Genomic DNA, 111616 nt, shown 5'->3' with positions numbered 1-111616 from the left:
CGGCATGCAGGCCCTGCAGTGGACCATCACCTACCCCGATCGCGTACGCCATTGCGTGGACATCGCCTCGGCTCCCAAGCTGTCGGCGCAGAACATCGCCTTCAACGAAGTGGCACGCCAGGCCATCCTCACCGACCCCGAGTTCCACGGCGGCTCGTTCCAGGACCAGGGCGTGATCCCCAAGCGCGGCCTGATGCTGGCACGCATGGTCGGCCACATCACTTACCTGTCTGACGACTCGATGGGTGAGAAATTCGGCCGTGAGCTGAAGAGCGACAAGCTCAACTACGACTTCCACAGCGTCGAATTCCAGGTCGAGAGCTACCTGCGCTACCAGGGCGAAGAATTCTCCGGCCGTTTCGACGCCAACACCTACCTGCTGATGACCAAGGCCCTGGACTACTTCGACCCGGCCGCGGCCAATGGCGGCGACCTGGCCGCGACCCTGGCCGACGTCAAGGCGGATTACTGCATCATGTCGTTCACCACCGACTGGCGCTTCTCCCCTGCCCGCTCGCGGGAGATCGTCGACGCCCTGATGGCGGCCCGCAAGAACGTCTGTTATCTGGAGATCGATTCGCCTTACGGCCACGATGCCTTCCTGATCCCCACACCTCGCTACATGCAGGGTTTCGCGAACTACATGAACCGCATCGCCATCTGAGGACAGCATGAGAGCCGATCTGGAAATCATCCACGACTGGATTCCCGCCGGCAGCCGGGTACTCGACCTGGGCTGCGGCAGTGGCGAGCTGCTGGCCTCGCTGCGTGACCGCAAGCAGGTCACCGGCTATGGCCTGGAGATCGACGCCGACAACATCGCCGCCTGCGTGGCCAAGGGCGTCAACGTCATCGAGCAGGACCTCGACAAGGGCCTGGGCAACTTTGCCAGCAACAGCTTCGACGTGGTGATCATGACCCAGGCCCTGCAGGCCGTGGAGTACCCTGACCGCATCCTCGACGAAATGCTGCGGGTAGGTCGCCAGTGCATCATCACCTTCCCCAACTTCGGCCACTGGCGCTGCCGCTGGTACCTGGCCACCAAGGGCCGCATGCCGGTTTCGGACTTCATGCCGTACACCTGGTACAACACGCCGAACATCCACTTCTGCACCTTCGCCGACTTCGAAGAGCTGTGCCATGAGCGCCGCGCCAAGGTCCTTGACCGCCTGGCCGTCGACCACTTGCACCGTAACGGGTGGGGTGGGCGGCTTTGGCCTAATCTTCTAGGTGAAATCGGCATCTATCGCGTCAGCAGCCCGGGCCTGCAGGAGCATCAACTGGCGGTCTGACGCCCACCGGAGGATTCGCACCATGCGTCGCCTAGCCCTGTTCCTGATCAGCCTGTGCCTGGCCCTGCCAGTGATGGCGGCCGATGCCGCCCGACCCGAGCGCAAGGAAGTCTTCGGCGACGTGACGGTGCACTACAGCGCCTTCACCTCGAGCATGCTGCAACCGGACATCGCCGCTGCCACCGGGCTCAACCGCAGCAAGAACCAAGGCGTGCTCAACATCGCCGTGCTCAAGGCCGACAAGCCCGCCATGGCGGTGGTCAGCGGCACGGTGAAAGACCTGACCGGGCGCACCAGCCCGCTGTCGTTCAAGCAGATAACCGACCAGGGTGCGGTGTACTACATCGCCCAGTTCAAGATCGAGCAGGCCGAGACCCTGACCTTCGACCTGAATGTCGAAACCGGCGGGGTCAGCCATCAACTCAGTTTCAACCAGGAAGTGTTCCCAGGAGAATGATGAATTTCCAGCAACTCGTGTTGGCCAGCCACAACGCCGGCAAACTCAAGGAACTCCAGGCCATGCTCGGCCAGTCCGTACAGCTGCGCTCGATCGGTGAGTTCAGCCAGGTAGAACCCGAGGAGACCGGCCTGTCGTTCGTCGAGAATGCCATCCTCAAAGCCCGCAATGCTGCGCGCCTCTCCGGCCTGCCGGCGCTGGCCGACGATTCTGGCCTGGCAGTGGACTTCCTCGGCGGTGCGCCGGGCATCTACTCGGCACGCTATGCCGATGGCAAGGGTGACGCGGCGAACAACGCCAAGCTGCTCGAAGCCCTGAAGGACGTGCCGCCAGAGCAACGCGGCGCCCAGTTCGTCTGCGTGCTGGCCCTGGTGCGTCACGCCGATGACCCGCTGCCGATCCTTTGCGAAGGCCTGTGGCACGGCAGCATCCTGTTCGAGGCCAGCGGCGAGCACGGTTTCGGCTACGACCCGCTGTTCTGGGTACCGGAGCGCAAGTGCTCCAGCGCCGACCTCGCCCCTGTGGATAAGAACCAGCTCAGCCACCGCGCCCGCGCCATGGCCCTGCTGCGTCAACGTCTGGGCCTGGCATGATCGCAACGTTGTCCCAAGCTGGCGCGGTGGCGCTCACCAACCTGCCGCCGCTGGCGCTGTACATCCACATCCCGTGGTGTGTGCGCAAATGCCCTTATTGCGACTTCAACTCCCACGCCGCCGGGCCTGAGCTGCCGGAAGAGGCCTACGTCGACGCCCTGTTGACCGACCTCGATCTGGAACTGGCCGCCGTGCAGGGCCGGACACTGTCGTCGATCTTCTTCGGTGGCGGCACGCCAAGCCTGTTCAGCGCTAATGCCCTGGGGCGTCTGCTGCGTGGCGTGGAGCAGCGCATTCCGTTTGCAGCGGACATCGAGATCACGCTTGAGGCCAACCCAGGCACCTTCGAGCAAGAGAAGTTCAAGGCCTACCGGCAGACCGGCATCAATCGTCTGTCGATCGGCGTGCAAAGCTTCCAGCCGGCCAAACTGGAAGCGCTGGGGCGCATCCACAATGGCGATGAAGCGATCCGTGCCGCTGGCATGGCGCGTGCGGCCGGCTTCGACAACTTCAACATGGACCTGATGCACGGCCTGCCCGACCAGTCGCTGGATGACGCGTTGGGCGACCTGCGCCAGGCCATTGACCTGGGGCCGACCCACCTGTCGTGGTACCAGCTGACCGTCGAGCCGAACACGGTGTTCTGGAATCAACCGCCGGAGCTGCCTGAAGACGACATTCTCTGGGACATCCAGGAAGCCGGCCAGGCGCTGATGGCGGCCAACGGTTTCAAGCAGTATGAAGTTTCGGCCTATGCCCAGGCTGACCGTGCCGCCCGGCACAACCTCAACTACTGGCGCTTTGGTGACTTCATCGGCATCGGTGCCGGCGCCCACGGCAAGCTCACCTTTGCCGATGGCCGCATCCTGCGTACCTGGAAGACCCGCCTGCCCAAGGATTACCTGAACCTGGCCAAGCCGTTCAAGGCCGGCGAAAAGCTGTTGCCGGTGGACGAGCTGCCGTTCGAGTTCCTGATGAACGCCCTGCGCCTCACCGATGGCGTGGAAGCTGAGCTGTTCACCCAGCGCACCGGGCTGCCCCTGGCGCAGCTGGCCGAAGCCCGCCGCGCAGCCGAACAAAAGGGCCTTTTGCAGGTCGAACCGGATCGACTGGTGGCCACGCCGCGCGGCCAGCTGTTCCTCAATGACCTGCTGCAGTATTTCTTGACCTAAGGATGACCCATGGATCTGGTACTTGATCTGCTCGCCACGGTTTCCCGCTGGAGCCGCAGCAATCTGTCTGAGATTTCCCTGGCCCTGGTAGGCTGCCTGCTGGTGCTGTTCGGCACCGACATCAAAGGCTGGGTGGACCAGCGCCTGGGTGCCCTGGCGGGTGCGCTACGGGTGCCGGTGATGGCTGCCCTGGTGATGATCGGCAGCGGAGCAGCGCTGATCTATGCCACGCCGTGGGTGGTGAAGGGGTTGGGGCAGTTCAACAACTATGCGCTGGCACCGGTGTTGTTGGTGGTGCTGGTGTTGATTGGTGTGGTGGCTGACCGCCGCGGGTGAGCCTGCTAAAAGCTGCCCCGGAAAACCAGGGCAGCCCTACCACCTGACTAGCCCTTACTGGGCATCGTCAAAGTGATCGCGCATGAAGTCTCGAGCGGTCTTGAGCACAGTCAAGATCCGGATGAGCTTCCAGACGCGGCTCAGCGCATCAAGCAAACGCTTCATATGCCTTGGCCTCCGTGTTGGCGGGCCAGTCTTCCAGCATCTAACCGGTACTTCGATGCCTTCGAAAACTATGTGAGTGTTTTCGGTGAAGTGGCCAGGTAAATGGCCCTTCGAGCAGAGTCACCGGCACGGTTCTCAGGCCGTGTCGAAGGGGCCGGAAAGCAGAATTCTTCTCCTACCCGGCCCATCACCGAATTCATCTCACAGGAGCAGCGCGATAATACTTCGGTTCTACCGTCAGAGCTGTTAACGACTCCGACACACATAATGCTGGATATTTCTGATCATTGACGCCTCCTTTCGGGCTACCTATGATCCACTGACTGTGTGAGTGTTTTCGGTGAAGCTCCGGAGCGAAGGATACTCAGTCCTATCACTCCCATAAAAAAACCGCTCTTCTCAGAGCGGTTTTTTTCGCCTGAATTTCTACAGGCCTCAGCAATTCGAAAGGCTGAATCAGCCAATCAATCCACCTTCTCGAACTTCAAATCCCACACCCCATGCCCCAGCCGCTCGCCGCGGCGTTCGAACTTGGTGATCGGGCGCTCTTCCGGGCGCGGCACGTAGGTACCGTCTTCAGCACGGTTGCGATAGCCCGGGGCGGCGCTCATCACTTCCAGCATGTACTCGGCATACGGCTCCCAGTCGGTCGCCATGTGGAACACGCCACCGGGCTTGAGCTTGCGACGCACCAGCTCGGCGAACTCCAGCTGAACGATGCGGCGCTTGTGGTGACGCGCCTTGTGCCATGGGTCCGGGAAGAACAGCATCAGGCGGTCGAGGCTGTTGTCGGCCACGCAGCGGTTGAGCACTTCAATCGCATCGCAGTCATACACCCGCAGGTTCTTCAGGCCCTGGGTCAGTACGCCGTTGAGCAGCGCACCAACACCCGGACGGTGCACTTCGACACCGATGAAGTCCTGTTCAGGCGCGGCAGCGGCCATTTCCAGCAGGGAGTGGCCCATGCCGAAGCCGATCTCCAGGGTGCGCGGCGCCGAACGGCCGAACACCTGGTCGTAGTCCACCGGGCTGTCGGCCAGCGGCAGGATGAACTGCGGGCCGCCCTGGTCGAGGCCGCGTTGCTGGCCTTCGGTCATGCGCCCGGCGCGCATCACGAAACTCTTGATGCGGCGGTGTGGGCGCTGGTCGCCGTCGGCGGAGATCGGCGTATCTTGCGAGTCAGTCATCAGGGGCTCTTACTTGATCAGACCATCCAGCGGCGAAGAGGCGCTGGCATAAAGTTTTTTCGGCATGCGGCCGGCCAGGTAGGCCATGCGGCCAGCGAGGATGGCGTGCTTCATGGCCTCGGCCATAACTACAGGCTGCTGGGCGTGGGCGATGGCCGAGTTCATCAGCACGGCTTCACAGCCCATTTCCATGGCGATGGTGGCGTCGGAGGCGGTACCCACGCCAGCATCGACCAGCACCGGCACCTTGGACTCCTCCAGGATGATCTGCAGGTTGTAGGGGTTGCAGATGCCCAGACCCGTGCCGATCAGGCCGGCCAGTGGCATCACCGCGATGCAGCCGGCTTCGGCCAGTTGGCGGGCGATGATCGGATCGTCGCTGGTGTAGACCATCACGTCGAAACCATCCTTGACCAGCACTTCGGCGGCCTTGAGGGTTTCGATCACGTTGGGGAACAGGGTTTTCTGGTCGGCCAGCACTTCCAGCTTCACCAGGGTGCGCGACTCGTGGGACTTGTGGCCATCGAGCAGCTCACGGGCCAGACGGCAGGTACGCACCGCCTCGACAGCGTCAAAGCAACCTGCGGTATTCGGCAGGATGGTGTACTTGTCGGGCGACAGCACGTCGAGCAGGTTCGGCTCGCCCGCATTCTGGCCCAGGTTGGTCCGGCGCACGGCCACGGTGACGATCTCGGCACCCGAGGCCTCGGTGGCCAGGCGGGTTTCTTCCATGTCACGGTACTTGCCGGTGCCGACCAGCAGGCGCGACTGGAAAGTGCGCCCGGCCAGGATGAAGGGCTTGTCGCTACGAACGTTGCTCATCGTTGTTCCTCGGGAAAAGATTGCTGGGCTTGCAGGTGAATCGCCGGGCCGGGATCAGCCGCCACCGATGGCGTGGACCACTTCGACCTGGTCGCCTTCGTTCAGCTGCGTGCTGTCGTGCTGGCTACGGGGCACGATATCCAGGTTGAGTTCCACCGCTACCCGGCGCCCGGTCAGCTCCAGGCGGGTCAGCAGGGCCGCGACGCTTTCGCCAGCGGGCAATTCGTAAGGTTCACCGTTCAGTTGAATGCGCATGCGCACGGCCACCATTGTTCTTTGGGGGCCCGCATTCTAGCGCCGATCAGCGACTTAACCCAAGGGCAGCGCGCACCATTAGTCGCGATTGTGGACCGTCTGGTCAGCCCAGGCGCCAGGCTGCCAGGCCCAGACACAGCCAACCGGCGAGGAAACACAGGCCGCCGATGGGGGTGATGATGCCTAGCTTGCCAATACCGCTCAGGGTCAGCAGGTAGAGGCTACCGGAGAACAGCACTATCCCCAGGGCGAACAGACCACCGGCCCAGCCGACCAGGCGACCCGGCAGATGCGCCGCGAGCAGGGCGACACCGAAGATCGCCAGCGTGTGCACCAACTGATAGGTGACACCGGTGTGGAATATCGCCAGGTAATCGGCGCTCAGGCGGTTTTTCAGCCCATGCGCGGCGAAGGCGCCAAGGGCGACACCGGTAAAGCCGAAAAAGGCGGCGAGCATCAGGAAGCTGCGAAGCATGGGACGACTCCTTGTATCGGGTCTGTATAATGGCCCGTTCCACCGGTCCGGCCAAGCCATCGCCATGCTGTCATCCCTTATTCGCCGCCTCGCCCGCGCCCTGCTCTGGTTCGCTGCCGGCAGCATCGTGCTGGTGCTGGTGTTCCGCTGGGTGCCGCCGCCTGGCACGGCCTTGATGGTCGAGCGCAAGGTGCAATCATGGGTGAGTGGCGAGCCGATCGACCTGCAACGCGACTGGGAACCGTGGGAGAACATCTCCGACGAGCTCAAGGTGGCGGTCATCGCCGGCGAGGACCAGAAGTTCGCCAGCCATTGGGGCTTCGACATCCCGGCGATCCAGGCGGCACTGGCCTATAACGAACGTGGCGGCAGCGTCCGCGGCGCCAGCACCCTGACCCAGCAGGTCGCCAAGAACCTGTTCCTGTGGTCGGGTCGCAGCTATTTTCGTAAGGGGCTTGAGGCCTGGTTCACAGCGCTGATCGAGCTGTTCTGGACGAAGGAACGAATTCTCGAGGTGTATCTGAACAGCGCCGAGTGGGGCAAAGGCGTGTTCGGCGCCCAGGCTGCGGCGCGTTATCACTTTGGCGTCGACGCCAGCCGCCTGACCCGCCAGCAGGCCGCTCAACTGGCCGCTGTGCTGCCGAGCCCGATCAAGTGGAGTGCCAGCCGGCCGAGTGCCTACGTGGCCAGCCGGGCGGGGTGGATTCGCCGGCAGATGAGCCAGCTGGGCGGGCCCAGTTACCTGATGCAACTGGACAGCTCGCGCAGGCCATGAGCCTCAACAAAAAAGCCGCTCACCCTCACGGGTCAGCGGCTTTTCAATGCAGCCAGGCTTGATCAGATAGTGATCAGCGCCTTGACCTTGTTCATCGCGTTCTTCTCCAGCTGGCGAATACGCTCAGCCGAAACGCTGTACTTGTCAGCCAGCTCATGCAACGTGGCCTTTTCTTCCGCCAACCAGCGCTGGTAGAGAATATCGCGACTACGGTCATCCAGGCCTTGCAGCGCTTCGTGCAGGTTGCTGGTGGAGTTGTCGCTCCAGTCGGCATCCTCCAGCTGCACAGCCGGGTCGTAGCGGTGGTCTTCCAGATAATGCGCTGGCGACTGGAAAGCGCTGTCGTCATCCGCTTCGGCTGCCGGGTCGAAGGCCATGTCCTGGCCACTAAGACGGCTTTCCATCTCGCGCACTTCACGTGGCTCGACACCGAGGCTTTCCGCCACGCGATGCACTTCGTCGTTGTTCAGCCAGGCCAGACGCTTCTTCTGGCTGCGCAGGTTGAAGAACAGCTTGCGCTGAGCCTTGGTGGTAGCCACCTTGACGATGCGCCAGTTGCGCAGGATGAATTCGTGAATCTCTGCCTTGATCCAGTGCACGGCGAAGGACACCAGGCGCACACCCATTTCCGGGTTGAAGCGCTTGACTGCCTTCATCAGGCCGACGTTGCCTTCCTGGATCAGGTCGGCCTGGGCCAGCCCGTAGCCTGCATAGCTACGCGCGATATGTACAACGAAACGCAGGTGGGCCATCACCATTTGCCGAGCGGCCTCGAGATCCTGCTCGTAGTAGAGACGCTCGGCCAGATCACGCTCCTGCTCGACAGACAACAGCGGGATGCTGTTGACCGTGTGCACGTAGGCTTCCAGGTTTGCACCGGGCACCAGGGCATAGGCAGGTTGCAACGATGTGGTCATTCAAGAACCTCCGACTTACAAAACTCGCGCCTTGTGAGCGCTGCCAACATTGACCCGGAACGACCGTACAAGTTCCATCGTGAAGAAAATGTCAATGCTGGCACGTAAAAACTATCGCGGTGCCAGCTCGTTCAAATGGCGGGCAACGGCAATCCATGCACCGATATACCCCAACAGCACCGCTCCGATCAAGAGCGAGAGACCATCGGACGCAGGCACCCCGCCCAGGGCAAAGTCACTCCCATACAGCCCGGACAGCCCTACCACGGCCTCGTTCAGCCAGTTCAGGCCAAAGGCCAGGATCGCCCAGGCCAGCACGCCCGCGCCCAGGCCGTACAAGGCCCCCATGTACAGGAAAGGCCGGCGCACGTAGCTGTCGGTGCCGCCTACCAGCTTGATCACTTCGATCTCGATTCGGCGGTTTTCGATATGTAGACGAATTGTGTTACCGATTACTAACAGCAGTGCAGAAATCAGCATCACTGCCAGGCCGAAGACAAATCGGTCGCCCAGCTTGAGGATTGCCGCCAGGCGCTCCACCCAGACCAGGTCCAGCTGCGCATTCTCCACCCTTGGCAGCTCCGACAGGCGCTGACGCAGGGCTTCCAGGGCCGGCTTGTCGACTTCGGTCGGGGTAACCACCACTACACCGGGCAACGGGTTGTCAGGCAGCTCGCGCAGGGCTTCGCCCAGGCCGGACTGCTGCTGAAACTCTTCCAGGGCCTGCCCCGGGCTGACGTACTGGGCGTCGGCGACACCCGGCATGCGCTTGATGTCGTCGCGCAGGGCTTCGCCCTGCTGGCTACCTGCATCGAGCTTCAGGTACAGCGAAATCTGCGCAGCACGCTGCCAGGAGCCACCCAGCACCTCGATATTCTTCAGCAGCAGCGACAGCCCCATGGGCATGCTCAGGGCCACGGCCATCACCAGGCAGGTGAAGAAGCTGCCGATCGGCTGCTTGCCCAGGCGCCGCAGGCTGTCGGCCAGGCTGGCGCGATGGCTTTCCAGCCAGGCGTGCAGCAAGGTACGGAAGTCCGGGCCGTCGTCGTCGTGATCGCCGCCCTTCTTCTTGGCTGGCTGCGGGTCGGCAGCCTTGGGTGCAACGCGCTCGGAAACCTTGGGTGTACGTGTAGTGCTCATTGCCCGGCCTCCCCATCGCCGATCAGACGACCGCGCTGCAGGGTCAGCATGCGGTGGCGCATGCGCGCAATCAGTGCCAGGTCGTGACTGGCGATCAGAACCGTGGTGCCCAGGCGGTTGATATCCTCGAACACCCCCATGATTTCCGCGGCCAGGCGCGGGTCGAGGTTACCGGTGGGTTCATCCGCCAGCAGCAAGGCGGGTTGGTGGACGATGGCCCGGGCGATACCGACCCGCTGCTGCTGGCCGGTGGACAGGTCGGCCGGGAACAGCTCGCCCTTGTCGGACAGCGAAACGCGCTCCAGCGCCGAGTCTACGCGCTTGGCGATCTCGGCCTTGGACAAGCCGAGAATCTGCAGCGGCAGGGCGATGTTGTTGAACACCGTGCGGTCGAACAGCAGCTGGTGGTTCTGGAACACCACGCCGATCTGCCGGCGCAGGAACGGGATCTGCGCATTGCTGATCTGGCCCAGGTCCTGCCCGGCCAGCATCAGCTTGCCGCTGGTCGGGCGCTCCATGGCCAGCAGCAGGCGCAGCAAGGTGCTCTTGCCCGCGCCCGAATGCCCGGTGACGAACAGGAACTCGCCCCGGCGAGCCCGGAAACTCAGCTCATGCAAGCCGACATGGCCGTTAGGGTAGCGCTTGGCAACCTGTTCGAATCGGATCATGGTCAGTCTCGCTCGGCGAACAGAGCCTTGACGAACGGCTCGGCTTCGAAAGTACGCAGGTCATCGATACCTTCACCGACGCCGATGAAGCGGATCGGGATGCTGAACTGCTTGGCCAGGGCAAAGATCACCCCACCTTTGGCAGTGCCGTCCAGCTTGGTCAGGGCCAGGCCCGTCAGTTCGACGCTCTGGTTGAAGTACTTGGCCTGGCTGATGGCGTTCTGCCCGGTACCGGCGTCGAGCACCAGCAGCACCTCGTGCGGTGCCTCGGCGTCGAGCTTGCCGATTACCCGGCGGACCTTCTTCAGCTCTTCCATCAGGTTGTCTTTGGTGTGCAGGCGGCCGGCGGTGTCGGCGATCAGCACATCGACACCACGGGCCTTGGCGGCCTGCACGGCGTCGAAGATCACCGAGGCGGAATCGGCGCCGGTGTGCTGGGCGATGACCGGGATCTGGTTACGCTCGCCCCAGACCTGCAGCTGCTCCACGGCAGCGGCACGGAAGGTGTCACCGGCAGCCAGCATGACCTTCTTGCCTTCCAGCTGCAGCTTCTTGGCCAACTTGCCGATGGTGGTGGTCTTGCCGGCACCGTTCACGCCGACCACGAGGATCACGTAGGGCTTGTTCTGCGCCTGGACCTTCAGCGGCTGCTCGACCGGGCGCAGCAGTGCGGCCAGCTCTTCCTGCAGCGACTTGTACAGCGCATCGGCGTCAGCCAGCTGCTTGCGGGCAACCTTCTGGGTCAGGTTCTGGACGATGGCCGAGGTCGCCTCGACGCCGACGTCGGCGGTCAACAGGCGGGTTTCGATCTCGTCGAGCAGGTCGTCATCGATGACTTTCTTGCCCAGGAACAGGCTGGCCATGCCTTCGCCGATGCTGGCGCTGGTCTTCGACAGGCCCTGCTTGAGGCGGGCGAAGAAACCGGGCTTGGACGGCTCGGAGGCAGCCGGGGCAGCCACCACGGGGGCTGGATCCGGTTCGGCAGGCGCAGGGGCCGCGACCACCGGCTCCGGGGCGCGACGTTCCGGTATCACCGGCGGCGCCTTCGGCTCCAGGTCCGGCACCAGCGCCACAGGTTCTTCGGCGACCGGAAGCACCAGGTTGCTGACAGGGGCGGCATGCTCAACTACCGGAGCAACCTCGACCGGCGCCGTTTGCAGAGGCATGGAGGCGACAGGTTCAGGTGCCGGTGCGACCAGCGGCGCAGAAGCAACCGGCTCAGGCTCGGGCGCCTGCAATGGCTTGGAAGCGACCGGCTCTGGCACAGGCGCTTCGACCACCGGGGGCACAGGCTCGACCGGCGCAGGCTGCTGCGCCTCGACCAGCGGCTGCTCGACAGCAGGCTGCGCTGCTACCGGCTCGGCAGGCAGCACCTCGGGCGCTTGTGGCTCTGGCGTTTGAGGCTGTTCGGCGACAGGTTGCTGCGGCTTCTTGCGAAACCAGCTGAACAGGCCTTTTTTCTCGCCAGCCTCGGCCGGCGCTTTTTTGTCGTCGTTGGAACCAAACATGGAAGACGGCTATCTCAGGGTAGCGATGGGCCAGCAGCTGGCGCATCGGGAATTCTCTAAACGCAGAACAGACTATTTTGAATCCGACTGGTTCATGCGCAATGTTTTGTCTTAATGGGCCTGCAGGCCAGAACGGCGACAGGCATGGTCGCCAGGCAACCGGATCAGTATCCTAGCACCTCCTGGCCCGCCGACGCTAAACCAGCGGGCCGCCGAACAGGTTAATCACCGTATGAATGCTCTAGCCCGCCGCGCCGCTGGCCTGTTGCTCAGCACGCTCTGCCTGCCGCTTGCGGCCTTTGCCGTCGACGTGCAACCGACCCACGAATTCATCCTCGACAACGGCCTCAAGGTGGTCGTGCGCGAAGACCACCGTGCCCCGGTGGTCGTCTCGCAGATCTGGTACAAGGTTGGTTCCAGCTACGAGACCCCGGGCCAGACCGGCTTGTCCCATGCCCTGGAGCACATGATGTTCAAGGGCAGCGCCAAGATCGGCCCCGGCGAGGCCTCGCGCATCCTGCGTGACCTCGGTGCGGAAGAGAACGCCTTCACCAGCGACGACTACACCGCCTACTACCAGGTGCTGGCCCGCGACCGCCTGCCAGTAGCCCTGGAGCTTGAAGCCGACCGCCTGGCCAGCCTGCGCCTGCCTGCCGACGAGTTCGCCCGCGAAATCGAGGTGATCAAGGAGGAACGCCGCCTGCGTACGGATGACCAGCCAAGTTCCAAGGCCTTCGAGCTGTTCCGCGCCATGGCCTTCCCGGCCAGCGGCTACCACACCCCCACCATCGGCTGGATGGCCGACCTCGAACGCATGAAGGTCGAGGAGCTGCGCCACTGGTACGAATCCTGGTACGCACCGAACAACGCCACCCTGGTGGTGGTCGGCGATGTCACTGCCGATGAGGTCAAGGGCCTGGCACAGAAGTACTTCGGCAGCATTCCCAAGCGCGCCGTGCCACCCGCCAAACTGCCGCTGGAACTGGCCGAACCGGGCCAGCGCCAGCTGACCCTGCACGTGCGCACCCAGTTGCCGAGCCTGATCTACGGTTTCAACGTACCGGGCCTGGCCACCGCCAAGGACCCACGCACCGTGCACGCTCTGCGGCTGATCTCGGCCCTGCTCGATGGCGGCTACAGCGCGCGCATGCCCGCACGCCTGGAACGTGGCCAGGAGCTGGTGGCCGGTGCTTCGTCCAGCTACAACGCCTTCACCCGTGGCGACAGCCTGTTCCTGATCTCGGCCACGCCGAACGTGCAGAAGCAGAAGTCCCTGGCCGACGTCGAAAAAGGTGTCTGGCAATTGCTCGACGAACTCAAGACCACCCCGCCGAGCGCCGAAGAGCTGGAGCGCGTGCGTGCCCAGGTCATTGCCGGCCTGGTCTACGACCGCGACTCCATCAGCAGCCAGGCCACCACCATCGGCCAGCTGGAAACCGTCGGCCTGTCCTGGAAGCTGATCGACACCGAGCTGGACGAACTCAAGCGTGTTACTCCGGAAGACGTGCAAAACGCTGCACGCACCTATTTCACCCGCGAACGCCTGAGCGTTGCCCATGTACTGCCCGAGGAGTCCGCTCATGAGTGATCGCAGCGCACCACGCTACACCCTGATCGGTACGGGCATCATCGCGCTGGTGGTGGCAGTGGCCGCCGTGCTCGCCCGGCCGGCGCACTCCGAAGCCGATAGCAGCGCCGCTCGCCCAGCCAATACCCTGCAATCGCTGGCCGAGCTGGATGGCAAGGCGCCCAGCCGGCGCCAGCTGAACATCCAGAACTGGACCACCGCCGAAGGCGCCCGGGTGCTGTTCGTCGAGGCTCGCGAGCTGCCGATGTTCGACCTGCGCGTGACCTTTGCCGCTGGCAGCAGTCAGGACGGTAACACCCCGGGCCTGGCCACCCTGACCAACGCCATGCTCAACGAGGGCGTGGCCGGCAAGGACGTGACCGCCATCGCCGAAGGCTTCGAGGGCCTGGGTGCCGACTTTGGCAACGGCTCCTACCGCGACATGGCCGTGGCTTCGCTGCGCAGCCTGAGCGCCAAGGACAAGCGCGAGCCAGCCCTCAAGCTGTTCGCCGAAGTAACCGGCAAGCCGACCTTCCCGGAAGATGCACTGAAACGCATCAAGAACCAGCTGCTGGCCGGTTTCGAGTATGAGAAGCAGAACCCTGGCAAGATCGCCGGCAAGGCCCTGTTCGGCAAGCTCTACGGTGACCACCCTTACGCGCAACCAAGCGATGGCAGCGCCGAGAGCGTGCCAGGCATCACCCTCGAGCAGCTGCGTGCCTTCCATGCCAAGGCCTATGCCGCTGGCAACGCAGTGATCGCCCTGGTCGGCGACCTTAGCCGCGAAGAGGCCGAGGCCGTCGCCGCCCAGGTCTCCGCCGCCCTGCCCAAAGGCCCGGCGTTGGCCAAACCGGCCCAGCCGGTTGAACCCAAGGCCGGCATCACCCACATCGACTTCCCGAGCAAGCAGACTCACCTGATGCTCGCCGAACTCGGTATCGACCGCCAGGACCCGGACTGGCCGGCCCTGTCGCTGGGCAACCAGATCCTCGGTGGCGGCGCCTTCGGCACCCGCCTGATGAGCGAAGTCCGCGAAAAGCGCGGCCTGACCTACGGTGTGTACTCGGTGTTCAGCCCGATGCAGGTACGCGGCCCGTTCATGATCAACTTGCAGACCCGTGCCGAACTCAGCGAAGGCACGCTCAAGCTGGTCCAGGACATCCTCGCCGACTACCTCAAGAGCGGCCCGACCCAGCAAGAGCTGGACGATGCCAAGCGCGAACTGGCCGGCAGCTTCCCACTGTCCAATGCCAGCAACGCCAGCATCGTCGGCCAGCTGGGCGCGATCGGTTTCTACAACCTGCCACTGACCTGGCTGGAAGACTTCATGCAGCAGTCCCAGGCGCTGACCGTCGACCAGGTCAAAACGGCGATGAACAAGCATCTGGCAGCCGATAAACTGGTGATCGTCACCGTTGGCCCGAACGTGCCACAGCAGCCACTGCCTGCCCCCACAGACAAACCGTCCGAGCAGCCGCTCGGCGTACCGGAGCACTAATGCCTAGATCCACCCCTCCCGTCCGCCCGCAGCAGGGCCAAAGCAAGGGCCAGGGTCACCTGCGCATCATCGCCGGCGAGTGGCGCAGCCGCCGCCTGGCGGTGCCGGAAGGCGAAGGCCTGCGCCCCACGCCTGACCGCGTGCGCGAAACCGTGTTCAACTGGCTGGCGCCCTACATCGAAGGCGCACAGGTGCTGGATGCCTTCACCGGCAGTGGTGCCCTGGTGCTCGAAGCGCTGTCCCGTGGCGCCGAGAATGCCGTGGCGCTTGACAGCAACCCGGCTGCCATCAGCAACCTGAAGAACAACCTCGAGATCCTGCGCTGCCCACGCGGGCAGATCCTGCAGACCGATGCCCTGCGCTACCTGCAGAACCCGGCCAAGCAGCAGTTCGACGTAGTGTTCCTCGACCCGCCGTTCCACCAGGACCTGCTGGCCAACACCTGCAACCTGCTGGAACAGAACCAGTGGCTGCGCGAACTGGCGTGGATCTACACCGAAAGCGAGGCAGCCCCGTCGACGCTGCCGATGCCCGGCAACTGGCGCCTGCACCGCGAGAAAAAGACCGGTCAGGTGCATTACGCACTGTGGCAACGGGGCTGATCTCGTCGTAAGCCGTATTTAGTTACCGCAAAACCACCATCGGCATGGTTGAAGCTGCTTCCACGTTCTCGCAGGAGCCTTCAACCATGATCGAACACCCTTCTCCGCCCCTCCAGAGCAGCACCGTACAATCATTCACCCTTGCCAACGGCCTGCGCATCTACCTGCGCGAAGACCATCGTGCACCGCTGGTCAGTGTGCAGCTCTGGTTTCACGTCGGTTCGAGCTACGAGCCAGCAGGCCATACCGGTCTCTCCCATGCCTTGGAACATCTGCTGTTCGATAGCAGCAGCAAACTGACCAGTGGCCAGTATTCATCCATCATGACCCGCCTTGGCGGCAACCCGAATGCCTACACCTCCGCCGACGCCACAGTCTTCCCGCTGACACTGCCAGGCAGTCGGCTCGAGATTGCCCTTGAAGCCATGGCCGACGTCATGGCCAGCTCCACGATAAGCGATGCACCTTTCGCTCGCGAGCTGGATGTGGTCATGGCAGAGCGCCGCGAGGAGGTCGACAACGCGCCCTTGTCACTGGCACTGGAACATCACCAGTCACTGGCTTACGGCAATGACGGCTATGGCACGCCAATCATTGGCCACAAGGCTGACCTCGAGCACCTGACCCCGGCTGCTGCCCGAACCTGGTACCAGAGCTGGTACCACCCAAACAATGCCACGCTAGCAGTCGCGGGCGACATCACCTTGCTACAACTGCAAACCTTGGTTAGCCGGCACTTTGCGACAATTTCCGCCCATCGCCTGCCGCAACGCCAGCCCCCTTGCGCGCCGCCAGCGCAAGCTCGGCGCCATCAGGTACTGCGTCTACCCGGCCTCTACACCGGCGCAATACTCAGTTTCAACCTCCCCAGCCAATGTACCGCCCAGTCCGCCGAGCAAGCCTACGCATTGCGGCTACTGCCCGATCTGCTTGCTGACGGACACAGCAGTACCCTGCAGCGACGACTGGTTCTGGATGACCCTATTTTGCAGGGCCTGGGCTCCTCCTACGAACCCTGGCAGCGCGGTGACGGCCTGCTGGCTCTCTACGCACTCTGCAGCCCGCAGGCAACACCAGAGAACGCAGCCGAAAGGCTGATGCTGGAAATCGAAGCGTTTCGTCAGTCGGCACCTTCCAGGGAAGACCTTCAACGTGCCAAGGCTCGCCTGTTGGCCAGGCAGGTGTTCGAAAGGGATGGCATCGACAAGCAAGCCCAAGCCATCGGCAAACAGGCCGCCTGCGGCCTGGACCCGGTAGCACTGGACAATGAGCGGCAGGCCATCGAAGCCGTGACAGCCGAGCAGGTCGGCCTGGCAGCCCTTGAGTTTCTGACCGATTCCCGCGCTGCCATTACGTTCATGCACGACAAGGAGAGCGCTCATGCATGACTCGACTGCAACCCAAAACAGCATCTACGGCGGCCTGGTCTCTGCTCAGGGACTCGACCTGGATCAGTTCGAGTCCATCCTGACTCAGGTGCAAACCTGGACGACGCAAGCGGGCACAACCGTGAAATTCGTCGAAGCCCGCGGCCTGCCTATCGTCGATGTAGTACTAAAGTTCAGGGCCGGCACTGCCCAGGACACTGTGCACCCCGGCCTGGCAGCCCTGACGCTGTACATGCTCGATGAGGGTAGCCAGCAGTACACGGCCACCCAACAGGCCGAGCATCTTGAACGCCTGGGTGCAATCACCGAAAAACAGATACATCTGGAACATGCGACGCTGAGCCTGCGTAGCCTGAGTAGCCCGGCCGTGCTGGAGCCGTCCCTGGCGCTGTTCACTAACCTTGTTGCACAGCCAGCATTTCTTCCCTCTGCTCTGGACAAGATCAAACAGCAGTTGCTGCAGAGCAGCGCTTCACGCGATCGACATCCCGTATCGAGGGCGCGTAGCGAAGCCTTCCGCCACTTGTTCAGTGGCCATCCTTATGGCTGCCCACTCGGCAGCACCGAACAGGGTGTAACGGCGGTTACCACAGACGACCTGCGGACTTTCCACCGACGCGCCTATTCCGCCAGCAACCTGGAGATGGTCGTGGTCGGCGACCTTTCATTCGCTGAAGCTCAAGCACTTTCACGCCAGATCAGCCAGGCTCTGCCACAGGGTTGGTCAGCAACGGATCTGCCAACTGTCCCGACCGCCACCCGCGCGGGCATACACGTCGAACAGCCCGGCGCAAGCAGTGCTGTCCTGTTGGCGCTTCCCTTGAACGTGCCCGCCAATGATCCGGAGTTCCCGGCACTGGCGCTGGCCAGCAATGTATTGGGAGAAGGGCTCGAATCGCGCTCGATGGTGGAACTGCGCCAACGCCGCGGCCTCACTTACGGCGTGCAGACCCGCATGTCGCCATTACGGGCAGGCGGGTTGTTCACCATTGAATGGGAAGTCGCACCGGCGCATGTGCAGGGCTCTCAGGAGCTGGTGGTGACCTTGCTGCGCGATCTGATCGAGCAAGGGCCAACCCAGGCCGAGCTGCAAGTGGCACGCAAACAGCTGGAAGGGCAATTGCTGCGTGGTGTCGCCCAGAACAAGCACCTGGCGGGATTGCTTTCGGCGCTTACCCATCAAGGTCAACCTGACGATCATCTCAACACCTACCTCGAGCGCATCAACAGATTGACTCCAGCAGATGTTCGTGCCGCCATGCAGCGCCATCTCGATCTAAGCTACATCGTACAGGTCAGCGTCGGCCCAAGCGTCGAGCAACGACCTCTGCCAGCCCTCGACCAATAGCGCAGGTACAGTGGCGGCGTTTCATGGCACTCTACGCAGGCAAATCACGAGTCGCCCAGCATGCCCAGCCTCACCGCCACGTTCCGCCCGGCCATTGGCCTGTCCAACCCCCACCTGCAAACCCTGTGGGGGCCGCTGTGGCGCAAGTTGCCAGAGCTTGAGCGAAGCCGCGAACGCCTGTGGCTGGCCGATGGCGACTTTCTCGACCTCGATTGGCATGGGCCACATAGCCCGGATGCGCCGCTGGTGCTGGTGCTTCACGGTTTGACCGGATCGTCCCGCTCGCCCTACGTCAAAGGCTTGCAGCAATCGCTGCAGGCGCGCGGCTGGGCAAGCGTGGCGGTCAACTGGCGCGGTTGTTCGGGTGAGCCCAACCTGTTACCGCGCAGCTACCATTCCGGCGCCAGCGAAGACCTCGCCGAAGTGGTCACCCACCTGCGTGCCCAGCGCCCCTTGGCACCGCTGTATGCCGTCGGCTACTCGCTGGGTGGCAATGTACTGCTCAAGTACCTGGGGGAAAGTGGTTCTGACAGCCGACTGGAAGCAGCGGTAGCCGTCTCGGTGCCGTTCCGGCTGGACCAGTGCGCCGACCGGATCGGCCAGGGCTTTTCCAAGGTCTATCAAGCACATTTCATGCGCGAAATGATGGCTTATGTGCAGTTGAAAGAACGACACTTCCGGGACCGCGGACATCACGAAGGGCTGGCCGCGCTCGGCCGGCTTGGGCCTTTGGGCAGGTTGAAGACATTCTGGGATTTCGACGGCAAGGTCACCGCGCCGCTCAACGGTTTCACCGATGCCCACGATTACTATCGCCGCTCATCGAGCCGGTTCTATCTGGGAGAAAACCGCACGCCGACACTGATCATCCATGCCACCGATGACCCGTTCGTGTTCGGCCACAGCCTGCCCACGGCCAGCGAACTGGCACCGCAGACACAGTTCGAGCTGCATGAGCGGGGTGGGCATGTAGGGTTTGTCGACGGCAGCCTGCGGAACCCAGGCTATTACCTGGAGCGGCGAATTCCGCAATGGCTGGTCGACGGTCAGTGATTATTCGCCAGTCGCCACGCCATGTTTGGGATCATTGATCCATTCGCTCCACGACCCAGCATACAGTTTGCCCAACGGATAACCCGCCAGCGCCAGGGCAAACAGGTTATGGCAAGCCGTCACCCCTGACCCGCAATAGGCCACCAGATGCTCTGGCGAGCGCCCTGCCAGCTTCTCGGCGAAACGTTGCTTGAGCTGTTCCGCTGCCAGGAAACGCCCATCGGCACCGAGGTTCTCGTTGAAGGCCGCGCACTGAGCGCCAGGAATATGCCCTGCCACAGGGTCGATCGGCTCGACTTCGCCCCGGAAACGCGGCAACGCACGGGCATCGATCAAGGTCAGGTCAGGGCTACCCAGGCGCTTGGCCAGGTGCTCGGCGTCGATCAGCAGCTTGGCATCCGCCTCACCACTGAACGTCCCCTCGTGTTTGGCCGGCGCATCCAGGCTCAGCGGCAGGTGCGCCGCATGCCAGGCCTTGAGGCCACCGTCGAGGATGGCCACGCCACTGCGCTTGCCCAGCCAGACCAGCAACCACCAGGCCCGGGCGGCAAAGGCGCCGGGGCCATCGTCGTACAGCACCACTTCACTGTCATCTTCCAGGCCCCACTCGCGCAGGCGCTCGACCAGCCTGTGCGGGTCCGGCAGCGGGTGGCGGCCGGTGCGGCCCTTGCTGACCGGCCCGCTCAGGTCGCGCTCCAGGTCGGCAAAATGCGCCCCGGCGATATGCCCCTCGGCATAACTGCGTTGGCCGTAATCCACATCCTCCAGGGCAAAACGACAATCAAGGATCACCAGCTTGGGCGAGTCGAGACGCTCGGCCAGCTGTTGCGGGGTGATCAATTGCGCAAGGGGCATGACAATCTCCTGATCGATGGCACGAAGGCCCTGACTAGTGTTCCAGGGCCTGATTGAACGGAACGTGGAATTCCTGGCACAGGGCGTCCACCGCGCTGCGGGCGTTGCTGGTGACAAAACCCAGCTCCAGCACCAGCACCTGATAGACGCCGCGCTTGAAGGCTTCTTCACCCAGATGCGCGGAATGTTCACGCGTGGTGCTGAGAAAACGTACCCATGAGGTCAGCACGATCCAGGCATTGATGGTCAGCGACTCGATCTGCGCAGGCTCCATGGTCAGGATCCCGGCATCGACGAAGCCGCGGTAGATCGCCTGGCCCTGGCGCAGGCAGCGTTCGGAAAAACGCCGGTAGCGGGCGGCCAGTTCGGAGTCGCTTTCCAGCAGGTGTTCCAGATCACGGTGCAGGAAGCGGTAGTTCCACATCGCCGCGAGTAGCGCCTTGAGGTAGAAGCGCTTGTCCTCGACCGTGGCCACGCGGCCCTGCGGCGGTCGCAGGAAGCTGTCCACCAGCGCTTCGTACTGGCTGAACAGCAGGGCGATGATCGCCTGCTTGTTGGGGAAGTGGTAGTACAAGTTGCCGGGCGAGATTTCCATGTGCGCGGCAATGTGGTTGGTACTGACGCTGCGTTCGCCCTGCTGGTTGAACAGCTCCAGGCTGTTCTGCACGATGCGCTCTCGGGTCTTCATGCGCGGGGCCATGCTCAGCTCCCAGTCTGCGGGCTTTCGATAATGGGTCATCTTACGGTGAATCACACCGCTGATGCACCGTTTGCACCAGCGAAAAAAGTCGCACCATGGTACGAATTAGAGTATAGGCTCTAGTAACTTCAAGCCCAGACGAGAGACCGCCGTGACCTCGCCCATCGCTTTGCCTCCTGTGCATTCCGACACCGACCTTGAAGCGACGTTCGCCGCTCAGCGCCAGGCCTTTGCCGGCAACCCGATGCCGCCGGCGGCGCAACGCCGGCAATGGCTGAAAAGCCTGCGCGAGGCATTGCTGGCGGACCAGCAAGCACTGATCAACGCAATCGATGCCGATTTCAGCGGCCGCAGTGCCGACGAAACGCTGTTGGCCGAGCTGCTACCGTCGGTGCAAGGCATTCGCCATGCCGAGCGCCACCTGCAGCGCTGGATGCGTCCGGCCCGGCGCGCCGTGGGCCTGGCCTTCCAGCCAGCCAGCGCTCGCGTGCTGTACCAGCCACTGGGCGTGGTGGGCATCATCGTGCCCTGGAACTACCCGCTGTTTCTCGCCATCGGCCCGCTGACCGGTGCCCTGGCGGCCGGCAACCGGGTCATGCTCAAGCTCAGCGAGTCCACTCCGGCCAGCGCGCAGGCGCTGAAAGCCTTGCTGCAACGGGTGTTTCCCGAGGACCTGGTCAGCGTGATACTGGGTGAGGTCGAGGCCGGCCAGGCATTCGCCCGTCTGCCCTTCGACCACTTGCTGTTCACCGGCGCCACCAGCATCGGCCGCCAGGTCATGCTGGCTGCTGCACAAAACCTGACCCCGGTGACGCTGGAACTGGGCGGCAAATCGCCCGCCATCGTCTCGGCCAGCGTACCTCTGGACACGGCCGCCGAACGCATCGCCTTCGGCAAGACCCTCAACGCCGGCCAGACCTGCGTCGCACCCGACTATGTGCTGGTGCCGCGCGAGCGCCTGAACGACTTCGCCGATGCCTATCGCAAGGTCGTGCAGCGCATGTACCCACGCATCGCCGACAACCCCGACTACAGCGCCATCATCAACGCACGACAGCTGCAGCGCCTGCAGTACCTGCTGGATGACGCCCGCAGCAAGGGCGCCAAGGTGCTCGACCTGTATCCCGACGAAGTGCGCCAGGGGCGGCGCCTGCCGCCGCACCTGCTGACCAGGGTCAACGACAGCATGCAGGTCATGCAGGACGAGATCTTCGGTCCGCTGCTGCCGCTGGTGCCTTACGACCACCTCGACGAAGCCCTGGCCTACATCAATCAACGCCCTCGCCCCTTGGCGCTGTACTACTTCGGCTACGACCGCAGCGAGCAGCAGCACGTGCTGCAGCACAGCCATTCCGGCGGCGTGTGCTTGAACGACACCCTGCTGCACGTGGCCCAGGACGACTTGCCATTCGGCGGTATCGGCCCTTCGGGCATGGGCCATTACCATGGCCATGAAGGTTTCCTGACCTTCAGCAAGGCCAAGGCGGTGCTGGCCAAGCAGCGCCTGAATGCCGCGCGGCTGATCTACCCACCCTATGGCAAGGCCTTGCAGCGCCTGATCTACAAGCTGTTCATCCGCTGATGCAGCGCCGTGACCTGCTGCGCTTCAGCCTCGGCGCCAGCCTTTTCCTGAGCACCGCCAGCCTGGTTGGCTGCAGCGCGCAAACGCCCGCAGCCGGCTACCTGGTGCTGCGTGACGATGACCTGCCAGCCCTGCTTGCGCTGATACCGGTGGTGCTCGCCGGCACCTCGGCCAACGACAAGCTGGTGCTGCACAGCCTCGACCACAAACTGGCAGCGCTGTCGCCGGAAATGCTCAAGCTCACCCGGCAACTGTTCGATGTGCTCAACCTGCCGCTGACCCGCGGCCCGTTGACCGGGGTCTGGGGGGCCTGGGGGCAGGCCGGCAGCGCACAGGTAACGGCCTTTCTGCAGCGCTGGCAGGACAGCTCGCTGAATCTGCTGCGCATGGGCCACGCTTCGCTGCTGCAACTGCTGCAAATGGCCTGGTACGAGCGCCCGGAAGCCTGGGCCGCGTGCGGCTACCCCGGCCCACCCAAGATCTGACAACCAGAGCATCCTCAATGCCAGTAACCGACCCGTTTCGCCAAGGCCTCGAACGCGGCTGGATCACCCATGACGGCTCACGCCTGGAGCACGACCTGACGCTCGAAGCCGATATCGCCGTGATCGGCAGCGGAGCCGGCGGTGCCACCAGCGCGCAGATGCTCAGCGCAGCAGGCTTCAAGGTGCTGCTGATCGAAGAAGGCCCGCTGAAGACCAGCAGCGACTTCCATCTGCTGGAAAGCGAGGCCTACGCCAGCCTCTACCAGGAAGGCCTGGGGCGGATGAGCAAGGATGGCGCCATCACCATCCTGCAAGGCCGCGCCGTCGGCGGGACCACGCTGATCAACTGGACCTCGAGCTTTCGCACGCCACCCCAGACGCTGGCACACTGGGCCGCAGCACATGGCGTCACGGGCCTGGGGGAACAAGACATGCAGCCCTGGTTCGAGCGCATCGAGCACGAACTGGGTATCACGCCCTGGGCAATGCCGGCGAACGCCAACAACGACGTACTGCGCCGCGGCTGTGAACAGCTTGGCTATCGCTGGGCGGTCATCCCGCGCAACGTGCGTGGCTGCTGGAACCTCGGCTATTGCGGCATGGGCTGTCCGGTGAATGCCAAGCAATCGATGCTGGTCACGCGCATCCCGGCGACCCTCGAAAATGGCGGTGAACTGCTCTACCTCGCCCGCGCCGAACGCCTTGAGCACAATGGCGAACGTATCGTCCGGCTGCAGTGCCAGGCGCTGGATGCCCAAGGCGTGCACAGCACCGGCCGGCAGATCAGCGTGCACGCCCGCCACTACATTGTGGCCGGCGGCGGTATCAACAGCCCGGCCCTGCTGCTGCGCTCCCAGGCCCCAGACCCGCATGGCCGCGTGGGTAAACGGACGTTCCTGCACCTGGTGAACTTCAGCGCTGCACGCTTCGATGACCGCATCGACCCGTACTACGGCGCTCCGCAATCGATCTACAGCGATCACTTCCAGTGGCAAGGCGGTGTCGATGGGCCGGTGGGCTACAAGCTGGAAGTGCCACCCTTGCACCCGGCCCTGGCCAGCACCCTGCTCGGTGGATTCGGCAGCGACAATGCCCGACGCATGGCCGAATTGCCGCACACCCACGTGATGCTGGCCCTGCTGCGGGACGGCTTTCACCCCCAGAGCACGGGCGGGACAGTAGAGTTGCGCGGTGACGGCTCACCGGTGCTGGATTACTCGCTCACTGACTACCTGCGCGACGGCCTGCGCCGCGCCTATCACAGCATGGCGCAAATCCAGTTTGCTGCAGGCGCCAGGCAGGTCACGCCGGTCCATGGCGACGCCCGCGCCGCAGCCAGCCTGGGCGAGGCTCAGCGCGTGATCGACGCTTTGCGCCTGGAACCGTTCCGCACCCGGCTGGGCAGTGCCCATGTCATGGGCGGCTGTGCAATGGGCGACGACCCGCGCCAGGCGGTCTGCGACAGCCTGGGCCGCCATCACCAGCTGGAAAACCTGTCGATCCATGACGGTTCACTGTTCCCGACCAGTATCGGCGCCAACCCGCAGTTGTCGGTGTACGCCATCAGTGCTCGGCTGACCGAGGCCTTGGCTGCCCGCCTGGCACAGAGTGCATGACAACAAATACACGCCCTGTCTATAGTGCCATCAGCCGGCCGCATGACTTGGCCGGGCGCAATCGCTGCGCTACCATCCGACTCCCCAACGCACTCCAGCCAGGATGACGCGATGAACCGAGTGTTGTACCCGGGTACTTTCGACCCCATTACCAAAGGCCATGGCGACCTGGTCGAGCGCGCTTCGCGCCTGTTCGACCACGTGATCATCGCGGTGGCGGCCAGCCCGAAGAAAAACCCCCTGTTCCCGCTGGAACAACGGGTCGAGCTTGCCCGTGAGGTCACCAAGCACCTGCCCAATGTCGAAGTCATCGGCTTCTCGTCGCTGCTGGCGCACTTCGCCAAGGAACAGGGCGCGAACGTGTTCCTGCGCGGCCTGCGCGCGGTGTCGGACTTCGAATACGAATTCCAGCTGGCAAACATGAACCGGCAACTGGCGCCCGACGTCGAAAGCCTGTTCCTCACGCCTTCGGAGCGCTATTCGTTCATTTCCTCGACGCTGGTGCGGGAAATAGCCGCGTTGGGCGGAGATATCAGCAAGTTCGTCCACCCAGTGGTGGCCGAGGCGCTGACCGAACGCTTCAAGAAGTAACCCTGAGCGCCTGATCATCGCGCCCGCGTGCACTGCGGGCGCGAATGCGGCACAATTGTGCCCAAAGCGTTGAACATGCCCGGGCGATGCGCCCCGGCCGGAGTCCCCATGTCCCTGATCATCACCGACGATTGCATCAACTGCGACGTCTGCGAACCCGAGTGCCCGAACGAGGCCATCTCCCAAGGCGAAGAGATCTACGTGATCGACCCGAACCTGTGCACCCAGTGCGTGGGTCACTACGACGAGCCGCAGTGCCAGCAGGTCTGCCCGGTCGACTGCATCCCGCTGGATGAAGCGCACCCGGAAACCCAGGACGAGCTGATGGCCAAGTACCGCCGGATCACCGGCAAGGCCTAACGCTGGCAGCGCGGGCAGAACACGCTCGCCCGCTGCCCCAGCTTCACTTCGCGCAAGGCCGTGCCGCACACTTTGCACGGCATGCCGCCCCGCCCGTAGACGAACAATTCCTGCTGGAAGTACCCCGGCTGCCCGTCGCCGCCAATGAAATCGCGCAAGGTCGTGCCGCCTTGCTCGATAGCCGCCGCCAGCACCCGTTTGATCTCGATCGCCAGCTTCAGGTAGCGCGCCCGGGAAATCCCGCCCGCCTCGCGGCGCGGGTCGATGCCGGCAGCGAACAGCGCCTCGGTCGCGTAGATATTGCCCACGCCGACCACCACCGCGTTGTCCATGATGAAGGGCTTCACCGCCATCGAGCGCCCACGCGACAGCTGGAACAGCCGTTCACCGTCGAACAGGTCGGTCAGCGGCTCCGGCCCCAGGCGCAGCAACAGTTCGTGGTTGAGCGGGTCGAGGCTCCAGAGCATGGCGCCGAACCGCCGCGGGTCGGTGTAACGCAGCATCAGCCCCGATTCCAGCTCGATGTCGACATGTTCATGCTTGGCCGCTGGCAAGCCCAGCGCCACCAGGCGCAGGTTGCCCGACATGCCCAGATGGCTGATCAAGGTGCCGACCTCGGCGTTGATCAGCAGGTACTTGGCCCGCCGCTCGACGCTGACAATGCGCTGCCCGGACAGCCGCACGTCGAGGTCGTCGGGGATCGGCCAGCGTAACCGCCGGTCTCGCACCACCACGCGGCTGACGCGCTGGCCTACCAGGTGAGGGGCGATCCCGCGTCGGGTGGTTTCGACTTCAGGTAATTCCGGCATCGATCAGTGCCCGCCCAGTTCGCGAATGTTCTGTTTCAGGGTCTCGAAGTCGTACTCCGACAAGCCGATATAGTCCAGCACCAGCGGGCCGACCACATTCCACTCATGATCGACGCTCTGGTTGCCCAGCACGCGGTACGAGGCGCAGATGTGCTCGGCCATCTTCAGCACGGCCAGCAGGTTCTTCAACTGGCTCTGGGTATTACGCGACGAGTCTTCGCGGAAGATCGCCAGGGCATTGTGGTGGTTGGCGATGGCCGCGCTGATGTGCTCCGGCAGGCGCCAGGACTTGGCCGTGAAGTAGCCGACCACGGAATGGTTGGTGTTGAAGGCGCGGTTCTCGGTATCCACCACGCGGGTTTCCTCACCGGCCTTGGCGTAGGCGTCTTCGAGCACCTGCATGTACTCGGGGAAGCGCTTGAGCATCAGCGGTACGCCGCAATCGTGGAACAGGCCGAGGGTATAAGCCTCGTCGGCCGCCTGGATGCCTGTACGCTTGGCCAGGGTCAGGCAGGTCATGGCCACGTCCTGGGCGGTATCCCAGAACCGGTTGAGGGTGACGATGGTCTCGTCGCTCATCTCGCCCTTGATCGACTGCGCATTGATCAGATTGATGATCGAACGGCTGCCCAGCAGGTTCACCGCACGCTGGATCGAGCCGATCTTGTTCGACAGGCCGAAATGCGGCGAGTTGACCAGCTTGAGCAAGGCACCCGCGAGGCCAGGGTCCTGGGAAATCAGCTTGGCGATGGTTTCCAGATCCGGATCAGGCATGTACTGCTCGAACTGCAGGTCGACCATGATCTGCGGCTGCGGCGGAATGGTGATGCCTTGCAAGGCTTGCTGGATCTGTTCGGCGCTGAGTTCTTGGGACATGCGTACACACTCGTGAAGGACCGGGGGATTCTACCCTCCTTGCGCGCCAGGCGACCAACCACCGAATCATTGTGGGAGCGCAGGCAGCCAACAGGCTATAATCCCGCTCTTTTTTCCCGGAGCGACGTCATGTCCCTGCCCAGCCTTCGCCTCAAAGCCAATGCCGACCGCCGCCTGCGCGCCGGCCACCTGTGGGTCTACAGCAACGAAGTCGACGTTTCCGCGACCCCGCTGCAAGGCTTCCAGGCCGGCCAGCAGGCAGTGCTCGAAGCTGCCAATGGCAAGCCGCTGGGCATCGTCGCACTGAGCCCGAACAACCTGATCTGTGCCCGCCTGCTGTCGCGCGACATCAAGCTGCCACTGGACAAGTCGTTGCTGGTGCACCGCCTCAACGTCGCCCTGTCCCTGCGCGAGCGCCTGTTCGACCAGCCGTGCTACCGCCTGGTGTACGGCGACTCCGACCTGCTGCCGGGCCTGGTGGTCGATCGTTTCTACGACATCCTTGTGGTGCAGCTGGCCTCGGCCACCATGGAAGCGCACAAGGATGACGTGATCGCCGCCCTGATCCAGGTGCTAAAGCCGAGCGGCATCCTGTTCAAGAACGACTCCGCCGCCCGCGACGCCGAAGGCCTGCAGCGCTACGTCGAAACCGTCTACGGCGAAGTGCCGGACTGGGTCCCGCTGGAAGAGAACGGCGTCAAGTTCGAAGCCCCGGTACGCGAAGGCCAGAAGACCGGCTGGTTCTACGACCACCGCATGAACCGCGCGCGCCTGGCCCCCTATGTCAAAGGCAAGCGCGTACTCGACCTGTTCAGCTACATCGGTGGCTGGGGCGTACAGGCCGGTGCGTTCGGCGCCAGCGAAGTGTTCTGCGTAGATGCTTCGGGCTTTGCCCTGGATGGTGTCGAGCGTAACGCTGCGCTGAACGGCATCAGCGAGAAGCTGACCTGCATCGAAGGCGACGTGTTCGAGGCCCTGCGCGAGCTGAAGGCCGCCGAAGAGCGCTTCGACGTGATCATTGCCGACCCGCCCGCCTTCATCAAGCGCAAGAAGGACCTGAAAAACGGCGAAGCGGCCTACCGCCGCCTCAACGAACAGGCCATGCGCATGCTGAGCAAGGACGGCATCCTGGTCAGCGCCTCGTGCTCGATGCACCTGCCCGAGGACGACCTGAACAACATCCTGCTGACCAGCGCTCGCCACCTGGACCGCAACCTGCAGCTGCTCGAACGCGGTGGCCAGGGCCCGGACCACCCGGTGCACCCGGCGATCGCCGAAACCCGCTACATCAAGAGCATCACCTGCCGCTTGCTGCCGAACAGCTGACCCGCAGGGCCTGGGGCGCATTGCGCCCCAGGCTGGCATCAGATCTCCAGCACCTGCGAGGCGATCCCGAAGTACACCAGCACCCCCGCCGCATCGGCGATCGAAGTCACCAGCGGACCACTTGCGGTCGCCGGGTCGAGCTTCAGGCGAGTGAACAGGAACGGCAGGCTCATGCCGATCAGGCTGCCGATCAACACGATCACCAGCATGCTGCTGGCCACGATCACGGCGACGTCCGTGCCACCGCGCAATGCTCCCAGCGATGCGACCGCCAAAGCCATGGTGCCACCGAGCGCCAGTGCCACCCCACATTCGCGGCCCAGCATGCGCATCCAGTCGCGCATGACCACCTCCCCCGTCGCCAACGCCCGCACCATCAAAGTGGCCGACTGCGCCCCGGCGTTGCCCCCGCTGTCCACCAACAAAGGCAGGAAGAACACCAGCACGATATGCGCGGCGATGGTTTCTTCAAAGGCGGCGATGCCGGCGCCGGAAAACAGGTTGCCAAACACCAGCAGCACCAGCCACAGCACGCGCTTGCGGTAAAGCAGGCCGACAGTGGCATTGCGCAGATTACCGACGTGATTGGTGATCGATGCGCCTTTGTGGAAGTCTTCGGTCGCCTCCTGGCGAAGCTGGTCCAGCGCTTCGCTGGCCTGGTCGCGCGTCAGCGGTTCGTTGCAGCGGATGCAGTTTGTGCAGACAGTGTACATGTGAGTCTCCAGGCGCCGACGCAGGCACCCGCGAGCCTCGAACTCAGGGGTTCAAGCCTTCGCAAGCCCTGGCGACAGCGCGCTCAGTGCCAATTTGCAAGTTCGCGGTGAACTGAAACTGGGAAGGTCCATTGAGGTGATTTCTCGTGAAGCCGCACATGCGGCGCGGCGGATGATAGCCAGCACGGCTGGCGAGGTCTGCCCCGCAGATGGAATTTCAGAAGCGTCCTACAAGCAGCCAGGAATCTCTCCCAAACCACCGTCCAGACACATCTTCATTCCCTCGCCGCGCCAGCGGTGTAGAATCGGCCTATTCATCGCCAGTCATCCCCGGCGGGTTTATGAGCTCTGGCCAAGCACGCGGCGATCCCGCGCAGTCTTCGGCCCCATCCGTGCCAGTGGCAACCGGCCTGCGGTACAAAGGACAAGAGAAGCTCACTCCCCTTTTTGTGACCTGATTAAGCCGCCAGGAGTGTTTCATGCCTGATTATCGTTCCAAGACTTCCACCCAAGGCCGCAACATGGCCGGCGCCCGTGCCCTGTGGCGCGCCACCGGGATGAAGGACGAAGACTTCAAGAAACCGATCATCGCCATCGCCAACTCGTTCACCCAGTTCGTGCCGGGCCACGTGCACCTGAAGGACCTGGGCCAGCTGGTCGCCCGCGAGATCGAACGCGCCGGTGGCGTGGCCAAGGAATTCAACACCATCGCGGTCGATGACGGCATCGCCATGGGCCACGACGGCATGCTCTACTCGCTGCCAAGCCGCGAGATCATCGCCGACGCCGTCGAGTACATGGTCAACGCCCACTGCGCCGACGCCATCGTCTGCATCTCCAACTGCGACAAGATCACCCCCGGCATGCTGATGGCCGCCCTGCGCCTGAACATCCCGGTGATCTTCGTTTCCGGCGGCCCGATGGAAGCCGGCAAGACCAAGCTGGCCAGCCACGGCCTGGACCTGGTCGACGCCATGGTCATCGCCGCTGACTCCACCGCCAGTGACGAGAAAGTCGCCGAGTACGAGCGCAGCGCCTGCCCGACCTGCGGTTCGTGCTCCGGCATGTTCACCGCCAACTCGATGAACTGCCTGACCGAAGCCCTGGGCCTGGCCCTGCCGGGCAACGGTTCGACCCTGGCCACCCACGCCGACCGCGAGCAGCTGTTCCTCACCGCCGGCCGCACCATCGTCGAGCTGTGCAAGCGCTACTACCAGGAAAACGACGAGTCGGTGCTGCCGCGCAGCATCGCCAACTTCAAGGCGTTCGAGAACGCCATGATGCTCGACATCGCCATGGGCGGTTCGACCAACACCATCCTGCACCTGCTGGCCGCAGCCCAGGAAGGTGAAGTCGAGTTCGACCTGCGCGACATCGATCGCCTGTCGCGCAAGGTGCCGCAGCTGTGCAAGGTGGCGCCGAACATTCAGAAGTACCACATGGAAGACGTGCACCGCGCCGGTGGCATCTTCAGCATCCTCGGTTCGCTGGCCCGTGGCGGCCTGCTGCACACCGACCTGCCGACCGTGCACAGCCGCAGCATGGAAGAAGCCATCGCCAAGTGGGACATCACCCAGACCGATGACGAAGCTGTGCACACCTTCTTCAAGGCAGGCCCGGCCGGCATCCCGACCCAGACCGCGTTCAGCCAGTCGACCCGTTGGGAAACCCTCGACGACGACCGTGAAAACGGCTGCATCCGCAGCTTCGAGCACGCCTACTCGCAAGAAGGCGGCCTGGCCGTGCTGTACGGCAACATCGCCCTGGATGGCTGCGTGGTGAAAACCGCCGGCGTCGACGAGTCGATCCACGTGTTCGAAGGCACCGCGAAGATCTTCGAGAGCCAGGACAGCGCTGTGCGCGGCATCCTCGCCGACGAAGTGAAGGCCGGCGACATCGTGATCATCCGTTACGAAGGCCCGAAAGGCGGCCCGGGCATGCAAGAGATGCTCTACCCGACCTCGTACCTGAAGTCCAAGGGCCTGGGCAAGGCCTGCGCCTTGCTCACCGACGGTCGCTTCTCGGGCGGCACCTCGGGCCTGTCGATCGGCCACGCCTCGCCGGAAGCTGCTGCTGGCGGCGCCATCGGCCTGGTGCGCGACGGCGACAAGGTGCTGATCGACATCCCTAACCGTTCGATCAACCTGCTGGTCAGCGACGAAGAACTGGCTCACCGCCGCATCGAGCAAGACAAGAAAGGCTGGAAACCAGCTGAAGTCCGCCCACGCAAGGTGACTACCGCGCTGAAGGCCTACGCCCTGCTGGCGACCAGCGCTGACAAAGGTGCTGTGCGTAACAAGGCGATGCTGGAAGGGCTGTGAGGCTCTGAACGCGTGAAAGAGAAACCGGCGCCCTGAGCGCCGGTTTTTTTATGCCTGTACCGGCCTCTTCGCGGGCACGCCCTACTGAATCTGCTCCGGCATCACGATCACCCAGTTCTTGTCCGCCGTCACCGGCAGCCCTTCCTTCGCCTGCGCCGCGGCGTTCTTCGCGATCATCCCGTTCAACTGGTCCATGTACTTGGCCTTGCGGTTTATCCACAGGTGGATGCCGCCCTTGTTCACATCCACGCCATGGAACTGCATGTAGCCATCACTGGTCGGTGTATCGCCACCCACCAGCACTGGCTTCTTCCATTCATCGATATAGGTCAGGATCGCCGCCTGCTTGCCTGCCATCCAGGTGGCAGGAGTCCACAGGTAAGGCGTCAGCTCCAGCCCTTCATTGGCCTTGGCGTCATACTGCCCGGCACTGATCTGCTTGCGCGCCGTGGTCAGCTGGCCATTGGCGCGATCCTTGAGCAACAGGCTGACGCCAATCACGTTCTGCGGTTTGACGTTGTAGCCGTACCTGGGATCGGAAGCGACCATGCGCACCAGTTCTTCGGATGCCGCCGAAATCACATAGACCTCGATGCCATTCTCCATCAGCTTGTTGTACAGCTCGGCCTGGCCGGTGAAGACCTTTGGCGGCTGCACCTCGATGGCCTTGACCTGGTCACCTTCGAAATAGGTGCTGGGGATTGGCTTGGCCGAGGCCATCAGCTCATCGACCTGGGTCTTCAGCTCCTTGAGGGTGAAGCCGGCAAACACCTGGGCCACCCACGGGTAGCAGACCATGTCGTCGATCTCGCACAGGCGGTAGTAGTAACTGAACAGGCTTTCCTTGTGCTCGGCGGTGTCCTTGAACGGGATCAGCTTGAGCGACGGATCGAGCTTGTCGCGGGTCAGCAGGCCCTTGTTTTCCATGAACGGCAGCAGCGCTTCTTCAAGGTCGTAGCGGTAGCTGGTGTTGTCCATGTCGAACACCGCGTAGTTACCTTTGTGGGCATTGGCGGCAATCATGGCGTCAAGCTGCCTGGCCGCTTCAGCAGGCCAGTGCTTGAGCTCGGTAGCGAAGCTTTCGACACTGAACAACAGCGACAAGCCGATGGCGAGGGCTTTCGGAGCGAACTTCATGTGCGGATCTCCTGAAATGACCCGGAAAAACTAGTGCAACATTCGCCGATAACGGCCCCTCACAACGACCTTCACAAAACTGTAAACGTCGCGTGCATTGCTATCCGCGACAGCTTGTTATTCCATAAACGACTAAGCAAATTACTTTTGGGTATAAATTCGTTTGTTTTCAGGCTGTTAGCATTTCCGTTCGCAATCGCTCACCAGAGGCGATGCCTCTTCTGCTTTTTCCTGGAGCTTCAATGAACCTGCCGTTGTCCCTCAACCTGCTGGCGTTCCTGGCCCTGCTGCTAGGCCTGGCGAAAACCGCCCGCACCGATTGGAGCCTGGCCAAGAAGGTCCTGCTGGGCCTGGCGCTGGGCGTCGCGTTCGGCCTGGCCCTGCACACCCTCTACGGCGCTAGCCACCCGGTACTCAAAGCCACCATCAGCTGGCTGGACCTGGTCGGCAACGGCTACGTCGGCCTGCTGCAGATGATCGTCATGCCGCTGATCTTCGCCTCGATACTCAGCGCCGTGGCCCGCCTGCACAACGCCTCGTCGCTGGGCCGCATCAGCGTGCTGAGCATCGGTACCCTGCTGCTGACCACCGCCATTGCCGCACTGATCGGCATTGTCCTGACCAACCTGTTCGGCCTGAGCGCCGAAGGCCTGGTGGCCGGCGCCCAGGAAAGCGCGCGCATGCAGGTTATCCACAGCGACTACGTGGGCAAGGTTGCCGACCTGAATATTCCGCAGCTGCTGCTGTCGTTCATCCCGAGCAACCCGGTCGGCGACCTGGCCCGGGCCAAGCCGACCTCGATCATCAGTGTGGTGATCTTCGCCGTGTTCGTCGGCCTGGCCGCACTGCAACTGATCAAGGATGACGCCGACAAAGGCGCGCGCGCCCTGTCGGCCATCGATACCCTGCAGGCCTGGGTGATGCGCCTGGTACGTGTGGTGATGAAGCTCACCCCCTATGGCGTGCTGGCGCTGATGACCAAAGTGGTGGCCAGCTCGAACCTGGAAGACATCCTCAAGCTGGGCAGCTTCGTGGTGGTGTCGTATTTGGGCCTGGCGCTGATGTTCGTGGTCCACGGCATCATTCTCGCCGCCACCGGTGTCAGCCCGTTGCGCTTCTTCCGCAAGGTCTGGCCGGTGCTGACCTTTGCCTTCACCAGCCGCTCCAGCGCCGCCAGCATCCCGCTGAACATCGAGGCGCAAACCCGCCGCCTGGGCGTGCCGCAGTCGATTGCCAGCTTCAGTGCATCGTTCGGCACCACCATTGGCCAGAACGGCTGCGCCGGCCTCTATCCCGCCATGTTGGCCGTGATGGTGGCGCCTGCGGTGGGCATCGATACCTTCGACCCGCTGTGGATCGCGACCCTGGTGGCGATCGTGACGCTGAGTTCGGCGGGTGTGGCTGGCGTCGGCGGCGGCGCCACCTTCGCCGCGCTGATCGTGCTGCCGGCCATGGGCTTGCCGGTCGAGCTGGTAGCGCTGCTGATTTCGGTGGAACCGCTGATCGACATGGGCCGCACGGCGCTGAACGTGAATGGGTCGATGACGGCGGGCGTGGTGACCAGCCAGCTGCTGAAAGAGACCGACAAGGACGTGCTGGCCGGTGATGAGCATGCCGAGTTGAGCCACGCCTGACAATAATTGGGGCCGCTGCGCGCCCCTTTCGCGACACAAGGCCGCTCCTACAAGGAAATGCGCATCCCCTGTAGGAGCGGCCTTGTGTCGCGAAAGGGCTGCAAAGCAGCCCCAGCTATCTCAAACCTTGTCCCAAACCTCGAAGTGGTAAGCCGGCTTGCCTTCTTCAGCCTGTGCCTCGCTCGACATCAGCTTCCACTGGCCCTCATCGAACTCCGGGAACCAGGCATCCCCTTCCGGCGCCAATTCGACCCGCGTCAGGTACATCCGGCTCACCAGCCCCTTCTCCAGCGCCTGCCCATACAGCTGCGCCCCGCCAATCAGCATCAGCTCGCCAACGCCCTGCTCACGCGCCCACTGCTCGGCCCGCGCCACTGCGGCCTCCAGCGAAGCAAACACCTCGGCCCCGGCCAGCTCCAGGCCCGCCTGCCGGCTGACCACGATATTCAACCGCCCCGGCAACGGCCGGCCCAGCGAATCCCAGGTCTTGCGCCCCATGATGATCGGCTTGCCCAGGGTAGTGGCCTTGAAGTACTTGAAGTCCCCCGGCAGGTGCCAGGGCATGGAATTGTCGATGCCGATCACGCGGTTCTCGGCGTGAGCCGCGATCAGGCTGAGGGGGAGTGATGTATTCATGCCAGCGAGGATAGCACCGGGCGTGTGGGTTATGCTTCTGCCCTGAACCACGCAATGGAAGACCTTGTGACTGCACCGACTCCACTGGACAAGCGCTGGCTCACCGAAGCGGTACGCCTGCGCGAGGAACACGCAGGCCTGCTGGACGACCAGGAGGCCAACCGCCACGCCCGCCAATTGGGCGGTGACCTGGCAGCGCGCATCGAAACCCGTGCGCTGTTCCTTGCCGAGCGCGACGGCATGACCACTGCCCTGCGCCACTGGAAGCAGGGTGCCCGCCTGGCACTGCTGGCCCTGATGCTGCTGGCCGTTTTCAGCGGCGCGGGCCTGGCCTTCGCCGCCCTGGGCGACGGGCAGCGGCCGGTGAACGTGTTCTGGGCCCTGGGTAGCCTGCTCGGGCTGAACCTGCTGATGTTGCTGGGCTGGGCCGTAGGCTTTGCCTTGAGCGGCGAGCACGGCGCCAGCCTGGGCCGCCTGTGGTTGTGGATGAGCGAGCGCTTCGCCCGCGACGCCAAGGCCGCCCACCTGGCGCCAGCACTGCTGGTGCTGCTGCAACGCCAACGCCTGAATCGCTGGCTGCTCGGCGTGCTGGTGCATGGCCTGTGGCTGCTGGCGATGGTCGCCGCCCTGAGCATGCTGCTGGCTTTGCTGGCAACCCGCCGTTACGGCTTCGTCTGGGAAACTACCCTGCTGGCCGCCGACCCATTCATTCACCTGACCCAGGCCCTCGGCGCCCTGCCCTCGCTGCTCGGTTTCGCCGTGCCGGACGAAACCATGATCCGCGCCAGTGGCGATACCTCCCCCGCCCTGGATGCCGCCCGCCAGGCCTGGGCCAGCTGGCTGCTCGGCGTGGTGCTGGTGTATGGCCTGCTGCCGCGCCTGCTGCTGGCCGGGCTGTGCCTGTGGCGCTGGCGCCGGGGCCGTGCCCATCTGGCGCTGGACCTCAGCCTGCCCGGCTACGCGCAACTGCGCGATGCACTGATGCCGCGTAGCGAACGCATCGGCGTGCAGGACGCCGCGCCCGCTGCCCTGCCGCAGTTTCAGGCCGGCCAGCTGGAAAGCGGCAGCAGCGGCGCCTTGCTGGTAGGCCTCGAACTCGACGACCAACGCCCCTGGCCGCCCGCCCTGCCCAAGGCGGTAACCGACGCCGGCGTGCTCGACAGTCGCGAATCGCGCAACAAGCTGCTCGAACAGCTCAGCCGTTTCCCTCCGGCGCGCCTGGCCATCGCCTGCGACCCACGCCGCTCACCCGACCGAGGCAGCCTGGCACTGCTCGCGGAGCTGGCACGCAATGCCGGCGCCACCCGCATCTGGCTGCTTCAGGCTGCCCCCGGCCAGGCCCTGGATGCCGAACGCCTGGGCGACTGGCACGACGCCCTCGACCGCCTCGGCCTGCCCCATGCCGACACTTCGCCCCTGACCTGGCTGGAGCATGGCCATGACTGAGCCGCTGAAACTGGCCGTGGTCGGCCACACCAACGTCGGCAAGACGTCGCTGCTGCGCACGCTCACCCGCGACGTCGGCTTCGGCGAGGTCTCCCACCGCCCCAGCACCACCCGTCATGTCGAGGGCGCGCGGCTGTCGGTGGACGGCGAACCGCTGCTGGAACTCTACGACACTCCTGGCCTGGAAGACGCCATCGCCCTGCTCGACTACCTCGAGCGCCTGGAGCGCCCTGGCGAACGCCTGGACGGCCCGGCCCGCCTCGAACGCTTCCTGCAAGGCAGCGAGGCACGTCAGCGCTTCGAGCAGGAAGCCAAGGTGCTGCGCCAGCTGCTGGCGAGCAATGCCGGCCTGTATGTGATCGACGCCCGCGAGCCGGTACTGGCCAAGTACCGCGACGAACTGGAAGTGCTGGCCAGCTGCGGCAAGCCGCTGCTGCCGGTACTCAACTTCGTCGCCAGCAGCCAGCACCGCGAGCCGGAATGGCGTGAAGCCCTTGCCCGGCTTGGGCTTCACGCATTGGTGAGGTTCGATAGCGTAGCCCCGCCAGAGGATGGTGAGCGCCGCCTGTACGAGAGCCTCGCATTGCTGCTGGAGGACGCCCGCCCCGCCCTGCAACGGCTGATCGACGACCAGCAGGCCCAGCGCCTGGCACGCCAGCACAGCGGCAAGCGGCTGATTGCCGAACTTCTGCTCGACTGCGCCGCCTGCAGGCGCAGCGTCGAGGCCGAGCCAGCAGCGGAAGCCAAGGCTATCGAGGCCTTGCGCCAGGATGTGCGCCAGCGCGAGCAACGTTGCGTGGAGGCGCTGCTCAAGCTGTATGCCTTCCGCCGCGAGGATGCCAGTGCCGGTGATCTGCCACTGCTGGACGGGCGCTGGGGCGATGACCTGTTCAATCCCGAGACCCTGAAATTGCTGGGCGTACGCCTGGGTAGCGGCGTGGCGGCCGGGGCCGCTGCCGGTGCCGGCGTTGACCTGCTGGTTGGCGGCCTGACCCTCGGCGCTGCCGCGCTGGCGGGGGCAATTGCCGGTGGCGCACTGCAGACGGCACGCAACTATGGGTCGCGGCTCATGAGCAAGCTGAAGGGGCAACGCGAGCTGACGGTGGATGACACGGTACTGCGGCTGCTGGCGTTGCGTCAGCAGCAATTGATGGTGGCGCTGGAGGGTCGAGGACATGCGGCACAGGACAGCATTCGGCTGGGTGAGCTGGATGAGAAGGCCTGGCGCGTGGGCAAGCTGCCGGAAGCGTTGAGCAAGGCGCGGGCGCATCCGCAATGGTCGACGCTCAATCCTGGGGCGAAGCTGAATCAGGCTGAGCGGCAGGAGCAGTTGGAGGCACTGGTTTCACAAATCCAGTGAGGGCGCTGGGCACGCCTTTGGCGGTGCAGCGCCTGTGAGATCGAGCGCCGCCCGCGTGGCGCTCGGTCTCCCAGGCAACACCCCACTCAAATCATGCACTCACTGCTGCGCCACTTTCTCCGATTTGCCGTCATAGCGCTTGCGCCATTCACTGAGGATCTCGTCGCGGTTTTTCGAGGCCCAGGCAAAGTCGTTCTTGATCAGGCGCTGTTCATAGTCGGCCGGCAGCTCGGTCTGCGGCTTGGCAATGCCTGGCGCGGCCAGTACGGCAAAGTTGTCCTTGTACAGCTCCATGGCCGCCGGGCTTGCCGAGAAATCAGCCAGGCGCTTGGCCGCATCGGCCTTCGGCGAGCCCTTGATCACGGCGGTCGCCTCGATCTCCCAGCCCAGGCCTTCCTTCGGCAGCACGATATCCAGCGGCGCGCCCTGGCGCTTGAGCTGCACGGCCGGGTATTCGAACGAGATACCGATCGGGAACTCGCCCGCCGCCGCCAGCTTGCACGGCTTGGAGCCGGAGTGCACGTACTGGCCGATGTTCTGGTGCAGGGCGTCCATGTAGGCCCAGCCCTGTGGCTCACCGAAGGTCTGCAGCCAGGCGCTGACGTCGAGGAAGCCGGTGCCGGACGAGGCCGGGTTGGGCATGACGATCTTGCCTTTGTATTCAGGCTTGGTCAGGTCCTGCCAGCTCACCGGTTTGCTCATGCCTTGCTTCTCGGCTTCGACGGTGTTGAAGCAGATAGTCGCGGCCCAAACATCCATGCCGACCCAGGCTGGCGGGTTGGCCGCATCGCGGTAGTTCGCGGAGATCTTGCCCAGGTCTTTCGGCGCGTAGGCTTCGAGCATGCCGTTCTGGTCAAGGATGGCCAGGCTGGAGGCGGCCAGGCCCCAGACCGCGTCGGCTTGCGGGCGGTCTTTCTCGGCCAGCAGCTTGGCGGTGATGATGCCGGTGGAATCACGCACCCATTTGATTTCGATGTCTGGGTTGGCCTTTTCGAAGGCCTGCTTGTAGCTCTTGAGCTGCTCGGCTTCCAGGGCGGTGTAGACGGTCAGCTGGGTGGCTGCGGCCGAAGCCTGCAGGCTGAAGACGGCGGATACGGCAGCGGCAAGTGCAAGGGGCTTGAACATGATGCGTTTCCTATCAGTGTGGGCAGTCGGTCAAGGCCTGAGCGCGCGCTGGCGCCAGGCCTGGGAGCGGCGCAGCAAGCCGCGGGAAGCACCGGCCAGCAGCAGGGAAGCAGCGGCACTGGTCAGCAGGATCAGGGTCGACATGGCGGCGGCGCCGCCGACGTTGCCGGCATCGTCCATGTTCAACACGGCGACAGCAGCGAGGATGGTGTCGGGGCTGTAAAGGAAGATCGCCGCCGACACGGTGGTCATCGCCGAGACAAACAGGTAGCGGATGATGTCCAGCAGCGCCGACAGGCAAATCGGCACGGTGACCCGCACGAAGTGCTTGTAGAGCGGTGCCTTGAGCGACAGCGCGGCGGCCTCGAACTCACCGTCGAGCTGGCGCAGTGCGGTGGCGGCGGTCATCTGCGCGGTGGTCAGGTAGTGGGCGATGGTGCACAGCACCAGCAGCGCCATGCCGCCATAGAACACATGCAGCGGGTTGCCGCCCAGGTTGAAGAAGAACACGTAGCCCAGGCCCAGTACCAAACCGGGCACCGCCATGGGGATGAAGCTAAGCAGGCGCAGGGCCTGGTTGAGCAGGCGCTGGCCCTGGGTTTTCTCCATGAGGTAGGCGCCGGTGAAGATCACCAGGCTGCCGATCAGTGCGGTGCACAGGGCCATGGTCACGCTGTTGCGGTAGGCCAGCCAGCCGCCACCGGCAGTGTCGTCGAACATGTAGTGCTTGAACGACAGGGTCAGGTTGTACGGCCAGAACGTCACCAGCGACGAATACACCGCCATGCCGATCACCACCAGCAGGGCCGCGCAGATCAGCAGCACGATGGCCAGGAAGCAGGCATCACGGCAGCGCGACGGCTTGGGCTGGAACACCTGGGCGCGGCCGCTCATTGCCTCGCCCTGGCGCCGACGCAACCAGGCATCGACGCCGAAGCTGAGCAGCGCGGGCAGCAGCAGCACCATGCCGATCAACGCGCCACGGCCGAACTGCTGCTGGCCGACCACCGCCTTGTAGGCTTCCAGCGCCAGCACCTGATAGTCGCCGCCGACTACCACTGGCACACCGAAGTCGGTGATGGTCAGGGTGAACACCAGGCAGAACGCGGCAAACACTGCCTGACGCGTGGCTGGCCAGGTGATGCTGCAGAATGCCCGCCACGGCCCGGCGCCCATGCTCGACGCCGCGTCGAACAGCCGTGCATCAGCCAGCGACAAGGCCGAAAGCAGGATCATCAGCGCATGGGGGAAGGTGTAGATGGCTTCGCCGAGGACAATGCCCCAGAAGCCGTAGATGTTGTCGCTGAGCAGGCTGCGCAGCAGGCCCTGGTTGCCGAACAGGTAGACCAGGGCAATCGCTGGCAGCATTGACGGCGCCAGCAAAGGCAGCAGCGAAATGCCGCGCCACAGGCCCTTGGCCGGGATAAGCGTGCGCTGCAGGGCGTAGGCGAACAGGTAAGCCAGCGGCACCACGATCGCCGCCACGGTGAAGGCCACCGACAGGCTGTTGCCAAGCAACCAGTGGAAGTTTTCGCTGGCGAACAGTTCGCGGGCGGCCAGCAAGCCACCGCCCTGGGCGGCTTCACCGCTGAAGCCTTTCCAGAAAATGGCCAGCAGTGGCATCACCACGGCCAGCAGCAGAAGGACCAGCAGCAGGCTCTTGCCACCGATGACGAACAGGCGGTCACCCAGGGCGACGTCGCTGCGGCGCACATCCTTGGTCTGGGTCAGTGGCAGGGACATTGGCGCGGCCATCTCAGGCAAACACCTGCAGGCTGTGCGGTGGCAAGGCCACCCAGATATCCTGCGAGCCAAGCCGCGGCATGGCTTCCGGCGCCAGTTCGGCGAGCAGCGCATGGCCCGGCAGGGCCTTGAGTTCGAAACTCATGCGGCAGCGGTTGCCGAGGAAGGTGATTTCGCGAACCTTGGCCGGGAACAGGTTTTCCTCATGCACCACCGGGTTGACGGTGACTGCCTCCGGGCGGCAGAACAGCCGGCCACTGCGGGCGGTACCTGCGTTGGTCGCCAGGCGCATGCTCATGGCGCCGACCTGGGCGTGGCTGTCGCTGCTGCGCTGGAACGGCAGCCAGTTGCCCTGGCCGACGAACTCGGCGACGAACGGCGTGGCTGGCTGGTCGTAGATTTCCTGCGGGGTCGCGTATTGCTCGACCTGGCCATTGTTCATCACCGCGATGCGGTCGGCCATGAGCATGGCTTCGTCCTGGTTGTGGGTGACCATCAACGTCGTAATGCCCAGCTGGCGCTGCAGCTGGCGCAGCTCGGTGCACAGGTGCTCACGCACCCGGGCATCCAGCGCCGACATCGGTTCGTCGAGCAGCAGCAGCGAGGGCGACGGTGCCAACGCACGGGCCAGGGCGACACGTTGTTGCTGGCCACCGGAAAGCTGGCCGGGGTACTTTTTCTCGCTGCCGCGCAGGCCGACCAGATCAAGCATTTCTGCCACACGCTGGCGGCTCTCGTCGCGGCGGGTGCCGGTCAGGCCGTAGGCGATGTTGGCTTCGACGGTCAGGTTGGGGAACAGCGCGTAGGACTGGAACAGAATGCCGTAGTCCCGGGCCTGGGGTGGCAGGTCGGAGATGTCGCGCTCACCGATGTACAGCGCGCCGCGGTCCTGGCGTTCGAGGCCGGCGATGCAGCGCAGCAGGGTGGTCTTGCCGCAACCGGACGGGCCGAGCAGGCAGACCAGCTCGCCAGCAGCGATGTCCAGGGACACGTCGTTGAGCGCCGTGAAGGCACCGAAACGCTTGTGGATACCGCGCACTTTCATCTGTGCGCCCGGGATGGCGTGGTTCATGGCAAGGCCTCATCGAACAAGTGAGGCCATGCTAGGAAGGCTGTGCGAAGGTTCTGTGGCTTTTGGGCAAAAGCCGGTGATAGTGGTATAGGCAGATTTTAGTGCGAACCCACCACTTCCTGCGCCACACCGAGGAAGGCCGCCGGCAACCGGGCCTGGCGCCGGTCCTTGAGGCAATACAGGTATTCATGCATCACTGGCGCATCCTCCAGCGCCAGCACCCGCAGCTCTGGGTTGTGCGGCACCTCATGTCGGGCAATCACACTGATGCCGATATTGCGCAGCACTGCTTCGCGGATCGACTCGCGGCTGCCGATCTCCAGCAACGCGCCGGCCTTGACCCCGGCATCCAGCATCATCTGCTCGGTCAGCTTGCGCGTGGTCGAGCCCTTCTCGCGCATCAACAGGCAATGGCCCGCCACCCCCTCGATGGATACCGCCTGCCGATGGGCCAACGGATGATTGCGGTGCACCGCCACCACCAGCGGATCGGTGCCCAGCACCCGTCGCACCAGCCGCGCATCCTCCACCAGCTGCGACGACGCCGCGATATCCACTCGGTAATCTTCAAGCATCTCCAGCACCTGCTGCGAATTGCCGATCTCCACCGTCACTTCGACCTGGGGCAGGCGTTCGCGGAAAATCTTCACCAGGTCGAGGATGTAGTACGGCGCAGTGGCAGCAATGCGCAAGCTGCCCTGGGCCTGGCCGCTGTTGCGCAGCTCGAACTCGATATCGGCCTCCTGCTGCAGCAGCGCCTTGACCATCGGCAGCAGGCGCACGCCCTCCTCGCTCAGCACCAGGCGCCGGCCTCCGCGGTAGAACAGCTCCACCGCATAGTGGCTTTCCAGGTTGCGGATCTGCGTGGTTACCGTCGGCTGGCTGAGCCCGAGCTTCTTCGCCGCCAGGGTGATGCTGCCCTGACGGGCCACCATGTAGAAGGCTTTGAGTTCGGCACTCAGCATTGCAGGACCTCATTTGCGCAGCAGGCGCAGACCGTTGAACACCACCAGCAGGCTCACGCCCATGTCGGCGAACACCGCCATCCACATGGTGGCCATGCCGGCAAAGGTGATCGCCAGGAATATCGCCTTGATGCCCAGCGCCAGAACGATGTTCTGCGTCAGGATCGCCGCACTTTGGCGCGACAGCCTGACGAACGCCGGGATTTTGCGCAAGTCGTCATCCATCAGCGCCACGTCGGCGGTCTCGATCGCCGTGTCGGTACCCGCCGCCGCCATGGCGAAGCCGATTTCGGCACGGGCCAGGGCTGGCGCATCGTTGATGCCATCGCCAACCATGCCCACCCGATGCCCTTCGGTGTACAGCTGTTCGATGCTGCGCAGCTTGTCGGCCGGCAGCAGGTTGCCCTCGGCACGGTCGATACCCACCTGGGCGGCGATGGCCTGGGCGGTGTGTGGATTATCGCCAGTCAGCATGACGGTCTTGATGCCCAGCGCGTGCAGTTCGGCGATGGCCTGGCGGCTGCTGTCCTTGACCGTGTCGGCCACGGCAAACAGTGCCAACGGCCCGGAACGGTCGAGCAGCAGGACTACGCTCTTGCCCTGGCGTTCCAGGGTATCCAGTTGGGCTTCCAGCGCCGGCGAGCACAGGCCTAGCTCCTCGACCAAGCGATGGTTGCCCAGGTGGTAGGTTTCGCCGTCGATATCACCTCGCACGCCGCGGCCGGCCAGGGCAGCGAACTCGCTGACCTCACTCAGCGACAGGTTCTGCGCCTTGGCGAACTGGGCGATGGCGCCCGACACCGGGTGATCGGAACGGTCGGCCAGGCTCGCCGCCAACGCCTGGGCGCGGTTCTCGAACAGGGGCTCAAGCACCTTGGCATCGGTTTGCACCGGTTTGCCGTGGGTGATGGTGCCGGTCTTGTCCAGGGCCAGGAAGTCCAGCTTGCGCCCGCCTTCCAGGTAGACCCCGCCCTTGATCAGGATGCCCTTGCGCGCCGCCGCGGCCAGGCCACTGACGATGGTCACCGGGGTAGAAATGACCAGCGCACACGGGCAAGCCACCACCAGCAGTACCAGCGCGCGGTACACCCAGTCGAACCAGGCACCGGCCATGAACAGCGGCGGGATCACTGCCACTGCCAGGGCCACGGCGAATACCACCGGGGTGTAGATGCGCGAGAACTGGTCGACGAAACGCTGGGTAGGCGCACGCGCACCCTGTGCTTCTTCGACGGCCTTGATGATGCGCGCCAGGGTCGACTGCCCTGCCCCGGCCGTCACCCGGAACTCCAAGGCGCCGGCCTGGTTGATGGTGCCGGCGAACAGTTTGTCGCCCGCTGCCTTTTCCACAGGCAGGCTTTCGCCGGTGATGGGCGCCTGATCGACACTGGACTGCCCGCTGACGACTTCGCCATCCAGGCCGATGCGTTCGCCCGGTCGTACCCGTACCAAGGCACCGATAGCCACCTCACGCACCTCCACCTCGCGCCACTGGCCATCGGCCTGCTGCACCGTGGCCATGTCCGGGGCCAGCTGCATCAGCCCGCCGATGGCATTGCGCGCACGGTCCAGCGAGCGCGCCTCGATCAGCTCGGCGACGGTGAACAGCACCATGACCATGGCCGCTTCCGGCCACTGGCCAATCAGCACGGCGCCGGTCACGGCTATGCTCATCAGCGCATTGATGTTGAGGTTACGGTTCTTCAGGGCGATCCAGCCCTTCTTGTAGGTGCCCAGGCCGCAGCCGAGGATTGCCGCCAGCGCCAGCGCGGCAACCAGCCATTCTGGCGCGAGGCTGGCGAAGTGCACGATTTCGGCGGCGATCGCGGCAACACCCGACAGGGCCAGCGGCCACCAGCGGGTCTTGTGCGGCTGCGCGGCAGTGGTGCTGCCGTCATCCTCGGCTGCCAGCGGTTCGGCCTTCATGCCGAGGCTGTCGATGGCGCGCTCGATTTCGCCCGTGCCGCTCAAGGTATGACGCACACCGAGCACGCGGTTGATCAGGTTGAATTCGAGCTGCTCGATGCCGGCCAGCTTGCCCAGCTTGTCCTGGATCAGGGTCTGCTCGGTGGGGCAGTCCATGGCGTCGATGCGAAAACGGCTGAGCTGGGCATGGCTGCTGGCCTTCTCGCTCAGTTGCAGCAAAGCGGGCGCGGCGCTGGAGCCACAGCAGCTGTGGGCGTGAGCGGCATGCCCATGGCCTTCATCGCCATGGGCATGATCGTGTGAATGCTTGTGTTCGTGGCTGACAGGCTGGTTCATGGGGTCATCCTTAAATTGAGCCTGTTGCCAAGTGAACACCCTGTAGCCACTATAGGGTCAAGCCACTTGCTGGAGATTTCACCATGAAAATCGGAGAACTGGCCAAAGCCACCGATTGCGCCGTGGAAACCATCCGCTATTACGAGCGCGAACAACTGCTGCCGGAGCCGGCACGTACGGAAGGCAACTACCGGCAGTACACCCAGGCCCATGTCGAGCGGCTGACCTTCATCCGCAACTGCCGAACGCTGGACATGACCCTGGACGAGATCCGCAGCCTGCTTCGCCTGCGCGACAGCCCAGACGATTCGTGTGGCAGCGTCAATGCGCTGATCGACGAGCATATCGAGCATGTGCAGGCGCGGATCGATGGTTTGGTGGCGTTACAGGAGCAGCTGGTGGAGCTGCGGCGGCGCTGCAATGCGCAGGGGGCGGAATGCGCGATCTTGCAGCAACTGGAAACGAACGGGGCGGTATCGGTGCCGGATACCGAGCATTCGCATGTGGGGCGTAGCCACGGACATTGAGTTTGCCGGGGCTGCTTTGCAGCCCCGCAATTCAGAGAATCACACCGCCATCGGCGCCGTCATCGGCGCATGGTGCTCATACCCTTCCAGGCTGAAGTCGCTCGGCTCGATTTTCTCCAGCCACTCCGGCTCGTACTTGCCGGTCTTGGCAAACTCCGGCACACGGTCACTGATCACCAGCTTCGGCGCTTCCAGCGGCTCGCGCTTGAGCTGCTCGTTGAGCATGTCCAGGTGGTTCTCATACACATGGGCATCGCCGATGAAGTAGGTGAACCAGCGCGGGGTGTAGCCGGTCAGGCGGCCGAACAGCGACAGCAGCGCTGCGCCTTCGGTGAGGTTGAACGGCGTACCCAGGCCCAGGTCGTTGGAGCGGATGTAGAGGGTAAGGGAAATTTCCTTGGTCTCGACATTCGGGTGGAACTGGTACAGCAGGTGGCACGGCGGCAGGGCCATTTCGTCGAGCTGGGCGCAGTTCCAGCCGTGGAACAGGATGCGCCGGCTGCCCGGGTCATTGGCGATGGTGTCCAGGCACTGGCGCACCTGGTCGATGGCCTTGTACAGGATGACGAACGCCACGCCGTCCTCTTCGTCCTGGGCGATGCGGCGAAAGCCCGCCTGCTCGGCCATTTCAATGGCTGCTGGGTTGCTCAGCGGGATGCGCTTGTAGCCTGGCCACTGGCGCCATTGCACGCCGTAGATCTCGCCGAGGTCGTCATGGCCCTGGCGGAACGGGTTGGCCAGCCACTGGGCGTTCTCGTTGGCGTTCTGGTCCCAGACCTTGCAGCCCAGCTCGCGGAATTCACCGGCGTTTTTCACGCCACGCAGGAAGCCGACCATCTCGCCGATCGCCGATTTGAACGCCAGCTTGCGCGTGGTGATGGCCGGGAAGCCTTTTTGCAGGTCGAATCGCAGCATGGCGCCCGGCAGGCTGATGGTGCGGATGCCGGTGCGGTTGCCCTGCAGCGTGCCGTTCTCGATGACGTCGCGGACCAGGTCCAGATACTGTTTCATGGCTTACCTGTAACAAGAACGGCAGGGGGATCACCCCTGCCGTGGGAAAAATCAGGCGGGTTTCGCCGTGGGTTTGCGATTATAAGCCCACCAGATCAGGCCGAGGCCAGCCAGGATCATCGGCACGCAGAGAATCTGACCCATGGTCAGCCAGCCCCAGGCGATGTAACCGAGCTGCGCGTCCGGTACACGGACGAATTCCACGATGAAGCGGAAGATGCCGTAGAACAGCGCAAACATGCCAGAGACCGCCATGGTTGGCCGCGGCTTGCGCGAGAACAGCCAGAGGATGACGAACAGCGCCACGCCTTCCAGGGCGAACTGGTACAGCTGCGACGGATGGCGCGGCAGCTGGGCCGGGTCGCTGAATGGCGGGAAGATCATCGCCCATGGCACGTCGGTGGGCTTGCCCCACAGTTCGGCGTTGATGAAGTTGCCGATACGCCCGGCGCCAAGACCGATCGGCACCAGCGGCGCGACGAAGTCCATCAGCTCGAAGAACGACTTGTTGTTGCGCTTGCCGAACCACAGCGCGGCCAGCATCACGCCGATGAAGCCGCCGTGGAACGACATGCCGCCCTTCCACACCTCGAAGATCAGCGTCGGGTTGGCCAGGTAGGCGTGCAGGTCGTAGAACAGCACATAGCCCAGGCGGCCACCGACGATCACCCCCATCGACAACCAGAACACCAGGTCGGAGAGTTTCTCGCGGCTCCATGTCGGGTCGAAGCGGTTGAGCCGGCGCGAGGCCAGCAGCCAGGCACCGCCGATGCCGACCAGATACATCAGGCCGTACCAGTGGATTTTCAGTGGCCCGAGGGCTACGGCCACGGGGTCTATCTGCGGGTAAGGCAGCATGGAACTTCCTCTCGATTCAAATCAGAAAGCTGAGGCCAACGCAGAACAGCAAGGCTGCGAACAGGCGTTTCAACAGGCGTGGCGACAGCTTGTGCGCCAGGCGCGCACCAAAGCGCGCGAAAAACATGCTGGTCACGGCAATGCCGACCAGCGCCGGCAGGTAGACGAAACCCAGGCTGTGGGGCGGCAGGTGTTGCTCGTGCCAGCCCAGCAACATGAAGCTCAGGGCGCTGGCCAGGGCAATCGGCAGACCGCAGGCCGACGAGGTCGCCACGGCCTTTTGCATTGGCAGGCCGCGCCAGGTCAGGAACGGCACGGTCAGCGAGCCACCGCCGATGCCGAAGATCGCCGAAGCCCAGCCGATCACCCCGCCCGCGCCGATCAATGCCGGCTTGCCTGGGATGTCATGGCTGGCCTTGGGCTTGAGGTCCAGGGCCATCTGCGCGGCGATGATCAGGGCGAACACACCGATGATCTTCTGCAACTGCGGGCCCTGGATCAGCGAAGCGGTCTTGGCGCCGATACCGGCGCCAATGAGGATGCCGAGGGTCATCCAGGCGAAGATCGGCCATTGCACCGCGCCCTTGCGATGATGCTCGAGCACGGCGTTGATCGAGGTGAAGACGATGGTCGCCAGCGAGGTACCGACTGCCAAGTGGGTCAGCACCGACGCATCGAAGCCTTGCAAGGTGAAGCTGAATACCAGCACCGGCACGATGATGATGCCGCCCCCCACGCCGAACAGCCCGGCCAGCACGCCGGCGCAAGCGCCCAACAGCAGATAGAGCACGAATTCCATTCGTCTTCCCCGAAAAAACAATCCGGCATGGTAACGGAAGCCGGGCTCGTGGCTCTAGTGAACTCTGTGACAGGATGGATCGACACCCGTGCAGTGGGTACAGTGAGCAAAAACACAGAGGCCCAACCTATGTGCCTGATCGTATTCGCCTGGCGGCCAGGGCATGCCCTGCCGCTGATCGTCGCGGCCAACCGCGACGAGTTCTATGCCCGGCCGACCCAGGCCCTGGCAGCCTGGGAAGAGGCGCCCGGGGTGCATGCCGGGCGCGATCTTGAAGCTGGCGGCACCTGGCTGGGCGTCGGCCCGCAGGGGCGCTTCGCAGCGCTGACCAATATACGCGACCCAGGGCAGGTGCTCGGGCCGCGCTCGCGGGGCGAGCTGGTGGCGGCGTATCTGCAGGGTGAACTGGGGGTGGAGACCTACCTCGACCAGGTCGCCAGCCGCAGCGGGCAGTATTCAGGGTTCAACCTGCTGGTGGGTGATGGTCATCAGCTGGGCTACCTGCATGCCCGGGACGTGGCGCCACGTTTGCTGGAGGCCGGCGTGTACGGGCTTTCCAATGCCGGGCTGGATACGCCGTGGCCGAAGCTGGTGAAAGCACGCACAGGGTTGCAGGGGCTGCTGGACACGGCCGACCCACAGCAATTGCTGGCATTGCTGGCGGATAACGAGCCGGCAGCCGACGGTGAGTTACCGGAGACCGGCGTGGGGGTGGCGACCGAGAAGCTGCTGTCGAGCGTGTTCATTGCCAGCCAGAACTATGGCACCCGGGCGAGCACCGTGCTGATTGTCGATGATCAGGGTAGAAGGCGGCTGATTGAGCGCAGTTTCGGGCCATTTGGCGGGCACTTGGGCGAAGTCGAGCTTTTGGTTTGAGGGCCATGGGGCTGCTTTGCAGCCCCAAAATCTCAGAGGGTTTTATTGGCCCCAGGCCCGATCATCCGCGCCAGCCCAAGGTTCTTCAGGGCCAGCTGTAGCGAGCTGTGGATAACTTGCGGGTTGTCATGGCTCAAGGCTTCGACCAACAGCTCCTTGGCCTTGCTCATGTTCACCTGGCGCAGCATCCACTTCACTTTCGGCAAGTTGGTGGCGTTCATCGACAGGCTGTCGAAGCCCATGGCCATCAACAGGATCGCCGCTGCCGGGTCACCGGCCATCTCACCGCAGATGCTCACCGGCTTGCCTTCGCCATGGGCATCACGCACCACGGTATTGAGCGCCTGCAGCACCGCCGGGTGCAGGTAGTCGTACAGGTCGGCGACCCGCGGGTTGTTGCGGTCCACCGCCAGCAGGTACTGGGTCAGGTCGTTGGAACCGACCGAGAGGAAGTCCACCTGCCGCGCCAGCTCCTTGGTCTGGTACACCGCCGCAGGGATTTCCACCATTACACCCACCGGCGGCATCGGCACGTCGGTGCCTTCGTCACGCACCTCGCCCCAGGCACGGTGGATCAGGTGCAGGGCCTCTTCCAATTCGTGAATGCCGGAAATCATCGGCAGCAGGATGCGCAGGTTGTTCAGGCCCTCGCTGGCCTTGAGCATGGCGCGGGTCTGCACCAGGAAGATTTCCGGGTGGTCGAGGGTGACGCGGATGCCGCGCCAGCCAAGGAACGGGTTTTCTTCCTTGATCGGGAAGTACGACAGCGCCTTGTCACCCCCAATGTCGAGGGTGCGCATGGTCACCGGCAGCGGGTGGAAGGCCGCCAGCTGCTCGCGGTAGATCGCCAGCTGCTCTTTCTCGCTGGGGAAGCGCTGGTTGATCATGAACGGCACTTCGGTGCGGTACAGACCTACGCCTTCGGCGCCACGCTGCTGGGCACGGGCCACATCGGCGAGCAGGCCGGTGTTGACCCACAGCGGCATGCGGTGGCCGTCGGGGGTGACGCACGGCAGTTCGCGCAGGGCGTCGAGGCCCTGGGCCAGCTGGCGTTCCTCTTCGACCACGTCGCTGTACTGCTTGCGCAGCACCTCGCTGGGGTTGGTGAACACCTCGCCCTTGTAGCCGTCGACGATCATTTCGATGCCATCGACCTTGGAGTACGGCAGGTCGACCAGGCCCATCACCGTCGGGATACCCATGGCCCGGGCGAGGATGGCGACGTGGGAGTTGCCCGACCCCAGTACCGAGACCAGGCCAACCAGCTTGCCTTCCGGCACTTCGCCGAGCATCGCCGGGGTCAGCTCTTCACTGACCAGGATGGTGTTGTCGGCATACACCAGCGACTGCGAGCGGGCTTCCTGCAGGTAGGCCAGCAGGCGCCGGCCAAGGTCCTTCACATCCGAGGCGCGCTCGCGCAGGTAGTCGTCGTCCATCAGCTCGAAGCGGTTGACGTGCTCGCCCACCACCTGGCGCAAGGCGCCCTGGGCCCATTGGCCGGTCTTGATGACTTCGATCACCTCGCCACCCAGGGCGGCGTCCTCGAGCATCATCAGGTACACGTCGAACAACGCGCGCTCTTCCGGGCGCAGCTGGGTCGCCAGCTTTGCCGACAGCTTGCGCATGTCTTCGCGCACGCCCTCGAGGGCGTTCTGGAACAGCTTCAGTTCGGCGTCGATGTCATCGACGGTCTTCTCCGGCACCACTTCCAGGTCGGCCGGCGGCAGCATGACCACGGCACGCCCGACAGCGGCGCCTGGCGAGCCCGGCACGCCGACGAAGCGTGCCTCCTGGATGCCTTTGCCCTGGCGGCCCAGGCCCCGGATCGAGCCCGTGGCTTCGGCGTGGGCGATAACCCCGGCGAGCTGGGCGCTCATGGTGACGAGGAAGGCTTCTTCACCCTCATCGAACTGGCGGCGCTCCTTCTGCTGGATGACCAGAACACCGACCACTCGGCGGTGGTGGATGATCGGCGCGCCGAGGAAGGAGGCGAATTTCTCTTCGCCGGTTTCGGCGAAGTAGCGATAACGCGGGTGGTCGGCGGCGTTTTCCAGGTTCAGCGGTTCTTCCCGGGTACCGACCAGGCCGACCAGGCCCTCGTTGGGGGCCATGCTGACCTTGCCGATGGAACGCTTGTTCAGGCCTTCGGTGGCCATCAGCACGAAGCGGTTGGTTTCCGGGTCGAGCAGGTACACCGAGCAGACCTGGCTGCCCATGGCCTCCTTGACGCGCAAGACAATGATCCCCAACGCCGTCTTGAGATCTTTGGCGGAGTTCACTTCCTGGACGATCTTGCGCAGCGTATTGAGCATGGCTCGGGGTCGAACTCCGTCGTCAGTCGCGCGTCAGCAGACGCGGTGCAAGCTCTTTCAGGGCTCGGCGGTAGACTTCACGCTTGAATGTCACCACCTGGCCCAGCGGGTACCAATAGCTGACCCAGCGCCAGCCGTCGAATTCCGGCTTGCCGGTCAGGTCCATCCGCACCCGTTGTTCATTGCTCACCAGGCGCAGCAAAAACCACTTTTGCTTCTGGCCGATGCACAGCGGTTGGCTGTGGGTGCGGACCAGCCGCTGGGGTAAACGATAACGCAACCAGCCGCGGGTGCAGGCAAGAATTTCCACATCGTCGCGTTCAAGGCCAACTTCTTCGTTCAGCTCGCGGTACAGGGCATCTTCTGGCGTCTCGTCAGGGTTGATACCACCCTGGGGGAATTGCCAGGCATCCTGGTTGATCCGCCGAGCCCATAGCACCTGCCCGGCATCATTCGTCAGAATGATCCCGACATTGGGGCGAAAACCATCCGGGTCGATCACGGCAGCAACCTCGCAAACGCATGTCACCGCATTGTTCCACAAAGCTTGCGAGCGCAGCAACGCGCCCGCCAAGCTTATGTGCAGCGCGGTGAAAACTCCGTATTCTGCGGGCCTACCCTGTGGCTGAGACGAGTGACCACGATGCGCCTGGCTTTATTCGACCTGGACAATACCCTCCTTGGTGGCGACAGTGACCACGCCTGGGGTGACTACCTGTGCGAGCGGGGCATTCTCGACCCGGTCGCGTACAAGAAACGCAACGACGCTTTCTACCAGGACTACCTGAACGGCACCCTGGACCTGCAGGCCTACCTGGCCTTTTCCATGGAAATCCTCGCAGCCACCGAACCGGCCCAGCTCGACCAATGGCACCGCGACTTCATGCGCGACTGCATCGAGCCGATCATCCTGCCCAAGGCCCTGGCCTTGCTGCAACAACACCGCGAGGCCGGCGACCAGCTGGTGATCATCACCGCCACCAACCGTTTCGTCACCGCCCCGATTGCCCGCCGCCTGGGTGTGCGCGTGCTGCTGGCAACCGAATGCGAGACACACGATGGCCGCTATAGCGGGCGTAGTACCGATATAGCGTGTTTCCGTGAAGGCAAGGTGACGCGGCTGGAGCGTTGGATGCTGGAGAACGGGTTCGACCTGGAGGACAGCTATTTCTACAGCGACTCGATGAATGACCTGCCGCTGCTGGAGCGGGTGAGCCATGCGGTGGCGGTGGACCCGGACCCGAAGTTGAAGGCCGAGGCCGAGAAACGTGGGTGGCCAGTGGTTTCACTCAGGGATTGAGAGTGCCGGGGCTGCTGTGCAGCCCCAGTATCTGTCAGATGGGTTTGGCACCCATCAGCCCGGCAATAGACAGGAAGCACACCCCGCTGAACACCGCCAAAGCCAAGGTAAACCGCAACCCCACCCCTTCAGCCTTGCGCAGCCGGTTCAGCCGCACCAGCAGCCACCACCCGGCAAACGCACCCAGCGTATAGATGACACTGGAAGCCAGCACCCAAGTCTGCCCCAGCGGCCACCCCACAAGATGCACCAGCCACCAGCCGGTGAAGGGCATGCTCACCAGGCACACCCCCATCACCAGCCAGACGAACACCAGTGGCCGGCGCAGCAGCTTGGCATAGGCTTCGGCATCGCCCTGGCGGCGGGCCCGCACGGTCCAGGCCGCCAGGCCCAGGGCGCCCAGCAGCAACAGCGCGGTGGCGATGATGTGCAGGGCCTTGAGGGTGGTCAGGTGTTCCATGTCTTCACATCCTTGAGCGATAAGCCAAGCTTAGCCGCTCAGCCCAGGAACAGCTTGTACGCCGGGTTATCGGTCTCATCCCAGTACGGGTAGCCGATCTTGGCCAGCGCCGCCGGCACCAGGTGGCGCTCGTCCTCAGGCACTTGCAGGCCTGCCACCACGCGCCCGTCAGCCGCGCCGTGGTTACGGTAGTGGAACATCGAGATATTCCAGCGCCCACCCAGCTTGGTAAGGAAGTTGAACAGCGCCCCCGGCCGCTCGGGGAACTCGAAGCGCAGCACGATCTCGTCGCTGGCACCGGCCGAATGGCCACCGACCATGTGCCGGATGTGCAGCTTGGCCAGTTCGTTGTCGGTCAGGTCGGTCACCGGGAAGCCCTGCTCGATCAGGTGCTGCACCAGCGCTGCCCGCGGGTCGTTTTCCGGGTGGGTCTGCACGCCGACGAAGATGTGCGCCTCATCGGAGGTGTGCTTGCGGTAGTTGAACTCGGTGATCTGGCGCTTGCCGATGGCCTCGCAGAAGGCCTTGAAGCTGCCTGGGCGCTCGGGGATGGTCACGGCGATGATGGCTTCGCGCTTCTCACCCAGTTCGGCACGCTCGGCAACGTGGCGCAGGCGGTCGAAGTTGACGTTGGCGCCCGAGTCGATGGCCACCAGGGTCTGCCCGGTCACACCTTTGAGCTCGACGTACTTCTTGATGCCCGCCACGCCCAACGCGCCAGCAGGTTCGGTGATCGAGCGGGTATCGTCGTAGATATCCTTGATTGCCGCACAGATTTCGTCGGTACTGACCGTCACCACCTCATCCACATGGTGACGGCAGATGTCGAAGGTGTGCTGGCCGATCTGGGCCACCGCCACTCCGTCGGCGAACAGCCCGACCTGCGGCAGCACCACGCGCTCGCCAGCCGCCATTGCGGCCTGCAGGCAGTTGGAGTCGTCCGGCTCGACGCCGATCACCTTGATTTCCGGGCGCAGGTATTTCACATAGGCCGCGATGCCGGCAATCAGGCCACCGCCGCCCACCGGGACGAAGATCGCATCCAGTCGCCCCGGGTGCTGACGAAGGATTTCCATCGCCACGGTGCCCTGGCCGGCGATGGTGTGCGGGTCGTCGTAGGGGTGGATATAGACGAAGCCTTTCTCGTCGACCAGCTTCAGCGAATAGGCCAGCGCCTCGGGGAACGAGTCGCCGTGCAGCACTACCTTGCCGCCGCGCGAACGCACACCTTCGACCTTGATCTCCGGGGTGGTCTTGGGCATCACGATGGTGGCCTTGATGCCCAGCTCGCGAGCCGCCAGGGCCACGCCCTGGGCATGGTTGCCAGCCGAGGCGGTCACCACGCCACGGGCCAGCTCCTCCTGGGTCAGCTGCGCCAGCTTGTTGTATGCCCCACGGATCTTGAACGAGAACACCGGCTGCAGGTCTTCGCGCTTGAGCAGAATCTGGTTGCCCAGGCGCTTGCTCAGCTGCCCGGCGCTCTGCAACGGGGTTTCGACAGCGACGTCGTAGACGCGCGAGGTGAGGATCTTCTTGACGTACTGTTCGAGCATCGGGAAAGCATCACTGGCCGCGGGACAAGGGCTGCGAGTCTACCCCAGCGCTACGTCGGGCGACCACAGCAAAGCCGCCCGAGCCGTTATACTAGGCTCCTTTCATTTCCGCCCTGCCCCTTTCCGGAGCCCGCATGACCCAGGACCAACTCAAACAGGCCGTCGCCCAGGCCGCTGTCGACTTCATTCTGCCGAAGCTGGATGAAAAAAGCGTCGTCGGCGTCGGCACGGGTTCGACCGCCAACTTCTTCATTGACGCCCTGGCCCAGCACAAGACCGCCTTCGATGGCGCGGTCGCCAGCTCCGAGGCCACTGCCCAGCGTCTGAAGGGCCATGGCATCCCGGTCTACGAGCTGAACAGCGTCAGCGAGCTGGAGTTCTATGTTGACGGCGCCGACGAAAGCGATGCGCACCTGAACCTGATCAAAGGCGGCGGCGCGGCCCTGACCCGCGAGAAGATCGTCGCGGCCGTGGCCAAAACCTTCATCTGCATCGCCGACGGCAGCAAGCTGGTGCCGGTGCTGGGCGCCTTCCCGCTGCCGGTCGAGGTCATCCCGATGGCCCGCAGCCACGTGGCACGTCAGCTGGTCAAGCTGGGCGGCGACCCGGTGTACCGTGAAGGCGTGGTGACCGACAACGGCAACGTGATCCTCGATGTGCACAACCTGCAGATCACCAACCCGGTGGAGCTGGAAGCACAGATCAACGCCATCGTCGGCGTGGTGACCAACGGCCTCTTCGCGGCGCGTCCAGCTGACCTGCTGCTGCTGGGTACAGCTGAAGGCGTTAAGACCTTGAAGGCCGAGTAACGGCATTCACGAGCGAGCCGAGAACCTCGGTCAGTCGTTCTTCTTGAAGCGATAGAACAGGTTCGGCTCGCTGACCATGTACAGGTTGCCCTGATCGTCCATGGCAACGCCTTCGGCACGCGGGATGGTGTGCTCCAGTCCGTTGAAGCCTCCCAGCAAGGTCATGAAGCTGACCTGCTGACCTTGCTCGTCAAGTTCCAGCAGCATGTTGGAATCGGCCGACAACACCAGCAGATGCCCGGTGCGCGGGTCGACCCCCAGGGCCGACAGGTTGCGCAGGTCGAGCTGGTCGCTGGCCAGTACCTGCTTGTCACCCTTGAGCGGGCTGCGCCCGTCGGTGCTCCAGGTGTACAGCTTCGGCGGCCGCTCCTCACCGATCACCAGACGCTGGCGCATCGGGTCCCAGGCCACGCCTTCGAAGCCCTTGTTGCGCTTCACCGACTCGCCCAGGTCGTGACTCTGGAAGTCTGCGTGGTTCAGCGAGGTGGTCTGCGCATCCACCTTGACCACGGTCAGGTCGTGCAGGCGCTCATCGGTGATCGCCACATTGCCATCTTCCATCACGGCGACGCCTTCTGGGTTGCTCCAGCCTACCAGCGGGATCTTGCGCAGCACGTCGCCGTCGAGGCTGAGCTCGACCAGAAACGGGTTTTTGCCCATCACCGCGAACAGCGTGCGGGTGCGGGGGCTGTAGGCGACGTCCGAAGCTTCGTCATCCTCCATGCCCGGCAGCACCTTGGCGTCGATGTCGACCTGATAGTCCGGCAGCCACACGCTCTCACTGCGTTCGGCGCTGGTTTCGAAGCCCTCCTTGACCCACAGCATGCCGCGGTCATCCCAGTGCATCGCCACCGCCACGCCGTAACCGATCACCGCCGCAACGGCCAGGCCGAAGGGCCAGCGCAGGTAGAAGCGGCGCTTGGGGGATGCGGATGCGCTGGAGGATGCTGGCATGCGAAAGTCCTGGGGAAATGGGCGAAGATCCGCGCATTATCCGGATAGGGTGTGAAAAAAAGATAAATTTGAGCCTGGGCGCGCTCCCACATGAAGCGCGCCAGACTTTGAGCTCAGAGCACCCGGCTCTCGAAACGGCAGACGCCCGGCAGCTCCAGCACCAGTTCGTCACCGACAGTGAACGGCCCGACACCGGCCGGGGTGCCGGTCAGGATCACATCCCCCGCCTGCAGCGAGAAATGCGCCGCCATGTACTGGATGATCGGCACGATCGGGTTGAGCATCATCGCGCTGTTGCCGTCCTGGCGCACTTCACCATTGATGGTCAGGCGCACCGGAATATCGGTCACATCTTCAAAGGACGCTGCGGAAACGAACGGTGGCAGCACGCAAGCGCCGTCGAAGCTCTTGCACAGCTCCCACGGCAGGCCCTTTTCCTTGAGCTTGGCCTGCACGTCGCGCAGGGTCAGGTCCAGCGCCGGGGCGTAACCGGAGATAGCGTCCAGCACTTCTTCCTCGGACGCACTGGACGACAGCGGCTTGCCCAGCAGCACGGCAATTTCGGCCTCGTAGTGCACCGAGCCACGGTCGGTCGGGATCTTGAACCCGCCTTCCAGCGGCACCACGCAGCTACCCGGCTTGATGAACAGCAGCGGCTCGGACGGAATGGGGTTGTCCAGTTCCTTGGCATGTTCGGCGTAGTTGCGGCCTATGCACACCACCTTGCCCAGCGGGAAATGAATGCGCGTGCCGTCTACATACTGGTGCTGGTAACTCATGGCCGACTCCTTTGATTACTGCTTTTGTTCAGGAGCGAAGATCTTACCCGGATTCATGATGCCGTTAGGGTCGAAGACGGCCTTTATTGCCTTCATGCAGGCAATTTCCTCAGGCGAACGGCTGTAGCCCAGGTAGTCGCGCTTGGTCATGCCCACGCCGTGCTCGGCCGAGATTGAGCCGTTGTAGCGTTGGACAATCTCGAACACCCACTTGTTGACCTTGGTGCACGAGGCGAAGAAGTCATCCTTGCTCATGTGCTCGGGCTTGAGGATGTTCAGGTGCAGGTTGCCGTCGCCAATGTGGCCGTACCAGACCACTTCGTAGTCCGGGTAATGCTTGCTGACGATGGCGTCGATATCGCGCAGGAACGCCGGCACCTTGGAAACGGTGACGGAAATGTCGTTCTTGTAGGGGGTCCAGTGGGAGATGGTCTCGGACAGGTACTCGCGCAGCTTCCACAGGTTCTTCAGCTGGGTTTCACTCTGGCTCATCACTCCATCCAGCACCCAGCCCTGCTCGACGCAGTGCTCGAAGGTGGCCAGCGCTTCGTTGGCCACTTCCTCGGTGCTGGCTTCGAACTCCAGCAAGGCATAGAACGGGCAGTCGGTGTCGAACGGAGCCGGCACATCGCCACGGGCCATGATCTTGGCCAGGCCCTTGTCGGAGAAGAACTCGAAGGCGGTCAGGTCGAGCTTGCCCTGGAAGGCATGCAACACCGGCATGATCGAGTCGAAGTCCGGCGTGCCCAGTACCATGGCCGTGAGGTTGCGCGGGGCGCGGTCCAGGCGCATGGTCGCTTCGACCACGAAGCCCAGGGTACCTTCGGCGCCAATGAACAGCTGGCGCAGGTCGTAACCGGTGGCGTTCTTGATCAGGTCCTTGTTCAGCTCAAGCAGTTCGCCCTTGCCGGTGACCACTTTCAGGCCGGCCACCCAGTTGCGGGTCATGCCATAACGGATGACCTTGATACCGCCGGCATTGGTGCCGATATTGCCGCCAATCTGGCTGGAGCCGCTGGAGGCGAAGTCCACAGGGTAATAAAGGCCCTGCTCTTCGGCAAAGGCCTGCAGCTGACGGGTGATCACGCCCGGCTGGCACACCACGGTGCGGTCGAAGGCATTGAAATCGAGAATCTGGTTCATGTAGTCGAAGGCGACGACGACTTCCCCATTGGCCGCCACCGCCCCGGCGGAAAGCCCGGTGCGCCCGCCTGACGGCACCAGCGCAACCTGGTGCTGGTTGGCCCAGCGTACGATGGCCTGCACCTGCTCTACGGTCTTGGGGAACACGATGGCCGTGGGTGCTGGCGGGTAATGCTTGGTCCAGTCCTTGCCGTAGGCCTCCAGGGATACCGGGTCGGTCAGGACCTTGCCAGGGTCGACAAGGGTCATCAGTTCATCAATTACCGCGGGGTGGGTCATCGCTGGAACTCTCGACTTATTCATAGTCACCCTGAGCACTCTTCACCTGTCGGGATAAGCTCAGATTGTGTCGCGTATGCTAGCATAGCCCTCCCGCTGTTCATGCTAAGGCTGCCCTAGCGCCTGGCACCAGTCCTCGCCATTTTTTCTCCGGGATACAGGTTTACGCAGATGAGCAAGACTTCTCTCGACAAGAGCAAGATCCGGTTCCTTCTTCTTGAAGGTGTGCACCAGAACGCAGTCGATACCCTCAAGGCTGCCGGCTACACCAACATCGAATACCTCACCGGTTCATTGCCGGATGCCGAGCTGAAGGAAAAGATCGCCGATGCCCACTTCATCGGCATCCGCTCGCGCACCCAACTGACCGAAGAAATCTTCGACTGCGCCAAGAAACTGGTCGCCGTCGGCTGCTTCTGCATCGGCACTAACCAGGTCGACCTGGCTGCGGCCCGCGAGCGTGGTATCGCCGTCTTCAACGCACCGTACTCCAACACCCGTTCGGTGGCCGAGCTGGTGCTGGCCGAGGCTATCCTGCTGCTGCGCGGCATCCCTGAGAAGAACGCTTCCTGCCACCGTGGCGGCTGGATCAAGAGCGCGGCCAACTCGTTCGAGATCCGCGGCAAGAAACTGGGCATCGTCGGCTACGGCTCGATCGGTACCCAACTGTCGGTCCTGGCAGAAAACTTAGGCATGCAGGTGTACTTCTACGACCCGCTGACCAAGCTGCCGCTGGGCAACGCCGTACAGGTCACCAGCCTCAACGAACTGCTGGGCCTGGCCGACATCGTTTCGCTGCACGTGCCTGAGCTACCATCCACCCAGTGGATGATTGGCGAGAAGGAAATCCGTGCGATGAAGAAGGGCTCGATCCTGATCAACGCCGCCCGTGGCACCGTGGTCGAACTGGACCACCTGGCCGCCGCGATCAAGGACAAGCACCTGATCGGCGCCGCCATCGACGTGTTCCCGGTCGAGCCGCGCTCCAACGACGAAGAGTTCGAAAGCCCGCTGCGTGGCCTGGACAACGTGATCCTGACCCCTCACATCGGTGGTTCCACCGCCGAAGCCCAGGCCAACATCGGCCTGGAAGTGGCCGAGAAACTGGTCAAGTACAGCGACAACGGTACTTCCGTTTCGTCGGTCAACTTCCCGGAAGTTGCCCTGCCGGCGCACCCTGGCAAGCACCGCCTGCTGCACATCCACGAAAACATCCCGGGCGTGCTCAGCGAGATCAACAAGGTCTTCGCCGAGAACAGCATCAACATCTCCGGTCAGTTCCTGCAGACCAACGAGAAAGTCGGTTACGTGGTAATCGACGTTGACGCCGAGTACTCCGACCTGGCGCAGGAAAAACTGCAACAGGTCAAAGGGACCATCCGTTCGCGCGTCCTGTTCTAAGGTCGCTGGCGGCATGAAAAAGGGAGGCCCTGGTGGCCTCCCTTTTTTTTATTTCACTTCAACCGTGATCTTCTTCGATTCGACACTCGGCTTGAACGGCACGTGATACTGGTCACCCAGCACCAGCTGCAGGGTGTGCTTGCCCGGCGTCAGGGTGATTGACGTTTCGGTCTGCGCCTTGCCAAAGTGCAGCACTTGCGGGCCGGCCGGCAACGCGGTACCCGCTGCGGGCATCAGGCTGGTCGGCAGCGGCATGTCGGCCGCAGGTTCCTTGTCCACATCCACCAGCAGGTGGTGGTGGCCCGTGTGCGGGGTCTGGTCTCCCGCAGGCTTGAGCGCCATGCCCTCGATGCCGAACTTGACGGTGAAGGTCCCGGCGACCTGCTCGCCATCTTTGGGGGAAAGGATGGAAACCTTGGCACCCGCGGGCGGCTCCTGGCTCTTCAGGGCATCTGCGGCGCTGGCGAACACCGAGACGCCCATCAGCAGACCGGCAACGGCAGCACGCGAAAATAGGCTGTTCATTCACTTCTCCTGTGATTCACTTATTGACCACTGCCAGTAAAACGAACGGCGGCGGTAGTTCACGATAGCCCACAAAGAGAAATATTTCAGTTAGGGTTAAACCTCGCCAAGGCTTCAAGGTCATAGGCTGCGCTCGACCGCGACGGGGAAGAAAGTCGCGGCGAAAGTTATTCATCTGCTTGAGAAAAAGGGGCACTACATGCGTTCGACCATAGGCGTACTGCTGGCAGTACTGATCACTCCATTGGCTCAGGCCGAGCTGATAGACGAAATTGCCGACCGGGGCGAATTGCGCATTGCCGTACAGGCCGATAACGCGCCGTACTCGTTCAAGGAAAACGACCGTCTGACCGGCTTTGAAATCGAGTTTGGCCAGGACCTGGCCCGTGAACTGGACCTGCGCGCCGAGTTTGTCGAGGCGACGTCAGCGGAAGTGCTGCCGGGCGTGGAAAGTGGCAAGTATGACATCTCGCTGATCCCGTCGAGCGAGTCGCCCAAGGCCGATGGCCCGTTCGACGTGAGTCAGGCATTTGGCGAAAAGAAGCTGGTGATTCCGTTCCAGAAGGACAACCCGGCGTTCGAAAGCGCGGTGAACAATGCACTTGATCGCCTCAAGAACAGTGGCCGTACGGCGGAGCTGGAGCAGAAGTGGTTCAGCAACCTGCAGCCAGCTCAGCCAACGCCTGCTGCGCTTGCTCCAGCTCCAACTCACTGAACACCTGTACCCCAGCACGCCGCAGCAAGGCTGCTGCAACCCCTTCGCCTGGCACCTTCACCCCACTGAAGGTGCCATCGTAGACCAACCGGTTGCCACACGAAGGGCTACCCGCCTTCAGCACCGCCAGCCGAATGCCATGCCGCCGCACCATCGCCAGCGCCTGCTGCGCCCCGGCCAGAAACTCGGCACTGACGTCCTCACCGGTCACCGTCAGCACCTGCGCACCGCCATCGAGCACCTGTGCGCCCTGGCCACCGGGGATCTCCGCCGGCGGGCGCGGTGTCGGCAAGCCGCCAGCCACCTCGGGGCACAGTGGCACCACACGCCCTTCGGCCTGCCACCGCTGCAACAAGTCAGGATGGCCGCTGGCCCGGCCGTCATAGCGCACCGGCTGCCCCAGCAGACAGGCACTCACCAGTACCTTGGGCAGGTCAGAACGGGTCATTGCCACGGCGCCGGAACCAGCCGGTCAACGACAGGCGCTCACGCCTGGCTGGCAGCACCTCGTGCGGCACCTCACCGGAAAGGAAAATCGCCAGGCAACCCGCTACCGGCTGCACATCGTGCTCGACATCATCCGCCAGGAACATGCGCAGCTGCCCGCCGTCTTCTGGCTGCCAGTCTTCGTTGAGATAAAGCACTGCCGACACCATGCGCCGGTCATCATCGCGGAAACGGTCCAGGTGCCGGCGATAGAACGCCCCCGGTGGGTACAGGGCGAAGTGGCACTCGAAGTCTTCCAGGCCCAGGAACAGGCCCTGGTTGATGGCCTGACGCAACTGGTCCATGGCCGCCAGGTACTGGTCGCAGGCCTCGGCCTGGCCGGGGTCGATCCACTGGATCTGGTCGCCGCGAATGCTCTCGCGCACCTCCTGGGCATCACCGCGCCCAACCCCGGCCGGGTTGAGTTCGCCTTCGGCATCACGGCGCCGGCATTCGGCCGCCAGCGCGCGCACCAGGTCGGCAGGCAGAAAGAGCGCCTGCTGCGACCAGCCATGGGTGGCCAGATCGTCGACGACGGCCGCAAGCATCGGGTTTTCAGGGGAGATGTGCATGGCGCGCATCATATCCATTCGCCCTGTCGGCGCACAGCGCCACTTGGCTGAGAAGCGTTCGGATTGCTCGACAAAACGGCGCCGGGCCTAGGACAATAGCCACCTGCCGACAGGAGTCCTGAATGCACCGTCTGTTTTCCCTGCTTCTGCTGATGATCTGCACCATGCCTGTCTGGGCAGACAGCCTCGATCAACTGTACAAGGCCGCCGGCTGGCCCGACCAGCGCGCCCATTTTTCCGATGCCGTGAGCGCCGCCCAGCAGCGCTACCGCAGCAGCCTGCCGCCTGCGGTTTACCAGGCGCTGGTCAACAACAGCAACCAGCGCTTCGAGGCCCAGGCGGTGGATAACCGTGCCTTGGCCAAACTGCGCAGCGCACTGCCCAACCCGGCGCCGGCACTGGCCTTCTTCCAGTCGCCGCTGGGGCGCAAGATTGTCGCCGCCGAACTGCTGGCCACGCGCAAGGACCAGCTGGCCAAGAACGCCAAGGGCCTGCCGAAGATGCAGGCCAGCGACAACCGCCTGCTGGTCATCGGCCACCTGGCCCAGGCCCTGCCAGCCCGCGAAGCCGGCGCCGAAGTCAGCCTGGCAATCGCGGGGGTGGCCGCCGACAGCCTGAGCTCGATGATCCCCGGCCTGTTCGGCGCCGGCCAGGCCCAGGGCCTGCTCGACGGCCAGCGCCAGCGTCTTATGGGGCAGATCGGCGAAGACCTGAACAACACCCTGCTCTACGTCTACCGCGACCTGTCGGACGACGAACTGGAAGAATTCGCCACCTTCGCCGAGTCGCCGGACGGCAAGGCCTATTACCAGGCCGCCGTGGCTGCGGTGCGTGCCGGCCTGGCGGTGGGCCAGAACAGCGCCGACCTCAAGTGATCAGCCCAGGCGCTGCTTGATGAAGTCGAAGTAACGCCGGCGAATGTCCGGCAGCTCATTGGCCAGGTGATGGCGAGCTTCGGGCAACATCAGGATCTGCGGCTCGCTGAACTTGGCCTTGAGCACTTCGAGGTTGTGGGGCCAATCCACCGTGCCATCCGCTTCCCCCTGCACGATCAAGGGCCGCCGCGCGCAGTGCGGCGCCGCCTCGATGCGCTTGACCCAGGCGATCAACGCGCCGACCCAGGCCGTGGGCAGCCGCCGCGGTTGCAGCGGGTCGGCTTCGAGGAAAGGCAGGAACGTTGGGTCGTTGGTGTTTTCGCTGAAGCGCCGCTCGATGCCGTTGACGAAGTGGCGCAGCACCCGATAGCTGAACTTCGACCAGCGCCACGAGCGCGGCCGCACCAGCGGCGCCAGCAGGATCACCTCGCCATCGATCGGGCTACGCTCGCCTTCGTGCAGCAGGTGATCCACGGCAATGGCGCCACCAGTGCTCTGCCCGCAGAGGTGCCAGGGGCGTGGCAGTTCAAGGCCACGCGCCTGTTCGAACAAGGCTTCCAGCACTTGCTGGTACACAGCGAAATCACTGATGCTGGCGCGCTCGCCACTGGACAGGCCGTGGCCTGGCAAGTCACAGCTGATCACCGCATAACCGAGCTTCAACGCCCACTCGATCACGTGCCGATAGAGGCCCATGTGGTCGTAGTAGCCGTGCAGCAGGAACAGCGTCGCAACGGGTTTTTCCGGTAGCCAGACCTGCCCAACCAGCTCGAACCCCGCCGCCTGGAAACCGCCCAGCCAGCTCTGCGCCGACAGGTTCAGGCCATAGAAACGCTGATAGTCCTGCGCCTGCGAGGACAACGGCTGGCGCTTGGCCAACAGTGCGAGGCTGGCACGCAGGGTATCGGGGTGAAAGGCAGAGGGCATCAGGTACATCCAAGGCGGAGCGAGTATTGATCTGGGATATTCAGCTCTGGCCGGCGTCGTGGCAAGCTTGCTCACCATCGATCAACACCACCGCTCCTGCACGGGCTAGCGGAAACCTCCATGAAGACTCGAATCATCAAGCAGATGTGCGCAGCAATCGCCCTATTGATCGGCGTTGCCGTGCTCTGGCAAGCCTACACCACCTTCCAGTCCCGCTACCTGCGCCCGTTCGACAACCAGACCACGCTGTTCGACGGCAGCCAGCTGCAACTGCCGCCCGAACTCGCCGGCCCCGGCCCGATCCGCGTGGTGCACTTCTGGGACCCGGCCTGCCCGTGCAACGTGGGTAACCAGCAGCACCTGGGCGACCTGATTACCCAGTTCGCAGGCCTAGGCGTGATCTTCCACGTCGTGCAGAAGCCCGGCAGCCACGGTCAGTTGCCCGCCAACCTTGCCAACCTGCAAACCATCGCCAACCTGCCCGGCAGCGCACACCTGCCCGCCTCTCCCGCCGTGGCCATCTGGGACCGCCAGGGCAACCTCGCCTATTTCGGCCCTTACAGCGAAGGTGCGGTATGCAATGCCAGCAACAGCTTCATAGAGCCAATCCTCAAGGCGCTGCTGGCCGGTCGCACAGTCAGCGCCTCCAACACCCTGGCGGTGGGCTGCTATTGTCCTTGGGCCAACTGACCTATTCACAAGGAGTATCCATGAAGCGCAGCCTGACCCTGTTGGCCGTAGTCGTTGCCTTGGCCGCTGGTGCCGGTTACTGGTACGTGCACGGCAAGTTGCCGCAGCGCGAGGGCGAAGTGGCCATGGCCGGCTTGCAGGCACCGGTCAGCGTGCGCTACGACGCCCGTGGCGTGCCCCATCTGCAAGCGCAGAGCGAAGCGGACCTGTACCGCGCCCTGGGCTACGTACATGCCCAGGATCGACTGTTCCAGATGGAGATCATGCGCCGCCTGGCCCGTGGTGAACTGGCCGAGGTGCTGGGCGACAAGCTGCTGCCAACCGATACCCTGTTCCGCAGCCTGCGTATCCGCGAACAGGCCGCGCTGATGGCTCAGCGCCAGGACCACCAGTCACCCGCCTGGCAGGCCTTGCAGGCCTATCTTGAAGGCGTCAATGCCTGGCAGGCCAGCCACCCCAAGCCGATGGAGTTCGACCTGATCGGCATCACGCCACGGCCGTTCACCGCCGAAGACACCCTGAGCATCGCCGGCTACCTGGCCTACAGCTTCGCCGCAGCTTTTCGTACCGAACCTGCGCTGACCTACATCCGCGACCAGCTTGGCCCGCAATACCTGAAGATCTTCGATCTCGACTGGCAGCCACGAGGCGCACTGGGCACACCACTGGCGGCGGCCGACTGGCAAAGCCTCGAAGCCGTGGCCCGCACCAGCCACGAAGCCCTGGTCGCAGCCGGCATCCCGCAGTTCGAAGGCAGCAACGCCTGGGCCGTTTCCGGCAGCCACACCCGCAGCGGCAAACCCCTGCTGGCCGGCGACCCGCACGTCAGTTTTGCCGTACCCGCCGTCTGGTACGAGGCTGAACTTTCGGCGCCCGGCTTCAACCTGTACGGCTACTTCCAGGCGCTGAACCCGTTCGCGATGCTGGGCCACAACCGTGACTTCGGCTGGAGCCTGACCATGTTCCAGAACGATGACGTCGACCTGATCGCAGAAAAGACCAACCCTGCCAACGCAGACCAGGTCATGGTCGACGGCCAGTGGCGCACACTGGAGAAGACCGAGCAGCAGATTGCAGTCAAGGGCGAGCAACCGGTCACCATCAACCTGCGCCGCTCACCCCACGGTCCGATCGTCAACGACGTCCTCGGCGCAATGGCCGGGACCACGCCGATTGCCATGTGGTGGGCATTCCTCGAAACCGAGAATCCGATCCTCGAAGGCTTCTATCAGCTCAATCGTGCCGACACCCTGGGCAAGATGCGCGAAGCGGCTGCCAAGGTGCAGGCGCCGGGGCTGAACTTCGTCTGGGCCAACGCCCGTGGCGATATCGGCTGGTGGGCGGCGGCGAAGCTGCCGATCCGCCCCGACGGAGTGAACCCGGCATTCATCCTCGACGGCGCCAGCAACCAGGCCGACAAACCAGGGTTCTACCCGTTCAGCGTCAACCCACAACAAGAAAACCCGGCCAACGGCTATATCGTCTCGGCCAACTACCAGCCGCCGGCCGTGGTGCCGATACCCGGCTACTACAACCTCCCCGACCGTGGCCGCCAGCTCGATCGCCAGCTGGCCAACCCGCAGGTGAAATGGGACATGCAGAACAGCCAGGCGCTGCAGCTCGATACGGCCAGCGATTACGGCCCGCGTACCTTGGCGCCCTTGTTGGCGACCCTGCGCCAGATCGCCCAGGGTGACGAGGAAAAGGAACTGGTCGAACAGCTGGCCGCCTGGCGCGGCGACTATCCACTGGACTCCACCAGCGCCACGTTGTTCAACCAGTTCCTCTACGAACTGGCCCATGCAGCGTTGCATGACGAACTGGGCGACACCTGGTTCCCGGTACTGATCAGCACCCGCGCCATCGATGCTGCACTGCCGCGCCTGGCCGCCGATGCCGATTCGCCCTGGTGGAGCACCCGCGGCGCCACCCAGCGCACGGACCGCTCCGCGATCGTGCGCGTGGCCTGGCAGAAGAGCCTTGGCCACTTGCGCGAAACCCTCGGCAAGGACCCGGCCAGCTGGCAATGGGGCAAGGCCCATACCCTGACCCACAACCATCCACTGGGCGCGAAAAAGCCGCTGAACCTGCTGTTCAATGTCGGCCCGTTTGCCGCCCCCGGCACCCATGAGGTGCCGAACAACCTGTCGGCGAAGATTGGCCCGGCGCCGTGGCCAGTGACCTATGGCCCGTCGACGCGGCGCCTGATCGACTTCGCCGATGCGGGGCAGGCACTGACCAGCAATCCGGTCGGGCAGAGCGGTGTGCCCTTCGACCGGCATTTCGCGGACCAGGCCGAGGGGTATGTCGAAGGGAAGTACCAGCGGGCGCAGATGGGCGTGATTCCGGCGCAGAGCACGCTCAGGCTCGTACCCGCTTCCGAGTGATTTCGAATACCCTTGAGACCTTCCAGTCGAGACCCTTCCATGCAAAAACATTTCATCGAAATCGACGGCGCACGCATGAGCTATGTCGACCAGGGCCAGGGCTTCCCGGTGCTGCTCGGCCACAGCTACCTGTGGTCGGCCGAAATGTGGCAACCACAGATCGAGGCCCTGTCACAGCACTTCCGAGTCATCGTCCCTGAACTCTGGGGCCACGGTGACTCCGATGCCCCACCCGCCACCACCACCGACATGAGCGCCCTGGCCCGTCAGCACCTGGCCCTGCTGGACGCGCTGGACATCGCCAAGTGCCACCTCGTTGGCCTGTCGGTCGGTGGCATGTGGGGCGCGCAGCTGGCCATCGAACACCCCGAGCGGGTCGATCGCCTGGTGCTGATGGATACGTACCTCGGCGCCGAACCGGAGGCGACCCGGCTGAAGTACTTCGCCCTGCTGGATGCAGCGAGCGAGGCGGGTTTCTTCCCGGACCCGCTGCTGGACATCATCGTGCCGATCTTCTTCCATGCTGGAGGGCAGACAGTGCCCGAAATTCGTGAGAGCTTTCGGGCGGCATTGAAGGCAAGCAGCGCCGAGGTGATTCGCAACAGCCTCGACCCGATGGGGCGGGTGATTTTCGGGCGGCCCGACCTGCTGGGGCAGCTGGGTGAGCTGAAAGGTGACAAGACCATCGTGATCTGCGGTGACCAGGACATTCCACGACCGCCTGAAGAGTCCAACGAGATGGCGCGGATCATTGGCTGCCTGGCGGCGCAGATTCCGTTTGCGGGGCATATCTCCAGCCTGGAGAACCCGCAGGTGGTAAACGCGTTTCTGCGGGACTGGCTGCCGCGCAACCCCTGAGATAAGCGAGGCGCCTGAACCTTTCCTGCAACGAGCTACTCAAAGCGCTTCAGACTGTGACTTGCAAGGCCATCACCAACAAGGACGATAATGATGAACAGCCCCTGCTCGCCTGATTCCAACGAACAACTGCTGTGGCTGCTGGCACTGCGCCGGGCGCTGGGCAACCCGCGCTGAGCGGCTGCCAGCCACACACAAAAACGCCGACGCAAATGCGTCGGCGTTTTCACATCACGATCAAAGAATCAGAACGCAGGCAATACCGCACCCTGGTACTTCTTGGCGATGAATTCCTTCACCTCAGGGCTGGTCAGCGCCTTGGCCAGTTTCTGGATGGCCTCGCTGTTCTTGTTGTCCGGGCGGGCTACCAGGAAGTTCACGTACGGCGAGTCGCTGCCTTCGATCACCAACGCATCCTTGGCCGGGTTCAGGCCGGCTTCCAGCGCGTAGTTGGTGTTGATCATGTCCAGGTCGACCTGGTCCAGCACGCGCGGCAGCATGGCCGACTCAAGCTCGCGGAACTTCAGCTTCTTCGGGTTCTCGGCGATGTCTTTCGGGGTCGCCAGGGCGTTCTTCGGGTCCTTCAGGGTAATCAGGCCGGCCTTCTGCAGCAGCAGCAGGGCGCGACCGCTGTTGCTGCCCTCGTTCGGGATGGCAACGCTGGCGCCTTCTTTCAGCTCGCTCAGGCTCTTGACCTTCTTCGAGTAGCCACCGAACGGTTCGACGTGCACGCCGACCACGGTTTCCAGGTGGGTGCCCTTGCCTTCGTTGAAGTTCTGCAGGTACGGCAGGGTCTGGAAGTAGTTGGCGTCCAGGCGCTTCTGGTCAACCTGCACGTTCGGCTGCACGTAGTCGGTGAAGACCTTGATCTGCAGGTCCACACCTTCCTTGGCCAGGGTCGGCTTGATCAGCTCAAGGATCTCGGCGTGTGGCACCGGGGTCGCGGCAACCACCAGTTTCTCGGCGGCGGATGCCAGGCCAGCGAACGACAGGGCGGCGGCCAGGGCAGTGGTCAGCAGGGGCTTCTTCATGGTGTTCCTTGTTCTGGATCTGGGCCATCGCGGATGGCGAAGTCGGGTGCCCAACCGATTCACTGGCGGGCGTGAGGCGGACAATACCGAGATTTTTTATTCCGTAACAATATCTTTTAATTAGCTGCTTATTCCAAAAACAAACTGCCATCATCCCGTTTGCTTATTAGTGCGTCTAACGCGCGGAACTGGGCAGGTCGAGGTCCTCCGGCAGCAGCTCGTCGCCGTCGTTCACCAACAGGGCGAAGTGGATCACGTTCTCCAGTTCGCGGGTGTTGCCAGGCCAGGCATGCGCTTCCAGCACCTGCTGCGCGGCCGCGCTGATCAACGCCAGCGGGCGCTGCAGGCGCACGCTGTAGATACCTGTGAAATATTCGGCCAGTGGCAGGATATCGCCCGGCCGCTCGCGCAGCGGCGGCAGTTCCAGCGCGCCCTCGCGCAGGTACTGGTACAGGCGCTCGTTGAAGCGCCCGGCCTTCACCACCCGCGCCAGGTCGATGCTGGTCGCGGCCACCAGGCGTACGTCCACCGGCTGGGGTTGCTGCGCGCCAACACGGGTGACCTCGCGGTTTTCCAACGCTGCCAGCAGCTTGCCCTGGATCGCCAACGGCAAGTCGGCGATCTCGTCCAGGTACAAGGTGCCGCCATTGGCCGAGCCGAACCAGCCTGCGCGGCTGCTGGCCGTGCCGCCCTGGCTGCCGGCGCTGTAGCCGAACAACTCGGCGTCGGCATAGGTCGGGCTGATGGCCGCGCAGTTGACCGAGACGAACAGGCCGGGGCGGTCGCTGGCACGGTGGATCTGCCGTGCCAGCAGTTCCTTGCCGGTACCGGTCTCGCCGCGAATCAGCACCGGTAATGGTTGCGGCGCCAGCTGCTCCAGGGCCTGGCGCAACTGCTGCGAGCGTGGGTCGATGAACACCAGCGCCTTGGCACGGATGCTCAGGGGGCTCTTGTCCAGTTCAGGGAAGGTCAGCAGCGGCTGGCCGAACGGGCTTTGAAAAGTCATGACAAACTCCCGCCCCAGACCATCGATGGCCGGGCGTCAGGCAAACGGTGAACGGTCAGGGCCGATCAGGCGCGGCGCAATGCGCGCTGCTCGACCCGGCTTTGCAGGCGATACAGGTAGGCGAAGCCTTGTTCCCAGCGCTCGTGGCCGGACTTGACGTTGATGTGCCCGGCATTGCTCAGCAGGCCCGCCTCGGCGCCCCAGGCCTGGGCCAGGTACAGGGCGCGCGGCACGCTCACTGCCGGATCGTTGTCGGAGCTGACCACCTGGCTGGGGAACGGCAGCGCCTGCAGCGGGATCGGCGCGAAGTTGCGCAAGGCCGGCGCGCAGGTGGGCCGTTCGACATCCGCCGGGGCCACCAGCAATGCGCCGCGCACCCGGCGCAGCAAGGCCGGGCTGGCCTGTGCGGCCCAGTGGGCGACGGTGACGCAGCCCAGGCTGTGGGCGATGAGAATCACCGGCGAGCGTTCGGCGGCAATCGCCTGCTCCAACGCCTGCACCCAGTCGCGGCGCTGCGGGGTGAGCCAGTCATGCTGCTCGACCCGGGCGCTGTTGGGGAGTGTGCGCTGCCAGTGACTCTGCCAATGATTGTCTGGCGATCCTTGCCAGCCCGGCACAATCAGGTAACGAATCGACTCATTGCGCATGGGGACGCCTCCAGTAAGTTTGCGTGCTTGGAGACCAGTATAGGGAAGCAGTTATATCCGTAAAGGAATAAGAAGCTATTTATTAATAACCAAAATTACATCCAGATGACAGGCAAAAAAAAAGGGCCAACCCCTGCCAAGAGATATGGCCCCATCGCATTTGCGAGAGCACTTGCCTGAAGAGGGTGAAGATTACCGTGCAGTTATTACCGCCAGTTTGCTGATCCCGGCGCGCTCGATCGCGGCCATGGCCCGCGCCACTTCGCCATAGTTCACGCCATCGTCGGCCTGCAGCTGCACACGCACGTCGGCGTCCTTGTCCTTGGCGGCCTTGAGGCGGGTTTCCAGCAGGTCCGGCTGGATCTCGTCCTTGTTGATGAACAGCTTGCCGCCACCGTCGATGCTCACCACCAACGGGTCTTTCTGCTCCACCGGGGCCACGGCCTCGGTCTTGGGCAGGTTGATCGGGATGGCGTTGGTCAGCAGCGGGGCGGTGACGATGAACACCACCAGCAACACCAGCATGACGTCCACCAGCGGCGTGACGTTGATTTCACTGAGGACTTCGTCGCTGTCCTGGGTCGAAAAGGCCATCTCAGGACGCCTCCTTCACCGGCTGGGTGAAACCACCCTGGGCCTTGTGCACGGCCGGGTGCACCAGCACGCGGAAGGCACTTTTCTGCGCCAGGCTATAGAAGTCGTGGGCGAAGTCGTCGAGGTCGGCCGCGGTCAGCTTGAGGCGACGCAGGAAGTAGTTGTAGACCAGCACTGCCGGCACCGCGACGGCGATACCCACACCGGTGGCGACCAGCGCCGCGCCGATCGGCCCGGCCACGGTTTCCAGGCTGGCGGAACCGGCCGCGCTGATGCCCTTGAGCGCTTCCATGATGCCCCACACGGTGCCGAACAGGCCGATGAAGGGCGAGGTGCTGCCGATACTGGCCACCACTGCCAGGCCGGTTTCCAGCGAGCGGCGTTCACGCACGATCTGCTGGCGCAGGGCGCGTTCGAGGCGGTCCTGGTGGTTGATGGCGTGGCTCAGGTCACTGGCGTGGGTGTCACCGACCGCAATCGCGGCGTAACCGGACTGGGCGACACGGGCAGCCGGGCCAGGCAGTTCGTGGCTGATCTCCGCCGCCGAGTCGAGACTCGATGCGGCCCAGAATTGCTGGTGGAAGCGCTTGTCCTGATTCTTCAGCCGCACGAACTGCGCAACCTTGACCAGGGCCAGGCCCCAGGTGACGACGGAGAAACCGACCAGCAGCCAGATGACTGCACTTTCAACGGATTCGAGGGGGGATGCCAGCAGGCTCATGATGATGTCTTCCTGTGTTCTGCGAAACGTTAGCGAAGCTTGAAATCGATCGGCACGCTGACCCAGCCGGCCTGGGCCACGTCACCCTGCTTGGCGGGGACGAAGCTCCAGCGCTTGACCGCAGCCAGTGCAGCGGCGTCGAGGGCATCACGGCCACTGCTCTGCTGGATCTGGATCTGCCCCGGCTTGCCACTGGGCAGCACCTCGACGCGCAGCAGCACGGTGCCTTCCCAGCCACGGCGCAGGGCCATCTGCGGGTACTCCGGCGCCGGGTTCTTCAGATACGCGGCGTTGGCCGATGGCGGCGTGACCGGAGCCGGCGCGGGTGGCGCAGGCGCCGCCGGGGCTGCAACCGGAGCAGGCGGTGGCGCCTCGACCGGCTTGGGCTGTGGCTTGGGCGCTTGCTTGACGACCGGCTTGGGCACGGGTTTCGGCTTTGGCTTGGGCTTGGCGGCCAGCTCGTCGATCACCGGGGGCGGTGGCTCGACCACCGGCGGTGCCGGGGCAGGCGGTGGCGGTTGCACCACCGGCGGCGCGGGGGCGGCGAACTCGATGGTCATAGGCGGTATCTGTGGCGGCACCACGGGTAGCGCGGGCGTCGGGGCCTGGCTGACCCAGTAGGCAGCGACACCGTGCAGGGCCAGCACCAGCAGGCCAAGCGCCAGCTTGTCCCGGCGCTTGAGGCCGCTGACCGGGGTACGCTGCAGGCGCAGCTGGCCCAGTGGCAGGCGAAGCGTCCGTCCAAGCTCGACCAGGTCACCCGGGCTCGGGCGCCATGGCTGGTCGTAGGCCCTGATGGCCGACTGGACATTACCCATTGATCAGACTCCTGGGGTTCATGATTCAGGTGTGTGGCTGAATCATCGGGGACAGGGGCTTATCTCTTAAAGTAATGTTTAAAATTAAAGTTAGATCTTTTGGAAATATGAATTTCTAAAGGATGGCTCTAGACCAAGGGTTTCGCGGGATGTGGCGATAGGGCGTCGTGCTGATGCTTTGTGGGCATATGAAATATTCTCGCAAGGCATCACATTGCCGCGAGGGCTGCGCCCTCGATCGCAGGCAAGCCAGCTCCCACAGGGATCGCGTAGCCCTCGGGCCCGTGATGATTCTGTGGGAGCTGGCTTGCCTGCGATGGGCTGCAAAGCAGCCCCAACGATCTTGCGGGCAATAAAAAACCCGGGACCATGCCCAGGCTTTTCATTGTTCAAAGCGACTCAGATATCCGCCACCTTCTGCCACACCTTCGGCCGGAAGAACAACGTCTCCCCACGCGCCAGCCCCGTCAGGCTGTCGTGGTCCTTGACCACCTCGGCCTCGATCAGCTCGCTCTGCCCTTCCACCTTCAGGGTTACCCGCGTAGTGGCACCCAAAGGCCGGATATCACGCACCTCAGCCGCATGGTGGCCCTCGGTTTCATGCCGTGACAACGACACCTCGTGCGGGCGGAACAGCACATGGTGCCCTTCGCTCAAGGCCAGGCGGTTGGAGTCGCCAAGGAAGTGGTAGACGAAATCGTTGGCCGGCTGCTCGTAGACCTCGCCTGGCGAGCCGATCTGCTCGATCACGCCCTTGTTCATCACCACGATGCGATCGGCCACTTCCATGGCTTCTTCCTGGTCGTGGGTGACGAACACCGAGGTCAGGTTGATGTCCTCGTGCAGCCGTGCCAGCCAGCGGCGCAGCTCTTTGCGCACCTTGGCGTCGAGCGCACCGAACGGTTCGTCCAGCAGCAGCACCTTGGGCTCCACCGCCAGCGCGCGGGCCAGAGCGATACGCTGGCGCTGGCCACCGGACAGCTGCTCGGGATAGCGATCGGACAACCAGTCCAGTTGCACCATGTTCAGCAGTTCGTGGACCTTCTCGGCAATCTTGCTTTCGCTCGGGCGCTCGCCCTTGGGCTTCATGCGCAGGCCGAAGGCGACGTTGTCGAACACGCTCATGTGGCGGAACAGCGCATAGTGCTGGAACACAAAACCGACGTTGCGATCACGCACGTCATGGCCGGACACGTCCTCGCCATGGAACACGATGTTGCCCTGGTCCGGGGTTTCCAGGCCGGCGATGATGCGCAGCAGGGTGGTCTTGCCGCAGCCGGACGGGCCAAGCAGGGCCACCAGCTCGCCGCTGTTGATGTCCAGGTTGATGGCGTTCAGAGCCTGGAAGCTGTTGAAGCGCTTGCTGACATTACGAACTTCGATCGACATGACTCATTCCTCCGCGGCGCTGTGGCGCAGGCGGTTAATACGGTTCTCGCTCCACTGCTTGAGCAGCAGGATGAAGAGCGCCAGGATCAGCAACAGGCTGGCCACGCTGAAGGCCGCGACGTGGTTGTACTCGTTGTAGAGGATCTCCACGTGCAGCGGCAAGGTGTTGGTCACGCCACGGATATGGCCCGACACCACCGACACCGCGCCAAACTCGCCCATGGCCCGCGCGGTGCACAGCACCACGCCGTAGATCAGGCCCCATTTGATGTTCGGCAGGGTCACGTGCCAGAACATCTGCCAGCCGTTGGCGCCGAGCAGGCGCGCGGCTTCTTCCTCCTGCGTGCCCTGTTCCTGCATCAGCGGGATCAGTTCACGGGCCACGAACGGCACGGTGACGAAGATGGTCGCCAGGACGATGCCCGGCAAGGCGAACACAATCTGGATGTCGTGGTCTTGCAGCCATGGGCCGAACAGGCCTTGCGCGCCGAACATCAGCACGTAGACCAGGCCGGCGATCACCGGCGACACCGAGAACGGCAAGTCGATCAGGGTCACCAGGATGCTCTTGCCGCGGAAGCTGTACTTGCTCACGCACCAGGCGGCGCTGACACCGAACACCAGGTTCAGCGGCACCGAAATGACCACGGCGAGCAAGGTGAGCTTGAGCGCCGACAAGGCATCAGGCTCGAAGATCGCCTCGAAGAAGGTGCCGAAGCCGTTCTTCAGCGCCTGCGACACCACGATCACCAGCGGCAGCAGCAGGAACAGCGCGAACACCAGCCAGCCAAGGCCGATCAGGACACGCCGCGAAGTGGCGCTGCCACGCCGGGCGGCGTTGGCGGCGGCGCTTGCACTCAGGGTTGAACTGGACATGCGGCCTCCTTCAAGGGGTTTCGATGCGGCGCTGCAGCAGGTTGATCAGCAGCAGCAGGATGAAGGAAACCACCAGCATCAACACGCCGATGGCAGTGGCGCCGGTGTAGTCGTACTGGTCGAGCTTGACCATGATCAGCAACGGCAGGATCTCGGTCTTCATCGGCATGTTGCCGGCGATGAAGATCACCGAACCATACTCGCCAACGCCACGGGCGAAGGCCAGGGCGAAACCGGTGAGCCAGGCAGGCAGCAGCGCTGGCGCGAGGATATGGCGGAACACCTGCAACGGTTTCGCGCCCAGGCATGCCGCAGCCTCTTCGACCTCACGCGGAATGTCTGCTAGCACTGGCTGCACCGTGCGCACCACGAACGGCAGGGTGACGAAGGTCAGCGCCAGCGTGATGCCCAGCGGCGTGTAGGCGATCTTGAAACCGAGGTCGGTGGCGAACTGACCGACCCAGCCTGCAGGCGCATACAGGGCGGTCAGGGCAATACCGGCAACGGCGGTGGGCAGGGCGAACGGCAGGTCGATCATCGCATCGATGACCTTGCGCCCAGGGAAGGTGTAACGCACCAGCACCCAAGCCAGCAGGGTGCCGATCACACCGTTGATGATGGCGGCGAACAGGGCGGTGCCGAAACTCAGCTTGAGTGCAGCGATCACCCGTGGCGCGCTGATGACGTTCCAGAACTGCTCGAAGGTCAGCTGCGAGGCATGGATGAACATGGCCGCCAGCGGTATCAGCACGATCAGACTGAGGTACACCAAGGTGTAACCCAGCGTCAGCCCGAAGCCGGGTATGACGGGGGAAATGCGACGTGACATAAATATCCCTGGTTGAACGCACGAAGCCCCGGAAACAATCCCGGGCCGGTGCAGGCTTTTAAATCCCGGGGCTGCTCTGCAGCCCATCGCAGGCAAGCCAGCTCCCACAGGCTTACCACAGGCCTGAAGGCTGTGCGATCCCTGTGGGAGCTGGCTTGCCTGCGATGGGCCGCTTTGCGGCCCCGCTTTTCCTTGGCCCTTACTGTGCCTGATAGATCTGGTCGAACACACCGCCGTCATTGAAGAATTTCGGCTGTGCCGTCTTCCAGCCACCAAAGTCCTTGTCGATGGTCACCAGGTCCAGTTTCGGGAACTGCTTGCCAAATTCGGCAGCCACTTTCTCGTCACGCGGGCGGTAGAAGTTCTCGGCAGCAATCTTCTGCCCGGCCGGGCTGTACAGGTGCTTGAGGTATTCGGTGGCAATCTCGGTATTGCCCTTCTTCTCGGCGTTCTTGTCGACCACCGCTACTGGTGGCTCGGCGAGGATCGACAGCGACGGCACGACGATGTCGAACTTGTCGGCGCCACCGTCTTCCTTCAGCGCCAGGAAGGCTTCGTTCTCCCAGGCCAGCAGCACGTCGCCCTGGCCGTTGTTGACGAAGGTGATGGTCGAGCCGCGGGCGCCGGTATCCAGCACTGGCACGTGCTTGAACAGCTCCTGCACATAGGCCTTGGCCTTGTCTTCACTGCCGCCGGACTTCAGGCCGTAGGCCCAGGCGGCGAGGAAGTTCCAGCGGGCGCCGCCGGAGGTTTTAGGGTTGGGGGTGATAACCGAGACGTCCTTCTTGATCAGGTCGCCCCAGTCCTTGATGCCTTTCGGGTTGCCCTTGCGCACCAGGAACACGATGGTCGAGGTGTACGGGGTGCTGGCGTTCGGCAGGCGGGCCTGCCAGTTGTCTGGCAGGGTCTTGCCGAGCTTGGCGATTTCGTCGATGTCACCGGCCAGGGCCAGGGTTACCACGTCGGCGCGCAGGCCGTCGATCACCGCCCGGCCCTGCTTGCCCGAGCCACCGTGGGATTGCTGGATCTTCACCTGGTCGCCCGGATGGGCCTGTTGCCAGTGCTTGATGAATTCGGCGTTGTACTGCTGATACAGCTCACGGGTCGGGTCATAGGACACGTTCAGCAGTTCGTAGTCCTTGGCGATGGCGGAACCGGCAAAAACAGCACTGGCCAAAGCGGCGAGCGCATAACGGCGGATGGACATGGTGAAGCTCCCGATTGGCATTTTTCTAGTTTTTGAATGGTGTGGCGCGAATCAGCCAGCTTTGTTGCCGGGCTGCTGCAGGCGGAACTTCTCCTTGCGTTCGATCTGCACCACCTGGGCGTTGTGCACGGTGATTTCCACCGCACCGAAACGCAGGTCGCGCAAGGCGCTCTGGATCTCACGCAGAATGGTGGCTTCGTCCTGACCGTCGATGCTACGCAGCGATGCACTCATGCTCGTTCTCCTTGGAGTGAGGGTGCCGGGCAGGGATTTGAAGGGGTTATTGCCTGGCTTGAAGGCAATAGTAGTGAGGTGGAGTTATTCTTAAAAATACTGTTTAAGAATTTTTATATAACCATTTTCCAGGATGGGCACGGAGCCTTTGCAGGAGCGGGCTTGCCCCGCTCCTACAGGGGATCAGTGCTGGGGCTTGGTCGTGTGTTCAGGCTCGCGGATCTTGTACCAGGCCACATACAACGCCGGCAGGAACAGCAGCGTCAGCAGGGTCGCGACGATGATCCCGCCGATCATGGCGTAGGCCATCGGCCCCCAGAACACCTCGCGGGCAATCGGGATCATGCCCAGGCTCGCGGCCGCCGCCGTCAGCAGGATCGGCCGGCGCCGGTGGTTGGTCGCCTCCACCACCGCATCCCACGGCGAGAAGCCCTGGGCCTCGAACTCGTCGATCTGGGTCACCAGGATCACCGAGTTGCGAATGATGATGCCCGCCAGCGCAAGGATGCCGAGGATCGCCACAAAGCCCATCGGCGTGCCCGTCGGCACCAGCGCCAGCACCACCCCGATCAGCCCAAGAGGCGCCACGCTGACCACCAGGAACAACTTCTGCACGCTGTGCAGCTGGATCATCAGGAAGGTCGCCATGAGGAACAGCATCAACGGAATGACCTTGCGGATCGGCCCTTGGGCCTTGGCGCTCTCCTCCACGGTACCGCCGGTGGCCACTTCGAAGCCCACTGGCAGCTTGCTGGCGAACTCGTCGATCTGCGGCTTGAGCTGCGCGACCAGGTCGGTAGGCTGTATATCGCCGTTGACCGAGGCCTTGATGGTGATGGTCGGCTTGCGATCACGGCGCCATACCAGCGGCTGCTCCAGTTCGTAGCGCACGGTGGCAAACGACAGCAGCGGGATCGAGGTGCCGTTGGGGGTCAGGATCTGCAAGTTCTGCAGGGTATCGGGTGAACCCCGCTCGTTATCCTCGGCGCGGGCGACCACGTTGACCAGGTAGATGTTGTCGTTGACCTGGGTGATGTTCACCCCGCTGACGATGCTGTTCATCACATTGGCCACATCTTCCGACGACAGCCCCAGCTGGCGCGCCTTGTCCTGGGCGATTTCCACGCGCAGCACCTTACCAGGCTCGTTCCAGTCATAGATCATCTCGCCGATGTGCTCGTTCTGGTCGAGCAAGGTGGCCAGGTCGATGGCGTGCTTGCGCACCTCGTCGATATTTGCGCCACTGACCCGGTACTGGATCGGCCGGCCCACCGGCGGCCCCATCTCCAGCGACTGCACGTTGACGCCGATGCCGACGAAGTCTTCATGGAGGATCTTCTGCAGCCGCTGCATCATGCCCTTGCGCTCTTCGAAGCCCTTGCTGACGATCACCAGCTGCGCGTAGTACGGGTTCTGCAACTGCTGGTCGAGGGGCAGGTAGAAGCGGATCGCACCCTGGCCGATGTAGGTGCTCCAGCTCACCAGGTCAGGGTCGTCCTTGATCCGCGCCTCGAAGCGGTCGACCACCTTGCGGGTTTCCTCGATCGAGGCGTTCTGCGGCAGGTTGAGGTCGACAAGGATTTCCGGGCGGTCCGATGACGGGAAGAACTGGTTCTGCACGAAGCGCTCGCAGAAGATCGCCAGGGCAAACAGCACGATGGTGCCGATGATGGTCAGCCAGCGGTTGCGCATGCACCATAGCAGGCCATGCTCGAAGGCGCGGCCGACGCGCCCTGGCTCGGCTTCATGGGCCTTGAGCTTGGAACTGCTGAGAATGTGCACGCCCAGCACCGGGGCGAAGAACACCGCCACCACCCACGACACCATCAATGCCACCGCGATCACCGCGAACAGCGTGTAGGTGTACTCACCCGCGGAACTGGCGTTGAGGCCGATGGGCACGAAGCCGGCCACCGTCACCAAGGTACCGGTCAGCATGGGGAACGCCGTCGAGGTATAGGCGAACGTGGCCGCCTGCTCCTTGCTCTCGCCCATTTCCAGCCGTGTGACCATTACCTCGACGGTGATCATCGCGTCATCCACCAGCAAGCCGAGGGCGATGATCAGCGCACCCAGTGAGATCCGCTGCATGGTGATGCCGCTGTATTCCATGAACACGAACACCATCGCCAGCACCAGCGGAATCGAACAGGCCACCACCAGGCCGGCGCGCATGCCGAGGCTGACGAAGCTCACCGCCAGCACGATCACCACCGCTTCGAACAGCGCGCTGGTGAAGCCGCCGACCGCCTGCTTGACCACCACGGCCTGGTCCGACACGGTGTGCACGCCAACGCCCACCGGCAGATCCTGGATCACTCGGTCCATGCGCTTTTTCAGCGCTGCGCCAAATACCTGCATGTTGCCACCGGCCTTCATGCCGATGGCCAGGCCGATGGCGGTCTGGCCGTTGTAGCGGAACATCGGCGACGGTGGGTCGACATAGCCGCGCTGGATGTCGGCGATGTCGGCCAGGCGGAAGAAGCGATCGTTGATCTTCAGGTTGACGGTCTGCAGGTCCTTTTCCGAGGCGAACTGCCCGGTGGTACGCACCGAGATGCGTTCGGGGCCAGCTTCAATCACCCCGGCCGGGGTCACCGCGTTCTGCTGTTGCAGGGCCTGCATGACCTGGCGCTGGTCGATACCCAGGGCTGCCAGCTTGCGGGTCGAGAAGTTCAGGTACAGCACTTCGTCCTGGGTGCCGATAAACTCGATCTTGCCGATGTTGGGCACATCGCGCACTTCGGCCCGCGCCTGTTCCACGTAGTCTCGCAGCTGACGCAGGGTCAGGCCGTCGGCGGTGAAGGCGTAGATCGAACCGAACACGTCGCCGAATTCGTCGTTGAACCCGGGCCCCTGGATACCGGCGGGGAACTGGCCACGGATGTCGGAGATCTTCTTGCGCACCTGGTACCAGATCTGCGGGATGTCCTTGGCCTTGGTGGTGTCGCGCAGGTACACGTATACCGTCGACTCGCCCGGCCTGGTGTAGCTCTTGGTGTAGTCGAGGGAGTCCAGTTCCTCGAGCTTCTTCTCGATGCGGTCAGTAACCTGGTAGAGGGTTTCGTCCTGGGTCGCACCCGGCCAGCGGGTCTGGATCACCATGGTCTTGATGGTGAACGAAGGGTCTTCCTCTCGGCCAAGGTTGAAGTACGAGAAAATGCCCATCAACAGGCCGACGAACATCAGGTACCAGACGAACGATTGATGCTTGAGCGCCCATTCGGACAGGTTGAAGCTTCCTTTCATTGCGCATCCTCGTCGAAGGTGACCTTCTGGCCAGGCTTGAGGCTGTTCACGCCCGCCGTCACCACGCGCTCGCCTGGCTGTACGCCCGAAGCCAGGACGATGCTGTCGGCAGTACGGTCGATCAGGGTGACGTCGCGGGTACCTACGGTTTTCTGCTGGGTGTCGATCACCCAGACCTGGGTCTTGCCGTCACGCTCGAGCAAGGCACTCAGGGGCAGCTCGCTGCGCGGGGACACTTGCGAGCTCAGGGTCACACTGATCGCAGTGCCCAGGTGGAAGGCGGCCGGTGTGCTCGCCAGGGTCAGCCGGGCGCGGCGGGTACGGGTGGCGGCATCGGCCTGGGGTTCCAGTTCGCGCAGGGTGGCCGTGGTGTTGATGGTCGGGTCGAGTTGCGAGGCAACGGTGAAGGTCAGGTCTTTGTTCAACTGCTCGGCAAGGCCGATGGGCAAGTCGATCACGGCCTCTTTCACGTCCGGCCGGGCCAGGGTGACCACAGACTGGCCCGCGGTAACGGTTTGCCCGGCCTCGGCCTGCCAAGCCGTGATCACTGCGGCGTGGTCGCTGCGCAAGGTGCTGTAGTCGAGCTGGTCGCGGGCCTGGCTTAGTGCAGAGCGCGCCTGTTCCAGCGCTGCGCTGGTGGTTTTCAGGTTGGTCTGGGCAATATCCAGCTGGGCCTGGGCGCCAACGCCTCGGTCGTACAGCTGCTGCTGGCGGCGGGCATCGGCCTGGGCATTGATCCACTGCGCCTGCACCTTGGCCAGGTCGCCTTCGGCGGCGCGCAGCTGGTTCTGCTGGTCGGTGGGGTCGAGCGTGGCCAGGGTGTCGCCCGGTTTCACCTGGGCGCCCACATCCAGCCAACGCCGGGCAATACGCCCGCCGACCCGGAAGCCCAAGGTGCTTTCAAAGCGCGCCTGGATAACGCCAGCGAAGCGGCCAAGCTGCGACTGCACCTGGGGTTCCACCTTCACCGACAGCACCGGCCGGATCGGCTCGGGCGCTTCCTCCTCGCTACCGCAGGCAGCCAGAAGCAGGCCGGCCGACAGTATCAGCAGGCGCTTCATAGCACACCCCCCTTGGCCTTGGCATCGACCTTCTGTACCTGCATGCCGGGGTGCAGCAGCTGACTACCGGCCACCACCACGGTCTCGCCGGCCTTCAGGCCGCTGGCGACCACGATCTTGCCGGTCAGGTAGCGGCTGACTTCAACCTTGCGCAGTTCGACCTTGTCGCCCTCGCCCACTACCCAGACTGCTGGCTCATGCAGCGCCTTGGTCAACGCCGACCACGGCAGTTCGATGCTGGGCCGCCCCACCGCATTGGTGCTGGCAGTGACCGGCGCGCCCAGCTGCATGCCCGTAGGCACGTCCTTGAGCGCCACCTTGACCTGTACCGTGCCGCTTTGTGCCGACACGGTGGGGGTGATTTCGCGAACAAAGCCGTGAGCCTGGACCTTGGGGTCATCCAGCAGGCTGACGATGACGCCGGCGTCGCTCGGCGGCGCTACCAGCAGTGATTCATAGACGTTGAACACTGCATCACGGTCGCCGTCACGGGCCAGGCTGAAGATCGGCATGGTCGCCTGCACGACCTGGCCGACCTCGGCCTGGCGCGCGGTGATCACGCCATCGGCTTCGGACACCAGCGCGGTGTAGCCCAGTTGCTCATTGGCATCGGCCAGTTCTGCCTGGGCTGCCTTGAGCGCACTCTGGTCGCTGCGCAGCGCGGCTTCGGCGGAGTCGTACTCGCTCTGGCTGGTATAGCCCTTGGGCAGCAGTTTCTGCTGGCGCACGAAGGCGGCGCTGGTCTGGGTGACCCTTGCCTGGGCAGCGAACACCTCGGCCTTGGCCGAGTCGACATTGTTCTGCAGGTCTTTCGGGTCGAGCCGCGCCAATACCTGGTTGGCCTTGACGTGGTCGCCCACATCCACGCTACGGGAAATGATCTTGCCGCCCACGCGGAACGACAGGTCAGTCTGCACCCGCGCCTGCACGTCACCGGTCAGGGTGACCCTGGCTGCGAAATCGGTGGGCTGAACCTGTTGCACACCCACCCGAGGCAGGGTCTCGGGGACCTCTTCCTTGCTGCAGCCAGTGAGCAGGTACAACAGCCCCAGGCAAACGACCGACAGCGGACGCATCAACGTCATGCAGGCTCCTTGCTTGCGCGCAAATGAATCGTGGAATGCGAGTGTCAGCGTAGTTCAGGGTTCGATAAACATCACTGGCAAGGTGCCAAAGGGAGACATTCCACCTATGCGATACACAGCAGACTCAGCACGGCTGATCCATCGGGAACCTGTTAGTTCTGCCAGTATCCGGGCGCTTGCGTAGGCTGCATTGTTTGTTCTCATGTTGATTTTCATCACCACAGCGATGACCAGGTATCTGGCCTGCTTAACCTCGAACGACAGGAAGGTTTCATGGACAGAGCAGAAAAAACAATTCAGTTCTACCACAGCGGCCGTGTTGCCACCGAGCTCAGCAAATCCCTGACACGCTCTACCTTTCGGCATGCAGGTGGCCTGCTGGCGCAATCTAGATCAAGTGCTGAGGCATCGCGCTCAATCATGGCGGTGAACAACACCAACACCGTCATGACCAAGCTAGGGAATGCCAGCAAGGCGCAGTTTGCCTACACCCCTTATGGTCGACGCCAGGCACAGGGCGAATCGAATAACTCCTTGGCATTCAACGGCGAGCAATTAGACTCGGTGACTGGCTGTTACATGCTAGGCCACTATCGCCTGTTTAGCCCCGTTTTACAGAGACTCTGCAGCCCAGATAATTCAAGCCCCTTTGGGGTAGGAGGGCTTAATGTTTATGCGTATTGTGGAGGTGATCCGGTAAACAGGGTTGATCCCACCGGGCACTCTTTTTTTGAAGTTGTGACGCCTAAAAATGTGGCGAACTTTACAGGCACGGTCGTGGCGTTGGGTGGGGTCGGCTTGGCGACCGCCGGCCACTTGACTGGAGACAGCACCATGACGGCTGCTGGATACTTAACTATGGTAGGACCCGTTGCCGCGAAATTTGGCAAAAGAGCAATTACTGGCTTAAGGAACCGTTTAGGGATTTTGAAAGCCCCTAGACCCGGAACTCCTGCGGCTCACGACCAAGGGAACATCTACGTAATTTCAAATGCTACACAAGGGGAGCCGATAAGCGCTAGAACCCCTGCGGTATTACCTGGAAGCTCACCTACACATGATTCCAGTTATGTTGCACCTCTCTCAGTAAGCAATGAGAATGATTTTACTATTCTCAACGTAGATAACCTCAGGCACAGCGAGATGAGTTCAACCACCCACAGCAATCTTGAGATGTCGCGCATACGCGGAGACATTAGCAATTGACTACCTAAACAATCACGGGTGGACATCAGTTCTGATGTTTCAGGGGCGTATAAGGGCCTGTTCGCGGCGATTTGGCGCCGCGAACAGGCCCGCTATCAGGCAGAAGCCGCCATCTGCGCCGGGCGCTTGACCTGTGGCTGCGAGGCGTTGGCCGCCGCACCCTCTTCAATCGCCTGCTGGATCGCCTTGCGACGACGCTCTTCGGCCCGGCGGCTGAAGAACCAGACGAAGAAGGTCACCAGCGACACCGACAGCAGGATCAGGCTGGCCACGGCGTTGATTTCCGGCTTCACGCCCAGGCGCACCGCCGAGAACACTTCCATCGGCAAGGTGGTCGAGCCCGGGCCGGATACGAAGCTGGCCAGCACCAGGTCATCCAGCGACAGGGCGAACGACATCATGCCGCCCGCCGCCAGCGACGGCGCGATCATCGGGATGGTGATCAGGAAGAACACCTTCCACGGCTTGGCACCCAGGTCCATCGCCGCTTCCTCGATCGACAGGTCCAGCTCACGCAGGCGTGCCGACACCACCACCGCTACATACGCTGCGCAGAACGTGGTGTGGGCGATCCAGATGGTGACGATGCCACGCTCCTGCGGCCAGCCGATCATCTGCGCCATGGCCACGAACAGCAGCAACAGCGACAGACCGGTGATCACCTCAGGCATGACCAGCGGTGCGGTGACCAGGCCACCGAACAGCGTGCGGCCCTTGAAGCGGGTGACCCGGGTCAGCACGAAGGCCGCCAGGGTACCCAGCGCCACTGCCGCCACCGCCGTGTAGCAGGCGATTTCCAGCGAGCGCATCACCGACCCCATCAACTGGGTGTTGTCGAGCAGGCCGACGTACCACTTCACCGACCAGCCGCCCCAGACCGTCACCAGCTTGGAGGCGTTGAACGAGTAGATCACCAGGATCAGCATCGGCAGGTAGATGAACAGCAAGCCGAGCACCAGCATCAGCTTGGAAAAACTGAAGCGCTTCATGCTCTGCCCTCCATTTCTTTGGCCTGGCTGCGGTTGAACAGCAGGATCGGCACGATCAGGATCGCCAGCATCACCACCGCCAGGGCGGATGCCACCGGCCAGTCACGGTTGTTGAAGAACTCCTGCCACAGCACTTTACCGATCATCAGGGTTTCCGGGCCGCCGAGCAGTTCAGGAATCACGAACTCGCCCACCACCGGGATGAACACCAGCATGCAGCCGGCAATGATGCCGTTCTTCGACAGCGGCACGGTGATCTTCCAGAAACTGTTGAAGGTGCTCGAACCCAGGTCCGAAGCGGCCTCCAGCAGCGAAGGGTCGTGCTTCACCAGGTTGGCGAACAGCGGCAGGATCATGAATGGCAGGTACGAATAGACCACGCCGATGTACACCGCCAGGTTGGTGTTGAGGATCTGCAATGGCTGATCGATCAATCCGGTCCACAGCAGGAAGCCGTTGAGCAGCCCGTTGTTGCTGAGGATGCCCATCCAGGCATAGACGCGGATCAGGATCGCGGTCCAGGTCGGCATCATGATCAGCAGCAGCAGGACCGTCTGGGTCTCTTTCTTGGCGTTGGCAATGGCATAGGCCATCGGGTAGCCGATCAACAGGCACAGCAGGGTGCTGAAGAAGGCCATCTTCAACGAGCCCAGGTAGGCCGAGATGTACAGCTCGTCCTCGGTCAGCAGGCCGTAGTTGGCCAGGTTGAGCACCAACTGGATCTTGTCTTCGACGTAGGTGTAGATCTCGGTATACGGCGGGATCGCCACGTCGGCTTCGGCGAAACTGATCTTCAACACGATGAAGAACGGCAGCATGAAGAACAGGAACAGCCAGATGAACGGCACGCCGATCACCAGGTGCCGTCCCTCCGGGATAAGGCGCTGGAAGGCTCGCTTGAGCTTGCGAGGTTTCATGACCGCAGTACCACGCCGCTGTCGTCTTCCCACCACACGTACACTTCATCGCCCCAGGTCGGGCGTGCGCCCTGGCGCTCGGTGTTGGCGACGAACGACTGGACGACCTTGCCGCTTGGCAGCTCGACGTAGAACACCGAGTGGCCGCCCAGGTAGGCAATGTCGTGGACCTTGCCGCGCGACCAGTTGTGCTCGCAGGTCGGTTGCTGCGAGGTGACCAGCATTTTTTCCGGGCGCAGGGCGTAAGTGATGTGCTTGTCTTCCACCGAGGTGGTGATGCCGTGGCCGACGTAGATCTTGCGCTCCAGTTCCGGGCTGGCAATGATCGCGTGGCCTTCGGCGTCGTCGACCACTTCACCGTCGAACAGGTTGACGTTACCGATGAATTCGCACACCAGACGGCTGGTCGGGGTCTCGTAGATGTCCACCGGCGAGCCGATCTGGGCAATCCAGCCCAGGTGCATGATGGCGATACGCTGGGCCATGGTCATGGCCTCTTCCTGGTCGTGGGTCACCATCACGCAGGTCACGCCCACGCGCTCGATGATTTCCACCAGTTCCAACTGCATCTGCGAACGCAGTTTCTTGTCCAGCGCGCCCATCGGCTCGTCGAGCAGCAGCAGCTTGGGGCGCTTGGCCAGGGAACGGGCCAGGGCCACCCGTTGGCGCTGGCCACCGGAGAGCTGGTGTGGCTTGCGCTTGGCGTACTGGGTCATGTGTACCAGCTTGAGCATCTCGGCCACGCGGGCGTCGATCTCGGCCTTGGGCATCTTGTCCTGCTGCAGGCCGAAGGCGATGTTCTGCGCCACGGTCATGTGCGGGAACAGCGCATAGGACTGGAACATCATGTTGATCGGCCGCTCGTACGGCGGCATGTCAGTGATGTCGACGCCATCGAGGAAGATCCGCCCTTCAGTCGGGCGCTCGAAGCCGGCCAGCATACGCAGCAAGGTCGATTTGCCGGAACCGGAGCCACCCAGCAAGGCGAAGATCTCGCCTTTGCGGATTTCCAGGGACACATCGTCCACGGCGACCGTTTCGTCGAACTTTTTTGTAACCCGGTCGATCTTGACCAGCACCTGCTTGGGTTGCTGGCCACCCTCGAGGGCTTTTTTATAGGCACCGGAGGCAACTGCCATGAGTGAAACTCCCAACAAGATTTTTGTGCCCGCGCGGCCTGTGCTCCAGGTACCGCAGCGGGTCTGGATAATTACTTGCCCGACTTGACCTTGGTCCAGCTACGGGTCATCAGACGCTGCACCTTGGGCGGCAACTCTGAGTTCACGAACATCTTGTCCAGCACTTCCTGCGGTGGGTAAACCGCAGCGTCAGTCCTCACGGCCTGGTCCATCAGGTCGCCAGCCTTGGGGTTCGGGTTGGCGTAACCGACGTAATCACTGACCTGGGCGATAACCTCAGGTTTCAGCAAATAGTTGATGAAGGCGTGGGCCTCCTTGACGTTCTTGGCGTCCTTGGGGATCGCCAGCACATCGAACCAGAGGTTGCCGCCTTCCTTGGGAATGGCGTAGGCCAGGTTCACGCCCTTCTTCGCCTCGATAGCGCGGGCCTTGGCCTGGAACACATCACCCGAGAAACCTGCCGCGACGCAGATGTCGCCGTTGGCCAGGTCGGTGATGTACTTGGACGAGTGGAAGTAGGTCACGTACGGGCGTACGGCCAGCAGCTTCTGCTCGGCCTTGGCATAATCCTTGGGGTCGGTGCTGTTGGGGTTGAGCCCCATGTAGTTGAGCACCGCCGGGAGCATTTCGTCCGCCGAGTCGAGGAAGGCCACACCGCACTTGGAGAGCTTCTTCATGTTCTCGGGCTCGAACAGCACGGCCCAGGAGTCGATCTTGTCCACGCCCAGCGCGGCCTTGACCTTGTCGACGTTGTAACCGATACCGTTGGTGCCCCACAGGTAAGGCACGGCGTACTGGTTGCCCGGGTCGTTCTTTTCCAGGCGCTTCATCAGCGCCGGGTCGAGATTGGAATAGTTGGGCAGCAGGTTCTTGTCGAGCTTCTGGAACGCGCCCGCCTTGATCTGCTTGCCAAGGAAATGGTTGGACGGCACCACCACGTCGTAGCCGGTGTTGCCGGCCAGCAGTTTGCCTTCCAGGGTTTCGTTGGAATCGAATACGTCCTGCACGGGTTTGATACCCGTTGCTTTCTCGAAGTCCGCAAGGGTGTTCGGGCCGATATAGTCCGACCAGTTGTAGAAGTGCACCGTAGGCGCCGCTTGGACGCTGCATGCCAGCGTCAGGCCCGCTCCAGCCATCAAGGCCTTGCGTAAAACAGAAATAGACAAGTGGGTGGTCCTCACAATCAGTGCCTGGGTGACGGCGTACTTACTGGGTGCAAGCGCTGCCGCGCACGCAAAACCGGCGCGCAACTTACCTTCGCAGCTTCGATGCCGCAATCAACAATTGCCATTCACTGGCTCTGGGCCGGAAAACCCCGGCCCAGAGGTCACGCATCGGGGTTATTTGCCCGATTTGATCTTGGTCCAGCTACGGGTGATGTCACGCTGGACCTTGGCATCCGGTGCAGCAATGGCATACAGCTGTTTCTTCACGTCAGCTGGCGGGTAGATGCTCGGGTCGCTGGTGATGGCCTTGTCGACCAACGGAGTAGCGGCCTCGTTGCCGTTCGGGAAACGCACGGCATTGGTGATTTCAGCCATGACTTCCGGCTGCATCAGGAAGTCCATGAACTTGTAGGCAGCTTCCTTGTGCTCGGCATCTTTAGGGATGGCGACCATGTCGTAGAAGGTACCGGCACCTTCTTTCGGAATGATGTAGTCCACTTTGACCTTGTCGCCAGCTTCGTGGGCGCGGGCCTTGGCCTGCTCGACGTCACCCGAATAACCGACGGCCACGCAGATGTTGCCGTTGGCCAGGTCGCCGATGTACTTGGACGAGTGGAAGTAGGTGATCGAAGGACGGACCTTGAGGAACAGGTCCTCGGCGGCCTTGAGGTCTTCCTTGCTGGTGCTGTTGGTCGGCTTGCCCAGGTAGTGCAGCGCGGCCGGGAGCATTTCGGTCGGGGCATCCAGGAAGCTCACGCCGCAGCTTTTGAGCTTGGCGATGTTCTCAGGCTTGAACACCACGTCCCACGAGTCGATCTTGTCCACGCCCAGTGCGGCCTTGACCTTCTCCGGGTTGTAGCCGATGCCGATCGAACCCCACATGTAAGGGAAGGCGTGCTTGTTGTCCTTGTCGCTGGCGTCGCCAACGGCCTTGAGCAGGTCCTTGTCGAGGTTTTTCCAGTTAGGCAGCTTGGAGCGGTCCAGCTCCTCGTAGACGCCAGCCTTGATCTGCTTGGCCAGGAAGTTGTTCGACGGCACGACAATGTCGTAGCCCGACTTGCCGGCCAGCAGTTTGGCTTCCAGGGTTTCGTTGCTGTCGAAGACGTCGTACTTGACCTTGATGCCGGTCTGCTTCTCGAACTTGGCGATGGTGTCCGGCGCGATGTAGTCAGACCAGTTGTAGACGTTCAACACAGTGTCGTCAGCCTGAACAGCGGTAGCCATGGCACCCATCAGGGAGGCGGCCAGCAACGTTTTGCCCATTTTATTCATGCGTAATGCTCCAGAATTTTTATGTTAGCAACTGTCCAGCAGCCAGAACCCACGGTGCAGAGCGCGCGGCGACTGAAACAACCGCTAGTCTGGCAAGTTACAAGGCTCTGTTTCAAGGAAAGCAGGGACTTGTAACGACTTAATGTCACATCGCTAGCCTAGCAAATGATTATCGAATCGCTTCCAGCGTCAAATCGAGGCATTTGCGCGCCTTTTCCACCAGTTCATCCACTTCGGCATGGCTGATCACCAGCGGCGGCGCAATGATCATGGTGTCGCCCACCGCGCGCATGATCAGGCCGTTCTCGAAGCAGAAGTTGCGGCACACCATGCCGACACCTTTGCCCTCGTAACGGCTGCGGGTCGCCTTGTCCTTGACCAGCTCGATCGCGCCGAGCATGCCCAGGCCGCGAACCTCGCCAACCAGCGGGTGGTCCTGCAGCTCTCGCAAACGCTTTTGCAAATACGGTGCCGCTTCCGTGCGCGCCTTCTCGACGATCTTCTCGTCACGCAGGATGCGCAGGTTCTCCAGGCCCACCGCAGCCGCCACCGGGTGGCCGGAATAGGTGAAACCGTGGTTGAAGTCACCGCCCTCGCTGAGCACCTTGGCCACCTTGTCACGCACGATCACACCGCCCATGGGGATGTAACCGGAAGTGAGGCCCTTGGCGATGGTCATCAGGTCGGGCTTGAGGTCGTAGTAGTCTGAGCCGAACCACTCGCCGGTGCGGCCGAAACCGCAGATCACTTCGTCGGCGACGAACAGGATGTCGTACTTGGCCAGGATCTCCTTGACCTTCGGCCAGTAGGTTTCCGGCGGAATGATCACCCCGCCGGCGCCCTGGATCGGCTCGGCGATGAAGGCGGCGACGTTGTCTTCGCCAACTTCGAGAATCTTCTTCTCCAGCTGCTCGGCTGCCCAGATGCCGAACTCGTCCGGGCTCATGTCACCGCCTTCGCCGAACCAGTACGGCTGTGGAATATGCACGATGCCCGGGATCGGCAGGCCGCCCTGCTCGTGCATGCCACTCATGCCACCCAGGCACGCACCGGCGAAGGTGGAGCCGTGGTAGCCGTTGATGCGGCCGATCATGGTCTGCTTGTGCGGCTTGCCCTTCAGCGCCCAGTAGTGGCGAACCATGCGCAGCACGGTGTCGTTGCCTTCGGAGCCGGAGCCGGTGAAGAACACATGGGTCATGCCTTCCGGCGCCACGTCGGTGATCGCCTTGGCCAGCTCCAGGGCTGGCGGGTGAGCGGTCTGGAAGAACAGGTTGTAATACGGCAGCTCGCGCATCTGCTTTTCTGCCGCCTGCACCAGTTCTTCACGGCCATAGCCGACCGCCACGCACCACAGGCCGGCCATGCCGTCGAGGATCTTGTTCCCCTCGCTGTCCCACAAATGCACACCCTGCGCCTTGGTGATGATGCGCGGCCCCTTCTCCTTCAACTGCTTGTAGTCAGAGAAGGGTGCAAGGTGGTGCTCGCCGCTCAGGGTTTGCCATTCACGGGTTTGCGGGTTGTTGACGCTCATGTGCCTCTCCATTTTCCGGCGGCCGCAGCGGCGGCCTCAGGGTTGATCAGACAGCGAAAAGCAGGAATTCACGCTCCCAGGAGCTGATGACGCGCTTGAAGTTCTCGTGCTCGGCGCGTTTGGTGGCGACGTAGCCAGTGATGAATTTCTTGCCCAGGTACTGCTCCAGCGCCCGGCTGACTTCCATGCGTTCGAGGGCGTCCTCGATGGTCAGCGGCAGGCGCAGATTGCGGCGTTCGTAGCCACGGCCCTGGACCGGCGCGCTGGCGTCAATGCCCTCGACCATGCCGATAAAGCCGCACAGCAGGCTGGCAGCGATGGCCAGGTATGGGTTGGCATCGGCACCCGGCAGGCGGTTCTCGACGCGACGGTTCTGCGGGCCGGCATCCGGTACGCGCAGGCCGACGGTGCGGTTCTCCTCACCCCACTCGACGTTCACCGGCGCCGAAGTGTCGGGCAGGAAGCGGCGGAACGAGTTGACGTTGGGGGCGAACAGCGGCAGCGCTTCGGGGATGAACTTCTGCAGGCCACCGATGTGGTGCAGGAACAGCTCGCTCATGCTGCCGTCCGCATTGCTGAAGATGTTCTTGCCGGTGGCCACGTCGACCACGCTCTGGTGCAGGTGCATGGCGCTGCCTGGCTCGCCGGTCATCGGCTTGGCCATGAAGGTGGCAGCCACGTTGTGCTTGAGCGCGGCCTCACGCATGGTGCGCTTGAACACCAGGATCTGGTCGGCCAGGTGCAGGGCGTCGCCGTGACGGAAGTTGATCTCCATCTGCGCCGTGCCGTCTTCGTGGATCAGCGTGTCGAGGTCCAGGCGCTGCAGTTCGCACCAGTCGTAGACGTCTTCGAACAACGGGTCGAATTCGTTGGCGGCTTCGATCGAGAACGACTGGCGGCCGGTTTCCGGGCGCCCAGAGCGACCGACCGGCGGCTGCAGCGGGAAGTCCGGGTCTTCGCTGCGCTTGGTCAGGTAGAACTCCATCTCCGGCGCGACGATCGGCTGCCAGCCCTTGTCGGCGTACAGCTTGAGGACTTTCTTCAGCACGTTGCGCGGCGACAGTTCGACCGGGTTGCCCTTCTTGTCGTAGGTGTCGTGGATCACCTGGGCGGTCGGCTCGATGGCCCACGGCACCAGGAACACCGCGTCCTGGTCGGGGCGGCAGATCATGTCGATGTCGGCCGGGTCGAGCAGGTCGTAATAGATGTCATCGTCGACATAGTCGCCGGTCACAGTCTGCAGCAGCACGCTCTCGGGCAGGCGCATGCCTTTTTCGGCGATGAACTTGTTGGTCGGCGAGATCTTGCCGCGGGTGATGCCGGTCAGGTCGCTGATCAGGCATTCGACTTCGGTGATCTTGTGCTCTTTCAACCAATCGGTGAGCTGGTCGAGGTTGTTACTCATAAATACCTCAGGAGGTAAGGTGGTCCGCGCTCTGATTCTGGAGGGAGTAGATTGCTAAAGCAAAAACCCACGCGCAGGCGCACTGTGGATACACTGAAATCAAGCGTGTCCGCAGTGGGATCAAAGGGCAGAAATACGAGAAGAGCAACGAAAAAGCGTTACGAGGTGTGGTCCACAGGCGCAAAGCGTCAATTATTGCGGCCATGCAGGCCACAGCTCGACCGATGCGTGCGGGAACGGCAGGGATACCCGACTGCACTGCGCAGGCAGCGCGTTCAGGTCGCGACAAGCGGACCATGTGACCCTCGTATTATTGTGTTCTGGGTTGAGTCCGAGCTTAGCCTTGTTAAATTTTTTACACAACACCTCCGTAAAAAATAAAACACGGCGTGTCGGAGATAGCCCTTTGCGAGGGAAATAGCGGATAATGGCACGCCCCGATATGCAGCAAATCTGCCGTCGATGTGCCATTTCGAGGCATCATGGGGTTGGCTTGACATCAGTTTGTCTTTTCGATTGACTGGTCCTGCAAGCCCCCCTTGATTGATATTTTTAACAACAAAGGTGTTGCATCATGTCGGTACCCCCGCGTGCCGTTCAGCTTAACGAAGCGAACGCGTTCCTTAAGGAACATCCTGAGGTTCTCTACGTTGACCTTCTGATTGCAGATATGAATGGTGTGGTGCGTGGCAAGCGCATTGAGCGCACCAGCCTCCACAAGGTTTACGAGAAGGGCATCAACCTGCCTGCCTCCCTCTTCGCCCTGGACATCAACGGTTCCACCGTCGAAAGCACCGGGCTGGGCCTGGACATCGGCGATGCTGACCGCATCTGCTACCCGATCCCCGGCACCCTCTCCAACGAACCCTGGCAGAAGCGCCCGACCGCGCAGCTGCTGATGACCATGCACGAACTCGAAGGCGAACCGTTCTTCGCCGACCCGCGCGAAGTACTGCGTCAGGTGGTGAGCAAGTTCACCGAAATGGGCCTGACCATCTGCGCCGCGTTCGAGCTGGAGTTCTACCTGATCGACCAGGAGAACGTGAACGGCCGCCCGCAGCCGCCACGCTCGCCGATTTCGGGCAAGCGCCCACAGTCGACCCAGGTGTACCTGATCGACGACCTCGACGAATATGCCGACTGCCTGCAGGACATCCTGGAAGGCGCGAAAGAGCAAGGCATTCCGGCTGACGCCATCGTCAAGGAAAGCGCCCCGGCGCAGTTCGAAGTCAACCTGCACCACGTCGCCGACCCGCTCAAGGCCTGTGACTACGCGGTGCTGCTCAAGCGGTTGATCAAGAACATTGCCTACGACCATGAAATGGACACCACTTTCATGGCCAAGCCCTATCCGGGCCAGGCCGGCAACGGCCTGCACGTTCACATTTCCGTGCTGGACAAAGATGGCAACAACATCTTCACCAGCGAGGATCCCGAGCAGAACGCCGCGCTACGTCACGCTATCGGCGGTGTGCTCGAGACCCTGCCCGCGTCCATGGCTTTCCTCTGCCCGAACGTCAACTCGTACCGCCGCTTTGGTGCACAGTTCTACGTGCCGAACGCACCGAGCTGGGGCCTGGACAACCGCACCGTGGCCCTGCGCGTGCCGACCGGCTCGCCGGACGCCGTGCGTATCGAACACCGCGTAGCCGGTGCCGACGCCAACCCGTACCTGATGATGGCTGCCGTGCTGGCCGGCGTGCACCACGGCCTGACCAACAAGGTCGAGCCGGGTGAGCCGATCGAAGGCAACTCGTACGAGCAGCTGGAGCAGAGCCTGCCGAACAACCTGCGCGATGCCCTGCGCGAGCTGGACGACAGCGAGATCCTCAACAAGTACATCGATCCGAAGTACATCGACATCTTCGTCGCGTGCAAGGAGAGCGAGCTGGAGGAGTTCGAGCACTCGATCTCCGACCTCGAGTACAACTGGTATCTGCATACCGTGTAAGCAAGAACGCCGCCCCTGGGGGCGGCGTTTCTTGTTCGGGATCTTCGCGGGCAAGCCCGCGAACAGGCCGGCGCCGGTTTACAGGGATTTCTCGAAAATCTTCGAATTGCGCTGGTAGTTGTACAGCGAAGCCCGCGCGGCCGGCAGGCGCTCCACGCCGCTAGGCGCAAATCCGCGTTCACGGAACCAGTGCGCAGTCCGCGTGGTAAGCACGAACAAGGTATTCAACCCCATCTGCTTCGCCCGCCCCTCGATGCGTTCGAGCAGCTCGTCCCCGCGCCCGCCATGGCGGTACTCCGGATTCACTGCCAGGCACGCCAGTTCACCCGCCTGCGAATCGGCAATCGGGTACAGCGCCGCACAGGCGATGATCATGCCCTCACGCTCGACCACACTGAACTGCTCGATTTCACGCTCCAGTACTTCGCGCGAACGACGCACCAGAATGCCCTGCTCTTCCAGCGGGCTGATCAGCTCCAGCAAGCCACCGACATCGTCGATGGTCGCCTCACGCACCACTTCGAACTGCTCCTGCGACACCAGCGTACCGCCACCTTCGCGAGTGAACAGTTCGGTCAGCAGCGCACCGTCCTCGGCATAACTGACGATATGGCTACGTGCCACGCCGCCTTTGCAGGCCTCGGCGGCGGCATCCAGCAGCTCACCCTGGTAATCGCTGCCCAGGCGCGCCAGGTGCGGGGCGATCTGCTGCGGGCGTAGCTCACGCACCAGCTTGCCGTTTTCATCCAGCAGGCCTGGCTCGGCACCGAACAGCAGCAGCTTGTCGGCGCCCAGCTCGATGGCCGCGCGCGTGGCGACGTCTTCGCAAGCCAGGTTGAAGATTTCTCCGGTGGGCGAGTAGCCCAGCGGCGACAGCAGCACGATGGAGCGCTCGTCGAGCAGGCGGCTGATGCCCTTGCGGTCGACCCGACGCACTTCGCCGGTGTGGTGGTAGTCCACCCCTTCAAGTACGCCGATCGGCCGTGCGGTAACCAGGTTGCCGGAGGCCACGCGCAAGCGCGAGCCCTGCATCGGCGAGGCGGCGATGTCCATCGACAGGCGTGCCTCGATGGCCAGGCGCAAGGCGCCGACTGCATCGATCACGCAGTCCAGGGTGGCTGCATCGGTAATGCGCATGCCCCGGTGGTAGTGCGGGGTCAGACCGCGGTCAGCCAGGCGGCTCTCGATCTGCGGGCGCGAACCATGCACCAGCACCAGGCGCACACCCAGGCTGTGCAGCAGCACCAGGTCGTGGACGATGTTGCCGAAATTCGGGTGTTCAACCCCGTCGCCGGGGAGCATGACCACGAAGGTGCAGTCGCGATGGGCATTGATGTACGGGGAGGCATGACGTAGCCAGTTGACGTATTCGGGCATGACAGGGCCTGTGGATAAAGTGGACGGAGAACGGTGAATCACACGGCGTTCAGGATCATCGTCGGAACAGGCTTGCGGTCACGCGCGGTCTCCTCTAGGCAAGTACGAATCAACAGGGTGGACGTTTAATTCAGGCAATAGTGCCGGATCAGGTCACGCAATAGACGCACGGTAGGCTCGATTCGTGACATTTCAAGGTATTCGCCAGGCTGGTGGGCGCAGGCGATGTCGCCGGGGCCCAGCACGATGGTCTGGCAACCCAGCTGCTGAAGATAAGGCGCTTCGGTACCAAACGCCACCGCTTCGGCGCGATGGCCGGTGAGGCGCTCGGCCACTTGCACCAGTTCGGTATCGGCAGCCTGCTCGAAGGGTGGCACCTCAGGGAACAGCGGTGCGTAGTCGATGCGCACCTCATGGCGCTCGGCCACCGGCTGCAGCTTGCCGCGAATGGCGGCGCGCAGCTGTTCGACATCCATGCCTGGCAGCGGGCGCAGGTCGAACTCCAGGGCGCACTGGCCGCAGATGCGGTTGGGGTTGTCACCGCCATGGATGCAGCCGAAGTTCAGGGTGGGCGTAGGCACGCTGAACTGCGGGTTGCGGAACGTTGCCTGCCACTGCCGGCGCAGGCCCATCAGCTCGCCCATCACCTCGTGCATGGCCTCCATCGCGCTGTGGCCCAGGCTCGGGTCGGACGAATGGCCGCTGCGCCCGAGGATATCGATGCGGTCCATGAGGATGCCCTTGTGCATGCGGATCGGCCGCAGGCCCGTGGGCTCGCCGATCACCGCCGCGCGGCCGAGCGGCTGGCCGGCTGCGGCCAGGGCGCGGGCGCCGGACATGGAGCTTTCTTCATCGCAGGTGGCGAGGATCAGCAGCGGTTGCTTGAAAGCGTGCTCCAGCAGCGGGATCACCGCCTCGATGATCAAGGCGAAAAAGCCTTTCATGTCGCAGCTGCCCAGGCCGACCCAGCGGCCATCGGCCTCGGTCAACTTGAGCGGGTCGCTGGACCACAGCTGTTCGTCGTAAGGCACGGTGTCGCTATGCCCCGCCAGCACCAGGCCGCCAGGGCCGCTGCCGCGGCTGGCCAGCAGGTTGAACTTGCCGGGGCTGACCTGCTGGATGTCACAGCTGAAGCCCAGATCGCCCAGCCAGCCGGCCAGCAGGTCGATGACCTGGCGATTGGACTGGTCCAGTGCAGGCTGGGTGCAACTGACCGAGGGCGCGGCGATCAAGGCGGCAAACTGGTCTTTCAGCGTTGGCAACGGCATGCGCATACTCCTCGGAAGCGTTGCCCATCATAGGACTATCCGCCGTCTGGAATAAACCGTTGCCGGCCGACTCCTGTAGACTGCCCTGCAACGACGCCCCTCCTTCGAGCCTGTGATGCACAAAGAAACCGAACTCAAGCTCCGCGCCAGCCGCGAGACCCTGGCCGCCCTGCGCGAGCACCCCCTGCTGAAAAAGCGCAACAAGTCCGGCTGGCAGACTCGCGAGCTGCTCAACCAGTACTTCGACACCCCTGAGCGCGACCTCTCCGCCGCTCGTGTCGCCCTGCGCCTGCGCCGTGACGGCGAGGACATCATCCAGACCCTGAAGTGCCGCGGCCAGAGCGTCGCCGGGCTGTCCGAGCGCAACGAGTACGAATGGCATCTGGACAAGGTCAAGCTCGACCTGAAAAAGCTCGACGCCAGCTGCTGGCCCGAGCAACTGGCCGAGCTGGACAAGAAAACCATCAAGCCGCTGTTCACCACCGACTTCACCCGCGAGTACGCCGAGATCAGCTGGGGCCGCGGCAAGAGCAAGGTGGTGATCGAAGCGGCGCTGGACCAAGGCTTCGTGATCGCCGGCAAGCGCAAGGAAGAAATTAGCGAGCTGGAACTGGAACTGCGCGAAGGCGCCCCTGAAGCGCTGCTGGAGCTGGCCGCCGAGCTGGCCGCCAGCCTGCCGCTGATGCCGTGCGACATCAGCAAGGCCGAGCGCGGCTACCGCCTGCTGGAGCCGGACAGCTATGAGCTGGGCCTGCCCTCCACCGAACTGGACGCCGAAATGGCCGTGGACGACGCGTTCACCGCGCTCGCCTGGCAGCTGCTGGGCAGCAGCCAGCGCCTGGCCGAGCAGTACCGCCACAATGGCCACTGGCGCCTGCTGCAGGACTGGGTACAGTGCCTGGCCGAACTGCGCGCACTGGTTGCCAGCCTGGGCCAGGCCGCACCACGCGCGACCACCCGCGAGCTGCGCGCCAGCCTCGACGCGCTGCTGGAAGACTGGCGCCCGCTGGTGCAGGCCGGCAACGACGACGAAGACATCCGCCGTGCCGCGCCCGAGCAGTTCATCGAAGAGCTCGAAGACGTACGCTGGGGTCAGTTCTCCCTGGAGACCTCGCGCTGGCTGCTGGCCCGTGCCTGGACCGTGGAGCGCAAGGGCCGCGGCGAGCGCCAGGGCAAGGCGCAGCTGGCCAGCTGGCTGGCGCACCTGCTGGGCGAAGAAGGCCGCTCGCTGAAGCTGCCGCTGTACACCCAGCGCCCGGAAGACCTGGCCGAACAGCTGCCGCGCATCGAACAGCTGCTGGCCTGGCTGCACCATGCACGCCAGGTGCTCGAAGCGCCGCAGATGGACCGCCTGTACGGCGACCTGAAGAAGCTGCATGAGCTGGCGGAACTGCCAATCAGCGATGAAGTGCTGGAAGCGCGCATCGAGCAGGCGCGGGCGGTTGATCAGAGCCGGGGCTGGAAGCACCTGCTCAAGGCCTGATACCGCGTCGCCTGCTTCGCGGGACAAGCCCGCTCCTACAGATTTCCCTGTAGGAGCGGGCCTGATACCGCGAAGGCATCACCTCGATAGCGGCAGGCTGGTGGTGGACTTGATCTCCGACAGTGCCACGATCGAATTCACTTCCTGGATCCCAGGCACGTTCGATAGCTTTTCGAAGAAGAAGCGCTCATAAGCCTCGATATCCGAGGTGACGATGCGCAGCAGGAAGTCCACCGCCCCCATGAGCACATAGCACTCCAGCACTTCGGGAAAGCCGCGGATCGCCTCGGTGAATTCGGTGAAGTTGGAGCGGCCGTGGGCGTTGAGTTTCACCTCGGCGAAGATCTGCGTATTCAAGCCGACCTTCTTGCGGTCCAGCAGGGCCACCTGCCCACGAATCACCCCTTCCTCTTTCAGCCGCTGGATCCTGCGCCAGCAGGGCGATTGCGACAGCCCCACACGCTCGGCGATCTGCGCACTGGACAGCGACGCGTCCTCTTGCAGGAGTTCGAGAATGCGCCGGTCGTAGGCATCCAGTTCGCTTTGCATGAATAATTCTCCAAAATATGCTTATGCAAATTGATTAATTTGCATCAGCCGCAAATCGACAGAATCATAGCGAAAAAATACCGGCTTCGACGTGCAAGAATTTCTCCCACATTCGCGGAGACCCAGCATGAACGCACTCGAACGCCCCCTGCCCCGCAGCGATGCCTGGGCCGCCAACGCCAGCCACAGCACCGTACGTTATCGCCTGCAGGCCGAAGCCGAGCCGGATACCCTGTGCCGGGTGCTCAACCTGTTTGCCTTGCAGTTCCTCACGCCCCACAGCGTGCAGGTCAGCCAGCAGGACGACTGGCTCGATATCGAGGTGGGTATCGGTGGGTTGAGCTGGCACCGGGCGCAAGTGATTGCGCAAAAACTGCGCAACCTGGTGTGTGTCGGGGAGGTGAGCCTGGAAAACCTGGCGCGCCTGGAGCTCGCGGCAGTCTGAAGCCCGACGGCGCAAAATTCCGAAATCCTTTCCCGAACCTCGCTCTGCCAGGCCCGGCTAGCCTTGACCCAGGACTCCCCCAAGGCACGGACGCCGCCGATGTTCTCCCCCAACGAGCAATCCCTCGATCTCAAAAGCCTGCTGGACGCCTTGCAGGCCGACCAGCACCTGACCGCCAACGACTCATGCCAGGTCCGCGAACAAGCGTCCCGGTACAGTACTCACCACCCGCTTGAAACCATTGCCGCCCTGGGCCTGGAAGATCGCTGCCAACCCGGCCAGCTGCTGAATCTGGACACCCTGTGCCAATGGCTGGCGCAAAAGGTCGGTCAGCCTTACCTGCGCATCGACCCCATGCAACTCGACCTGGCCCAGGTCAATGGCCTGATCTCCCCCGCCTTCGCGCAACGCCACGGCATCCTGATCGTTGCCAACGACGCCAACGCCATCACCGTGGCCAGCGCCGAACCCTATCAACAGCTGTGGCAGGCCGACCTGGCGCGCAGCCTGGGCAAACCGATTCGCCGCGTGCTGGCCAGCCCGCTGCAGATTCGCCAACTGGGCCAGTCGCTGTTTCGCCTGGCCCACTCGGTACAAGGTGCGCAGCACCAGCAAGCGACCAGCCTGGGTGAGCTCGAACACTTGCTTGAGCTCGGCAAGCGGCAGGCGCAGGCCACGGCCGACGACGCGCACATCGTGCATATCGTCGACTGGCTGCTGCAGTACGCCATCGAGCAACGCGCCAGCGATATCCACCTGGAGCCACGCCGCGATCAAGGCCACCTGCGTTACCGCATCGATGGGCTGCTGCACACTGTCTACGCCTTCCCGGCCAGCGTCACCTTGGCCGTGGTCAGCCGCCTGAAACACCTTGGCCGGATGGATGTGGCGGAAAAGCGCCGCCCGCAGGACGGCCGGGTCAAGAGCAGCCTGCCGGGCGGCAGCGAAGTCGAGCTGCGCCTCTCGACGCTGCCGACGCCCTTTGGTGAAAAACTGGTGCTGCGCGTGTTCGACCCGCGCCAGTTGCAGGAAGACTTCGACCAATTGGGCCTGGAGGGCGCGCAACTGGCCCAGTGGCAAACGCTGCTGCAGCGCCGCCAGGGCATCCTGCTGGTCACCGGGCCTACCGGGTCCGGCAAGACCAGCACGCTCTACGCAAGCCTCAAGCAGCTGGCCACACCGCAGGTCAACCTGTGCACCATCGAAGACCCGATCGAGCGGCTGGAGCCGGCGTTCAACCAGCTGCAGGTGCAACCGGCCCTGGGCCTGGGATTTGCCGATGGCGTGCGCGCCCTGCTGCGCCAAGACCCGGACATCATCATGATCGGCGAAATCCGCGACCGCGAGACTGCACTGGTGGCGGTTCAGGCTGCGCTCACCGGGCACCTGGTACTCTCGACCCTGCACACCAATGACACCTGTAGCGCCATTACCCGCCTGCTCGAGCTGGGTGTGGCCGATTACCTGATCCGGGCGACCCTGGGCGGGGTCATGGCCCAGCGCCTGGTGCGCTTGCTTTGCCAGGCATGCCAGGGTGACCAGTCGGGCGATCCTTGCCAGGTCTGTCGGGGCACTGGCTACCGAGGCCGTACAGGTTTGTTCGAACTGCTGATCCCGAGTGAAAGCCTGCGAGCACGGATAGGCGCCAGTACCGATCTGGCTGAACTGCAACGGCAGGCTCTAGCTGAAGGGTTACAAGATTTACGCAGCTGTGGGGAGGCGAAAGTGGCCCGCGGGCTGACCCGCTTCGAGGAGGTACTGCGGGTCTGCTCCTGAGCAAAAAACCCTTGTATTCAAGGAACTTGCGCCCATTTTTCTGGATCAAACCGACCATCCCCACCCCTCACCCTTCGAGGTGTTTCATCATGCGTCTCAAAACCGCCATCGCAGCTGCTGCCCTGCTTTCGCTGCCTGTTGGCTCTGCCATGGCCGATACTTTCTGGCGTAACGTAATGACTTCCGGCGCGACCACGGCGTCGAGCTACATCACTTCGCACGACCACAAGCTGGTGCTCGCGGCACAGGATGACGCCGGCAGCTTCGTCGCCAGTGAAGGCGCGATTCGCGGGCCGTTCCTGGAGCAGGCGCTGCAACAGGTGCGTGCCGAGAACCCAGGGATGCAAGCCTCGGACATGGAACTGGCCAACGCCATCCTGGCCAAGAACGCGGTAGCTGAGTAAGGCCTGGGGCCGCTTTGCGGCCCCAGTTTTTCACCGGTAAGCCTCCACCGGCACGCAAGCACAGAACAGATTCCTGTCCCCATACACGTTGTCGACCCGGTTCACCGCTGGCCAGTACTTGTGCAGGCGCACATGAGCACTGGGCGCAACCGCCTGCTCCAGGCTGTAAGGCCGGTTCCACGGCGCCAGCACATCGGCCAGGGTATGCGGCGCATGCTTGAGCGGATTGTCTTCCGCCGGCCAGTTACCCTCCTGCACCTCGGCAATTTCTGCCCGAATCGCCAGCATCGCCTCGACGAAGCGGTCCAGCTCAGCCTTCGACTCGCTTTCGGTTGGCTCGACCATCAAGGTTCCCGGCACCGGGAATGACATGGTCGGGGCATGGAATCCATAGTCCATCAGGCGCTTGGCAACGTCTTCCTCGGTAATGCCGGTCTGCGCCTTGAGTGGCCGCAGGTCGAGGATGCATTCGTGCGCCACGCGCTGATTGCGCCCGCGGTACAACACCGGGAACGCGCCGCCGAGCTGACTGGCCAGGTAGTTGGCCGAGAGGATCGCCACTTCGCTGGCATCAGCAAGCTGCGGGCCCATCATGGCGATGTACATCCAGCTGATCGGCAGGATGCTCGCACTGCCCCAGGGCGCGGCGCTGACCGCCGTGTTGTTCGGGTCCAGGCCGGGGACGGGTACGACCGGGTGACTGGCGACGAACGGCTTCAGATGAGCACGGATGCCGATCGGCCCCATGCCTGGGCCGCCACCGCCATGGGGGATGCAGAATGTCTTGTGCAGGTTCATGTGCGAAACATCGGCACCGATATCAGCCGGCCGCGCCAGGCCGACCTGGGCGTTGAGGTTGGCGCCGTCCATGTACACCTGGCCACCGTGCTGGTGGACCACCTCGCAGATCTCGCGGATGCCCTCTTCGTACACACCATGGGTCGAGGGATAGGTGACCATCAGGCACGACAGCCTGGCCCCGGCGGCATGGGCCTTGGCCTTGAGGTCTTCGAGGTCGACGTTGCCGGCCTCGTCGCAATCGACGATCACCACCTCCATGCCCGCCATCTGCGCCGAGGCCGGGTTGGTGCCATGGGCCGACGACGGGATCAGGCACAGCGTGCGCTGAGGCTCATGTCGGCTGCGGTGATAACGGGTAATGGCCATGAGCCCGGCGTACTCACCCTGGGCACCGGAGTTGGGTTGCATGCAGATGGCGTCGAAGCCGGTAATGGCACACAACCAGCTTTCCAGCTCGTCGATCATCGCCTTGTAGCCCGTGGCCTGTGCGGCGGGCGCAAAGGGGTGAAGCTGGGCGAAAGCAGGCCAGGTGATGGGGATCATCTCGCTGGTGGCATTGAGCTTCATGGTGCAGGAGCCGAGCGGGATCATCGACTGGTTCAGCGCCAGGTCCTTGTTTTCCAGCTGCTTGAGGTAGCGCAGCATCTCGGTTTCGCTGTGGTGCAGGTTGAACACCGGGTGGCTGAGGAACGGCGTGCGGCGCACCAGCGCAGCGGGGATGCCTTCGGGCAGCGCGTGCTGGTCGAGCGTGGCGATATCCAGGCCATGATCGACGCCCAGGAAAATGTCGAACAGCCGTAGCACGGTGGCTTCGTTACAGGTTTCGTCCAGGCTCACGCCCAGATGGCCGCGCCCCAGGATGCGCAGGTTGATGCGGGCAGCCTCGGCACTTTCGATGATCGCCGCCTGAGCGCCGCCGACGTCCAGGGTCAAGGTGTCGAAAAAGTGCTGGTTGAGGCGCTTGATGCCTTTGGCCTCAAGGCCTGCGGCCAGCACGAAGGTCAGCCGGTGCACCCGCTGGGCGATGCGCTGCAGGCCTTCCGGGCCGTGGTACACCGCATAGAAACTGGCGATGTTGGCCAGCAGCACCTGGGCGGTGCAGATGTTGGAGTTGGCCTTTTCGCGGCGGATATGCTGCTCGCGCGTCTGCAGGGCCATGCGCAGAGCCGTGTTGCCACGAGCATCGCGGGACACGCCGATGATGCGCCCGGGCATCGCCCGCTTGTAGTCGTCGCGGCAGGCGAAATAGGCCGCGTGCGGACCACCGTAGCCCATCGGTACACCAAAGCGCTGGGTCGAACCCAGCACCACATCGGCGCCGAGCTCACCGGGCGGTGTCAGCATCACCAGGCTGAGCAGGTCGGCGGCCACGCAGGCCACGGCGTGCTGGCTGTGCAACTGGTCGATCAACGGGCGCAGGTCGCGCACTTCGCCGTGGGTGTCCGGGTACTGCAGCAAGGCGCCGAATACCTGGTGTTTGGCAAGGTTATCCACCGTGTCGACGATCAGCTGGAAACCGAAGCCTTCCGCGCGGGTTTTCAACACCGACAAGGTCTGAGGATGGCAGTGCTCGTCGGCAAAGAAAGCGTTGCTCTTGTTGCGCGCCACGCGCTTGGCCAGGGCCATGGCTTCGGCAGCGGCCGTGGCTTCATCGAGCAACGACGCATTGGCCAGTGCCAGCCCGGTGAGGTCAATGACCATCTGCTGGAAGTTGAGCAGCGCCTCCAGACGGCCTTGGGCGATTTCCGGCTGATAGGGCGTGTAGGCGGTGTACCAGCCGGGGTTTTCCAGCACGTTGCGCAGGATGACCGTGGGCGTGACGGTGCCGTGGTAGCCCATGCCGATGAGGCTGGTCCACACCTGGTTCTGCTCGGCGTAGCCGGCCAGCTTGGCCAGCGCAGCCTGTTCATCCAGGGCTGGCGGCAGGTCGAGAGCGCGGTTGAAGCGGATGCCTGGCGGCACGGTCTGCTCGATCAGCTCGCTGCGGCTGTTGAGGCCGAGGGTGCTGAGCATCGCCTGCTGCTCCGAGGCATCGGGCCCCAGGTGGCGGCGCAGGAAAGGGTTGAGCTCTTGCAGTTGATGCAGGGATGGCGACTGGGACATGTCGACGCTCTCTTCCTAGACCAGGTCTCATGGAGACTTATAAGTCTAGGAAGGATTGCCGCTTTTGCAGGGCTATTGCTGGGGGCGCTTTGCACCCCCAGCATCACTCAATTACTCGCCGATAGCGGCTGCATAACCTGCAGCATCCAGCAACTTCTCCAGCTCGGCCGGGTTGCTCGGCTTCAGCTTGAAGATCCACGCCTCGTAGGGTTCTTCGTTCAGCGATTCAGGGTTTTCGGCCAGTTCTTCGTTGACCGCGATCACTTCACCGGAAACCGGGGCGTAGATGTCGGAGGCGGCCTTGACCGACTCGACCACGCCAGCTGCGTCGCCAGTGGCAAAGGTCTTGCCGACTTCGGCCAGCTCGACGAACACCACGTCACCCAGCGCTTGCTGGGCGTGGTCGCTGATGCCGACGGTGACAGTGCCGTCAGCTTCCAGGCGCGCCCACTCGTGGCTTTCGGCGAAACGCAGATCGGCGGGGATAGTGCTCATGTCTTGAATTCCTCGTTTGGGTCAGCGGTTCGGCCCGCCGTTGAATGTTCAGATCAAAATCTTGCCGTGGCGCACGAAGGTCGGTTTGACCACCCGCACCGGGTACCATTTGCCGCGGATCTCGACCTCGGCACGGTCACCGGTAGCCATGGGCACGCGCGCCAAGGCAATGGACTTGCTCAGCGTAGGCGAGAAACTACCACTGGTGATCTCCCCTTCGCCAATCCCGGCTACACGCACCACCTGGTGGGCACGCAGAACGCCGCGCTCTTCCAGCACCAGGCCAACCAGTTTTTCCTGCACACCGCGCTCGATTTCCGCCAACAGGCCGGTACGGCCGACAAAGTTGCGTTCGGCGGGTTCCCAGGCAATGCACCAGCCCAGGTTGGAGGTCAGCGGGGTATGGCTTTCATCGATGTCCTGGCCGTACAGGTTCATGCCGGCTTCCAGGCGCAGGGTGTCGCGCGCGCCCAGGCCGCTGGGCGCGATGCCGGCGCCGACCAGGTCGTTGAAGAACGCTACGGCCTGATCACCTGGCAGGATGATTTCCAGGCCGTCTTCACCGGTGTAGCCGGTGCGGGCGATGAACCAGTCACCTTCGGCAACACCTTCGAACGGGCGCAGCTCGCGGATCAGAGCGGCGCGCGCAGGGCTCAGCAGCGCGGCGACTTTCTCGCGGGCGTTCGGCCCCTGGATGGCGAGAATCGCGAGGTCTGGACGAACGTCGAACGATATGCTGAAGCCGGCGCTCTGCCGCTGCAGCCAATCGCTGACTTTGGCCCGCGTGGCCGCGTTGGTGACCAGACGGTAGCCGCCCTGTGTGCGGTAGACGATCAGGTCGTCGATGACCCCGCCGTCTTCGTTGAGCAACGGGCTGTACAGCGCCTTGCCGGTGCCGTCGAGACGGGCCACGTCGTTGGCCAGCAGACGTTGCAGCCAGGGCGTGGCGTCGCCGCCGGTGATGTCGATGACTGTCATGTGGGACACATCGAAGACACCGCAGTCGCTGCGCACCTGATGGTGCTCCTCGACCTGCGAGCCATAGTGCAGCGGCATGTCCCAGCCGCCGAAATCGACCGTCTTGGCGCCAAGCGCCAGGTGCAAGTCGTACAAAAGCGTGCGCTGTCCCATGGGTTTCTCCTTCCGGGCGTGGCGAAGCGGCGGCGGTCGATGACGTTTAATCGTCAGCTCTTCTTGTAGGACCCGCCGCGCGAATGCCGCGCATTGTAGCCGCAAGGGCGCAAGCTGGCATCCTCAGTGACTGTGACCCGGACGCCGAGCGGAACGGCGAATCAGCCCGATGACCGGCAGCAGCCCTACCAGCACCAAGGTCAGCGCCGGCAGCGAGGCGCGCGCCCATTCGCCTTCGCTGGTCATCTCGAACACCCTGACCGCCAGGGTGTCCCAGCCAAACGGGCGCATCAGCAAGGTGGCGGGCATTTCCTTGAGCACGTCGACGAACACCAGCAGCGCGGCGCTCAGGGCCCCGGGCACCAGCAGCGGTAGATACACCTTGAAAAACAAACCCACGCCACCGACGCCGAGACTGCGCGAAGCCTCCGGCAATGAGGGGCGGATACGTTCCAGGCTGCTCTCCAATGGGCCATAGGCCACGGCGATGAAACGCACCAGGTAGGCCAGCAGCAAGGCGGCCAGGCTGCCCAGCAGCAGCGGCTTGCCCGCACCGCCCAACCAGGTCGACAGTGGAATGACCAGCTGATTATCCAGGTAGCTGAAAGCCAGCATGATCGACACTGCCAGCACCGAGCCGGGCAAGGCATAGCCCAGGTTGGCCAGGCCAACGCCGGCACGGATGCCGCCCGTCGGCGCCTGACGGCGGGCGAAGGCCAGCAGCAGCGCCACGCAGACGGTGATCAGAGCGGCCATGCCGCCCAGGTACAACGTATGCAGCACCAGGCCGACATAGCGCTCGTCCAGATCATGCCGACCGCGCTGCCAGAACCACGCCAGCAACTGCAGCAGCGGGATGACGAATGCGCAGGCGAACACCAGCAGGCACCAGCCACTGGCCAGCAGCGCCTTGAACCCGCGCAAGTGGTAGAGCGCCTGCCCGCGAGGCCGCTCGTTGCCGCTGCGGGTCGCGCCACGGGCGCGACGCTCGCCATACAGCACCAGCATCACCGCCAACAGCAGCAGGCTGGCCAGCTGGGCCGCACTGGACAAGCTGAAGAAGCCGTACCAGGTCTTGTAGATGGCCGTGGTGAACGTGTCGAAGTTGAACACGGCCACCGCGCCGAAATCGGCCAGGGTCTCCATCAGCGCCAGGGCGATACCCGCACCAATCGCAGGCCGCGCCATCGGCAGTGCCACCCGCCAGAAGGCCTGCAGGGGTGACAGACCCAGCACCCGCGCAGCCTCCATCAGGCCCTTGCCCTGGGCCAGGAACGCCGTGCGCGCCAGCAGGTAGACATAGGGGTAGAACACCAGCACCAGCACGATGATCACCCCACCCGTAGAGCGTACCCGTGGCAGGCGCATGGGCCCGAACACTTCGCGCAGGGCGCTCTGCACGGGGCCGGCAAAGTCGAGCAGGCCGACGAAAACGAAGGCCAGCACGTAGGCCGGAATGGCGAACGGCAGCATCAGCGCCCAGTCGAGCCAGCGTCGGCCGGGGAACTCGCAGAGGCTGGTGAGCCAGGCCAGGCTGACGCCGAGCAGGGTGACGCCGATACCGACGCCGACCACCAGGGTCGCGGTATTGCCCAGCAGGCGGCCCATCTGGGTGTCGAGCAGGTGCGTCCAGATCTGCAGGTCGATCGACTGCCAGGACAGCAACAGCACACTCAGGGGCAGGAGGACCAGGGCGGCGGTCAGGGTGACCGGGAGGTACCAACGGCGTTGCAGGGTGTGGGGCAAGGTTGAATTCTCGATTGCAATGGCGACCGCTTCGCGGGCAAGCCCCCTCCCACAGGGGCCTGTACAGGCCCCGGGAGGACAGCTCAGTTCCAGCCAGCGCGATCCATCAGGCGAATGGCCTCGGCCTGGCGCTTGCCGGCCACTTCCACCGGCAGGCTGTCGGCCTTGAAGCTGCCCCAGGCTGCAACTTCATCCGACGGCTTGACCTTCGGGTTGGCCGGGAATTCCTGGTTGATGTCGGCGAACAGCTTCTGCGCCTCTTCGCCAGTCATCCACTCGACCAGCTTCCTGGCGGCTTCCGGGTGCGGTGCATGCTTGGTCAGGCCGATGCCCGACAGGTTGACGTGCACGCCACGGTCACCCTGGTTGGGCCAGAAGATCTTCACCGGCAGTTTCGGGTTCTGGGCATGCAGGCGGCCGTAGTAGTAGGTGTTGACCACGCCCACATCGCACTGGCCGGCCTCGATGGCCTGGATCACCGCGTTATCGTCGGAGAACACATCGGTGGCCAGGTTGCCGACCCAGCCTTTGACGATCTGCTCGGCCTTGGCCTCGCCGTGGTTCTCGATCAACGTGGCGGTCAGCGACTGGTTGTACACCTTCTTCGCGGTGCGCAGGCACAGGCGGCCTTCCCAGTGTTTGTCAGCGAGGGCTTCATAGGTGGTCAGCTCGGCTGGCTTGACCCGTTCGGTTGAGTAGACGATGGTCCGTGCACGCAGGCTCAGGCCGGTCCAGTCATGGGACGAAGCGCGGTACTGCGGGGGAATGTTCTGGTCGATGATGCCCGACTTGATCGGCTGCAGGATGCCCATCTGCTCGGCCTGCCAGAGGTTGCCGGCATCGACAGTGAGCAGCAGGTCGGCCACGCCGTTCTCGCCCTCGGCCTTGATGCGCTGCATCAACGGGGCTTCCTTGTCGGTGATGAACTTGACCTTGACCCCGGTCTTGGCGGTATAGGCATCGAACACCGGCTTGATCAGTTCGTCGATGCGCGAGGAGTACACCACCACTTCGTCCGCCGCCTGGGCGGTGCCGCCGAACAGGGTCAGGGCCAGGGCGGCCAGTAGGGGCTTGCGTGGCAACATGGAAAGCACTCCTCGGATCGTATGAGAGGTGCAAATGGTAGTGAATCCCATTTTCCGACTCATCATCCGAGCAGTTACCGGATGTTGCAGAGGACCGCTGTGCGGCCCCGCCTGTCTCAAGCCTTGGCCAGTTCCGGCAGATCCCCGGTCAGCCCCAACGCCTGGCGCACGAACACCGCCTTGGCCTCCGGCAGCTGTTCCACCAGCTTCAACCCGCTGTTACGCAACCAGCGCAGCGGCAGCGGATTGGCCTGGAACAAGCGCTCGAAGCCTTCCATCGCTGCCATCAGCGCCAGGTTGTGCGGCATGCGCCGGCGCTCATAACGGCTGAGCACTTTCACATCCGCCAACCGCTCACCGCGCTCGCAGGCCTTCTCCAGCACCTCGGCCAGCACCGCGGCGTCAAGGAAGCCCAGGTTGACGCCCTGCCCGGCCAACGGGTGAATGGTGTGCGCGGCATCGCCGATCAACACCAGCCCTTCGTCCACGTAGCGCTTGGCGTGGCGCTGGCGCAACGGCACACAGACGCGCGGGTCGGCCTCCAGCACAGCGCCCAGGCGCCCTTCGAAGGCGCGCTCCAGGGCCTTGAGGAAGGCCTGCTCATCCAGTGCCATGATCTGCTCGGCCTGCTCCGGCGTCGTCGACCAGACGATCGAGCACCAATCCTGCTTGCCGTCACGCGACAACGGCAGGAACGCCAGCGGCCCCTCATCGGTGAAGCGCTGCCAGGCGGTGGCCTGGTGCGCAGCACTGCAGCGCACACTGGTGACGATCGCGTGGTGCAGGTAATCCCATTCACGGGTCTCGCAACCGGCCAGGCGGCGCACTGCCGAATTGGCGCCGTCGGCGGCCACCACCAACGGTGTCCGCAGCTGGCGGCCGTCGGCCAGGGTCAGCAGCCATTCGTCACCAGAACGGCGTAGCTGCTCCAGGCGAGCATTGGGCAGCAGGCCGATGTCGCTGTCGTGCAGGCGCTCCAGCAGACCGTCCTGTACCACCCGGTTCTCGACGATATGGCCGAGCACCTGGGCATGCACGCTGGCTGCGGAGAAATGAATCTGACCGGTACCGCTGCCGTCCCATACATGCATGTCGGAATACGGCGACACGCGCCGCCCGGCGATGCCTTCCCAGGCCCCCAGGCGTTCGAGGATGCGCTGGCTGGCCGCCGACAGGGCACTGACCCGTGGCTCGAACGGTGCGGCGCCATCGAACGGTTTGACCGACAGCGGGCCGCCATCGAGCAGGAGAATTTCCAGGCCGCTGTGGCGAAGCGCCAAGGCCAGGGCGCTGCCGACCATACCGGCACCGACAATCAACAGATCTGCGCGCATTTCCATGCCTTACGCCTGCCTCGCTTGCGGCTTGAGCCGCACGTATAGGGTTTTATCGACCCGTGCCACCAGCTCGCCGGCTTCGTCACGGATATCGACCTGCACACGCGGCAGGTACTTCTTGCCGGTGGCGGTCTGCTGGCGGATCTCGTCCAGCAGCGCGTCATCGACGTGGAATTCGGCGTACACCGTGCCTTTGCCCGGGCTGATGAAGTCGATGCTGGCGGCCTTGTCCCAGACGATGTAATCGCGCCCCAGGCGCTCGATCAGCAACAGCATGTAGAACGGATCGACCATGGCATACAGGCTGCCACCGAACTGGGTGCCGACGAAGTTGCGGTTCCAGCGGGTCAACTTCATGCACACCTTGGCGCTGCGCAGGTCCGGGCTTATGTGTTGGACGCGGATGCCTGCGCCGAGGTACGGCAAGTACAGCTTCAGCCGCCATCGCATGATGCGCGCACGGCGCGCCAGCCGACGTGATTCATCACTCATGCCTGGCCCCGCGGATCGGGGCGGGTGCCTAGGCCCATGGCCTGGCGGGCGAACCAGCTTTTTGCCGGTGGCAGCAGGTCGAGCCCGAGCAGGCCGATATTGCGCCCGGCCGCCAGCAACGGCTGGTTGCTGCCGAACAGCCGGGTGACCTGGTCGGAGAAGCCAATGGTCAGGGCCTGGTCGAGCCGCTGGCGCTGGTGATAGGCCTGCAGGCTGGCAAGATCACCCGGATGCTGCGGGCCGGCCAGCAGCGCATCGGCCAGCGACTGCACGTCACGCAGCGACAGGTTGAAGCCCTGCCCGGCAATCGGGTGCAGGCTGTGCGCGGCGTTGCCCAGCACTACCAGGTGTGGGCGTACCTGTTCCTGGGCTTCGATCAGCGCCAGCGGGTAAAGGTGTCGCGCACCGACCTGGCGCAGGGCGCCGAGGCGATAGCCAAAGGCATCCTGCAGCTCGCGCAGGAAGCTGCGCTCGTCGATTTCGGCCAGGCGCCGGGCATCCATCCCCTGTCGCGTCCAGACCAGCGCGCAGCGGTTTTCCGGCAATGGCAGCAGGGCCATCGGACCTTGCTCGGTGAAGCGCTCGAAGGCTTGGCCGCAGTGGGCCTCGCCTGGGGTGATGTTGGCGATCAGCGCGCTCTGCTCGTAGGGAGTACGACGCACATGGATACCCAGTTGCTCGCGCAAGCCAGAGCGGCCACCGTCAGCCAGCACCGCCAGGTCGCATTCCAGGCTGGTGTCGTCGTCCAGCAGCAGGCGGTAGCCACCTTCGATGGCCTGCATCGCCTTCACTTCGGCCGGGCAGCGCCAGCTCACCACTTCGCTGTCCAGCCCTTGCCACAGGCACTGGCCGAGCCAGGCGTTCTCCACCACG

General features: G+C 63.6%; 105 protein-coding genes (2 of these 105 only partly in view). 39 read left to right on the top strand and 66 right to left on the bottom strand.

Translation table 11 applies throughout. From position 1 onward, the window contains the following. The 6 genes in view from ACIPZ8_RS04495 to ACIPZ8_RS04470 are tightly spaced (at most 22 nt apart) and all read left to right on the top strand, a layout consistent with a single transcriptional unit that may run on beyond the window. Nucleotides 1-664, top strand: partial view of a homoserine O-acetyltransferase gene (locus ACIPZ8_RS04495; RefSeq protein WP_400719969.1) — the 3' portion only. Its footprint begins 476 nt before the window's first position; the window shows 664 of its 1140 coding nt (coding positions 477-1140); its start codon lies beyond the left edge, outside the window; its stop codon occupies nucleotides 662-664. Between the two features lie 7 nt (nucleotides 665-671). Beyond that, nucleotides 672-1292, top strand: a complete 621-nt coding sequence (gene metW, locus ACIPZ8_RS04490; RefSeq protein ID WP_015272149.1) for a methionine biosynthesis protein MetW — start codon at nucleotides 672-674, stop codon at nucleotides 1290-1292. A gap of 22 nt (nucleotides 1293-1314) precedes the next feature. Beyond that, complete coding sequence (locus ACIPZ8_RS04485) at nucleotides 1315-1749, top strand: DUF4426 domain-containing protein (RefSeq protein WP_027920978.1); 435 nt, start codon at nucleotides 1315-1317, stop codon at nucleotides 1747-1749. Beyond that, a complete protein-coding gene (gene rdgB / locus ACIPZ8_RS04480; protein ID WP_400719967.1) occupies nucleotides 1746-2342 on the top strand; it encodes an RdgB/HAM1 family non-canonical purine NTP pyrophosphatase in 597 nt (198 codons plus the stop codon). Before ACIPZ8_RS04485 ends, rdgB begins: the two co-directional genes overlap by 4 nt. Then, the gene (gene hemW / locus ACIPZ8_RS04475) at nucleotides 2339-3514 is read left to right on the top strand and encodes a radical SAM family heme chaperone HemW (protein WP_400719965.1); all 1176 of its coding nucleotides are present in this window, start codon (nucleotides 2339-2341) and stop codon (nucleotides 3512-3514) included. Before rdgB ends, hemW begins: the two co-directional genes overlap by 4 nt. A gap of 9 nt (nucleotides 3515-3523) precedes the next feature. Then, nucleotides 3524-3850: a DUF3392 family protein gene (locus ACIPZ8_RS04470; protein WP_027920975.1), complete on the top strand. Its 327-nt coding sequence runs from the start codon at nucleotides 3524-3526 to the stop codon at nucleotides 3848-3850. Between the two features lie 629 nt (nucleotides 3851-4479). On the opposite strand, the gene trmB is transcribed toward ACIPZ8_RS04470, so the two are convergent. From trmB to ACIPZ8_RS04450, 4 genes are all read right to left on the bottom strand, one after another. Beyond that, nucleotides 4480-5202 (bottom strand): tRNA (guanosine(46)-N7)-methyltransferase TrmB, encoded by a 723-nt coding sequence (gene trmB, locus ACIPZ8_RS04465; RefSeq protein WP_103446094.1) that lies wholly within the window; start codon nucleotides 5200-5202, stop codon nucleotides 4480-4482. A gap of 9 nt (nucleotides 5203-5211) precedes the next feature. Further along, nucleotides 5212-6024, bottom strand: coding sequence for a thiazole synthase (locus ACIPZ8_RS04460; RefSeq protein ID WP_400719964.1), 813 nt, complete (start codon nucleotides 6022-6024; stop codon nucleotides 5212-5214). A gap of 54 nt (nucleotides 6025-6078) precedes the next feature. After that, the gene (gene thiS / locus ACIPZ8_RS04455) at nucleotides 6079-6279 is read right to left on the bottom strand and encodes a sulfur carrier protein ThiS (protein ID WP_033696634.1); all 201 of its coding nucleotides are present in this window, start codon (nucleotides 6277-6279) and stop codon (nucleotides 6079-6081) included. 103 nt (nucleotides 6280-6382) lie between these two features. After that, nucleotides 6383-6754: a DUF423 domain-containing protein gene (locus tag ACIPZ8_RS04450; RefSeq protein WP_400719963.1), complete on the bottom strand. Its 372-nt coding sequence runs from the start codon at nucleotides 6752-6754 to the stop codon at nucleotides 6383-6385. Between the two features lie 64 nt (nucleotides 6755-6818). On the opposite strand from ACIPZ8_RS04450, the gene mtgA reads away from it, so the two are divergent. Continuing rightward, complete coding sequence (mtgA, locus tag ACIPZ8_RS04445; protein ID WP_400719962.1) at nucleotides 6819-7529, top strand: monofunctional biosynthetic peptidoglycan transglycosylase; 711 nt, start codon at nucleotides 6819-6821, stop codon at nucleotides 7527-7529. A gap of 62 nt (nucleotides 7530-7591) precedes the next feature. On the opposite strand, the gene rpoH is transcribed toward mtgA, so the two are convergent. The 4 genes from rpoH to ftsY all read right to left on the bottom strand — a co-directional run bounded on the left by rpoH (nucleotide 7592) and on the right by ftsY (nucleotide 11762). After that, nucleotides 7592-8446: an RNA polymerase sigma factor RpoH gene (gene rpoH / locus ACIPZ8_RS04440; protein WP_079230062.1), complete on the bottom strand. Its 855-nt coding sequence runs from the start codon at nucleotides 8444-8446 to the stop codon at nucleotides 7592-7594. A 111-nt stretch (nucleotides 8447-8557) separates the two neighbouring features. Then, nucleotides 8558-9586, bottom strand: coding sequence for a permease-like cell division protein FtsX (gene ftsX, locus ACIPZ8_RS04435; protein WP_400719961.1), 1029 nt, complete (start codon nucleotides 9584-9586; stop codon nucleotides 8558-8560). Beyond that, complete coding sequence (ftsE, locus tag ACIPZ8_RS04430) at nucleotides 9583-10254, bottom strand: cell division ATP-binding protein FtsE (protein ID WP_012274659.1); 672 nt, start codon at nucleotides 10252-10254, stop codon at nucleotides 9583-9585. Before ftsE ends, ftsX begins: the two co-directional genes overlap by 4 nt. A 2-nt stretch (nucleotides 10255-10256) precedes the next feature. Then, nucleotides 10257-11762: a signal recognition particle-docking protein FtsY gene (ftsY, locus tag ACIPZ8_RS04425; protein ID WP_400719959.1), complete on the bottom strand. Its 1506-nt coding sequence runs from the start codon at nucleotides 11760-11762 to the stop codon at nucleotides 10257-10259. A 232-nt stretch (nucleotides 11763-11994) separates the two neighbouring features. On the opposite strand from ftsY, the gene ACIPZ8_RS04420 reads away from it, so the two are divergent. The 6 genes from ACIPZ8_RS04420 (at nucleotide 11995) to ACIPZ8_RS04395 (ending at nucleotide 19218) form a co-directional block, all read left to right on the top strand. Then, nucleotides 11995-13350 (top strand): M16 family metallopeptidase, encoded by a 1356-nt coding sequence (locus ACIPZ8_RS04420; RefSeq protein ID WP_400719957.1) that lies wholly within the window; start codon nucleotides 11995-11997, stop codon nucleotides 13348-13350. Further along, nucleotides 13343-14827: a M16 family metallopeptidase gene (locus tag ACIPZ8_RS04415; protein WP_400719955.1), complete on the top strand. Its 1485-nt coding sequence runs from the start codon at nucleotides 13343-13345 to the stop codon at nucleotides 14825-14827. Before ACIPZ8_RS04420 ends, ACIPZ8_RS04415 begins: the two co-directional genes overlap by 8 nt. Next, nucleotides 14827-15429 carry a 16S rRNA (guanine(966)-N(2))-methyltransferase RsmD gene (gene rsmD / locus ACIPZ8_RS04410; protein WP_400719953.1) on the top strand — a complete coding sequence of 201 codons (603 nt, stop codon included), beginning with the start codon at nucleotides 14827-14829 and terminating at the stop codon, nucleotides 15427-15429. Before ACIPZ8_RS04415 ends, rsmD begins: the two co-directional genes overlap by 1 nt. An 86-nt stretch (nucleotides 15430-15515) precedes the next feature. Next, nucleotides 15516-16817, top strand: a complete 1302-nt coding sequence (locus ACIPZ8_RS04405; protein ID WP_400719951.1) for a M16 family metallopeptidase — start codon at nucleotides 15516-15518, stop codon at nucleotides 16815-16817. Further along, nucleotides 16810-18165 (top strand): M16 family metallopeptidase, encoded by a 1356-nt coding sequence (locus tag ACIPZ8_RS04400; protein WP_400719949.1) that lies wholly within the window; start codon nucleotides 16810-16812, stop codon nucleotides 18163-18165. Before ACIPZ8_RS04405 ends, ACIPZ8_RS04400 begins: the two co-directional genes overlap by 8 nt. Nucleotides 18166-18225: 60 nt before the next feature. Beyond that, nucleotides 18226-19218, top strand: a complete 993-nt coding sequence (locus ACIPZ8_RS04395; RefSeq protein WP_400719947.1) for a hydrolase — start codon at nucleotides 18226-18228, stop codon at nucleotides 19216-19218. On the opposite strand, the gene ACIPZ8_RS04390 is transcribed toward ACIPZ8_RS04395, so the two are convergent. Both ACIPZ8_RS04390 and ACIPZ8_RS04385 read right to left on the bottom strand, forming a co-directional pair. Beyond that, nucleotides 19219-20073, bottom strand: a complete 855-nt coding sequence (locus ACIPZ8_RS04390; RefSeq protein WP_400719945.1) for a sulfurtransferase — start codon at nucleotides 20071-20073, stop codon at nucleotides 19219-19221. A gap of 34 nt (nucleotides 20074-20107) precedes the next feature. Then, complete coding sequence (locus ACIPZ8_RS04385) at nucleotides 20108-20773, bottom strand: TetR/AcrR family transcriptional regulator (RefSeq protein WP_400719943.1); 666 nt, start codon at nucleotides 20771-20773, stop codon at nucleotides 20108-20110. A gap of 151 nt (nucleotides 20774-20924) precedes the next feature. On the opposite strand from ACIPZ8_RS04385, the gene ACIPZ8_RS04380 reads away from it, so the two are divergent. The 5 genes from ACIPZ8_RS04380 (at nucleotide 20925) to ACIPZ8_RS04360 (ending at nucleotide 25407) form a co-directional block, all read left to right on the top strand. Beyond that, entirely contained in the window at nucleotides 20925-22355 is a 1431-nt protein-coding gene (locus ACIPZ8_RS04380; RefSeq protein ID WP_400719941.1) for a coniferyl aldehyde dehydrogenase, read from the top strand. Continuing rightward, nucleotides 22355-22840 carry a twin-arginine translocation pathway signal protein gene (locus ACIPZ8_RS04375; RefSeq protein WP_400719939.1) on the top strand — a complete coding sequence of 162 codons (486 nt, stop codon included), beginning with the start codon at nucleotides 22355-22357 and terminating at the stop codon, nucleotides 22838-22840. Before ACIPZ8_RS04380 ends, ACIPZ8_RS04375 begins: the two co-directional genes overlap by 1 nt. A gap of 17 nt (nucleotides 22841-22857) precedes the next feature. Next, entirely contained in the window at nucleotides 22858-24456 is a 1599-nt protein-coding gene (locus ACIPZ8_RS04370) for a GMC family oxidoreductase N-terminal domain-containing protein (RefSeq protein ID WP_400719937.1), read from the top strand. Nucleotides 24457-24567: 111 nt separating this feature from the next. Next, nucleotides 24568-25047: a pantetheine-phosphate adenylyltransferase gene (coaD, locus tag ACIPZ8_RS04365; RefSeq protein ID WP_014861498.1), complete on the top strand. Its 480-nt coding sequence runs from the start codon at nucleotides 24568-24570 to the stop codon at nucleotides 25045-25047. A 108-nt stretch (nucleotides 25048-25155) separates the two neighbouring features. Continuing rightward, the gene (locus tag ACIPZ8_RS04360; protein WP_254482631.1) at nucleotides 25156-25407 is read left to right on the top strand and encodes a YfhL family 4Fe-4S dicluster ferredoxin; all 252 of its coding nucleotides are present in this window, start codon (nucleotides 25156-25158) and stop codon (nucleotides 25405-25407) included. Here the strand turns inward: ACIPZ8_RS04360 and mutM are convergent. Both mutM and ACIPZ8_RS04350 read right to left on the bottom strand, forming a co-directional pair. Continuing rightward, on the bottom strand, nucleotides 25404-26216 hold the full coding sequence (mutM, locus tag ACIPZ8_RS04355; protein WP_400719934.1) for a bifunctional DNA-formamidopyrimidine glycosylase/DNA-(apurinic or apyrimidinic site) lyase: 813 nt from the start codon (nucleotides 26214-26216) through the stop codon (nucleotides 25404-25406). The two genes, ACIPZ8_RS04360 and mutM, sit on opposite strands and share 4 nt — an antisense overlap. A gap of 3 nt (nucleotides 26217-26219) precedes the next feature. Further along, complete coding sequence (locus ACIPZ8_RS04350; RefSeq protein WP_400720467.1) at nucleotides 26220-27038, bottom strand: HDOD domain-containing protein; 819 nt, start codon at nucleotides 27036-27038, stop codon at nucleotides 26220-26222. A gap of 183 nt (nucleotides 27039-27221) precedes the next feature. On the opposite strand from ACIPZ8_RS04350, the gene ACIPZ8_RS04345 reads away from it, so the two are divergent. Further along, the gene (locus ACIPZ8_RS04345) at nucleotides 27222-28418 is read left to right on the top strand and encodes a class I SAM-dependent rRNA methyltransferase (protein ID WP_400719932.1); all 1197 of its coding nucleotides are present in this window, start codon (nucleotides 27222-27224) and stop codon (nucleotides 28416-28418) included. A 38-nt stretch (nucleotides 28419-28456) separates the two neighbouring features. Here the strand turns inward: ACIPZ8_RS04345 and ACIPZ8_RS04340 are convergent, their stop codons facing one another. Further along, nucleotides 28457-29131, bottom strand: a complete 675-nt coding sequence (locus ACIPZ8_RS04340; RefSeq protein WP_400719931.1) for a magnesium transporter — start codon at nucleotides 29129-29131, stop codon at nucleotides 28457-28459. Between the two features lie 479 nt (nucleotides 29132-29610). Between ACIPZ8_RS04340 and ilvD the strand changes: the two genes are divergently transcribed. Continuing rightward, nucleotides 29611-31452, top strand: coding sequence for a dihydroxy-acid dehydratase (gene ilvD, locus ACIPZ8_RS04335; protein WP_054885517.1), 1842 nt, complete (start codon nucleotides 29611-29613; stop codon nucleotides 31450-31452). Nucleotides 31453-31533: 81 nt separating this feature from the next. Here ilvD and ACIPZ8_RS04330 read toward each other — a convergent pair whose 3' ends face one another. Beyond that, nucleotides 31534-32589 carry a haloacid dehalogenase-like hydrolase gene (locus ACIPZ8_RS04330; protein WP_400719929.1) on the bottom strand — a complete coding sequence of 352 codons (1056 nt, stop codon included), beginning with the start codon at nucleotides 32587-32589 and terminating at the stop codon, nucleotides 31534-31536. Between the two features lie 242 nt (nucleotides 32590-32831). On the opposite strand from ACIPZ8_RS04330, the gene ACIPZ8_RS04325 reads away from it, so the two are divergent. Next, nucleotides 32832-34223 carry an L-cystine transporter gene (locus ACIPZ8_RS04325; RefSeq protein WP_400719927.1) on the top strand — a complete coding sequence of 464 codons (1392 nt, stop codon included), beginning with the start codon at nucleotides 32832-32834 and terminating at the stop codon, nucleotides 34221-34223. A 120-nt stretch (nucleotides 34224-34343) separates the two neighbouring features. On the opposite strand, the gene ACIPZ8_RS04320 is transcribed toward ACIPZ8_RS04325, so the two are convergent. Next, nucleotides 34344-34859 carry a dihydrofolate reductase gene (locus tag ACIPZ8_RS04320; RefSeq protein WP_294333673.1) on the bottom strand — a complete coding sequence of 172 codons (516 nt, stop codon included), beginning with the start codon at nucleotides 34857-34859 and terminating at the stop codon, nucleotides 34344-34346. 54 nt (nucleotides 34860-34913) lie between these two features. On the opposite strand from ACIPZ8_RS04320, the gene ACIPZ8_RS04315 reads away from it, so the two are divergent. Then, complete coding sequence (locus tag ACIPZ8_RS04315; RefSeq protein ID WP_400719925.1) at nucleotides 34914-36305, top strand: DUF2868 domain-containing protein; 1392 nt, start codon at nucleotides 34914-34916, stop codon at nucleotides 36303-36305. After that, on the top strand, nucleotides 36298-37665 hold the full coding sequence (locus ACIPZ8_RS04310; protein ID WP_400719923.1) for a GTPase/DUF3482 domain-containing protein: 1368 nt from the start codon (nucleotides 36298-36300) through the stop codon (nucleotides 37663-37665). Before ACIPZ8_RS04315 ends, ACIPZ8_RS04310 begins: the two co-directional genes overlap by 8 nt. Before the next feature lie 99 nt (nucleotides 37666-37764). On the opposite strand, the gene ACIPZ8_RS04305 is transcribed toward ACIPZ8_RS04310, so the two are convergent. The 5 genes from ACIPZ8_RS04305 to ACIPZ8_RS04285 form a co-directional block, all read right to left on the bottom strand. Then, a complete protein-coding gene (locus ACIPZ8_RS04305; RefSeq protein ID WP_400719922.1) occupies nucleotides 37765-38790 on the bottom strand; it encodes a putative 2-aminoethylphosphonate ABC transporter substrate-binding protein in 1026 nt (341 codons plus the stop codon). Between the two features lie 30 nt (nucleotides 38791-38820). After that, nucleotides 38821-40545 (bottom strand): putative 2-aminoethylphosphonate ABC transporter permease subunit, encoded by a 1725-nt coding sequence (locus ACIPZ8_RS04300; RefSeq protein WP_400719920.1) that lies wholly within the window; start codon nucleotides 40543-40545, stop codon nucleotides 38821-38823. A 1-nt stretch (nucleotide 40546) separates the two neighbouring features. After that, entirely contained in the window at nucleotides 40547-41605 is a 1059-nt protein-coding gene (locus ACIPZ8_RS04295) for a putative 2-aminoethylphosphonate ABC transporter ATP-binding protein (protein WP_400719918.1), read from the bottom strand. Between the two features lie 98 nt (nucleotides 41606-41703). Then, complete coding sequence (locus ACIPZ8_RS04290) at nucleotides 41704-42570, bottom strand: LysR family transcriptional regulator (protein ID WP_400719916.1); 867 nt, start codon at nucleotides 42568-42570, stop codon at nucleotides 41704-41706. Between the two features lie 9 nt (nucleotides 42571-42579). Next, entirely contained in the window at nucleotides 42580-44832 is a 2253-nt protein-coding gene (locus ACIPZ8_RS04285) for a heavy metal translocating P-type ATPase (RefSeq protein ID WP_400719914.1), read from the bottom strand. Between the two features lie 83 nt (nucleotides 44833-44915). Here ACIPZ8_RS04285 and cadR point away from each other — a divergent pair, with 83 nt between their 5' ends. Continuing rightward, nucleotides 44916-45359 (top strand): cadmium resistance transcriptional regulator CadR, encoded by a 444-nt coding sequence (cadR, locus tag ACIPZ8_RS04280; RefSeq protein ID WP_027920939.1) that lies wholly within the window; start codon nucleotides 44916-44918, stop codon nucleotides 45357-45359. A 39-nt stretch (nucleotides 45360-45398) separates the two neighbouring features. Here the strand turns inward: cadR and ACIPZ8_RS04275 are convergent, their stop codons facing one another. Genes ACIPZ8_RS04275 through ACIPZ8_RS04265 form a run of 3 tightly spaced genes read right to left on the bottom strand, consistent with a single transcriptional unit; the run spans nucleotide 45399 to nucleotide 48027 of the window. Further along, nucleotides 45399-46370: a thymidylate synthase gene (locus tag ACIPZ8_RS04275; protein WP_060509960.1), complete on the bottom strand. Its 972-nt coding sequence runs from the start codon at nucleotides 46368-46370 to the stop codon at nucleotides 45399-45401. Nucleotides 46371-46421: 51 nt separating this feature from the next. After that, a complete protein-coding gene (gene lgt, locus ACIPZ8_RS04270) occupies nucleotides 46422-47228 on the bottom strand; it encodes a prolipoprotein diacylglyceryl transferase (protein ID WP_060479625.1) in 807 nt (268 codons plus the stop codon). Nucleotides 47229-47244: 16 nt separating this feature from the next. Continuing rightward, entirely contained in the window at nucleotides 47245-48027 is a 783-nt protein-coding gene (locus ACIPZ8_RS04265; RefSeq protein ID WP_400719911.1) for a sulfite exporter TauE/SafE family protein, read from the bottom strand. Between the two features lie 129 nt (nucleotides 48028-48156). On the opposite strand from ACIPZ8_RS04265, the gene ACIPZ8_RS04260 reads away from it, so the two are divergent. Further along, a complete protein-coding gene (locus tag ACIPZ8_RS04260) occupies nucleotides 48157-48903 on the top strand; it encodes an NRDE family protein (RefSeq protein WP_400719910.1) in 747 nt (248 codons plus the stop codon). 32 nt (nucleotides 48904-48935) lie between these two features. Here the strand turns inward: ACIPZ8_RS04260 and ptsP are convergent, their stop codons facing one another. Both ptsP and ACIPZ8_RS04250 read right to left on the bottom strand, forming a co-directional pair. Continuing rightward, a complete protein-coding gene (ptsP, locus tag ACIPZ8_RS04255; protein ID WP_400719908.1) occupies nucleotides 48936-51215 on the bottom strand; it encodes a phosphoenolpyruvate--protein phosphotransferase in 2280 nt (759 codons plus the stop codon). Nucleotides 51216-51237: 22 nt separating this feature from the next. Continuing rightward, nucleotides 51238-51717 carry an RNA pyrophosphohydrolase gene (locus tag ACIPZ8_RS04250; RefSeq protein WP_003249017.1) on the bottom strand — a complete coding sequence of 160 codons (480 nt, stop codon included), beginning with the start codon at nucleotides 51715-51717 and terminating at the stop codon, nucleotides 51238-51240. A gap of 141 nt (nucleotides 51718-51858) precedes the next feature. Between ACIPZ8_RS04250 and ACIPZ8_RS04245 the strand changes: the two genes are divergently transcribed. Next, nucleotides 51859-52515 (top strand): HAD family hydrolase, encoded by a 657-nt coding sequence (locus ACIPZ8_RS04245; RefSeq protein WP_400719906.1) that lies wholly within the window; start codon nucleotides 51859-51861, stop codon nucleotides 52513-52515. 34 nt (nucleotides 52516-52549) lie between these two features. Here ACIPZ8_RS04245 and ACIPZ8_RS04240 read toward each other — a convergent pair whose 3' ends face one another. Together ACIPZ8_RS04240 and ilvA are read right to left on the bottom strand one after the other, a co-directional pair. Next, a complete protein-coding gene (locus ACIPZ8_RS04240; protein ID WP_400719904.1) occupies nucleotides 52550-52975 on the bottom strand; it encodes a DUF2269 domain-containing protein in 426 nt (141 codons plus the stop codon). 38 nt (nucleotides 52976-53013) lie between these two features. Continuing rightward, nucleotides 53014-54528, bottom strand: coding sequence for a threonine ammonia-lyase, biosynthetic (ilvA, locus tag ACIPZ8_RS04235; RefSeq protein ID WP_400719902.1), 1515 nt, complete (start codon nucleotides 54526-54528; stop codon nucleotides 53014-53016). A 134-nt stretch (nucleotides 54529-54662) separates the two neighbouring features. Between ilvA and rpiA the strand changes: the two genes are divergently transcribed. Next, on the top strand, nucleotides 54663-55337 hold the full coding sequence (gene rpiA / locus ACIPZ8_RS04230) for a ribose-5-phosphate isomerase RpiA (protein WP_060485716.1): 675 nt from the start codon (nucleotides 54663-54665) through the stop codon (nucleotides 55335-55337). Nucleotides 55338-55367: 30 nt separating this feature from the next. Here the strand turns inward: rpiA and ACIPZ8_RS04225 are convergent, their stop codons facing one another. The 3 genes from ACIPZ8_RS04225 to ACIPZ8_RS04215 all read right to left on the bottom strand — a co-directional run bounded on the left by ACIPZ8_RS04225 (nucleotide 55368) and on the right by ACIPZ8_RS04215 (nucleotide 58492). After that, nucleotides 55368-56291, bottom strand: a complete 924-nt coding sequence (locus tag ACIPZ8_RS04225) for an SdiA-regulated domain-containing protein (RefSeq protein ID WP_400719900.1) — start codon at nucleotides 56289-56291, stop codon at nucleotides 55368-55370. 113 nt (nucleotides 56292-56404) lie between these two features. Further along, on the bottom strand, nucleotides 56405-57070 hold the full coding sequence (locus ACIPZ8_RS04220; protein WP_085676353.1) for a fumarylacetoacetate hydrolase family protein: 666 nt from the start codon (nucleotides 57068-57070) through the stop codon (nucleotides 56405-56407). Between the two features lie 15 nt (nucleotides 57071-57085). After that, nucleotides 57086-58492, bottom strand: coding sequence for an FAD-binding oxidoreductase (locus tag ACIPZ8_RS04215; RefSeq protein ID WP_400719898.1), 1407 nt, complete (start codon nucleotides 58490-58492; stop codon nucleotides 57086-57088). A 171-nt stretch (nucleotides 58493-58663) separates the two neighbouring features. Here ACIPZ8_RS04215 and serA point away from each other — a divergent pair, with 171 nt between their 5' ends. Next, nucleotides 58664-59893 (top strand): phosphoglycerate dehydrogenase, encoded by a 1230-nt coding sequence (serA, locus tag ACIPZ8_RS04210; protein WP_110632814.1) that lies wholly within the window; start codon nucleotides 58664-58666, stop codon nucleotides 59891-59893. A gap of 48 nt (nucleotides 59894-59941) precedes the next feature. Here serA and ACIPZ8_RS04205 read toward each other — a convergent pair whose 3' ends face one another. Next, nucleotides 59942-60418, bottom strand: a complete 477-nt coding sequence (locus tag ACIPZ8_RS04205) for a DUF4399 domain-containing protein (RefSeq protein WP_400719896.1) — start codon at nucleotides 60416-60418, stop codon at nucleotides 59942-59944. 199 nt (nucleotides 60419-60617) lie between these two features. Here ACIPZ8_RS04205 and ACIPZ8_RS04200 point away from each other — a divergent pair, with 199 nt between their 5' ends. Next, nucleotides 60618-61133 (top strand): transporter substrate-binding domain-containing protein, encoded by a 516-nt coding sequence (locus ACIPZ8_RS04200; RefSeq protein WP_400719894.1) that lies wholly within the window; start codon nucleotides 60618-60620, stop codon nucleotides 61131-61133. On the opposite strand, the gene ACIPZ8_RS04195 is transcribed toward ACIPZ8_RS04200, so the two are convergent. Next, nucleotides 61072-61581 (bottom strand): DUF523 domain-containing protein, encoded by a 510-nt coding sequence (locus ACIPZ8_RS04195; RefSeq protein WP_400719892.1) that lies wholly within the window; start codon nucleotides 61579-61581, stop codon nucleotides 61072-61074. The two genes, ACIPZ8_RS04200 and ACIPZ8_RS04195, sit on opposite strands and share 62 nt — an antisense overlap. After that, nucleotides 61568-62200, bottom strand: a complete 633-nt coding sequence (locus ACIPZ8_RS04190; protein ID WP_313711780.1) for a 2OG-Fe(II) oxygenase — start codon at nucleotides 62198-62200, stop codon at nucleotides 61568-61570. The genes ACIPZ8_RS04195 and ACIPZ8_RS04190 overlap by 14 nt, the downstream gene beginning before the upstream one ends. A 113-nt stretch (nucleotides 62201-62313) precedes the next feature. Between ACIPZ8_RS04190 and ACIPZ8_RS04185 the strand changes: the two genes are divergently transcribed. Then, entirely contained in the window at nucleotides 62314-63066 is a 753-nt protein-coding gene (locus ACIPZ8_RS04185; protein ID WP_400719890.1) for a DUF2059 domain-containing protein, read from the top strand. On the opposite strand, the gene ACIPZ8_RS04180 is transcribed toward ACIPZ8_RS04185, so the two are convergent. Beyond that, nucleotides 63067-63993: an alpha/beta hydrolase gene (locus tag ACIPZ8_RS04180; protein WP_400719888.1), complete on the bottom strand. Its 927-nt coding sequence runs from the start codon at nucleotides 63991-63993 to the stop codon at nucleotides 63067-63069. It abuts the gene before it with no gap. Nucleotides 63994-64113: 120 nt separating this feature from the next. Between ACIPZ8_RS04180 and ACIPZ8_RS04175 the strand changes: the two genes are divergently transcribed. The 3 genes from ACIPZ8_RS04175 to ACIPZ8_RS04165 are packed head-to-tail and all read left to right on the top strand — an operon-like array spanning nucleotide 64114 to nucleotide 67928. Continuing rightward, nucleotides 64114-64683: a DUF6436 domain-containing protein gene (locus ACIPZ8_RS04175; protein ID WP_400719886.1), complete on the top strand. Its 570-nt coding sequence runs from the start codon at nucleotides 64114-64116 to the stop codon at nucleotides 64681-64683. 20 nt (nucleotides 64684-64703) lie between these two features. Beyond that, nucleotides 64704-67070, top strand: a complete 2367-nt coding sequence (locus tag ACIPZ8_RS04170; protein ID WP_400719884.1) for a penicillin acylase family protein — start codon at nucleotides 64704-64706, stop codon at nucleotides 67068-67070. A 39-nt stretch (nucleotides 67071-67109) separates the two neighbouring features. Beyond that, a complete protein-coding gene (locus ACIPZ8_RS04165; protein ID WP_400719882.1) occupies nucleotides 67110-67928 on the top strand; it encodes an alpha/beta fold hydrolase in 819 nt (272 codons plus the stop codon). A 245-nt stretch (nucleotides 67929-68173) separates the two neighbouring features. Here ACIPZ8_RS04165 and ACIPZ8_RS04160 read toward each other — a convergent pair whose 3' ends face one another. From ACIPZ8_RS04160 to ACIPZ8_RS04095, 14 genes are all read right to left on the bottom strand, one after another. After that, the gene (locus tag ACIPZ8_RS04160; protein WP_400719880.1) at nucleotides 68174-68959 is read right to left on the bottom strand and encodes a MetQ/NlpA family ABC transporter substrate-binding protein; all 786 of its coding nucleotides are present in this window, start codon (nucleotides 68957-68959) and stop codon (nucleotides 68174-68176) included. 175 nt (nucleotides 68960-69134) lie between these two features. Continuing rightward, the gene (locus ACIPZ8_RS04155) at nucleotides 69135-69965 is read right to left on the bottom strand and encodes a sigma 54-interacting transcriptional regulator (protein WP_400719878.1); all 831 of its coding nucleotides are present in this window, start codon (nucleotides 69963-69965) and stop codon (nucleotides 69135-69137) included. Between the two features lie 65 nt (nucleotides 69966-70030). Further along, a complete protein-coding gene (locus ACIPZ8_RS04150; RefSeq protein ID WP_400719876.1) occupies nucleotides 70031-70612 on the bottom strand; it encodes an alpha/beta hydrolase in 582 nt (193 codons plus the stop codon). A gap of 192 nt (nucleotides 70613-70804) precedes the next feature. Then, on the bottom strand, nucleotides 70805-71206 hold the full coding sequence (locus ACIPZ8_RS04145; RefSeq protein WP_103446157.1) for a biopolymer transporter ExbD: 402 nt from the start codon (nucleotides 71204-71206) through the stop codon (nucleotides 70805-70807). A 1-nt stretch (nucleotide 71207) separates the two neighbouring features. After that, nucleotides 71208-71927: a MotA/TolQ/ExbB proton channel family protein gene (locus ACIPZ8_RS04140; protein WP_400719874.1), complete on the bottom strand. Its 720-nt coding sequence runs from the start codon at nucleotides 71925-71927 to the stop codon at nucleotides 71208-71210. Between the two features lie 29 nt (nucleotides 71928-71956). Beyond that, nucleotides 71957-72745 carry an energy transducer TonB gene (locus ACIPZ8_RS04135; RefSeq protein WP_400719872.1) on the bottom strand — a complete coding sequence of 263 codons (789 nt, stop codon included), beginning with the start codon at nucleotides 72743-72745 and terminating at the stop codon, nucleotides 71957-71959. Between the two features lie 399 nt (nucleotides 72746-73144). After that, the gene (locus ACIPZ8_RS04130) at nucleotides 73145-74134 is read right to left on the bottom strand and encodes a sulfate/molybdate ABC transporter ATP-binding protein (RefSeq protein ID WP_079230119.1); all 990 of its coding nucleotides are present in this window, start codon (nucleotides 74132-74134) and stop codon (nucleotides 73145-73147) included. A 3-nt stretch (nucleotides 74135-74137) separates the two neighbouring features. Next, the gene (gene cysW / locus ACIPZ8_RS04125) at nucleotides 74138-75010 is read right to left on the bottom strand and encodes a sulfate ABC transporter permease subunit CysW (RefSeq protein WP_085676373.1); all 873 of its coding nucleotides are present in this window, start codon (nucleotides 75008-75010) and stop codon (nucleotides 74138-74140) included. A 10-nt stretch (nucleotides 75011-75020) separates the two neighbouring features. Beyond that, nucleotides 75021-75839 (bottom strand): sulfate ABC transporter permease subunit CysT, encoded by an 819-nt coding sequence (gene cysT / locus ACIPZ8_RS04120; RefSeq protein WP_103446160.1) that lies wholly within the window; start codon nucleotides 75837-75839, stop codon nucleotides 75021-75023. A gap of 199 nt (nucleotides 75840-76038) precedes the next feature. Further along, complete coding sequence (locus ACIPZ8_RS04115; protein ID WP_400719869.1) at nucleotides 76039-77046, bottom strand: sulfate ABC transporter substrate-binding protein; 1008 nt, start codon at nucleotides 77044-77046, stop codon at nucleotides 76039-76041. 51 nt (nucleotides 77047-77097) lie between these two features. Further along, nucleotides 77098-77280 (bottom strand): sulfur starvation response protein OscA, encoded by a 183-nt coding sequence (oscA, locus tag ACIPZ8_RS04110; RefSeq protein WP_016712582.1) that lies wholly within the window; start codon nucleotides 77278-77280, stop codon nucleotides 77098-77100. A gap of 183 nt (nucleotides 77281-77463) precedes the next feature. Further along, nucleotides 77464-80529 carry an efflux RND transporter permease subunit gene (locus ACIPZ8_RS04105; protein ID WP_400719867.1) on the bottom strand — a complete coding sequence of 1022 codons (3066 nt, stop codon included), beginning with the start codon at nucleotides 80527-80529 and terminating at the stop codon, nucleotides 77464-77466. Beyond that, a complete protein-coding gene (locus ACIPZ8_RS04100) occupies nucleotides 80526-81590 on the bottom strand; it encodes an efflux RND transporter periplasmic adaptor subunit (RefSeq protein ID WP_400719865.1) in 1065 nt (354 codons plus the stop codon). The genes ACIPZ8_RS04105 and ACIPZ8_RS04100 overlap by 4 nt, the downstream gene beginning before the upstream one ends. After that, entirely contained in the window at nucleotides 81587-82675 is a 1089-nt protein-coding gene (locus tag ACIPZ8_RS04095) for an efflux RND transporter periplasmic adaptor subunit (RefSeq protein WP_400719863.1), read from the bottom strand. The genes ACIPZ8_RS04100 and ACIPZ8_RS04095 overlap by 4 nt, the downstream gene beginning before the upstream one ends. A gap of 273 nt (nucleotides 82676-82948) precedes the next feature. Between ACIPZ8_RS04095 and ACIPZ8_RS04090 the strand changes: the two genes are divergently transcribed. After that, nucleotides 82949-83881: an RHS repeat-associated core domain-containing protein gene (locus ACIPZ8_RS04090; RefSeq protein ID WP_400719861.1), complete on the top strand. Its 933-nt coding sequence runs from the start codon at nucleotides 82949-82951 to the stop codon at nucleotides 83879-83881. Nucleotides 83882-83976: 95 nt separating this feature from the next. Here ACIPZ8_RS04090 and ACIPZ8_RS04085 read toward each other — a convergent pair whose 3' ends face one another. The 7 genes from ACIPZ8_RS04085 to ACIPZ8_RS04055 all read right to left on the bottom strand — a co-directional run bounded on the left by ACIPZ8_RS04085 (nucleotide 83977) and on the right by ACIPZ8_RS04055 (nucleotide 92300). Beyond that, entirely contained in the window at nucleotides 83977-84870 is an 894-nt protein-coding gene (locus tag ACIPZ8_RS04085) for an ABC transporter permease subunit (RefSeq protein ID WP_400719859.1), read from the bottom strand. Beyond that, entirely contained in the window at nucleotides 84867-85748 is an 882-nt protein-coding gene (locus ACIPZ8_RS04080) for an ABC transporter permease subunit (protein ID WP_176507617.1), read from the bottom strand. The genes ACIPZ8_RS04085 and ACIPZ8_RS04080 overlap by 4 nt, the downstream gene beginning before the upstream one ends. 35 nt (nucleotides 85749-85783) lie before the next feature. Beyond that, on the bottom strand, nucleotides 85784-86926 hold the full coding sequence (locus ACIPZ8_RS04075; RefSeq protein ID WP_400719857.1) for an ABC transporter ATP-binding protein: 1143 nt from the start codon (nucleotides 86924-86926) through the stop codon (nucleotides 85784-85786). 71 nt (nucleotides 86927-86997) lie between these two features. After that, entirely contained in the window at nucleotides 86998-88092 is a 1095-nt protein-coding gene (locus ACIPZ8_RS04070) for a polyamine ABC transporter substrate-binding protein (RefSeq protein ID WP_110632729.1), read from the bottom strand. 174 nt (nucleotides 88093-88266) lie between these two features. Beyond that, a complete protein-coding gene (locus ACIPZ8_RS04065; protein WP_400719855.1) occupies nucleotides 88267-89364 on the bottom strand; it encodes a polyamine ABC transporter substrate-binding protein in 1098 nt (365 codons plus the stop codon). A gap of 169 nt (nucleotides 89365-89533) precedes the next feature. After that, a complete protein-coding gene (locus ACIPZ8_RS04060; RefSeq protein ID WP_400719853.1) occupies nucleotides 89534-90895 on the bottom strand; it encodes an aspartate aminotransferase family protein in 1362 nt (453 codons plus the stop codon). Nucleotides 90896-90941: 46 nt separating this feature from the next. After that, nucleotides 90942-92300 carry a glutamine synthetase family protein gene (locus ACIPZ8_RS04055; protein WP_400719851.1) on the bottom strand — a complete coding sequence of 453 codons (1359 nt, stop codon included), beginning with the start codon at nucleotides 92298-92300 and terminating at the stop codon, nucleotides 90942-90944. A 574-nt stretch (nucleotides 92301-92874) separates the two neighbouring features. Between ACIPZ8_RS04055 and ACIPZ8_RS04050 the strand changes: the two genes are divergently transcribed. Next, the gene (locus tag ACIPZ8_RS04050) at nucleotides 92875-94251 is read left to right on the top strand and encodes a glutamine synthetase family protein (RefSeq protein WP_294335643.1); all 1377 of its coding nucleotides are present in this window, start codon (nucleotides 92875-92877) and stop codon (nucleotides 94249-94251) included. Nucleotides 94252-94329: 78 nt separating this feature from the next. On the opposite strand, the gene argA is transcribed toward ACIPZ8_RS04050, so the two are convergent. Beyond that, nucleotides 94330-95628, bottom strand: coding sequence for an amino-acid N-acetyltransferase (gene argA / locus ACIPZ8_RS04045; RefSeq protein WP_060513221.1), 1299 nt, complete (start codon nucleotides 95626-95628; stop codon nucleotides 94330-94332). Between the two features lie 125 nt (nucleotides 95629-95753). Beyond that, a complete protein-coding gene (gene argE, locus ACIPZ8_RS04040) occupies nucleotides 95754-96896 on the bottom strand; it encodes an acetylornithine deacetylase (protein WP_400719849.1) in 1143 nt (380 codons plus the stop codon). 115 nt (nucleotides 96897-97011) lie between these two features. Here argE and ACIPZ8_RS04035 point away from each other — a divergent pair, with 115 nt between their 5' ends. After that, nucleotides 97012-98379, top strand: a complete 1368-nt coding sequence (locus ACIPZ8_RS04035) for a CYTH domain-containing protein (RefSeq protein ID WP_400719847.1) — start codon at nucleotides 97012-97014, stop codon at nucleotides 98377-98379. Nucleotides 98380-98457: 78 nt separating this feature from the next. Here the strand turns inward: ACIPZ8_RS04035 and ACIPZ8_RS04030 are convergent, their stop codons facing one another. Next, nucleotides 98458-98928 carry an Lrp/AsnC family transcriptional regulator gene (locus tag ACIPZ8_RS04030; RefSeq protein ID WP_400719845.1) on the bottom strand — a complete coding sequence of 157 codons (471 nt, stop codon included), beginning with the start codon at nucleotides 98926-98928 and terminating at the stop codon, nucleotides 98458-98460. 127 nt (nucleotides 98929-99055) lie between these two features. Here ACIPZ8_RS04030 and ACIPZ8_RS04025 point away from each other — a divergent pair, with 127 nt between their 5' ends. The 3 genes from ACIPZ8_RS04025 to ACIPZ8_RS04015 all read left to right on the top strand — a co-directional run bounded on the left by ACIPZ8_RS04025 (nucleotide 99056) and on the right by ACIPZ8_RS04015 (nucleotide 101553). Beyond that, nucleotides 99056-99373: a hypothetical protein gene (locus tag ACIPZ8_RS04025; protein ID WP_400719843.1), complete on the top strand. Its 318-nt coding sequence runs from the start codon at nucleotides 99056-99058 to the stop codon at nucleotides 99371-99373. A 99-nt stretch (nucleotides 99374-99472) separates the two neighbouring features. Beyond that, on the top strand, nucleotides 99473-101149 hold the full coding sequence (locus tag ACIPZ8_RS04020) for a GspE/PulE family protein (RefSeq protein ID WP_400719841.1): 1677 nt from the start codon (nucleotides 99473-99475) through the stop codon (nucleotides 101147-101149). Nucleotides 101150-101238: 89 nt separating this feature from the next. Next, nucleotides 101239-101553, top strand: a complete 315-nt coding sequence (locus ACIPZ8_RS04015; RefSeq protein ID WP_110632695.1) for a DUF2388 domain-containing protein — start codon at nucleotides 101239-101241, stop codon at nucleotides 101551-101553. Nucleotides 101554-101583: 30 nt separating this feature from the next. Here the strand turns inward: ACIPZ8_RS04015 and gcvP are convergent, their stop codons facing one another. From gcvP to ubiH, 8 genes are all read right to left on the bottom strand, one after another. After that, a complete protein-coding gene (gcvP, locus tag ACIPZ8_RS04010; RefSeq protein ID WP_400719839.1) occupies nucleotides 101584-104457 on the bottom strand; it encodes an aminomethyl-transferring glycine dehydrogenase in 2874 nt (957 codons plus the stop codon). A gap of 111 nt (nucleotides 104458-104568) precedes the next feature. Further along, nucleotides 104569-104952, bottom strand: a complete 384-nt coding sequence (gcvH, locus tag ACIPZ8_RS04005; protein WP_400719837.1) for a glycine cleavage system protein GcvH — start codon at nucleotides 104950-104952, stop codon at nucleotides 104569-104571. A gap of 48 nt (nucleotides 104953-105000) precedes the next feature. Continuing rightward, complete coding sequence (gcvT, locus tag ACIPZ8_RS04000) at nucleotides 105001-106083, bottom strand: glycine cleavage system aminomethyltransferase GcvT (protein WP_400719836.1); 1083 nt, start codon at nucleotides 106081-106083, stop codon at nucleotides 105001-105003. A gap of 123 nt (nucleotides 106084-106206) precedes the next feature. Continuing rightward, nucleotides 106207-107829: an ABC transporter permease gene (locus ACIPZ8_RS03995; protein WP_400719834.1), complete on the bottom strand. Its 1623-nt coding sequence runs from the start codon at nucleotides 107827-107829 to the stop codon at nucleotides 106207-106209. Nucleotides 107830-107912: 83 nt separating this feature from the next. Next, on the bottom strand, nucleotides 107913-108914 hold the full coding sequence (locus tag ACIPZ8_RS03990) for an extracellular solute-binding protein (protein ID WP_400719832.1): 1002 nt from the start codon (nucleotides 108912-108914) through the stop codon (nucleotides 107913-107915). A 116-nt stretch (nucleotides 108915-109030) separates the two neighbouring features. Next, the gene (locus tag ACIPZ8_RS03985) at nucleotides 109031-110248 is read right to left on the bottom strand and encodes a 2-octaprenyl-3-methyl-6-methoxy-1,4-benzoquinol hydroxylase (protein ID WP_400720463.1); all 1218 of its coding nucleotides are present in this window, start codon (nucleotides 110246-110248) and stop codon (nucleotides 109031-109033) included. Between the two features lie 9 nt (nucleotides 110249-110257). Further along, nucleotides 110258-110743 carry a DUF4442 domain-containing protein gene (locus ACIPZ8_RS03980; protein ID WP_400719830.1) on the bottom strand — a complete coding sequence of 162 codons (486 nt, stop codon included), beginning with the start codon at nucleotides 110741-110743 and terminating at the stop codon, nucleotides 110258-110260. Further along, on the bottom strand, nucleotides 110740-111616 hold the 3' portion of the coding sequence (gene ubiH, locus ACIPZ8_RS03975) for a 2-octaprenyl-6-methoxyphenyl hydroxylase (protein ID WP_400719828.1). Its footprint extends 323 nt past the window's final position; only the last 877 of its 1200 coding nucleotides appear in the window; its start codon lies beyond the right edge, outside the window; it ends in the stop codon at nucleotides 110740-110742. Before ubiH ends, ACIPZ8_RS03980 begins: the two co-directional genes overlap by 4 nt.

The sequence above is a fragment of the Pseudomonas sp. NPDC089422 genome, assembly GCF_044749405.1.
Taxonomy (GTDB): domain Bacteria; phylum Pseudomonadota; class Gammaproteobacteria; order Pseudomonadales; family Pseudomonadaceae; genus Aquipseudomonas.
Note: the sequence above shows the minus strand (reverse complement) of the source record. Positions and strands in the feature narration are given on the sequence as shown.

Bases quoted from the DNA above. Each gene is read 5' to 3' on its own strand.
- metW (WP_015272149.1), top strand. From the start codon at position 672: ATGAGAGCCGATCTGGAAATCATCCACGACTGGATTCCCGCCGGCAGC.
- ACIPZ8_RS04485 (WP_027920978.1), top strand. From the start codon at position 1,315: ATGCGTCGCCTAGCCCTGTTCCTGATCAGCCTGTGCCTGGCCCTGCCA.
- rdgB (WP_400719967.1), top strand. From the start codon at position 1,746: ATGATGAATTTCCAGCAACTCGTGTTGGCCAGCCACAACGCCGGCAAA.
- hemW (WP_400719965.1), top strand. From the start codon at position 2,339: ATGATCGCAACGTTGTCCCAAGCTGGCGCGGTGGCGCTCACCAACCTG.
- ACIPZ8_RS04470 (WP_027920975.1), top strand. From the start codon at position 3,524: ATGGATCTGGTACTTGATCTGCTCGCCACGGTTTCCCGCTGGAGCCGC.
- trmB (WP_103446094.1), bottom strand. From the start codon at position 5,202: ATGACTGACTCGCAAGATACGCCGATCTCCGCCGACGGCGACCAGCGC.
- ACIPZ8_RS04460 (WP_400719964.1), bottom strand. From the start codon at position 6,024: ATGAGCAACGTTCGTAGCGACAAGCCCTTCATCCTGGCCGGGCGCACT.
- thiS (WP_033696634.1), bottom strand. From the start codon at position 6,279: ATGCGCATTCAACTGAACGGTGAACCTTACGAATTGCCCGCTGGCGAA.
- ACIPZ8_RS04450 (WP_400719963.1), bottom strand. From the start codon at position 6,754: ATGCTTCGCAGCTTCCTGATGCTCGCCGCCTTTTTCGGCTTTACCGGT.
- mtgA (WP_400719962.1), top strand. From the start codon at position 6,819: ATGCTGTCATCCCTTATTCGCCGCCTCGCCCGCGCCCTGCTCTGGTTC.
- rpoH (WP_079230062.1), bottom strand. From the start codon at position 8,446: ATGACCACATCGTTGCAACCTGCCTATGCCCTGGTGCCCGGTGCAAAC.
- ftsX (WP_400719961.1), bottom strand. From the start codon at position 9,586: ATGAGCACTACACGTACACCCAAGGTTTCCGAGCGCGTTGCACCCAAG.
- ftsE (WP_012274659.1), bottom strand. From the start codon at position 10,254: ATGATCCGATTCGAACAGGTTGCCAAGCGCTACCCTAACGGCCATGTC.
- ftsY (WP_400719959.1), bottom strand. From the start codon at position 11,762: ATGTTTGGTTCCAACGACGACAAAAAAGCGCCGGCCGAGGCTGGCGAG.
- ACIPZ8_RS04420 (WP_400719957.1), top strand. From the start codon at position 11,995: ATGAATGCTCTAGCCCGCCGCGCCGCTGGCCTGTTGCTCAGCACGCTC.
- ACIPZ8_RS04415 (WP_400719955.1), top strand. From the start codon at position 13,343: ATGAGTGATCGCAGCGCACCACGCTACACCCTGATCGGTACGGGCATC.
- rsmD (WP_400719953.1), top strand. From the start codon at position 14,827: ATGCCTAGATCCACCCCTCCCGTCCGCCCGCAGCAGGGCCAAAGCAAG.
- ACIPZ8_RS04405 (WP_400719951.1), top strand. From the start codon at position 15,516: ATGATCGAACACCCTTCTCCGCCCCTCCAGAGCAGCACCGTACAATCA.
- ACIPZ8_RS04400 (WP_400719949.1), top strand. From the start codon at position 16,810: ATGCATGACTCGACTGCAACCCAAAACAGCATCTACGGCGGCCTGGTC.
- ACIPZ8_RS04395 (WP_400719947.1), top strand. From the start codon at position 18,226: ATGCCCAGCCTCACCGCCACGTTCCGCCCGGCCATTGGCCTGTCCAAC.
- ACIPZ8_RS04390 (WP_400719945.1), bottom strand. From the start codon at position 20,073: ATGCCCCTTGCGCAATTGATCACCCCGCAACAGCTGGCCGAGCGTCTC.
- ACIPZ8_RS04385 (WP_400719943.1), bottom strand. From the start codon at position 20,773: ATGGCCCCGCGCATGAAGACCCGAGAGCGCATCGTGCAGAACAGCCTG.
- ACIPZ8_RS04375 (WP_400719939.1), top strand. From the start codon at position 22,355: ATGCAGCGCCGTGACCTGCTGCGCTTCAGCCTCGGCGCCAGCCTTTTC.
- ACIPZ8_RS04370 (WP_400719937.1), top strand. From the start codon at position 22,858: ATGCCAGTAACCGACCCGTTTCGCCAAGGCCTCGAACGCGGCTGGATC.
- coaD (WP_014861498.1), top strand. From the start codon at position 24,568: ATGAACCGAGTGTTGTACCCGGGTACTTTCGACCCCATTACCAAAGGC.
- ACIPZ8_RS04360 (WP_254482631.1), top strand. From the start codon at position 25,156: ATGTCCCTGATCATCACCGACGATTGCATCAACTGCGACGTCTGCGAA.
- mutM (WP_400719934.1), bottom strand. From the start codon at position 26,216: ATGCCGGAATTACCTGAAGTCGAAACCACCCGACGCGGGATCGCCCCT.
- ACIPZ8_RS04345 (WP_400719932.1), top strand. From the start codon at position 27,222: ATGTCCCTGCCCAGCCTTCGCCTCAAAGCCAATGCCGACCGCCGCCTG.
- ACIPZ8_RS04340 (WP_400719931.1), bottom strand. From the start codon at position 29,131: ATGTACACTGTCTGCACAAACTGCATCCGCTGCAACGAACCGCTGACG.
- ilvD (WP_054885517.1), top strand. From the start codon at position 29,611: ATGCCTGATTATCGTTCCAAGACTTCCACCCAAGGCCGCAACATGGCC.
- ACIPZ8_RS04330 (WP_400719929.1), bottom strand. From the start codon at position 32,589: ATGAAGTTCGCTCCGAAAGCCCTCGCCATCGGCTTGTCGCTGTTGTTC.
- ACIPZ8_RS04325 (WP_400719927.1), top strand. From the start codon at position 32,832: ATGAACCTGCCGTTGTCCCTCAACCTGCTGGCGTTCCTGGCCCTGCTG.
- ACIPZ8_RS04320 (WP_294333673.1), bottom strand. From the start codon at position 34,859: ATGAATACATCACTCCCCCTCAGCCTGATCGCGGCTCACGCCGAGAAC.
- ACIPZ8_RS04315 (WP_400719925.1), top strand. From the start codon at position 34,914: ATGGAAGACCTTGTGACTGCACCGACTCCACTGGACAAGCGCTGGCTC.
- ACIPZ8_RS04310 (WP_400719923.1), top strand. From the start codon at position 36,298: ATGACTGAGCCGCTGAAACTGGCCGTGGTCGGCCACACCAACGTCGGC.
- ACIPZ8_RS04305 (WP_400719922.1), bottom strand. From the start codon at position 38,790: ATGTTCAAGCCCCTTGCACTTGCCGCTGCCGTATCCGCCGTCTTCAGC.
- ACIPZ8_RS04300 (WP_400719920.1), bottom strand. From the start codon at position 40,545: ATGGCCGCGCCAATGTCCCTGCCACTGACCCAGACCAAGGATGTGCGC.
- ACIPZ8_RS04295 (WP_400719918.1), bottom strand. From the start codon at position 41,605: ATGAACCACGCCATCCCGGGCGCACAGATGAAAGTGCGCGGTATCCAC.
- ACIPZ8_RS04290 (WP_400719916.1), bottom strand. From the start codon at position 42,570: ATGCTGAGTGCCGAACTCAAAGCCTTCTACATGGTGGCCCGTCAGGGC.
- ACIPZ8_RS04285 (WP_400719914.1), bottom strand. From the start codon at position 44,832: ATGAACCAGCCTGTCAGCCACGAACACAAGCATTCACACGATCATGCC.
- cadR (WP_027920939.1), top strand. From the start codon at position 44,916: ATGAAAATCGGAGAACTGGCCAAAGCCACCGATTGCGCCGTGGAAACC.
- ACIPZ8_RS04275 (WP_060509960.1), bottom strand. From the start codon at position 46,370: ATGAAACAGTATCTGGACCTGGTCCGCGACGTCATCGAGAACGGCACG.
- lgt (WP_060479625.1), bottom strand. From the start codon at position 47,228: ATGCTGCCTTACCCGCAGATAGACCCCGTGGCCGTAGCCCTCGGGCCA.
- ACIPZ8_RS04265 (WP_400719911.1), bottom strand. From the start codon at position 48,027: ATGGAATTCGTGCTCTATCTGCTGTTGGGCGCTTGCGCCGGCGTGCTG.
- ACIPZ8_RS04260 (WP_400719910.1), top strand. From the start codon at position 48,157: ATGTGCCTGATCGTATTCGCCTGGCGGCCAGGGCATGCCCTGCCGCTG.
- ptsP (WP_400719908.1), bottom strand. From the start codon at position 51,215: ATGCTCAATACGCTGCGCAAGATCGTCCAGGAAGTGAACTCCGCCAAA.
- ACIPZ8_RS04245 (WP_400719906.1), top strand. From the start codon at position 51,859: ATGCGCCTGGCTTTATTCGACCTGGACAATACCCTCCTTGGTGGCGAC.
- ACIPZ8_RS04240 (WP_400719904.1), bottom strand. From the start codon at position 52,975: ATGGAACACCTGACCACCCTCAAGGCCCTGCACATCATCGCCACCGCG.
- ilvA (WP_400719902.1), bottom strand. From the start codon at position 54,528: ATGCTCGAACAGTACGTCAAGAAGATCCTCACCTCGCGCGTCTACGAC.
- rpiA (WP_060485716.1), top strand. From the start codon at position 54,663: ATGACCCAGGACCAACTCAAACAGGCCGTCGCCCAGGCCGCTGTCGAC.
- ACIPZ8_RS04225 (WP_400719900.1), bottom strand. From the start codon at position 56,291: ATGCCAGCATCCTCCAGCGCATCCGCATCCCCCAAGCGCCGCTTCTAC.
- ACIPZ8_RS04220 (WP_085676353.1), bottom strand. From the start codon at position 57,070: ATGAGTTACCAGCACCAGTATGTAGACGGCACGCGCATTCATTTCCCG.
- ACIPZ8_RS04215 (WP_400719898.1), bottom strand. From the start codon at position 58,492: ATGACCCACCCCGCGGTAATTGATGAACTGATGACCCTTGTCGACCCT.
- serA (WP_110632814.1), top strand. From the start codon at position 58,664: ATGAGCAAGACTTCTCTCGACAAGAGCAAGATCCGGTTCCTTCTTCTT.
- ACIPZ8_RS04205 (WP_400719896.1), bottom strand. From the start codon at position 60,418: ATGAACAGCCTATTTTCGCGTGCTGCCGTTGCCGGTCTGCTGATGGGC.
- ACIPZ8_RS04200 (WP_400719894.1), top strand. From the start codon at position 60,618: ATGCGTTCGACCATAGGCGTACTGCTGGCAGTACTGATCACTCCATTG.
- ACIPZ8_RS04195 (WP_400719892.1), bottom strand. From the start codon at position 61,581: ATGACCCGTTCTGACCTGCCCAAGGTACTGGTGAGTGCCTGTCTGCTG.
- ACIPZ8_RS04190 (WP_313711780.1), bottom strand. From the start codon at position 62,200: ATGCGCGCCATGCACATCTCCCCTGAAAACCCGATGCTTGCGGCCGTC.
- ACIPZ8_RS04185 (WP_400719890.1), top strand. From the start codon at position 62,314: ATGCACCGTCTGTTTTCCCTGCTTCTGCTGATGATCTGCACCATGCCT.
- ACIPZ8_RS04180 (WP_400719888.1), bottom strand. From the start codon at position 63,993: ATGCCCTCTGCCTTTCACCCCGATACCCTGCGTGCCAGCCTCGCACTG.
- ACIPZ8_RS04175 (WP_400719886.1), top strand. From the start codon at position 64,114: ATGAAGACTCGAATCATCAAGCAGATGTGCGCAGCAATCGCCCTATTG.
- ACIPZ8_RS04170 (WP_400719884.1), top strand. From the start codon at position 64,704: ATGAAGCGCAGCCTGACCCTGTTGGCCGTAGTCGTTGCCTTGGCCGCT.
- ACIPZ8_RS04165 (WP_400719882.1), top strand. From the start codon at position 67,110: ATGCAAAAACATTTCATCGAAATCGACGGCGCACGCATGAGCTATGTC.
- ACIPZ8_RS04160 (WP_400719880.1), bottom strand. From the start codon at position 68,959: ATGAAGAAGCCCCTGCTGACCACTGCCCTGGCCGCCGCCCTGTCGTTC.
- ACIPZ8_RS04155 (WP_400719878.1), bottom strand. From the start codon at position 69,965: ATGACTTTTCAAAGCCCGTTCGGCCAGCCGCTGCTGACCTTCCCTGAA.
- ACIPZ8_RS04150 (WP_400719876.1), bottom strand. From the start codon at position 70,612: ATGCGCAATGAGTCGATTCGTTACCTGATTGTGCCGGGCTGGCAAGGA.
- ACIPZ8_RS04145 (WP_103446157.1), bottom strand. From the start codon at position 71,206: ATGGCCTTTTCGACCCAGGACAGCGACGAAGTCCTCAGTGAAATCAAC.
- ACIPZ8_RS04140 (WP_400719874.1), bottom strand. From the start codon at position 71,927: ATGAGCCTGCTGGCATCCCCCCTCGAATCCGTTGAAAGTGCAGTCATC.
- ACIPZ8_RS04135 (WP_400719872.1), bottom strand. From the start codon at position 72,745: ATGGGTAATGTCCAGTCGGCCATCAGGGCCTACGACCAGCCATGGCGC.
- ACIPZ8_RS04130 (WP_079230119.1), bottom strand. From the start codon at position 74,134: ATGTCGATCGAAGTTCGTAATGTCAGCAAGCGCTTCAACAGCTTCCAG.
- cysW (WP_085676373.1), bottom strand. From the start codon at position 75,010: ATGTCCAGTTCAACCCTGAGTGCAAGCGCCGCCGCCAACGCCGCCCGG.
- cysT (WP_103446160.1), bottom strand. From the start codon at position 75,839: ATGTCACGTCGCATTTCCCCCGTCATACCCGGCTTCGGGCTGACGCTG.
- ACIPZ8_RS04115 (WP_400719869.1), bottom strand. From the start codon at position 77,046: ATGTCCATCCGCCGTTATGCGCTCGCCGCTTTGGCCAGTGCTGTTTTT.
- oscA (WP_016712582.1), bottom strand. From the start codon at position 77,280: ATGAGTGCATCGCTGCGTAGCATCGACGGTCAGGACGAAGCCACCATT.
- ACIPZ8_RS04105 (WP_400719867.1), bottom strand. From the start codon at position 80,529: ATGAAAGGAAGCTTCAACCTGTCCGAATGGGCGCTCAAGCATCAATCG.
- ACIPZ8_RS04100 (WP_400719865.1), bottom strand. From the start codon at position 81,590: ATGAAGCGCCTGCTGATACTGTCGGCCGGCCTGCTTCTGGCTGCCTGC.
- ACIPZ8_RS04095 (WP_400719863.1), bottom strand. From the start codon at position 82,675: ATGACGTTGATGCGTCCGCTGTCGGTCGTTTGCCTGGGGCTGTTGTAC.
- ACIPZ8_RS04090 (WP_400719861.1), top strand. From the start codon at position 82,949: ATGGACAGAGCAGAAAAAACAATTCAGTTCTACCACAGCGGCCGTGTT.
- ACIPZ8_RS04085 (WP_400719859.1), bottom strand. From the start codon at position 84,870: ATGAAGCGCTTCAGTTTTTCCAAGCTGATGCTGGTGCTCGGCTTGCTG.
- ACIPZ8_RS04075 (WP_400719857.1), bottom strand. From the start codon at position 86,926: ATGGCAGTTGCCTCCGGTGCCTATAAAAAAGCCCTCGAGGGTGGCCAG.
- ACIPZ8_RS04065 (WP_400719855.1), bottom strand. From the start codon at position 89,364: ATGAATAAAATGGGCAAAACGTTGCTGGCCGCCTCCCTGATGGGTGCC.
- ACIPZ8_RS04060 (WP_400719853.1), bottom strand. From the start codon at position 90,895: ATGAGCGTCAACAACCCGCAAACCCGTGAATGGCAAACCCTGAGCGGC.
- ACIPZ8_RS04055 (WP_400719851.1), bottom strand. From the start codon at position 92,300: ATGAGTAACAACCTCGACCAGCTCACCGATTGGTTGAAAGAGCACAAG.
- ACIPZ8_RS04050 (WP_294335643.1), top strand. From the start codon at position 92,875: ATGTCGGTACCCCCGCGTGCCGTTCAGCTTAACGAAGCGAACGCGTTC.
- argA (WP_060513221.1), bottom strand. From the start codon at position 95,628: ATGCCCGAATACGTCAACTGGCTACGTCATGCCTCCCCGTACATCAAT.
- argE (WP_400719849.1), bottom strand. From the start codon at position 96,896: ATGCCGTTGCCAACGCTGAAAGACCAGTTTGCCGCCTTGATCGCCGCG.
- ACIPZ8_RS04035 (WP_400719847.1), top strand. From the start codon at position 97,012: ATGCACAAAGAAACCGAACTCAAGCTCCGCGCCAGCCGCGAGACCCTG.
- ACIPZ8_RS04030 (WP_400719845.1), bottom strand. From the start codon at position 98,928: ATGCAAAGCGAACTGGATGCCTACGACCGGCGCATTCTCGAACTCCTG.
- ACIPZ8_RS04025 (WP_400719843.1), top strand. From the start codon at position 99,056: ATGAACGCACTCGAACGCCCCCTGCCCCGCAGCGATGCCTGGGCCGCC.
- ACIPZ8_RS04020 (WP_400719841.1), top strand. From the start codon at position 99,473: ATGTTCTCCCCCAACGAGCAATCCCTCGATCTCAAAAGCCTGCTGGAC.
- ACIPZ8_RS04015 (WP_110632695.1), top strand. From the start codon at position 101,239: ATGCGTCTCAAAACCGCCATCGCAGCTGCTGCCCTGCTTTCGCTGCCT.
- gcvP (WP_400719839.1), bottom strand. From the start codon at position 104,457: ATGTCCCAGTCGCCATCCCTGCATCAACTGCAAGAGCTCAACCCTTTC.
- gcvH (WP_400719837.1), bottom strand. From the start codon at position 104,952: ATGAGCACTATCCCCGCCGATCTGCGTTTCGCCGAAAGCCACGAGTGG.
- gcvT (WP_400719836.1), bottom strand. From the start codon at position 106,083: ATGGGACAGCGCACGCTTTTGTACGACTTGCACCTGGCGCTTGGCGCC.
- ACIPZ8_RS03990 (WP_400719832.1), bottom strand. From the start codon at position 108,914: ATGTTGCCACGCAAGCCCCTACTGGCCGCCCTGGCCCTGACCCTGTTC.
- ACIPZ8_RS03985 (WP_400720463.1), bottom strand. From the start codon at position 110,248: ATGCGCGCAGATCTGTTGATTGTCGGTGCCGGTATGGTCGGCAGCGCC.
- ACIPZ8_RS03980 (WP_400719830.1), bottom strand. From the start codon at position 110,743: ATGAGTGATGAATCACGTCGGCTGGCGCGCCGTGCGCGCATCATGCGA.